The 85324-nt window shown below is 60.0% G+C and carries 84 protein-coding genes and 2 pseudogenes; 51 read left to right on the forward strand and 35 right to left on the reverse strand.

Going from position 1 to position 85324, the window contains the following annotated elements:
* Positions 1-189 precede the first annotated feature (189 nt).
* A complete protein-coding gene (locus AB4Z35_RS19815; RefSeq protein WP_007983626.1) occupies positions 190-399 on the forward strand; it encodes a hypothetical protein in 210 nt (69 codons plus the stop codon).
* A gap of 63 nt (positions 400-462) precedes the next feature.
* Here the strand turns inward: AB4Z35_RS19815 and AB4Z35_RS19820 are convergent, their stop codons facing one another.
* The 3 genes from AB4Z35_RS19820 to zapE form a co-directional block, all read right to left on the reverse strand.
* The gene (locus tag AB4Z35_RS19820) at positions 463-954 is read right to left on the reverse strand and encodes a GNAT family N-acetyltransferase (RefSeq protein WP_442098847.1); all 492 of its coding nucleotides are present in this window, start codon (positions 952-954) and stop codon (positions 463-465) included.
* Between the two features lie 117 nt (positions 955-1071).
* On the reverse strand, positions 1072-1653 hold the full coding sequence (locus AB4Z35_RS19825) for a DinB family protein (RefSeq protein WP_442098849.1): 582 nt from the start codon (positions 1651-1653) through the stop codon (positions 1072-1074).
* Between the two features lie 15 nt (positions 1654-1668).
* Positions 1669-2787: a cell division protein ZapE gene (gene zapE, locus AB4Z35_RS19830; RefSeq protein WP_442098851.1), complete on the reverse strand. Its 1119-nt coding sequence runs from the start codon at positions 2785-2787 to the stop codon at positions 1669-1671.
* Positions 2788-2946: 159 nt separating this feature from the next.
* Between zapE and AB4Z35_RS19835 the strand changes: the two genes are divergently transcribed.
* The gene (locus tag AB4Z35_RS19835; protein WP_442098852.1) at positions 2947-3999 is read left to right on the forward strand and encodes an aldo/keto reductase; all 1053 of its coding nucleotides are present in this window, start codon (positions 2947-2949) and stop codon (positions 3997-3999) included.
* Positions 4000-4115: 116 nt separating this feature from the next.
* Here AB4Z35_RS19835 and speB read toward each other — a convergent pair whose 3' ends face one another.
* Both speB and AB4Z35_RS19845 read right to left on the reverse strand, forming a co-directional pair.
* On the reverse strand, positions 4116-5075 hold the full coding sequence (gene speB, locus AB4Z35_RS19840) for an agmatinase (protein ID WP_442098854.1): 960 nt from the start codon (positions 5073-5075) through the stop codon (positions 4116-4118).
* A gap of 16 nt (positions 5076-5091) precedes the next feature.
* Positions 5092-6183 carry a polyamine ABC transporter substrate-binding protein gene (locus tag AB4Z35_RS19845; protein ID WP_442098856.1) on the reverse strand — a complete coding sequence of 364 codons (1092 nt, stop codon included), beginning with the start codon at positions 6181-6183 and terminating at the stop codon, positions 5092-5094.
* Positions 6184-6284: 101 nt separating this feature from the next.
* On the opposite strand from AB4Z35_RS19845, the gene AB4Z35_RS19850 reads away from it, so the two are divergent.
* The 3 genes from AB4Z35_RS19850 to AB4Z35_RS19860 all read left to right on the forward strand — a co-directional run bounded on the left by AB4Z35_RS19850 (position 6285) and on the right by AB4Z35_RS19860 (position 9604).
* Entirely contained in the window at positions 6285-7178 is an 894-nt protein-coding gene (locus tag AB4Z35_RS19850) for a LysR family transcriptional regulator (protein WP_442098858.1), read from the forward strand.
* Positions 7179-7342: 164 nt separating this feature from the next.
* On the forward strand, positions 7343-8449 hold the full coding sequence (locus tag AB4Z35_RS19855; RefSeq protein WP_442098860.1) for an enoyl-CoA hydratase/isomerase family protein: 1107 nt from the start codon (positions 7343-7345) through the stop codon (positions 8447-8449).
* Positions 8450-8452: 3 nt separating this feature from the next.
* Positions 8453-9604 carry an acyl-CoA dehydrogenase family protein gene (locus AB4Z35_RS19860; RefSeq protein WP_218495564.1) on the forward strand — a complete coding sequence of 384 codons (1152 nt, stop codon included), beginning with the start codon at positions 8453-8455 and terminating at the stop codon, positions 9602-9604.
* Positions 9605-9781: 177 nt separating this feature from the next.
* Here the strand turns inward: AB4Z35_RS19860 and AB4Z35_RS19865 are convergent, their stop codons facing one another.
* The 6 genes from AB4Z35_RS19865 to AB4Z35_RS19890 form a co-directional block, all read right to left on the reverse strand.
* The gene (locus tag AB4Z35_RS19865) at positions 9782-10555 is read right to left on the reverse strand and encodes an enoyl-CoA hydratase (protein WP_057714717.1); all 774 of its coding nucleotides are present in this window, start codon (positions 10553-10555) and stop codon (positions 9782-9784) included.
* A gap of 28 nt (positions 10556-10583) precedes the next feature.
* Positions 10584-11711 carry an acyl-CoA dehydrogenase gene (locus AB4Z35_RS19870; RefSeq protein WP_007983604.1) on the reverse strand — a complete coding sequence of 376 codons (1128 nt, stop codon included), beginning with the start codon at positions 11709-11711 and terminating at the stop codon, positions 10584-10586.
* A 139-nt stretch (positions 11712-11850) separates the two neighbouring features.
* Positions 11851-13044, reverse strand: coding sequence for an acetyl-CoA C-acyltransferase (locus tag AB4Z35_RS19875; RefSeq protein WP_442098863.1), 1194 nt, complete (start codon positions 13042-13044; stop codon positions 11851-11853).
* A 12-nt stretch (positions 13045-13056) separates the two neighbouring features.
* Complete coding sequence (locus AB4Z35_RS19880; protein WP_277528850.1) at positions 13057-13818, reverse strand: SDR family NAD(P)-dependent oxidoreductase; 762 nt, start codon at positions 13816-13818, stop codon at positions 13057-13059.
* A 16-nt stretch (positions 13819-13834) separates the two neighbouring features.
* On the reverse strand, positions 13835-15499 hold the full coding sequence (locus AB4Z35_RS19885) for an AMP-binding protein (RefSeq protein WP_442098865.1): 1665 nt from the start codon (positions 15497-15499) through the stop codon (positions 13835-13837).
* A 134-nt stretch (positions 15500-15633) separates the two neighbouring features.
* On the reverse strand, positions 15634-16557 hold the full coding sequence (locus AB4Z35_RS19890; RefSeq protein WP_442098866.1) for a carbon-nitrogen hydrolase family protein: 924 nt from the start codon (positions 16555-16557) through the stop codon (positions 15634-15636).
* 84 nt (positions 16558-16641) lie between these two features.
* Here AB4Z35_RS19890 and AB4Z35_RS19895 point away from each other — a divergent pair, with 84 nt between their 5' ends.
* On the forward strand, positions 16642-17595 hold the full coding sequence (locus AB4Z35_RS19895; protein ID WP_442098868.1) for a LysR family transcriptional regulator: 954 nt from the start codon (positions 16642-16644) through the stop codon (positions 17593-17595).
* Here AB4Z35_RS19895 and AB4Z35_RS19900 read toward each other — a convergent pair.
* Complete coding sequence (locus AB4Z35_RS19900; RefSeq protein WP_007983592.1) at positions 17570-17821, reverse strand: hypothetical protein; 252 nt, start codon at positions 17819-17821, stop codon at positions 17570-17572. The two genes, AB4Z35_RS19895 and AB4Z35_RS19900, sit on opposite strands and share 26 nt — an antisense overlap.
* 164 nt (positions 17822-17985) lie before the next feature.
* Here AB4Z35_RS19900 and AB4Z35_RS19905 point away from each other — a divergent pair, with 164 nt between their 5' ends.
* Positions 17986-18291 carry a DUF883 family protein gene (locus AB4Z35_RS19905; RefSeq protein WP_442098871.1) on the forward strand — a complete coding sequence of 102 codons (306 nt, stop codon included), beginning with the start codon at positions 17986-17988 and terminating at the stop codon, positions 18289-18291.
* Between the two features lie 143 nt (positions 18292-18434).
* Here AB4Z35_RS19905 and AB4Z35_RS19910 read toward each other — a convergent pair whose 3' ends face one another.
* Positions 18435-19475 (reverse strand): Ldh family oxidoreductase, encoded by a 1041-nt coding sequence (locus tag AB4Z35_RS19910; protein WP_442098873.1) that lies wholly within the window; start codon positions 19473-19475, stop codon positions 18435-18437.
* Positions 19476-19709: 234 nt separating this feature from the next.
* Between AB4Z35_RS19910 and AB4Z35_RS19915 the strand changes: the two genes are divergently transcribed.
* From AB4Z35_RS19915 to AB4Z35_RS19925, 3 genes are all read left to right on the forward strand, one after another.
* Entirely contained in the window at positions 19710-24551 is a 4842-nt protein-coding gene (locus AB4Z35_RS19915) for a hypothetical protein (protein WP_442098875.1), read from the forward strand.
* Between the two features lie 215 nt (positions 24552-24766).
* The gene (locus AB4Z35_RS19920; RefSeq protein ID WP_442098877.1) at positions 24767-25768 is read left to right on the forward strand and encodes a FecR family protein; all 1002 of its coding nucleotides are present in this window, start codon (positions 24767-24769) and stop codon (positions 25766-25768) included.
* A gap of 277 nt (positions 25769-26045) precedes the next feature.
* Complete coding sequence (locus tag AB4Z35_RS19925; RefSeq protein WP_442098879.1) at positions 26046-26417, forward strand: fe2+ zn2+ uptake regulation protein; 372 nt, start codon at positions 26046-26048, stop codon at positions 26415-26417.
* An 8-nt stretch (positions 26418-26425) separates the two neighbouring features.
* Here the strand turns inward: AB4Z35_RS19925 and AB4Z35_RS19930 are convergent, their stop codons facing one another.
* Together AB4Z35_RS19930 and AB4Z35_RS19935 are read right to left on the reverse strand one after the other, a co-directional pair.
* On the reverse strand, positions 26426-26614 hold the full coding sequence (locus AB4Z35_RS19930) for a hypothetical protein (RefSeq protein WP_442098881.1): 189 nt from the start codon (positions 26612-26614) through the stop codon (positions 26426-26428).
* 181 nt (positions 26615-26795) lie between these two features.
* Positions 26796-27722, reverse strand: coding sequence for a LysR family transcriptional regulator (locus tag AB4Z35_RS19935; protein WP_442098883.1), 927 nt, complete (start codon positions 27720-27722; stop codon positions 26796-26798).
* Positions 27723-27839: 117 nt separating this feature from the next.
* On the opposite strand from AB4Z35_RS19935, the gene AB4Z35_RS19940 reads away from it, so the two are divergent.
* The 8 genes from AB4Z35_RS19940 (at position 27840) to AB4Z35_RS19975 (ending at position 34470) form a co-directional block, all read left to right on the forward strand.
* Entirely contained in the window at positions 27840-28835 is a 996-nt protein-coding gene (locus tag AB4Z35_RS19940; RefSeq protein ID WP_442098885.1) for an aldo/keto reductase, read from the forward strand.
* A gap of 198 nt (positions 28836-29033) precedes the next feature.
* A complete protein-coding gene (locus tag AB4Z35_RS19945; protein WP_108228253.1) occupies positions 29034-29480 on the forward strand; it encodes a DUF411 domain-containing protein in 447 nt (148 codons plus the stop codon).
* Positions 29480-29914, forward strand: a complete 435-nt coding sequence (locus tag AB4Z35_RS19950) for a YqaA family protein (RefSeq protein ID WP_442098887.1) — start codon at positions 29480-29482, stop codon at positions 29912-29914. Before AB4Z35_RS19945 ends, AB4Z35_RS19950 begins: the two co-directional genes overlap by 1 nt.
* 315 nt (positions 29915-30229) lie before the next feature.
* Positions 30230-31255: an alpha/beta fold hydrolase gene (locus AB4Z35_RS19955; protein WP_442098889.1), complete on the forward strand. Its 1026-nt coding sequence runs from the start codon at positions 30230-30232 to the stop codon at positions 31253-31255.
* Positions 31256-31268: 13 nt separating this feature from the next.
* A complete protein-coding gene (locus tag AB4Z35_RS19960; RefSeq protein WP_442098891.1) occupies positions 31269-32222 on the forward strand; it encodes a D-2-hydroxyacid dehydrogenase family protein in 954 nt (317 codons plus the stop codon).
* A 395-nt stretch (positions 32223-32617) separates the two neighbouring features.
* On the forward strand, positions 32618-33160 hold the full coding sequence (locus AB4Z35_RS19965) for a tetratricopeptide repeat protein (RefSeq protein WP_442098893.1): 543 nt from the start codon (positions 32618-32620) through the stop codon (positions 33158-33160).
* 66 nt (positions 33161-33226) lie between these two features.
* Positions 33227-33709, forward strand: coding sequence for an RNA polymerase sigma factor (locus tag AB4Z35_RS19970; protein WP_442098958.1), 483 nt, complete (start codon positions 33227-33229; stop codon positions 33707-33709).
* The gene (locus tag AB4Z35_RS19975; protein ID WP_442098895.1) at positions 33709-34470 is read left to right on the forward strand and encodes a transcriptional regulator; all 762 of its coding nucleotides are present in this window, start codon (positions 33709-33711) and stop codon (positions 34468-34470) included. Before AB4Z35_RS19970 ends, AB4Z35_RS19975 begins: the two co-directional genes overlap by 1 nt.
* A gap of 179 nt (positions 34471-34649) precedes the next feature.
* Here AB4Z35_RS19975 and AB4Z35_RS19980 read toward each other — a convergent pair whose 3' ends face one another.
* Together AB4Z35_RS19980 and AB4Z35_RS19985 are read right to left on the reverse strand one after the other, a co-directional pair.
* A complete protein-coding gene (locus tag AB4Z35_RS19980) occupies positions 34650-35948 on the reverse strand; it encodes an ATP-binding protein (RefSeq protein ID WP_442098897.1) in 1299 nt (432 codons plus the stop codon).
* Positions 35949-35952: 4 nt separating this feature from the next.
* The gene (locus AB4Z35_RS19985; protein ID WP_442098898.1) at positions 35953-36654 is read right to left on the reverse strand and encodes a response regulator; all 702 of its coding nucleotides are present in this window, start codon (positions 36652-36654) and stop codon (positions 35953-35955) included.
* A 294-nt stretch (positions 36655-36948) separates the two neighbouring features.
* Between AB4Z35_RS19985 and AB4Z35_RS19990 the strand changes: the two genes are divergently transcribed.
* The 8 genes from AB4Z35_RS19990 (at position 36949) to AB4Z35_RS20025 (ending at position 47549) form a co-directional block, all read left to right on the forward strand.
* A complete protein-coding gene (locus AB4Z35_RS19990) occupies positions 36949-38106 on the forward strand; it encodes an efflux RND transporter periplasmic adaptor subunit (protein WP_033052416.1) in 1158 nt (385 codons plus the stop codon).
* 15 nt (positions 38107-38121) lie between these two features.
* Positions 38122-41220, forward strand: coding sequence for a multidrug efflux RND transporter permease subunit (locus AB4Z35_RS19995; protein ID WP_442098901.1), 3099 nt, complete (start codon positions 38122-38124; stop codon positions 41218-41220).
* A 183-nt stretch (positions 41221-41403) separates the two neighbouring features.
* Positions 41404-42045: a DUF1345 domain-containing protein gene (locus tag AB4Z35_RS20000; protein ID WP_442098902.1), complete on the forward strand. Its 642-nt coding sequence runs from the start codon at positions 41404-41406 to the stop codon at positions 42043-42045.
* 152 nt (positions 42046-42197) lie between these two features.
* Positions 42198-43223: a LacI family DNA-binding transcriptional regulator gene (locus AB4Z35_RS20005; RefSeq protein WP_442098904.1), complete on the forward strand. Its 1026-nt coding sequence runs from the start codon at positions 42198-42200 to the stop codon at positions 43221-43223.
* Between the two features lie 163 nt (positions 43224-43386).
* On the forward strand, positions 43387-44169 hold the full coding sequence (locus tag AB4Z35_RS20010; RefSeq protein WP_442098906.1) for a sugar phosphate isomerase/epimerase family protein: 783 nt from the start codon (positions 43387-43389) through the stop codon (positions 44167-44169).
* A complete protein-coding gene (locus AB4Z35_RS20015) occupies positions 44162-45148 on the forward strand; it encodes a sugar kinase (RefSeq protein ID WP_442098908.1) in 987 nt (328 codons plus the stop codon). The genes AB4Z35_RS20010 and AB4Z35_RS20015 overlap by 8 nt, the downstream gene beginning before the upstream one ends.
* A 103-nt stretch (positions 45149-45251) precedes the next feature.
* Positions 45252-46550, forward strand: coding sequence for an MFS transporter (locus AB4Z35_RS20020; RefSeq protein WP_442098909.1), 1299 nt, complete (start codon positions 45252-45254; stop codon positions 46548-46550).
* Positions 46551-46571: 21 nt separating this feature from the next.
* The gene (locus tag AB4Z35_RS20025; RefSeq protein WP_442098959.1) at positions 46572-47549 is read left to right on the forward strand and encodes a 2-hydroxyacid dehydrogenase; all 978 of its coding nucleotides are present in this window, start codon (positions 46572-46574) and stop codon (positions 47547-47549) included.
* 207 nt (positions 47550-47756) lie between these two features.
* Here AB4Z35_RS20025 and AB4Z35_RS20030 read toward each other — a convergent pair whose 3' ends face one another.
* The 3 genes from AB4Z35_RS20030 to AB4Z35_RS20040 all read right to left on the reverse strand — a co-directional run bounded on the left by AB4Z35_RS20030 (position 47757) and on the right by AB4Z35_RS20040 (position 51589).
* The gene (locus tag AB4Z35_RS20030) at positions 47757-48944 is read right to left on the reverse strand and encodes a pyridoxal phosphate-dependent aminotransferase (protein WP_442098911.1); all 1188 of its coding nucleotides are present in this window, start codon (positions 48942-48944) and stop codon (positions 47757-47759) included.
* 80 nt (positions 48945-49024) lie between these two features.
* The gene (locus tag AB4Z35_RS20035) at positions 49025-50185 is read right to left on the reverse strand and encodes a glycerate kinase (protein WP_442098912.1); all 1161 of its coding nucleotides are present in this window, start codon (positions 50183-50185) and stop codon (positions 49025-49027) included.
* A gap of 282 nt (positions 50186-50467) precedes the next feature.
* A complete protein-coding gene (locus AB4Z35_RS20040; protein WP_442098914.1) occupies positions 50468-51589 on the reverse strand; it encodes a sugar diacid recognition domain-containing protein in 1122 nt (373 codons plus the stop codon).
* A 170-nt stretch (positions 51590-51759) separates the two neighbouring features.
* Between AB4Z35_RS20040 and AB4Z35_RS20045 the strand changes: the two genes are divergently transcribed.
* The 3 genes from AB4Z35_RS20045 (at position 51760) to rarD (ending at position 55214) form a co-directional block, all read left to right on the forward strand.
* Complete coding sequence (locus AB4Z35_RS20045; RefSeq protein WP_442098916.1) at positions 51760-53070, forward strand: MFS transporter; 1311 nt, start codon at positions 51760-51762, stop codon at positions 53068-53070.
* A 195-nt stretch (positions 53071-53265) separates the two neighbouring features.
* On the forward strand, positions 53266-54279 hold the full coding sequence (locus AB4Z35_RS20050; protein ID WP_442098918.1) for an aldo/keto reductase: 1014 nt from the start codon (positions 53266-53268) through the stop codon (positions 54277-54279).
* Positions 54280-54335: 56 nt separating this feature from the next.
* Positions 54336-55214: an EamA family transporter RarD gene (rarD, locus tag AB4Z35_RS20055; RefSeq protein ID WP_442098961.1), complete on the forward strand. Its 879-nt coding sequence runs from the start codon at positions 54336-54338 to the stop codon at positions 55212-55214.
* 126 nt (positions 55215-55340) lie between these two features.
* On the opposite strand, the gene hppD is transcribed toward rarD, so the two are convergent.
* Positions 55341-56417 carry a 4-hydroxyphenylpyruvate dioxygenase gene (hppD, locus tag AB4Z35_RS20060; RefSeq protein ID WP_007979060.1) on the reverse strand — a complete coding sequence of 359 codons (1077 nt, stop codon included), beginning with the start codon at positions 56415-56417 and terminating at the stop codon, positions 55341-55343.
* A 250-nt stretch (positions 56418-56667) separates the two neighbouring features.
* Positions 56668-57612 (reverse strand): DMT family transporter, encoded by a 945-nt coding sequence (locus tag AB4Z35_RS20065; protein ID WP_442098920.1) that lies wholly within the window; start codon positions 57610-57612, stop codon positions 56668-56670.
* A 77-nt stretch (positions 57613-57689) separates the two neighbouring features.
* On the opposite strand from AB4Z35_RS20065, the gene AB4Z35_RS20070 reads away from it, so the two are divergent.
* From AB4Z35_RS20070 to AB4Z35_RS20080, 3 genes are all read left to right on the forward strand, one after another.
* A complete protein-coding gene (locus AB4Z35_RS20070) occupies positions 57690-58562 on the forward strand; it encodes a LysR family transcriptional regulator (protein WP_442098922.1) in 873 nt (290 codons plus the stop codon).
* A 113-nt stretch (positions 58563-58675) separates the two neighbouring features.
* Positions 58676-60208 carry an EAL domain-containing protein gene (locus AB4Z35_RS20075; protein ID WP_442098923.1) on the forward strand — a complete coding sequence of 511 codons (1533 nt, stop codon included), beginning with the start codon at positions 58676-58678 and terminating at the stop codon, positions 60206-60208.
* 233 nt (positions 60209-60441) lie between these two features.
* Positions 60442-60807, forward strand: a complete 366-nt coding sequence (locus tag AB4Z35_RS20080; protein ID WP_007997818.1) for a histone-like nucleoid-structuring protein, MvaT/MvaU family — start codon at positions 60442-60444, stop codon at positions 60805-60807.
* Positions 60808-60971: 164 nt separating this feature from the next.
* Here the strand turns inward: AB4Z35_RS20080 and AB4Z35_RS20085 are convergent, their stop codons facing one another.
* Positions 60972-61490: a DUF4946 domain-containing protein gene (locus AB4Z35_RS20085; protein ID WP_108228221.1), complete on the reverse strand. Its 519-nt coding sequence runs from the start codon at positions 61488-61490 to the stop codon at positions 60972-60974.
* A gap of 144 nt (positions 61491-61634) precedes the next feature.
* Between AB4Z35_RS20085 and gloA the strand changes: the two genes are divergently transcribed.
* Positions 61635-62156, forward strand: a complete 522-nt coding sequence (gene gloA / locus AB4Z35_RS20090; RefSeq protein ID WP_007997820.1) for a lactoylglutathione lyase — start codon at positions 61635-61637, stop codon at positions 62154-62156.
* Positions 62157-62469: 313 nt separating this feature from the next.
* Here the strand turns inward: gloA and ahpF are convergent, their stop codons facing one another.
* The 3 genes from ahpF to AB4Z35_RS20105 form a co-directional block, all read right to left on the reverse strand.
* The gene (gene ahpF / locus AB4Z35_RS20095) at positions 62470-64032 is read right to left on the reverse strand and encodes an alkyl hydroperoxide reductase subunit F (RefSeq protein WP_007997821.1); all 1563 of its coding nucleotides are present in this window, start codon (positions 64030-64032) and stop codon (positions 62470-62472) included.
* A gap of 138 nt (positions 64033-64170) precedes the next feature.
* Positions 64171-64734: an alkyl hydroperoxide reductase subunit C gene (gene ahpC, locus AB4Z35_RS20100; RefSeq protein ID WP_007975937.1), complete on the reverse strand. Its 564-nt coding sequence runs from the start codon at positions 64732-64734 to the stop codon at positions 64171-64173.
* A gap of 267 nt (positions 64735-65001) precedes the next feature.
* Positions 65002-65940, reverse strand: a complete 939-nt coding sequence (locus AB4Z35_RS20105; RefSeq protein WP_007997823.1) for a site-specific integrase — start codon at positions 65938-65940, stop codon at positions 65002-65004.
* Positions 65941-66247: 307 nt separating this feature from the next.
* Here AB4Z35_RS20105 and AB4Z35_RS20110 point away from each other — a divergent pair, with 307 nt between their 5' ends.
* Positions 66248-67258, forward strand: a complete 1011-nt coding sequence (locus AB4Z35_RS20110; RefSeq protein ID WP_442098926.1) for a DNA-binding protein — start codon at positions 66248-66250, stop codon at positions 67256-67258.
* On the opposite strand, the gene gorA is transcribed toward AB4Z35_RS20110, so the two are convergent.
* Together gorA and galU are read right to left on the reverse strand one after the other, a co-directional pair.
* Positions 67255-68613, reverse strand: coding sequence for a glutathione-disulfide reductase (gene gorA / locus AB4Z35_RS20115; RefSeq protein ID WP_442098928.1), 1359 nt, complete (start codon positions 68611-68613; stop codon positions 67255-67257). The two genes, AB4Z35_RS20110 and gorA, sit on opposite strands and share 4 nt — an antisense overlap.
* A 130-nt stretch (positions 68614-68743) precedes the next feature.
* Positions 68744-69583, reverse strand: a complete 840-nt coding sequence (gene galU / locus AB4Z35_RS20120) for a UTP--glucose-1-phosphate uridylyltransferase GalU (RefSeq protein ID WP_007975949.1) — start codon at positions 69581-69583, stop codon at positions 68744-68746.
* Between the two features lie 290 nt (positions 69584-69873).
* On the opposite strand from galU, the gene AB4Z35_RS20125 reads away from it, so the two are divergent.
* Positions 69874-70062 (forward strand): hypothetical protein, encoded by a 189-nt coding sequence (locus AB4Z35_RS20125; RefSeq protein ID WP_007985505.1) that lies wholly within the window; start codon positions 69874-69876, stop codon positions 70060-70062.
* Positions 70063-70198: 136 nt separating this feature from the next.
* Positions 70199-70480 (forward strand): hypothetical protein, encoded by a 282-nt coding sequence (locus tag AB4Z35_RS20130; protein ID WP_442098930.1) that lies wholly within the window; start codon positions 70199-70201, stop codon positions 70478-70480.
* 11 nt (positions 70481-70491) lie between these two features.
* On the opposite strand, the gene AB4Z35_RS20135 is transcribed toward AB4Z35_RS20130, so the two are convergent.
* Entirely contained in the window at positions 70492-70722 is a 231-nt protein-coding gene (locus AB4Z35_RS20135; RefSeq protein WP_442098932.1) for a hypothetical protein, read from the reverse strand.
* A 72-nt stretch (positions 70723-70794) separates the two neighbouring features.
* Positions 70795-71151 carry a hypothetical protein gene (locus AB4Z35_RS20140; RefSeq protein WP_007997832.1) on the reverse strand — a complete coding sequence of 119 codons (357 nt, stop codon included), beginning with the start codon at positions 71149-71151 and terminating at the stop codon, positions 70795-70797.
* 201 nt (positions 71152-71352) lie between these two features.
* Here AB4Z35_RS20140 and AB4Z35_RS20145 point away from each other — a divergent pair, with 201 nt between their 5' ends.
* From AB4Z35_RS20145 to ada, 5 genes are all read left to right on the forward strand, one after another.
* A complete protein-coding gene (locus tag AB4Z35_RS20145; RefSeq protein ID WP_007900033.1) occupies positions 71353-71655 on the forward strand; it encodes a DUF1883 domain-containing protein in 303 nt (100 codons plus the stop codon).
* A 37-nt stretch (positions 71656-71692) separates the two neighbouring features.
* The gene (locus AB4Z35_RS20150; protein WP_007985513.1) at positions 71693-71860 is read left to right on the forward strand and encodes a hypothetical protein; all 168 of its coding nucleotides are present in this window, start codon (positions 71693-71695) and stop codon (positions 71858-71860) included.
* A gap of 117 nt (positions 71861-71977) precedes the next feature.
* A complete protein-coding gene (locus AB4Z35_RS20155) occupies positions 71978-72682 on the forward strand; it encodes a 2OG-Fe(II) oxygenase (RefSeq protein ID WP_442098935.1) in 705 nt (234 codons plus the stop codon).
* Positions 72672-73352 carry a DNA oxidative demethylase AlkB gene (gene alkB / locus AB4Z35_RS20160; protein WP_442098937.1) on the forward strand — a complete coding sequence of 227 codons (681 nt, stop codon included), beginning with the start codon at positions 72672-72674 and terminating at the stop codon, positions 73350-73352. The genes AB4Z35_RS20155 and alkB overlap by 11 nt, the downstream gene beginning before the upstream one ends.
* A gap of 87 nt (positions 73353-73439) precedes the next feature.
* Positions 73440-74504, forward strand: coding sequence for a bifunctional DNA-binding transcriptional regulator/O6-methylguanine-DNA methyltransferase Ada (ada, locus tag AB4Z35_RS20165; protein ID WP_442098939.1), 1065 nt, complete (start codon positions 73440-73442; stop codon positions 74502-74504).
* Here the strand turns inward: ada and acuI are convergent, their stop codons facing one another.
* Positions 74505-75488 (reverse strand): acrylyl-CoA reductase (NADPH), encoded by a 984-nt coding sequence (acuI, locus tag AB4Z35_RS20170; protein ID WP_108228210.1) that lies wholly within the window; start codon positions 75486-75488, stop codon positions 74505-74507.
* Positions 75489-75701: 213 nt separating this feature from the next.
* Here acuI and AB4Z35_RS20175 point away from each other — a divergent pair, with 213 nt between their 5' ends.
* The 7 genes from AB4Z35_RS20175 (at position 75702) to AB4Z35_RS20205 (ending at position 80626) form a co-directional block, all read left to right on the forward strand.
* Positions 75702-76769 (forward strand): NAD(P)H-dependent flavin oxidoreductase, encoded by a 1068-nt coding sequence (locus tag AB4Z35_RS20175; RefSeq protein WP_442098941.1) that lies wholly within the window; start codon positions 75702-75704, stop codon positions 76767-76769.
* Between the two features lie 125 nt (positions 76770-76894).
* A complete protein-coding gene (gene modA / locus AB4Z35_RS20180) occupies positions 76895-77662 on the forward strand; it encodes a molybdate ABC transporter substrate-binding protein (protein WP_442098943.1) in 768 nt (255 codons plus the stop codon).
* Positions 77663-78343 (forward strand): molybdate ABC transporter permease subunit, encoded by a 681-nt coding sequence (gene modB, locus AB4Z35_RS20185; RefSeq protein WP_007997847.1) that lies wholly within the window; start codon positions 77663-77665, stop codon positions 78341-78343.
* 3 nt (positions 78344-78346) lie between these two features.
* Positions 78347-79426: a molybdenum ABC transporter ATP-binding protein gene (gene modC, locus AB4Z35_RS20190; RefSeq protein WP_442098945.1), complete on the forward strand. Its 1080-nt coding sequence runs from the start codon at positions 78347-78349 to the stop codon at positions 79424-79426.
* Between the two features lie 126 nt (positions 79427-79552).
* Positions 79553-79774, forward strand: coding sequence for a hypothetical protein (locus tag AB4Z35_RS20195; protein ID WP_442098946.1), 222 nt, complete (start codon positions 79553-79555; stop codon positions 79772-79774).
* Positions 79775-79903: 129 nt separating this feature from the next.
* Positions 79904-80134 carry a hypothetical protein gene (locus AB4Z35_RS20200; RefSeq protein WP_007975977.1) on the forward strand — a complete coding sequence of 77 codons (231 nt, stop codon included), beginning with the start codon at positions 79904-79906 and terminating at the stop codon, positions 80132-80134.
* Between the two features lie 207 nt (positions 80135-80341).
* Entirely contained in the window at positions 80342-80626 is a 285-nt protein-coding gene (locus AB4Z35_RS20205; RefSeq protein WP_007997854.1) for a hypothetical protein, read from the forward strand.
* A gap of 25 nt (positions 80627-80651) precedes the next feature.
* On the opposite strand, the gene AB4Z35_RS20210 is transcribed toward AB4Z35_RS20205, so the two are convergent.
* On the reverse strand, positions 80652-81317 hold the full coding sequence (locus AB4Z35_RS20210) for a TetR/AcrR family transcriptional regulator (RefSeq protein ID WP_442098949.1): 666 nt from the start codon (positions 81315-81317) through the stop codon (positions 80652-80654).
* A 178-nt stretch (positions 81318-81495) separates the two neighbouring features.
* Here AB4Z35_RS20210 and AB4Z35_RS20215 point away from each other — a divergent pair, with 178 nt between their 5' ends.
* Both AB4Z35_RS20215 and AB4Z35_RS20220 read left to right on the forward strand, forming a co-directional pair.
* Positions 81496-82338 (forward strand): NAD(P)H-binding protein, encoded by an 843-nt coding sequence (locus AB4Z35_RS20215; RefSeq protein ID WP_442098950.1) that lies wholly within the window; start codon positions 81496-81498, stop codon positions 82336-82338.
* A gap of 92 nt (positions 82339-82430) precedes the next feature.
* A complete protein-coding gene (locus AB4Z35_RS20220) occupies positions 82431-82625 on the forward strand; it encodes a hypothetical protein (RefSeq protein WP_442098952.1) in 195 nt (64 codons plus the stop codon).
* Between the two features lie 202 nt (positions 82626-82827).
* Here AB4Z35_RS20220 and AB4Z35_RS20225 read toward each other — a convergent pair.
* Together AB4Z35_RS20225 and AB4Z35_RS20230 are read right to left on the reverse strand one after the other, a co-directional pair.
* Positions 82828-83165, reverse strand: a pseudogene (locus AB4Z35_RS20225) (transglycosylase SLT domain-containing protein).
* Between the two features lie 218 nt (positions 83166-83383).
* Positions 83384-84205: a MinD/ParA family protein gene (locus tag AB4Z35_RS20230; protein ID WP_442098954.1), complete on the reverse strand. Its 822-nt coding sequence runs from the start codon at positions 84203-84205 to the stop codon at positions 83384-83386.
* Between the two features lie 199 nt (positions 84206-84404).
* Here AB4Z35_RS20230 and AB4Z35_RS20235 point away from each other — a divergent pair, with 199 nt between their 5' ends.
* Positions 84405-84626, forward strand: coding sequence for a hypothetical protein (locus AB4Z35_RS20235; RefSeq protein WP_442098956.1), 222 nt, complete (start codon positions 84405-84407; stop codon positions 84624-84626).
* A gap of 317 nt (positions 84627-84943) precedes the next feature.
* Here the strand turns inward: AB4Z35_RS20235 and AB4Z35_RS20240 are convergent.
* Positions 84944-85081 (reverse strand): annotated as a pseudogene (locus tag AB4Z35_RS20240) (cell wall hydrolase); the annotation flags it as partial.
* Positions 85082-85324: the final 243 nt, after the last annotated feature.

Genomic DNA, 85324 nt, shown 5'->3' on the forward strand with positions numbered 1-85324 from the left:
GCCTGCCTGACGTACCGCAATGACTGATTTTACGACTGCTTCGCAGCCGAACGCAGCCTCGCGGGCTCGGCAGCTGCTACAGGGTGAAGTTAATTCCCATTTAGCCGAATCGGCGGATAATGTCATTTCGATACTGCTTCATTGATTCATGGACGAAAGGCATCCGACATCTGTGGTGGGAGGCAAACCATGAAACGCACCGCATTGATCCTCGCCGGCCTGATGGCCTTGGGCGCAACCAGCGCTTTTGCCGAAGGCGGAGCCGAACGCATGCGCTATTACTACGAAAGTCTGCGACTGGCCCAGCAACAAGCCCTGGGCCACCCCATCCAAAGCACCGAGCTGCGGGTTCCGGACGATCAAACCGCACAAATGACTGAAACCTACAGGCCGAAATGATCCAGCCAGGGTCAGAGAAGACTGTCGGGCGTCCTGATGGACGCCCTTTTTTTGCCTGTTGAGTCAGAGGCTCTTGGTCCAGAACAGCATCCGTCCATGGGCAGGGTCGAACATGCCGGCGGCGAAACCGGCTTTTTCATAAGAGCCCTGCGCCACGGCATTGCCTTCCAGCACTTCCAGGGTGAGCTTGCAGCAGCCACGCTGACGGGCGATGTCCTCGACCTTTTGCAGCATCTTCTGGCTCAAGCCCAAGCCGCGAAATTTTTTCACCACTGACACATCATGCACATTGACCAACGGCCGGCAGGCAAAGGTGGAGAACCCTTCGAAGCAATTGACCAGCCCGGCAGGCTCGCCACCGACAAAGGCCAGCACACTGAAGGCGTGGGGACGCCTGGCAAGCTCTGCCGGGAGTTGCTCAAGCACATCGGCCGGTAACGGCTGGCCACCCCCCATCGGGTCCTCGGCGTAGTGGTTCAACACCAGGCAAATAGCCTCGGCATGCACCGGATTGGTGTAACTGGCCTGAAGCACAAGAATTTCTGCGGAGTCCATTTCCATCCTCGATCACACATGAAGTAGCCCCCAGCATGTGTTTCACGCTGAAGTGCCGGCAGACCATAGCGCGAGCACCGTGGTATCGACAATCGCAAACGAGGAAATGTTTGGCGCTCAAGCGCCCCAGATCAATGCTTCCGTCCATCCCAGTTCGGCAAAGTCCTTGGCCCGCAAGTGCGACTCACCGGCGCAGAAAAATTCGTCGAGTTGCGGTGGCTTGACCGAGGTGCCGCTGAGCATGGCGTGAACCTGACCGCGGTGATGGATCTGGTGTTCAAACAAATGGGACAGCAGGCGCAAACGGCTGTCGTGTTGCGGCGTGTCGCGGGCGATGGTCACGATCTTGCCGAGGCTGGCGTCGCGCAGTTGCTCGCAGTAAGCGATCAATCGACGGTCGACATGGGCCTGTTCACGAACGAGATCCGGCGCGATGAGGCAGGGTTCGTCTTCCTTGAAAAACACCCGGCAATCGGGATGCGGATCGTCGCCGCGCATTTCGCGCTCCAGGGCATCCACATAAAACCAGTCGCAGGTGAGGATGTGGTTGAGGGTCGCACGGATGCTGGGGAAGAAGCTGACCCGTGCGGCGATCAACTCCTGCGGGCTCAGCTGCCTCCAGGCCTTGGCCAGTCGGTGATTGGCCCAGGCATTCTGATAAGCCATGGTCAGCAGGTGGTGCGACAGGGGCTGATTCATGTGTGCTGCTCCCGATCAAACTTCGGCAAACCGTTGCAACTGCATTTCCTGCAATCGACTGAGGGTGCGGCGGAACGGGAATTCCAGATAACCCTCGGTATAAAGCGCTGCCATCGGCACTTGTGCCTCAAGGTACAGCGGCACCTTGCGGTCGTAGCACTCGTCAACCAGCGCGATGAAACGTCTTACGCCGTCGTCATGCACCGACAATTGCGGCAGCTCGCGATCCCCCGCTTCCACCCGCTCGACACCGTCCTCGGTACCGCGGGCGATGCGTCCGGCGCGTTTTTGCGCGCTAAGGTTGGGCACGTCACTCAACAGGATAGCGCTGTAGGTATCGCACAGGGCGATGAAATCCATGGCTGCGAAGGGTTGCTCGCACAGCGCGGCGTAACGGGTCCAGAGCACAGTCGGGCTGGTCTTGACTACCTCAAGGGCGCGGTAACCGACCTTGACCGACCCGTTCGATACCGGCTGATCCACGGTCAACCCCGCGAACACCTCACCCAATGCGCCGGACTGGCCGGGCTCGGCCACCCAGTAGCGTTGCAAACCGGCACCCGGATGCAGGCGATGGTCTTCCCCGCCATCTATCGCAATTACCTGCATGTGTTGCTTGATCGCCGTGATGGCGGGCATGAAACGGTCGCGATTGAATCCGTCGGCGTACAACTGGTCCGGCGGCAGATTGGACGTGCAAACCACCACCACGCCCTGTTCGAACATCACCTGGAACAGCCGCCCGAGAATGATCGCATCGCCGATGTCATTGACGAACAGCTCGTCGAAACACAGAACGCGAACCTCTTCGGCCAATTCACGGGCCAGCGCCTTGAGCGGATCGGCGGTGCCGGTCAGTTGAAACGAGCGCTGGTGCACCCAGCCCATGAAATGGTGAAAGTGCTGGCGCCGCGCCGGTACTCGCAGGCTTTGGTAGAACTGGTCCATCAACCAGGTTTTGCCCCGCCCGACCGGCCCCCACAGGTACACGCCACTAATGCGCGAGCGGCCTTCGTGCAGCGCTTCGTGGCATTTTTGCAGCGCCCACACGGCATGTTCCTGAGCCTCGTCCTGGACGAAGCCCTTGTGTTCGATGGCGTGCTGCCAGGCGCTCAAGGGGGATTCGGTAGTCATGGGCGGCAGTATGCCATTGCGCAAGGAGAACGCGACCAGTGATCGGCAGTTTTGTGCAGTAAGGAAAAGCGCCTTGACTCATTAAATTACTATCATCATATTTAATATATGTTGTTAGTAATTTATTAAACCCTGTCGCCATCCCTCTGGAGTCATCCCATGCATTACAAAGTTTTCGGTCGTAAAACCGGCTTGCGTGTTTCCGAACTGGCGCTGGGTGCCGGCAATTTCGGTACCGGTTGGGGCCATGGCGCCGAGCGAGACGAAGCCAGGCGCATTTTCGATGGCTACCTGGAAGCCGGCGGCAACTTCATCGATACCGCCAATGGCTATCAGGGCGGACAGTCCGAGGCCATGCTCAGCGAATTCATCGCTGCAGAACGGGATAGCCTGGTCATCGCCACCAAATACACCCTGGGGACTACACCAGCGGCCGGCATTTCCCACACTGGTAACAGCCGCAAGAACATGGTGCGCGCTGTCGAAGAAAGCCTTAAACGCCTGAAAACCGAACATATCGACCTGTTCTGGGCTCATATGAGCGACGGCGTCACGCCCATGGACGAGATCCTGCGCGGCTTCGACGATCTGGTCAGTGCCGGCAAGATTCATTACGCCGGGCTGTCGAACTTCCCCGCGTGGCGCATCGCCCGTGCCGACCTGCTGGCCGAGGTGCGCGGTTTTGCGCCAATTGCCGCGATCCAGGTCGAGTACAGCCTCGCCGAACGCACCGCCGAGCGTGAACAACTGCCGATGGCCGAAGCCCTGGGCCTGGCCGCAACCTTGTGGTCGCCGCTGGGTGGCGGCTTCCTCACCGGTAAATATCGCAACAGTGCAGGCGACAACCGCGCGAACAAGCTCGGCGTGCTGATTCACGCCGAAAAAAGCGCCCGCGAAACAGCCCTGCTCGACACCTTGATCGATGTCGCCGCAGAACTGGACGCCAGCCCGACCCACGTGGCCATCGCCTGGCTGCGGGAAAAGGCCAAACGCTCGTCCACGGCGCTGATTCCGATCCTCGGTTCCCGGACCCGTGAGCAACTGGACGCGACATTGGGGGCGCTGGATGTGCAGTTGAGTGCTGATCAACTGGCGCGGCTGGATGGTGTCAGTGAGGTGGCCAAAGGCGTGCCGCACGAATCCATTGCCGGTTCGTTCGCGCGGTTTAGCGGTGGTCAGATCCTCGACCTACCGATCGTTCCCGTCGCCTGACACCAATCAAACCTGTGGGAGCGGGCTTGCTCGCGAAGGCGTCGTATCAGTCGACATAGTTGTTGAATGACACACCGCTTTCGCGAGCAAGCCCGCTCCCACATTTCGACCGTGTACTACTTATCGACCTTATGTTTTGCCGCATACAGACACAGCATCTCCATCGCCAATGTCGCCGCCGCCAGTGAGGTGATCTCCGCACTGTCATAGGCCGGGGCCACTTCCACCACGTCCATGCCCACCAGATTGATCCCGCGTAGTCCGCCGAGAATCTCCAGCGCCTGCACCGTGCTCAGGCCGCCGCATACTGGCGTTCCCGTGCCAGGCGCAAACGCCGGATCGAGGCAATCGATGTCGAACGTCAGGTACACCGGGTTATCGCCGACCCGCGCGCGAATCGCCTCGACAATCGCTTCGCAGCCACGGCGATGCACTTGCCGTGCGTCCAGCACTTGAAAGCCCTGATGATCGTCATTGGTGGTGCGCAAACCGATTTGCACCGAGCGCGACGGGTCGACCAGCCCTTCCCTGGCCGCGTGCCAGAACATGGTGCCGTGGTCGATGCGTTTGCCCTCTTCGTCCGGCCAGGTGTCGCTGTGGGCGTCGAAGTGGATCAGCGACAGTGCCCCGTGCTTGCGCGCATGGGCCTTGAGCAGCGGATAGGTGATGAAGTGATCGCCGCCGAACGTCAGCATCGCAGCGCCGGTATTGAGGATGTGCTCGGCGTGAGCCTCAATCATTTCGGGCGTCGACTGCGGAGAGCCGTAGTCGAAATCGCAATCGCCATAGTCGATCACCGCCAGATGGTCGAACGGGTCAAACGTCCACGGCCAGTGCCGTTCCCAGGCAATCCCGACAGAGGCGGCGCGAATGCCCCGTGGTCCGAAGCGTGCGCCGGGGCGGTTGCTGGTGGCGGTGTCGAACGGTACGCCACTGACAGCCACATCAACACCACGCAGGTCACGGCTGTAGCGGCGACGCATGAAACTGGTAATGCCGGCGTAGGTGCTTTCGGCGGCCGTGCCGTAAAGGCTGTCACGGGTAAGGGCTTGATCGTTCTGCATCGGGACGTCCATTGAAGACTCCTTTTTATTATTGGCGGCTACGGAAAGTGGTCCACAGACGGGTGCGCTGACGCATGTCCTTGAGGTTCATGCTGCGGTCGGCATACAGCCGTTCGCGCACGTCAGCCAGCGGGTAGATGTCCGGATCGGTGCGCACCGCTTCATCCACCAGCGGCGTGGCGGCCTGGTTCGCCGTGGCGAAGAACAACGTGTTGGTCAGCGCCGCGACGGACTCGGGGCGCAACATGAACTCGATAAAGGCGCGGGCGGCTTCGGGGTGCGGCGCGTCCTTGGGAATGGCCAGGTTGTCCTGCCAGACGATGGTGCCTTCCTTGGGAATCCGGTAGGCAATTTCATAGGGTTTGTTGGCTTTGCGCGCCTGATCGGCGGCCATGCTCGCGTCACCGTTGTAGGTCAATGCCAGACAAACGCTGCCATTGGCCAGGTCGCTGATCTGCCGTCCGGTGGCGACGTACAGCACATTCGGCTGTAACTGATGCAGCAACGCCTCGGCGGCTGACAGATCGTTCTTGTCGGTGCTGTAGGGATCTTTACCCAGATAGTGCAGCGCCAGCCCGATCACTTCCTGGGGCGAGTCGAGAATGGCGATGCCGCAATCCTTCAACTTGCTCGCGTACTCGGGCTTGAACAGCATATCCAGGCTGTTGAGTGGCACATCCGGCAAGCGCTGCTTCACCGCCTCGACGTTCATGCCCAATCCCAATGTGCCCCAGGTATAAGGCACGCCGTAGCGGTTGCCCGGATCGACAGCGGCGAGTTTTTCCAGCAAGTCCGGATCGAGGTTGGCGTAACCCTTGAGGCCCTCGTGGGGGATCGGTTTCAACGCCCCGGCGGCAAGGCCCCGGGCCAGCACACTGGAGGACGGCACCACCACGTCATAACCGCTGCCGCCGGTGAACAACTTGGTCTCCAGCACTTCCGAAGAATCAAAGGTGTCGTAGCGCACATGGATGCCGGTTTCCTGCTCGAACCGTTGCAAGGTTTCGGGGGCGACGTAATCGGCCCAACTGTACAGATTGACCACCTTGTCTTCGGCCTGGGCCGATGCGGCCATGGCAAGGAACAGCGCGGGTAAACACAGCTTGAACATGGGAGCCATGACGAACACCTGACCAGAGGAAGTGGTTGCAGGATGCGTCGTCGGATACATTGGTGAAATATCAAGTTAATTAACCTGACTTTATGACGGAGTAATGTTTGATGCTCGGCCAACTGCATGATCTGGATCTGCAATTGTTGCGTCTGTTTGTCAGCGTGGTGGAGTGCGGCGGTTTCAGCGCAGCCCAGGGCGAGTTGGGGTTGAGCCAGTCGAGCATCAGCCAGCAAATGGCCAAGCTGGAAACCCGTCTCGGCTATCGCTTGTGCAGTCGCGGCAAGGGCGGATTCAAGATCACCCCCAAGGGCGAGCAATTGCTCAGCGCCACCCGCGGGCTGTTCCAGTCCATCGAAGCGTTCCGCCATCAATCCAACGGCGTGGCCGGACGCTTGATCGGCGAAGTGCGCCTGGGTCTGTCCGAAGCCCTGGATCAATCGGTGCTGCAACGGGTGGCCGAAGCGATCCGGCGCTTCCGTGAGCGGGACGAGTCGGTGCGTATCGAACTGATCAGCGCCATGCCCGGCGAGATGGAACGCTTGCTGCTGCAACAGCGGCTGGACCTCGCCATCGGTTACTTCTCACAAGTGCAAAGCGCCTTTGACTACCGCCAATTGTTCATAGAAACCCAGCACCTGTATTGCGCCCCGGGCCATCCGCTGTTCACCAACGCGGCCCCGGACGATCAGGACCTCCAGGCCAGCGACCGGGTCGATCACCCCTACCGTTTCCTGCGCAGTGACGAACCCTTTCAGGGCAAGCGGTGTTCGGCACGCTCGGAACAGGTCGAAGGCACCCTCGCCTTCATTCTTTCCGGCAAGCATGTCGGCTATTTGCCCAACCACTTCGCCCGTGGCTGGGAAGAAAAAGGCTTGCTCAGGGCCGTGCGTCGCAACGACATGAGTTTTGATGTCGCGTTTCATCTGGCCCGGCACCGGGCGCAGGTGGCCGGCGATGCACAGAAGGCATTCGAAGAGGATCTGCTCGCGGCGTTTGCCTGAATACGCCTTGGTCTACGCTGAAACAGTGCCGGTCATCACCATGCAAAAATGCACAGATGACCTGCACTTATCCGGGTTGTACAAGGCAAATTTGCACTGATACGATCCCCCATCGCTCGCGCGCGAGCATCTCGATAAAGAACAATAAAAGCAGGGAGTTAGTGATGACTGCTCAGGTTTCATCGAAGGGGCCGCTGTCCATGGATGCCATGCAAAACGAAGTGCTGGCCGAGGTTCGCAACCACATCGGTCATCTGACCCTCAACCGCCCCGCCGGCCTCAATGCCCTGACCCTGGACATGGTGCGCAACCTGCACCGCCAGCTCGACGCCTGGGCCCAGGATTCGCAAGTACATGCGGTGGTCTTGCGCGGCGCCGGCGAAAAAGCCTTCTGCGCCGGCGGCGACATTCGCTCGCTGTATGACAGCTTCAAAAGCGGCGACACCCTGCATGAAGATTTCTTCGTCGAGGAATACGCCCTCGACCTCGCGATCCACCATTACCGCAAACCGGTGCTGGCCCTGATGGACGGTTTTGTCCTCGGCGGCGGCATGGGCCTGGTGCAAGGCGCGGACCTGCGCGTGGTCACCGAAAAAAGCCGCCTGGCCATGCCGGAAGTCGGCATCGGCTACTTCCCCGACGTCGGCGGCAGTTACTTCCTGCCACGCATCCCCGGTGAACTGGGGATTTACCTCGGCGTCAGCGGCGTGCAGATTCGCGCCGCCGATGCGCTGTATTGCGGCCTGGCCGACTGGTACCTGGAAAGCGACAAGCTGGGCACGCTGGACGAAAAACTCGACCAGCTCGAATGGCACGACACACCGCTCAAGGACCTGCAAGGCCTGCTGGCGAAATTCGCCGTACAGCAACTGCCCGATGCGCCACTGGTGACTTTGCGCCCGGCCATCGACCACTTCTTCGCCCAACCCGACGTGCCGAGTATTGTGGAACAACTGCGTCAGGTAACGGTTGCCGACAGCCATGAGTGGGCCGTCACCACCGCCGACCTGCTGGAAACCCGCTCGCCGCTGGCCATGGGCGTCACCCTGGAAATGCTCCGTCGCGGACGCGAGCTGCCACTTGAACAATGTTTCGCCCTTGAGCTGCATCTGGACCGCCAGTGGTTCGAGCGCGGCGACCTGATCGAAGGCGTGCGCGCCTTGCTGATCGACAAAGACAAGACACCACGCTGGAACCCGCCCACCCTCGACGCACTGGACGCCGAACACGTGGCGAGCTTCTTCAGCGGGTTTGACCGGAGCGAGAGCTGAGCCATGCACGATATCGAATTGAGCGAAGAGCAAGTCATGATCCGCGACATGGCCCGGGATTTTGCCCGTGGCGAAATCGCGCCCCATGCCCAGGCCTGGGAAAAGGCCGGCTGGATCGACGACGGCCTGGTGGCGAAGATGGGTGAACTGGGCTTGCTGGGCATGGTGGTACCCGAGGAATGGGGTGGCACCTATGTCGACTACGTGGCCTACGCCCTGGCGGTAGAAGAGATTTCCGCTGGCGACGGTGCTACCGGTGCCTTCATGAGCATCCACAACTCCGTGGGCTGCGGGCCGGTGCTCAACTACGGTAGCGAAGAACAGAAACAGACCTGGCTGGCGGACCTGGCCAGCGGCCAGGTCATCGGCTGCTTCTGCCTGACCGAACCCCAGGCGGGTTCCGAGGCCCACAACCTGCGCACCCGCGCCGAACTGCGCGACGGCCAGTGGGTGATCAACGGCGCCAAGCAATTCGTCAGCAACGGCAAACGGGCCAAGCTGGCGATTGTATTTGCCGTGACCGATCCGGACCTGGGCAAACGTGGCATCTCGGCGTTCCTGGTACCGACCGACACCGCCGGTTTTATCGTTGATCGCACCGAGCACAAGATGGGTATCCGTGCTTCCGACACCTGCGCGGTCACCCTGAACAACTGCACCATCCCTGAAGCCAATCTGCTCGGCGAGCGCGGAAAAGGCCTGGCCATCGCCCTGTCCAACCTCGAAGGCGGCCGCATCGGCATCGCCGCCCAGGCGCTGGGCATCGCCCGCGCTGCGTTTGAAGCGGCGCTGGCCTACTCCCGTGATCGAGTGCAGTTCGGCAAAACGATCAATGAACACCAGAGCATCGCCAATTTGCTGGCCGACATGCACATGCAATTGAACGCTGCACGGCTGATGATCCTGCACGCCGCGCGCCTGCGCACGGCCGGCAAACCCTGTCTGTCGGAGGCGTCACAGGCCAAGCTGTTTGCGTCGGAAATGGCGGAAAAGGTCTGCTCGTCCGCCATTCAGATTCATGGCGGCTATGGCTATCTGGAAGATTACCCGGTGGAGAAGTACTACCGCGATGCGCGGATCACACAAATCTACGAAGGGTCGAGCGAGATTCAGCGGATGGTGATCGCCCGCGAACTGAAGAACTATCTGGTGTGAAGCTCTGTAGGAGCGAGCTCGCTCGCGATGCTGGTCAACGATGACGCGGGGCGCCTGAATCAACTCGGTGCCCTTGGGTTTTTCGCGAGCAGGCTCGCTCCCACAAAGGACCTCATGAACACCGAGATCCAATGTGGGAGCGAGCCTGCTCGCGATGAGGTCAGCAAATACGCCGCATTACTTGCCTTGGAATTCAGCCTCACGCTTGGCAATGAACGCCGCCATCCCTTCCTTCTGATCCTGCGTCGCAAACGCCGCATGGAACACCCGACGCTCAAAGCGCACGCCTTCGGCCAGGCTCACTTCGAAGGCGCGGTTGACGCTTTCCTTGACCATCATCGCAATCGGCAACGATTTTTTGGCGATCAACGCCGCGACTTTCAGCGCTTCATCCAGCAGCTCATCGCTCGGCACGATACGCGCCACGATGCCGCAACGCTCCGCTTCCACGGCATCGATCAAACGCCCGCTCAGGCACATTTCCATGGCCTTGGCCTTGCCCACGGCGCGGGTCAGGCGCTGGGTGCCGCCCATGCCCGGCAACACGCCGAGGTTGATTTCCGGCTGACCGAATCTGGCATTGTCGCCGGCCAGAATGAAGTCGCACATCAGCGCCAGCTCACAGCCGCCACCCAAAGCGAAACCATTGACCGCCGCGATGATCGGCTTGCGGCGGTTGGCCACACGGTCGCTGTCGCTGAACAGGTCGTCGATGTAGATCTGCGGATAGGTCAGCTCGGCCATTTCCTTGATGTCGGCACCGGCAGCGAAGGCTTTTTTCGAACCGGTCAGGACGATGCAGCCGATGTTCGAGTCAGCCTCGAAGCCATCGAGGGCCTGGTTCAGTTCGCTGACGATCTGCGCGTTCAAGGCGTTCAGCGCCTGTGGACGGTTGAGGGTGATCAGGCCAACGCGGCCGTGGGTTTCCAGCAAAATCGTTTCGTAGCTCAGCTTGTTGTCGCTCACAGGGGACTCCTTCTTATAGATTGCGCGAAATGACCATGCGCTGGATATCGCTGGTGCCTTCGTAGATCTGGCAAACCCGCACGTCGCGGTAGATCCGCTCCAGCGGGAAGTCGTTTAGGTAACCGTAGCCGCCGAGGGTTTGCAGCGCCGAGGAGCATACCTTCTCGGCCATTTCCGAGGCGAACAACTTGGCCATCGACGCTTCGACCAGGGCCGGTTTGCCGCTGTCACGCAGGGCGGCGGCGTAGTGCACCATTTGCCGTGCCACGGCGATCTGGGTGGCCATGTCCGCCAGGCGGAAGGCCACGGCCTGGTGCTCGATGATCGGCTTGCCGAAGCTCTCGCGTTCACGGGCGTAGTCGCGGGCCGCTTCGAACGCGGCGCGGGCCATGCCCACCGATTGCGAAGCGATGCCGACGCGGCCGCCTTCAAGGTTGGCCAGGGCAATCCTGTAGCCTTCACCCTCCTCGCCCAAACGGTTGGCCACCGGGACCTTCACGTCTTCGAAGAGGATCTGGCAGGTGTCGGACGCATGCTGGCCGAGCTTGTCCTCGACCCGCGCAACGGTGTAGCCCGGCGAATCGGTCGGCACGATAAACGCGCTGATGCCACGTTTGCCAGCATTCGGATCGGTCACCGCAAACACGATCACCACCCCGGCATTGCGCCCGGAAGTGATGAACTGCTTGCAGCCGTTGAGCACGTAGTGATCGCCTTCCAGACGGGCACGGGTTTTCAGGCCGCTTGCATCGGAACCGGCCTGGGGTTCGGTCAGGGCGAAGGCGCCGAGCATCGCACCGCTGGCCAGTGGTTTGAGGAAGCGTTCTTTCTGCTCATCCGTGCCGTAGTTGAGGATCGGCACGCAGCCCACAGAGTTGTGCACGCTCATGATGGTCGAGCAGGCGCCATCGCCGGCGGCGATTTCTTCCAGCGCCATGGCGTAGGCCAGGTAACCGGTGTCGCATCCGCCCCACTGCTCCGGCACCAGCATGCCGAAGAAGCCCAGCCCGGCCATCTCGCCGATGGCTTCCTTGGGGAAGCGGTGCTCGCGATCCCATTCGGCAGCGAACGGTTTCAGCCGTTCCTGGGCAAAGTCCCGGGCCATGTCGCGGATTTGTTGTTGGTCGTCATTGGGGATCATGGTGAATCCTTTGTTTGGTTCAAACGCAAAACCTGTAGGAGTGAGCCTGCTCGCGATTGCGGACTCACATTCAACATTTATGTGAGCTGATACACCGCTATCGCGAGCAAGCTCGCTCCCACAGGGATTGGTGTTCGCCTCAGTACAGGCATTCCACGGCCATGGCCGTCGCTTCACCGCCGCCGATGCAAATCGCTGCGACGCCGCGTTTCAGGCCTTTCTGGCGCAGGGCCGAAAGCAGGGTCACGAGAATCCGCGCACCGGACGCCCCGATCGGGTGACCCAAGGCGCAAGCACCGCCGTGCACGTTGAGTTTCTCGTGGGGGATTTCCAGATGAGTCATCGCGGCCATGCCGACCACGGCGAAGGCTTCGTTGACTTCCACCAGATCGACGTCATTGAGCGACCAGCCGGTTTTTTTCATCAACTTCTTGATTGCGCCAATCGGTGCCACCGGGAACAGGCCCGGGGTGTCGGCGAACGCAGCGTGGCCATGAATCACCGCCAACGGTTTCAGGCCCTGTTTCTGTGCCTGCGACTGGCGCACCAGCACCAATGCCGCCGCACCGTCGGAGATCGAACTGGAGTTGGCCGCGGTCACCGTACCGCCTTCGCGGAATGCCGGCTTCAACGAAGCGATCTTGTCCAGCTTGGCTTTTGGCGGCTGCTCGTCATTGCTGATCACGACCTGCTCTTTGCCGACCGTCACGGTCAGCGGCACGATTTCGGCCTTGAAGCTGCCGTCCTTGATCGCCTGCTGTGCGCGGGTGGTCGAGGAGATGGCGAACGCGTCCTGGGCTTCACGGCTGAAACTGTTGGTTTCGGCGCAGTCTTCGGCGAAGGTGCCCATCAGGCGGCCCTTGTCGTAGGCGTCTTCGAGGCCGTCGAGGAACATCGAGTCCTGCACCCGGCCATGGCCCATGCGGTAGCCGGCACGGGCGCGGTCAAGCAGGTACGGCGCGTTGGACATGCTTTCCATGCCACCGGCGACCACGACGTCGGCGCTGCCAGCCAACAACATGTCGTGGGCCAGAATCGTCGCTTCCATGCCGGAACCGCACATCTTGTTCAGGGTGGTGCAGCGGGTCGATTTATCCAGCCCCGCGCCCAGCGCCGCCTGACGCGCCGGGGCCTGGCCAAGGCCAGCCGGCAGTACGCAGCCGAACAACACCTCGTCGACGCTATCACTGGCGACGCCGGCGCGTTCAACCGCGGCCTTGATGGCAGCAGCACCGAGTTGCGGCGCGGTCAGGCTTTTCAGATCGCCCTGGAAACCGCCCATCGGGGTACGGACGGCGCTGACGATAACGATTGGATCGTTGGACATAGTCATGACAAATCCTCCTTACTTGGCGGCCATGCGCAAGGCACCGTCGAGACGGATCACCTCGCCATTGAGCATGCTGTTTTCAATAATATGCCTGACCAGCCCGGCGTACTCGCCTGGTTTGCCCAGACGCGGCGGAAATGGCACGCCGGCCGCCAGGGAATCGCGGACTTCCTGGGTCATGCCGGCCATCATCGGCGTCTCGAAGATGCCGGGGGCAATCGTCATCACACGGATGCCGAAGCGCGCCAGTTCGCGGGCCGCCGGCAAGGTGAGGCTGACAATCGCCCCCTTGGACGCCGAATAAGCCGCCTGGCCGATCTGACCGTCGTAAGCCGCGGCAGAGGCGGTGTTGATGATCACGCCGCGCTCGCCATCGGCATCCGCTTCGGTCTCGGCAATCGCCGCTGCCGCAAGACGCAGCATGTTGAAGCTGCCAATCAGGTTGACGTTGATCACCTGGCTGAAACTGGCCAGCGCGTGTGGACCGTTCTTGCCGAGAATCTTCTCGCCACGCACGATGCCGGCGCAGTTGACCAGACCATTGAGGCCGCCAAAGGCCTTGACCGTCGCCTGCACGGCTGCCTCGGCCGCCGCTTCGTTGCTGATGTCCGCCACCACGCTTTGCGCGCCAAGGCGCTGGGCCTGGGCTGCAACGGCCTCGGCGTTCATGTCCACCAGCATCACTTTCGCGCCAGCGGCGACCAGCACCTCCGCGGTGGCGGCACCGAGGCCGGAAGCGCCGCCAGTGACGATAAAAATCTTGTTCTCGATCTGCATCATTGTTTCCCTGGATTCAAGCTGGAATATTCTTCGCCGCAGCCTCTTGAGCCTTGGCGATTTCCTGGTTGCGCAAGATAAAGCGCTGCAATTTGCCGCTTGGGGTTTTCGGCAATTCGCTGACAAATTCGATTTCACGGGGGTACGAGTGCGCCGCCAGACGCTTGCGCACGTGCTGGCGCAGCTCTTCGGCCAACGCAGGTTCTGCGCGGTATTGCGGGCTGAGCACGACGAAAGCCTTGACCAGTTCGGTGCGCTCGGGATCGGGCTTGCCGACCACGGCAGCCTCGACCACGGCCGGGTGTTCGATCAACGCACTTTCCACGTCGAACGGACCGACCCGGTAGCCGGAGGTGGTAATCACGTCATCACTGCGACCGACGAAGCTGATGCTGCCGTCCGGGTTCCACTCGACGGTGTCGCCACTCAGGTAATAGTTGCCGACGAAGGCCTTGGTCGGCCCGCCTTCATAACCGGCGAACCAGCACATCGGCGATTGGCTGCGGTCGATGGCCAAAATGCCCGGCTGGCCAACGCCAAGTTCCTTGTACTCGTCATCCAGTACCACGATGCGGTGGCCCGGCGAGGCAAAACCGGCGGCGCCCATGTGGATCGGGTGCTCAAGACCGTGGTGGTTGCACAGCACCATGCCCAGTTCGGTCTGCCCGTAATGGTCGTGGATGACCACACCGAGGTTGTCGGCAAACCAGCGGATCACTTCCGGGTTCAGCGGCTCGCCGGCGCTGCTGACGATACGCAGCTTGCCCTTGATGGATCTGGCGAATTCATCGCCACCGGCAATCAACAGACGGTAGGCCGTCGGCGAACCGGTGAGGTTGGTAATCCCGTACTTGTTGATCACCCGGCAGGTGCTTTCGAGGGTGAACGGGCCGTCGTAAAAGGTGATCGGATGACCCATGGACATCGGCCCTGTGACACCGAAATAAATACCATAGGCCCAACCCGGATCGGCGACGTTCCAGAAGGCATCTTCCGGGCGCAGATCCACCGCATCGCGGGTGTAGCTCTGGAACGCAACGATGGCCTTGAGCGGCACCGGCAGTGCTTTCGACGGGCCGGTGGTGCCCGAGGTGAACATCAGCAGGAACGGATCTTCGCCGGTCAGCAGCACTGGCTCGCAGTCAGCGGAATAATTGGCCAGTTCAGCCCAGAAACTGAAGTCGCCACGAACCAGGCCCTGACCTTTGGCGCCGGTGACGGTAACCGTGGTCGGGCAATCGGCGACTTCGGCGAGTTTCGGCCGGTTCACCCCATCGGTGACCACCACTTTGGCGCCCGAGCAGCTCAGACGGTGCTCGATGGCTTTGGGGCCGAATGCGGTAAACAGCGGTTGGTACACGGCACCGATGCGCCAGGTGGCGAAAACGGTGATCAACAATTCGATGTTGCGTGGCAACAGGCCGGCCACCTTGTCGCCTTTCTTCACGCCCTGGGCCAGCAGGAAATTGGCGAAACGCGCAGCCTTGTCCTGCAAATCGGTGAAGGTGTAGGTTGCACTGGCGCCGTCGCGGCCTTCCCAGAACAGCGCGATGCGACCCGGCAAGGCATGCCGGTCACAACATTCGACACAGGCGTTGAGGGCCGTCAAATCGCCTGCGAGTGCGGCATCGACGGTGTGCTGATAATTGAACTGAGAAGTAGCAGACAAGTAATCGCGCATTGCCAGAATCCCTCTGTGTTTTTGTTAGGTTGGGGGAACCGTAAACAACAGGGAAATACTCGCTCTGCTTGGGGTGGCGGGCAATGGTCAAAGCTATCAAGTTGTCTGACTGCTTTGGCCAAAGCCCTCAGGCATCAGGAAGTGAAGCGCACCCCCGGTTTAGCGCGCTCGTCCACGGTCAGCTCGAACACATCCGGGCGAGCGTAGTGCCCGACCACGTCATAGTCGTAGCGGGCGCGCACCAGGTCGTCAGTGTCGATTGAGGCGGTAAGCAAACCGGCGCTGTCGCGCAACGGTCCGGCGAGAATGTCGCCCATGGGACCAACAATCACGCTGCCGCCAGCAATCAACGGCCGATCCGCCGGCCAGTTGGCGATGTCCAGGCCCAAGGCCTGCGGCGATGCCTGGACCTGACAGGCGCTGACCACAAAACAGCGCCCCTCATGGGCAATGTGGCGCATGCTGACTTGCCACATCTCCCGCTCGTCCACGGTCGGCGCGCACCACACCTCCACGCCCTTGGCGTACATCGCGGTGCGCAGCAGCGGCATCATGTTTTCCCAGCACACCACCGCGCCGACGCGCCCGACCTGGCTGTCGATCACGGGCAGCGTCGAACCATCGCCCTTGCCCCAGATCAGCCGCTCGGTGCCCGTGGGCATCAGCTTGCGGTGTTTGGCCACCAGCCCGGCCTGCGGGTCAAAGTACAGCGCGGTGCAGTACAAGGTGCTGCCTGCCCGTTCGATCACGCCGATCACCAGATTGGCCCCCGTGCGTGCGGACAGCACCGCCAGCGCCTCGGTTTCCGCGCCGGGTACGTCGATGGCATTGGCAAAATAGCGCGCAAAGGCTTCGCGCCCTTCCGGCAGCCGATAACCGAGCTGCGTGCCAAAGCCCTCGCCTTTGGGATAACCCCCCAGCAGTGCTTCCGGCATCACCACCAACGCGGCGCCGGATTCGATGATCGCGTTTTCATAAGACAGGATCTGTTCCAGGGTTTCAGCCTTGCCACCGGGCAAGGCGCCGATCTGCAGGGCAGCAACGATTGATTTGGGCATTGCACAGACTCCATTCGCATCAGGTGTTGCTCATTCTCCGGCGCCACGCAATCATCAATAAAGACCGATTCACTGCTGAATGATATGAGCCAAATGAATATCACCGACATCGACCTCAACCTGCTCAAAGTCTTCGAAGCGCTGCACGAGGAGTCCAGCGCCAGCCGTGCCGCCTTGCGTCTGGGTGTGACCCAATCGGCGGTCAGCGCGGCCTTGCGCCGGTTGCGCGAGGTGTATGGCGATCAGCTGTTCGTGCGTACCGGACGAGGCCTGGCCCCCTCACTCAAGGCCAATCAGCTCAAACCGGTGGTCAGCGATGCCTTGAACAAATGCCGGCAGAGCCTGGCGATGGTCGATCCGGCCGCCCGGCAGTACGAAGGACGCTCGGTGACCGTGGGAATGTCGGATGATTTCGAAATAGCCTACGGCCGGCGGCTGATCGAAGAAATCGCCCGTTGCGCGCCGAAACTGCGGCTGATTTTCCGCCAGACCCACAGCCAGATCGTGGCTCAGGCGTTGATGGAACGCAGCATCGACCTGGCGATTACCGCAGGCGGGTTTGCCGAGCGGCTGCTCAGCCGTCAGGTGCTGGGGGAAGGCGGATATCTGTGCCTGGCAGACCCGTCGAGCCTGGTCGAGGGCCAGCAGAGCATCAGTCTTGAAGAGTTTGTGGCCCGCGAACACATTCTGGTGTCGTCCGGCGGTTTTATCGGTATTACCGACGAGGGGTTGGCGGCGCTAGGGTTGAGTCGGCGGGTGTGCGCCTCGACCACGCATTTTGCCGCATTGCCCCATTTGCTCAAGGGCAGTTCGGCCGTGGCGACCATTCCGGCCCATGCCGCCCGAAGCATCGCGGCGCTCAGTGGGCTGGAGCTGCTGCCCTGCCCCTTGGCGTTGCCGCGCTACCCGATCGAACTGGGCTGGCGCACCAGCAACCCGCTCGACCCGGTGGTGTTGAAAGTGCGCGAGGCGATTGTCGCGTGTTTCGCGCAGGAGCTGCCGCAGGCTGCTCCTACTTGGCCGCCATCAGGCGATTGACTTCACTGCGCACCATGTTGGCGAATTCCGGGGGTGACATGCCGTCCAGCTCGGCGCGCACCCATTCAGCCCACTTGCCTTTGCGCTTGGCCCGTTCGCCGAACAACCGCGCGGCCTCGCCCTTGGCTTTGCCCAGGTTGTTTTGCCAGAGTTCGAACAGACGGGATTTCTCGTCTTCAAGCGCGGCGCGCTCGGCGAGGGGTTTGTCGGCCAGATTGAAGCTCATGGGAATTTCCTGCTGCGTAAAATTGGCGACATCTTACACTGTAGGGCGAAATGTCCTGCGCCGGTTTTTCAGCAAGATGGCCTCCCCGGGCAAAATAGCTGCAACTTTTCCGACGACGGCAGACTCCATTGGTCACTGTCCACTTACCTGCAAGGAGTACTTCAATGGCCCGCAATACCGCCGAAGATCAAATCAAGGATCAAGCGTTCAGCGAGCTGCGATCGCTGATCGAAGAGTCGGAAAAGCTGCTGAAAAGCAGTGCTTCACTGGTCGGGGAAGAAGCGGAGACCCTTCGCGGACAAATCGCCCTGAAACTCCAGCAGGCCAGGGATTCGGTGAGCAGCGTACGCGACCGCACCCAGCCCGCGGTCGAGGCCACTGAAACTTACATTGGCGGGCATCCATGGCAAACCGTGGCGATTTCCGCCGGGTTTGGCCTGGTGGTGGGGTTGTTGCTGGGACGTAGATAAAAGCGCAATCCGTCAGCCATGAGCTCCCCTGTGGGAGCGAGCTTGCTCGCGATAGCGGCAGTCCAGTCAACATCTGAGTTGAACAGGCTGACGTCATCGCGAGCAAGCTCGCTCCCACAGGGGAATGCGGCGCATCTAAAGAATCAGTCCCCGGCCAGCTCCCGCAGGTTCGCCAGCGTCCTGGCATCCAGCTCAATGCCACTGACCTGTGACTTCGCACGCTGATGATGACGCCGGTCACCCGGCAAACGCTTCAAGCCAACACCGTGCATTTGCCGCACCAGTTCCTGGCTGCGTTCGGCAAAGCTTTGCCCGGCCGCTTTGCTCGGATCGATCACGATGAGCAATTGGCCGGTCCAGGGGGTCTTGGCGCCGGGGTGGTTCTTCCAGTCGAACTCAAAGGAAAAGTTGCCGCCAGTCAGTGCCGCCGCCAGCAACTCGACCATCATCGACAACGCCGAGCCCTTGTGCCCGCCAAAAGGCAGCAACGCGCCGCCCTCAAGAATCGCTTTCGGGTCTGTGGTCGGCTGACCGAGACTGTCCACGCCCATCCCTGCCGGCAAGCGCTCACCCTCGCGTGCGGCGATTTGCACATCACCATGGGCAATGGCACTGGTGGCCAGGTCGAAAACAATCGGCTCGCCATCAGCCCGTGGTGCAGCGAAGGCAATCGGGTTGGTACCGAACAGCGGCCGGTCGGCGCCGTGGGGCACCACGCAGGTCATGCTGTTGACCACGCTCAACGCCACAAGGCCTTCATAGGCGAAGGGTTCGACATCCGGCCACAAGGCCGCGAAATGGTGCGAGTTACGGATCGCCAGCACAGCAATGCCGGCACTTCGGGCTTTCTGCACCAGTAGTTCACGTGCCGCCGCCAGGGCCGGTTGCGCAAACCCGTTATTGGCATCGACCCGCACAAACCCTGAAGCCACATCTTCGACCACCGGAACGGCCTGGCCATTGACCCAGCCGCTTTGCAGCGTCGAAACATAACCTGGAATCCGGAATACCCCGTGACTGTGCGCGCCGTCGCGCTCGGCACCGGCGCAGTTTTGCGCCAGCACCCTGGCAACGTCGGCCGATGTGCCATGACGCAGAAAAATCTTCTCTAGCAAATCACTCAGTGCTTTGAGTGACAGGTGTGACGAGACCGCAGTAGACGCGTGATCGTGTGGCGCAGACATCTGAAGCTCCAGACTAATTATTGGAGGGAACAACAGCGTACAAAGACCCGCCGATTAACAACGCGCGGCGTGTGACCTGTCAACCTTTCGCTAAGGGTCAATGACGTTTATCCGTATCACGAATGCGCACGTCCCGTGCGTTATCTATTTACCACCTGCGTCGTCCCGCCAACTTTTAGTCTCGATGCTCAATCCACAGGTGCCTTTGTTTGGCACCTTGAACGAGACTCGACGATGTCTACACCTGTAACTCCGCTGTTTTTCCCTGAGGCGCTGACGTTGCGCGGCCTCTGGAGAGAACTGGGCAAAACCCACGGGCTGACGCTAAAGGACTTCGAATGGTTCAGCCATATCGAACTGGCCAGCCAGGCACTGCGCGATCAGCAGACTCCGCCCATGCTCGCGAAAAGAATCCTGCTGAAAATCCCAGGTCTGGAACCTGTGGTGCTGGCCGGCAGTTTTTTGCTGACCGCGACGCCCGATGACAATGGCCTGATCCTCTACACCCCCTACACGGGAATAAAAAAGTTCGCTGACCGTACGGCCCTGACCCTACACCTTGTGACTCAACTCAAGGCGGCCAGCGAAGAAGACGATCTGCTGGCCTTCATGGCGTTGTCTCTGCGCAAGGTTGTAGTGGACGCTGCCGAAATCGGGCTGGGCTTTCAAACCATCGACGGTGACGTGTTCGAGGACCAGCGCAACACCCTCTCCACCCAACAGCAGATCAACGACCAGGCCCTGCTCGACGAACTCAAAGCACTGCCGTCCCTGACATCACTGCTCGATACATGGTTGGGGGAACAGCTGGCTTCGTCTTTCCCCGGCCTGGATCAGCGCCAGACCCGGGTGAATTTCCATGTGGCAAATCTGGCAACAACGCAGGAGAACGATGATGAAAGCCGTCCAGCGCGGCGCTGGATCAACTCCCTGTCCCTGAGTGACGCCGTACTCCTGCACCATCGCCAGCAGCATTGGCCGTCCGGACAGTCCCATGAATTTTCCCATCCGAAAAAGTCCCCCGCAAACGCCGACCAGCCACGCTGGGAAGCCGCGGTCACGACGCTCTCACGCACACTGATCAACCTGTTGGTCAGGCAGCTCGATGGTTTCTGGGCGGCGGCGAGTGCCGATGGTGCATCGCGTCGCGAGTTCTTCGGTCGCGCCATCGCCGCTCAGGCACGGGTGCAACTGCTGCTCAAACGCGAAGCCGGGATCATCAGCCCGGAGCAAAGCCAGGACTTGCACGCGTTGATCACGACGGCCAGCCGGACGAACCAGTCAATGACAGTTGAAACCGTGCGCCTGTGGGAGTACCAGGCCAACTATGTCGAGTTGGCCGGTTCCCTGATGGTCAGCGCCAGTGATGCGTTTCTCTACACGCCCACCGAAGGCCTGCAGGTGCTCAAGGACTATCAGGACTTGTGCGATACCGTGCTGGGCAAGTTCAGCGCGGCCGGTCACGAGGATGAGCTCTATGGCCTGCTGAGCCTGGACGAACGCCAACGCTTCATCGGTTTTGATCGGCCGAATGTGACCGGGGAAGTGATTTCCGGCGCGATCTTCAACAAGCTCTTCGACGCGATCGTCACCAAGCAACTGCAGAACATCGAATATGCCCTGCAGGTGTTCCGTCACAGTGACGGCGCCGTGGACATCCACGCCCTGTTCGACAAGGCGCTGGATATCCGCTCGATGATCGGCGAACGCTTGCTGACGCTGGATGCCGACGGACGCTGGAGCACCCGGCCAGTACTGTCCGGAAATCAGCTTCCCTCCATGGTGCTGGTCGATACGGCGGCAGCTTTCGCCAAGACCTTCAGCGACATCGAAACACTGCTCAGTGCAGACTTTGCAGCACAACCGCTCGCTTCGCTGGCTTTGCAGCGGGTTTATCTGGAAAACATGAAACCCCGCCTGGCCCATGCGCTTTCCGTCGGCATCCGTGGCGAAGCCAGTCTTCGCGGGCTCGGCGCGACACTGCGGGACGCGGACCGGGCCATTGTCGAAACGGTTTTCAACCCGGATCAGGGTAGCCGGCAAAATCGTCGGTCACTCAAGGGCTTCCGGCCCGATGCCTACTCCTTGACCCTGGCGTGCTCCGGCCAGAGAGATGTCCTGCCCCTGGCCCATTGTCTGCTTCTGACCGAGCGTGGCGGGCTCGATCCCTCGCATTCCGGTCGAACGATCCTGTGGACACCCGCCGAGGGCCTGGAAGTGTTTGACACCATCAGTCGTGCACGGCTGGAACTGAACCGCCGCCTGCTCGACCCACGACATCGCCTGGCGCTGCTGGAAAACCTCACCCCGGCCCAGCGCGTCTTTCACCAACGCTACTCACTGGGTCCGCTGCGGCTGATCGAAGGGCCTGTACTGGAGCAGGTCGCGCAATCGTCCATCGAGCATTTTCTGGCTCGCTGCGAACACGTGCGCACCTTCGAACTGAACGACACGAAGCAGAAAAAAGCCCTGAAAGCCCTGACCACGACGGTCTTCAACACCAATCTGCAAAGAGCTACCTCGATTTCCCGGGCGATCAGCCGACAGCAGACCCTGCCCGCCTGGCTTGGCATGGCACCGCTGGTAGACCAGCGACTGCACCTTGAACTGCTGGAGCAATACCGCAACAACGTTGATGAGGACAAAGACTACTTGCACGGGATCAAACCGCTTAAGTCGTATGTGCATGAAACGCTGACGTCGTTGCTCGGCAGGCGCTTCCCCGCAAAAGCGCTGGACCCCGACGACATCGAAATCACCCCCGACCTGACCCTGGCTGGCCCCGCCCGGAGCCTGACTGAGTTCGCCCTGAGCCATGTCAACATTGCGCAAGGCACCGGGTTCAACGTCAGCTCGGCAACCCCTCAAGCACTGCCCGTGGGGTTGGACCAGGCGGTGGTCCGTCAACTGCTACTGTCACTGGGCATTGCGCAGAACTACGCCAGACAGGTCACGGACAGCTTGTCGAATCAAGCGGCTGGCGTCGAAAGCCGGATGTTGCGTTTCGTCAAGCAACTGCCCTGGCAACTGCTGCAACACGCCCACCAACTGAAGCTGCAGCAACGGCTGTCCGATGGAGCTTTCGATTTGCTTGGGCAAGTGCTGGACATACCGGACGCCATCGCCCGGGCGGCCGTGCAGGGTGCGCACGCGATTGCCCGGCCACTGGAACTGATCAAGACTACTGGTAGCACCGCCGTCAAGGCGCTGGGCTTGTATCTGATTGGCCCAGGCAGTGGCAAGGCAGGCCCGCAAATCCTCTATGCCCCTTACCACCCCGGCGGCTCACCGTTTGTCGAGTTCGACAATGAGGCGAGCGTTGTCGCTGCGCTCAACACGCCGGGGCCATTGCAGGACATGTTGATTCGGCGCCTGCCGGACCGTGAGCAAACGGTGTTTCGCAACCTGTTCGAGTCCACCGTCGGCCAGTCGAGCGAAATCACCCTCGCGTCCAACCCCATCGACGGCAACCTGCTCACCCGTTTTTTCCATGACAACACCCAACTGCTGGCGCAGTTGCTCGCCAGCCAGTCGCAGGCTGCCGGTCAGTCGGACTGGGAGGCTGTCAAACACCTGTTCGGCTCGGGCATTGATCGCATTTCAGCCCTGCTGCCGGGCAAACTCGCGTATGGGCAATTTCTTTGGCAGACCTTCAAGGACGCCCAAAATTCGGCTGAAGCTCTGCAGGACCATCACTGGGGGGCGGCATTACGGAACTTTATTGCCGGTGCCGCGCAACTCGTGTCATTGGGCCGGTTATCGTTTGAAGGATGGACCGACACCGCCCAGGCAACCGGTGAGGCGGTTGCTCAACCGGTTGCCAACCCCGTGATTGCACAACCCTGGTCGCAGGTCCGGTCGACAGCCGCGCTGCGTACGCAGCTGCAACCGTTCGAAACCACGGTCGAACTGAAAGCCCTGACGAAAAGCCGCACTGACGGCACCTACCTCGAAGCGGCCAGCCAGAAGACCTTCGCCGCCATTGCCGGCAAGGTGTACGGCGTGAACAAGACCGGGGCGGTTTGGCGAATGGTCAAGGGCGAAGAAGAAGGCCCCGTGTTACTGGCCGCACCTGACAAGCAACTGCTGATCGACCCGGATACCCACACCGTCCACTTCGGCAAAGCCCTTTCGAAAATGCACAATCAGTTTGCCAACGCCCAATTTGCCCGGGATGTGCTGAACATCGAGGCCCGGGGGATGGAAGAAATCCGCGCAAAACATCCCGAAAAAGCCCGGATGATTGTGCAGGCCATCGACATGGCTCGCTATTACGCGTTCAACAGCCTCCACAACATGGTGCAGCTACGCAAACTTCTCCCGGGTACACGGCTGGATACGTTCCTTAAAGGTTTTTTTGGCGTCGGGCAGATCGACCAAGGGCTGCTCGACAAAATCAAACAGGCCATACTTCCCATCTGCAACGCGCTGGTCGATCCCGATGAAGACTGGTTGAACTCGCGACGCTTTATCGTGGGCTCAAACCGGAACCCGCAAGACAACCTCATCGCGTTTGTCCTGGACAAGGATCAACAGCGCAATGTGCACTTCACGGAACGATTCTTCGATCAGCAACTCGATTGGTACAAATCCTGTTTAACCCAGCCCTTCAACGTCGACGGCCACAGTCAGGCCGCCACGCTGATACACGAGTTCGCCCATTTGTTTTCCGAGGCCGTGGACATCGCCACCCTGGAGGCCAGGCGCCCGTTCAGCGATCTGGTCGCGCCGATCACCGCCTATGGCGCCGCCATGAAACAATCACAGCTGGACTTCCAGCGAGAAGCCTTGTCGATGGAAACGCCGCAGGAGGAACTGTTCGCACGCTGGAACAGTGGGCTGCAAACGTGGATCAGCCTGGATTCGATTCCGGGTTCTTATCACGTCGGCAAGGCCATCCTGAAATTAACAGGCAGCAAGACCATGGATAAGGCACGGGAAGCCTTTTTAAACGTGCAGGATCCGAAGTTCCGAACCGATGTCATTTTGCACAATGCCGACTCGATCGCGTTTCTGATCTGCGAAATGGGCCGGCAACTGGACCCGGTGCCCGTCACTTCGCCCCCTGAAACCTGATCCCGACGTAACACCGCACAGATCCCCGGATCTGCGCGGTACAGCGGCGCGTATTTTGATCTTTTTTTCACCCGTCCTATGGATACTGCTACCCGACAACAAGTGCTCCAGAGGCGAGGCGTTGAAAAAGAACTGCACATTGATAGTTAAATGCCATGACTGATGTTCTCGCAGACTTCCCCCACGGTTAGAATGCACGAAATCAGGATGAGCCAATGACCGACCACACGCTCTCGGAAGCCGAATACGACGCCGTCACCGATGCCGCTGCGCATTGGTGCATGCGTCTGCACGCCAATGACTGCACCGAGCAAGAGCGCCAGGCGTTCGAGCAATGGCGAGATGCGCATCCGCTCCACGCCTTCGAGTACGAGGCGATGCTGGAGATCTGGGATGTCGCCGACGACTTGCCCCGTCCCGAGCCGGTCGTGCCGCTGGTTCGCCCCCAACCCGAAAAAGCGTGGCGCCGCCGGGGTATTGCAGCGGCGGTGTGTGCCCTGGCACTGCCCCTGGCCGGTTATGGCGGTTGGCACCTGGGCTGGGTACCGAACGCTTACCAGCATTTCGAAGCGACCGACAATGTTCGTACCGTCACTTTGAACGACGGCAGCCAGGTGGAACTGAACCTGGGCAGCGAGCTGACGTACAGCAACTTCAAGGATCAGCGGCAAGTCACGCTGAAAAAGGGCGAAGCCTTCTTCAGTGTCAGCCATGACACCCGTCACCCGTTTGTGGTCAAGGCCGCCGAAGGCCGGATTCGGGTGACCGGGACCCAATTCAATGTGTGGATGTACGAAGACCAGGTCAAGGTGAGCCTGATCGAGGGTTCGGTACTGGTCAGCAGCAACGACGACCTGCCCGGCGACGGTTTGCGCCTTGACCCGGCAATGCAGGCCAGTTATCGCCACGGCGACTTCATCCCCCGCATCAGCCAGACCTATGACAACGACAGTTCGCTGGCCTGGCGCCAGGGCAAACTGGTGCTCGACGATCTGGCACTCAACGATGCGCTGCCGCTGATCAATCGCTACCTGGACAAACCGTTGATGGTCGCTGACAACGGCGCCGGCTCGATTCACATCGGCGGTATCTACAACATCAAGGAGATCAACGGCCTGGTGAAGTCCCTGCCGCGGGTCCTGCCGGTCTACCTGACCCGCAATCAGAATGGCAACCTGGTGGTCAACGCGATTCCGCAAAAATCCCCTAAAGGCTGAAAAGGCCGCCACCCTTTCGGGAGGCGACCTTCAGTGCTCATGCAAATCTCCACTTCTTTACTGCGCGGGCACCTTTGCATCCTGCTGACTGATCGTTTGTACCTGATAGTTCGGGTCATTTAGGGTTTTACTGCGCGACTGCGCAAGGACTCACGGGTTGATCACACGACGGCGACAAATTTTCTACATTTGAGCCTTCATGATTTGGGGCGCTCATACGTCTAGTCACGTAAGAGCGCCCACTTTTCCTGATCAGGCTCTGAAAAGGAGTTTTGCAATGTACAACTCGCAACTGCCAACGGACGGTAGCAATGCGCCAAAGGGTCCTTCCAAGGGAGTCGACGTATTCGAGCCGCGTACCGATCGCCACGGCAACGAGCGCATCAGAATCCTGCTCAAAAGTTTTGGCCTGCGAACCAGCCTGATCCGCCTGAAAGTCATCGATGCCCTGCTGACCGCCGCCGAAAGCGAGCGCAGCCTGGGTGTGCGTGGCGTACACAGCCAATTGCTGGACCTGGATGTTCCTCTGTCCTTTCTCAGCGTGCGTGAAGTGCTAAAGCGCTTGTGCAGCGAAGGCGTGATTGTCCTCAACCCCGACAAAAGCTACAGCCTGCATCCACAGGCTGCTGCCATCCTGCGCAACCAATGATCGAATGATCAGGGCTTGACCTTGCGGCGCATTACACCATTGACGACCACCACGATCACCGCCACGCCGATGGCGATGTACTGGAACATTTTTTCGCTGATGACGCCGGTGTTCTGCAACCAGGAAAGGCCAAACATGATCCCCAGCACAATCAGGGAGATCAGAATCGAGTATTTCAAACGTTGCGACTGAGTCATTGCGGGTTCCTGAATCTGAAAATGTATCCGGTTTGTATCGATACGCATGCCAAGCGCTCACCCTGTTTCGGGGATAAGCCGCTACAAGCGGGGTCTCATGTTACAGCCGATGAAGAGTTTTAGCTTCATTGCGGCGATAACCATGGCGGACCGGGTTACTACCAGCACCGTTGATAGCTGCTCAACGTCCTGAATCCTTTCTGTAAAAGTCATTGCCGGGCCGGGCACACAGCTCAACCAGCCAATCGACAAATACACGCACCCGCCGGGACAACTGGCGGTGCGGCGGATAAAGCGCCGACATTGGCATGCCCGGTGGCGGCACCTCCCTCAGCACTTCACACAAACTCCCTTCCTCCAGTTGCCGGGCGACGTGATAGTACGGCGTCTGCACCAGACCATATCCCGCCTCGCACGCCGCCAGATAGCCATCGGCACTGTTGACCGCCACCTGCTTGGGCAGGTCGACCGGGCGCACCTGGCCATCCACGACAAACTCCAGCCCATAGCGTTTTGCGCTGCTGCTGGAGAAATACTCGACGACCTGATGCCCGCGCAGGTCATCCAGGGTCGTTGGCGTTCCATGTCGCTGCAGATAGTCGGGGCTGGCACAGGTCACCTGATCCATCATCACCAGCGGCCGCGCCACCAGCGAATCGTCCAGCGCAGCGCCACCGCGCAACACACAATCGACACCTTCGCGAATCAGGTCCACCGGCCGGTCATTCAAGCCGATTTCCAGCTCGATCAACGGATAGCGGGCGGTGAATTGCGGCAGCGCCGGAATCACCACCAGGCGCCCTACTCCCGCCGGCATGTCCACGCGCAGCAGCCCCTTGGGATTGTGGCGTGCAGCACTGAACACCGCTTCGGTCTCCTCCAGATCCGCCAGCAAGCGCACGCAACGCGGGTAATAGGCCGCACCGTCGAGCGTCAGGCTGATCTGCCGCGTAGTGCGTTGCAGCAGTTGCACCCCCAGATGCGCCTCCAGTTGCTTTATCAAAATGGTCACCGAAGCCCGGGGCAATTGCAGGCTGTCGGCCGCCCTGGCAAAGCCACCGAGCTCGACGATTCGGGTAAAGACGCGCATGGCGTTGAAACGGTCCATTACTGGCTCCACCGACTGATTGTTTAGAATTAACGAATAGTGATAGCTGTTTTAGCCGGTTTATCTTGTTTCTGTCGAGGTGAACAATGGCGATTCACTTCACAAGGAGCTGATTTCATGCACACACGTCAATTGGGAAAGAACGGTCCACAGGTGTCGGCCATCGGCCTGGGCTGCATGGGCATGACCGACTTCTACACCACCGGCACCGACGCCCGCGAAGCCACGGCCACCCTGCATCGCGCCCTTGAGCTGGGCGTCACCCTGCTCGATACCGCCGATATGTACGGCCCGCACACCAATGAAGAGCTGATCGGCAAGGCCATTGCCGGCAAGCGCGATCAGGTGTTCCTGGCCAGCAAGTTCGGGATCGTTCGCGACCCGGCCAACCCCACCGCCCGAGGCGTCAACGGTCGACCGGAATACATTCGCCAGTCCATCGACGGCAGCCTGAAGCGCCTGGGCGTGGACACCCTCGACCTGTACTACCAACACCGAATCGACCCGCAGGTGGCCATCGAGGAAACCGTCGGCGCGATGGCCGAACTGGTCAGTGCCGGCAAGGTGCGTTATCTGGGATTGAGCGAAGCCTCGGCGGCGACCCTGGAGCGAGCGCACAAGGTTCATCCGATCAGTGCGCTGCAAAGCGAGTATTCGTTGTGGAGCCGTGATCAGGAAGAAAACGGTTGCCTGGCAGCCTGCCAGCGCCTGGGCGTCGCCTTTGTTCCTTATAGCCCGTTGGGCCGAGGGTTTCTGACCGGCGCATTGAAAAGTCCGGATGATTTTGCGGCAGACGATTACCGCCGTTTCAGCCCGCGCTTCCAGGGCGAAAACTTCGCGAAAAACCTGCTGCTGGTGCAACAGGTACAAGCGCTGGCGGCAGAGAAAGGCGTGACGGCGGGCCAACTGGCGCTGGCGTGGGTGCTGGCTCAGGGCGACTACCTGATACCGATTCCGGGCACCAAGCAACGCAAGTACCTGGAAGAAAACGTGGCCGCACTGCAGGTGACGTTGAGCGCCGAAGAGCTGCACGCGCTGGAGGCGGTCTTTGGGGCGAATGCCACCGCTGGCCTGCGTTATCCGGAAGAGGTCATGAAGCTGCTCGACCGATAAGCGCCACCCTTGAGCGTCGCCGGCGGCGCTCAAGGTCCGACCTGACAATTTTGTAATGCATCCCTCATCTACCTGTCAGCGTTGATCTACGATGATCAAGCTGCCGAGCTTTGTAGTACTTCGAAACACTCCATGAATACCTGACCCGGAAAAATGGTCAGAATGCGTTTTTTTTGCCCGTTAGCCGAGACGAATCCCATGCGAAACCCACTGCGTCTGATCGCCCTGAGCGCCCTGTTCATTTCCTCCCTGGCCCAGGCTGCCGACCTCATTGCGATCGAGGTTCATCGCGACGCCAATTGTGGTTGCTGCAAAAAATGGATCAGCCATCTTGAAGCCAATGGCTTCAAGGTCGAAGACCACGTCGAAGCCGACATGAGTGAGTTCAAGCAACGGCACGGCGTGCCGCCGCGTCTGGCTTCGTGCCACACCGCGCTGATCAACGGCAAATTCGTTGAAGGTCATGTCCCGGCCGACCAGGTCCTGGCCTTGAGCAAGCGCAATGATCTGCTGGGCGTCGCTGCGCCCGGCATGCCCATGGGTTCGCCCGGCATGGAGATGGACGGCATGAGCGATGCCTATCAGGTCATCGGTCTGAAAAAGGACGGCACTGACGTGGTGGTTGCGGACTACCCCGCCCATTGATGTCCGGCGCGTACTTCGGGCTGTTTTTCGCGGCATTCGGTGCCGCCACGCTGCTGCCGTTGCAATCCGAAGCCGTGCTGGTCGGACTGCTGCTCAGTGATCGGTATGGGCTCTGGGCGCTGTTGGCGGTGGCAACGTTCGGCAACGTTCTGGGGTCGCTGCTTAACTGGTGGTTGGGGCGTGGGATCGAGCGGTACCGCGACCGACGCTGGTTTCCGGTGAGCCCCCGGCACCTGGAAAAAGCCCGGCTGCACTACCAACGCTACGGCCATTGGTCATTGCTGCTCAGTTGGCTGCCGGTGATCGGCGATCCGCTGACACTGGTCGCCGGGGTCATGCGCGAGCCATTGGGGCGCTTCCTGCTGATCGTCACCCTGGCCAAAGGCGCGCGCTATGGCGTACTGGCCGTGGCGACGCTGGGCTGGGTGGGTTGAACCATCGAGGGCGGCGATTGCCTAGTGCCAGTCAGTTAAGCGGTGATGCGATCTGTAGCAGCTGCCGAGCCCGCGAGGCTGCGTTCGGCTGCGAAGCAGTCGTAAAATCAGTCATTGCGGTACGTCAGGCAGACCGCGTCAGCTGGACTCACGACTGCCATGCAGCCGAACGCAGCCTCGCGGGCTCGGCAGCTGCTACAAAGGGTGTCGCGGCTGAAATTGCTTAACCGACTGGCATTAGCGGCGATTGCCTGTGTTTAACGTCGCCCTAATCGACTCGATCCAGCATCGGCGGACTTTCTATGGAGTTCTCCCATGTCACGCACTTTCCCCCGCTGGTTGCCCGGCCTGTTGTTGACCACCGCCCTGCCCGTCATCGCCCACGCCGAAGGACCGGCGTACGGCCCTGAACTGCAAGGATTCGACTATCCATACACACTCAAGCACTTCGCCTTCGAATCCCAGGGCCAAGCCCTGCAAATGGGTTACATGGACGTCGCTGCCCATGGCAAGGCCAACGGTCGCAGCGTGGTGCTGATGCATGGCAAGAACTTCTGCGGCGCCACCTGGGACGGCTCGATCAAAGCCCTCAGCGACGCCGGTTACCGGGTCATCGCCCCGGACCAGATCGGTTTCTGCACTTCAAGCAAACCGGCGCACTATCAGTACACATTCCAGCAACTGGCGACGAACACCCAGCAATTGCTCAAGGCATTGGGCATTCAGAAAGCCACCCTGCTGGGGCACTCCACCGGCGGCATGCTCGCCACCCGCTATGCCTTGCAATACCCCGAACAGGTCGAGCAACTGGCACTGGTCAACCCCATCGGCCTGGAAGACTGGAAAGCCCTCGGTGTGCCCTATCGCACGGTTGATCAATGGTACGAACGCGAACTCAAACTCAGCGCCGACGGTATCCGCAACTACGAACGCACCACCTATTACGGCGGCCGCTGGAAACCCGAATTCGATCGCTGGGTCGACATGCTCGCCGGCCTGAACAAGGGCCCGGGGCATACGCAAGTCGCGTGGAACTCGGCGCTGATCTACGACATGATCTTCACTCAACCGGTGTACTACGAATTCAAAGACCTGAAAGTACCGACCCTGCTGTTGATCGGTACATCCGACACCACCGCCATCGGCAGTGACATCGCCTCTCCCGAGGTCAAGGCGAAGATCGGTCACTACGACGTCCTCGGCAAACAAGTCGCCAGGCTGATTCCCCAGTCCACGCTGGTCGAATTCCCTGGCATGGGCCACGCGCCACAGATGGAAGAACCGGAAGAATTCCACCAGGCTTTGCTTGCCTGGCTGAACAAGACCCACCCCGTGCGTTGAAGAGGAAAGGCTGATGCCGGTGCAGATTGCAGTGATCGATGATTGGCAGGATGTGGCGCGGGATGTAGTGGACTGGTCGGCACTGGACAGCGTCGGCCAGGTGAGTTTTCTCCATGACTACCCCGCCGACAACCCGTCCCTGGCCGCGCGCCTGGCCGGGTTTGAGGTGATCTGCGTGATGCGCGAGCGCACCCGTTTCGACGAAGACCTGCTGCGCCGCCTGCCAAAACTCAAACTGTTGGTGACCGGCGGCATGCGCAACGCGGCCCTGGACCTGAAAGCCGCCACCGCGCTGGGTATTCAGGTCTGCGGCACCGACAGCTACAAACACGCCGCGCCGGAGCTGACCTGGGCGCTGATCATGGCCGCGACCCGTAACCTGGTGGTCGAAGCCAATGCCTTGCGTGCCGGCCAGTGGCAACAAGGCCTGGGCGGCGACTTGCATGGCAAGACGCTGGCCATCCTGGGTCTGGGCAGCATCGGCCAGAAAGTCGCGCAGTTCGGTCAGGTGTTCGGCATGCGCGTCATCGCCTGGAGTGAAAACCTCACGGCCGAACGTGCGGCGCAGGCCGGTGTGACCTATGTCAGCAAGCAGCAACTGTTCGAACAGGCCGACGTGCTGTCGGTGCACCTGGTGCTCAGCGAGCGCAGTCGGGGCCTGGTGGACGCACAGGCCCTTGGCTGGATGAAGCCCACGGCTTTACTGGTGAACACCGCGCGCGGACCGATCGTCGATGAAACGGCGCTGATCAAGGCGCTGCAGAAACAACGGCTGGCCGGTGCCGCCCTGGACGTCTTCGAACATGAGCCGCTGCACGCCTACCATCCGCTCCGGACCCTGGACAATGTGCTGGCAACCCCCCATGTCGGGTACGTGAGCCAACAGAACTACCAGCTGTTTTTCTCGCAAATGATCGAGGGCATACAGGCTTGGGCGGCAGGGGCTCCAATTCGTCTGCTGGGTTGATACCGCGTCATCATGCTTCGTCGGAACGCCGCCCAGATCTTGTATTCGACGAAATTCCCATGTGGGAGCGAGCCTGCTCGCGATAGCGGTGTATCAGTCGACATCAAAGTTGAATGACACTCCGCATCGCGAGCAGGCTCGCTCCCACAGGGATCTTCAGCGCACACAAAGCTGTGTAAGGCACAAAACCGATATGAGCTTTCCTTGAAAACACCGCCAGAACGTAATGAATAATTGTTCAGGCTGCGGTGTTCTCAAGACATCAACCATGAACATGAGATTGTCGGGGCAGTCAGGCCCCTTCAATTGTTCAAGCCGTTGACTGTCTCAACCATGCGCTGCATCTGGCAGGGCGCGACCTGAACCGAACCCCATGAACCTATGGAGCAAAGCCCATGAATATTCGTTTTGCCGTTCTGATGACCCCGCTGTTGCTGACCGTTGCGTTATCCGGGTCCCTCGCCCTTGCCAATGGTGGTGGCGGCGGTGACGACATGCCCACCAGACCCAGCTGCCCGAAAGGTCAGGTACTGGATACCAGATCGCATCGCTGCGTCAGGCAGACCAGCAACCTGTTGCCGGACGAAGACCGCACCAACTATGCCTATCAACTGGCCAAGGTCGGGCGTTATGAGGAAGCCCTGGCGCTGCTCGACACGCTGAAACAGCCAAATACGGCAAAAGCGCTGAACTATCGCGGCTACGCAACGCGTAAACTGGGGCGCACCGACGAAGGCATCGGCTATTACCTGCAATCGGTGAAACTCGACCCGCAGTACGCGCAAGTCCGCGAATACCTCGGTGAGGCCTATGTGGTCAAAGGCCGGCTGGATCTCGCGCAGGAGCAACTGCAGCAGATCAAATCCATCTGCGGCAACACCCAGTGCGAGGAGTACCAGGACCTGGCCGAAGCCATCAACGGTTCATCAAAAACCTGACAACCCGAGCGGACGGAGGTCGCCATCGCCAGCGATCAGGCAATACGAACGGAACTGAACCAGCATCTGGCGCGTTTATGGCGCTACGGCCTGTTGCTGTCCCGGCAACGGCATGTCGCCGATGACCTGGTGCAGGCCACCTGCGTGCGAGCGCTGGAACGGGCCGGGCAATACGTGCCGGGGACGCGCATGGACCGCTGGCTGCTGAGCATTCTGCATTCGATCTGGCTCAACGAAGTCCGCGCCCGGCGGGTGCGTCAGGGTCAGGGCTGCGTGGACGCCGATGAGGCCTTGTCGTTCGATGGTGAATCCGTGGCGCAGACCCACGTATTGGCAGCGCAGGTCATCCGCCGCGTCGATGCGTTGCCCGAGACCCAGCGCGAAACGGTGTTTCTCGCCTACGTCGAAGGCTTGTCCTACCGCGAAGTCGCCGAAGTGCTGCAAGTGCCCATCGGCACGGTAATGAGTCGCCTGGCCGCCGCACGAGCAAAACTGGCCGAATATCCGCCGTTGCACGCGGTGCCCACCCCCTACCGAGGAGAACATTGATGAACGCGATACCCTCGGACGAACAACTGGTGGCTTACCTCGACAATCAACTCGATACCGAGCAGCGCTCGCGCATCGACGCGGCCATCATTGCCGATCCGATGCTCGGCCTGCGCCTGCAATGGCTGAATCGCAGCAGCCTGCCGTTCAAGGACGCCTACGATGAACTGGCCCGACAGGCACCAGTGGATCGCCTGCAAGGCATGCTCGCCACGCTGCCCTCACCCGCCCGCCCCGGCCTTAGTCGACGCTGGTTCCTTGCCGCAGCGGCCGGGTTGTTGGCTGGCGGCGTGCTGGCGGACCGTTTATTCCTCGGCTGGCAAGCGAGTCGGCAGACACACAACTGGCGCGGCCTGGTGGCCGATTACATGGCACTCTACGTGCCGGAAACCCTGGATCATTTACCCAGTGATGAAGCCGCGCAACGGGCACAACTGCGGACCATCGATGCGCGCCTGGGCCTCGACCTCGCTCCGGCAAAACTGAGCCTGCCCCGTGCCGAGTTCAAGCGTGCGCAAATCCTCGAGTACGACGGCGCCCCCATCGCCCAGATCACCTACCTCGACCCGGCCCACGGCCCCATGGCGCTGTGCGTCACCCGCTCCAACAGCGGCAGCCGTCATTTCGCCCGGGAACAGCGGCGCGAGCTGAATATCGTGTACTGGGCCGATATGGAACACGCCTGGATGCTGATCGGGCATCAGCCGATGGCGGATCTGGAGGAGATGGCCAGGCTGTTGCGCACACGCTTGAGTGTCTGATTCTGTGTAGCAGCTGCCGAGCCTGCGAGGCTGCGTTCGAGGACGCAGTCCTCGCAGCCCCTGAGAGTGCGGTTTACCTGAGTCTACGACTGCCTCGCAGGCTCGACAGCTGCTACGGATTTGATTTGCCAGACACGGGGTCAATGAAGCGCTGAAGTACGTGAGAGTTAACCGCAGATTCAAACCAACGTCGGCAACCACAAGCGAAACCGCGCCCCGCCCAGCGGTGAGGCTTGCACCGTCAGCGTGCCGCCCTGGGCCTCCAGTGCGCGGCGGCTGATTGCCAGTCCCAGACCGAAGCCGCCCGTGGCGCGGTCACGACTGCGGTCGAGGCGGTAGAACGGTTCGAAGATCCGCTCGCGCTCGTCATCCGGAATGCCGATGCCGTCATCGTCGACCCAGATTTCACAGCCGCCGGCATAGACCTGCACACCGATCTGAATACGCTTTTCGCAGTAGCGCATGGCGTTGCGCAGCAGGTTTTGCAGGGCGCGGGCGGTCAGGCGCGGGTCCAGGCTGAAGCGTTCGAACTGGCCGTGGAGCAATACGTCAATGACGATGTCCGGGGATTGTTCGTCGTCGATGCTGCCCAGAATGCTGTCGATGAATTCGTCAAGCGACACCTCGACTTGCTCCGGAACCCGCGCCGGGTTTTGCAGGCGGCTGTAGGACAGCAGTTCCAGCACCAGTTCATCGAGCTCACGGATGTGATCGACCAGCCCTTGCAGGCGTTCGCGGCTGGTGGCCGGCAAGTCGTCGGACAGGGCCAGCGCCAGGCCAAAATCCAGCCGTGTCAGCGGTGTGCGCAGTTCATGGGAGACTGCGTTGAGCAGATCGCGCTGCTGGTTCAACAGGTTCTCGATGTCGCCGGCCATGGTGTCGAAGACGTTGGCCAGACTGCCGATGTTGGAACTCGGGGCAATCTGCGTGCGCTCGCTCAAGTGGCCCTTGCCGAAGCGTTCCGCCGCGCTTTTCAGGCGTTCCAGGTCGCGCCAGTGCGGGCGCAACCACAGCAGCAGGCACGCGAGCATGGTCGCGCCGATCAGCACGTTGATGCTCCAGTACAACAGGCTGACGTCCATCGGGTCCGGCGGCACGACCATTTGCACCACGCTGCGCTCGTTCAGTGGTGCCACTGCCAAAGTGCGCCAGCCCCAGTCGCCGATCCGCACCACGTTTTCGCCGCGCTGCAATCGCTGCTGCTCATCAAGGGAAAAATCCGCATCGTCGTTGCCGCTAAGGACGATGTGCAGCGGATGAAACTCCTTGTCCATGTCTGCGGCCAAGGCCGGCCATTGTTCGGTCGGCACGGCCTTGAACTGTTTGACGATCAGGGTTTGCAAGCCTCGGGAGTAATCGAGGTTGTAGGTAGTGAAGCGCTCATGAAAGACCTTGATCACCAGATCCGGCACCAGATAAATCGCCGCGCTGAACGAGACGATGGTCACCAGGTACAAACGAAAGAGGATTCTGAACATCGGCTCAGCATTCCCACTCGGAACGGCTGAACAGATAACCCTTGCCCCACACGGTCTTGATCTTGCGCGCCTCGCCGGCGTGGTCGTCGAATTTGCGCCGCAACTTGGAAATCGCCACGTCCACCGAACGGTCGGTGCCGTTGAATTCGATGCCGCGCAGGCGTTGCAGGATCTGGTCGCGGCTCAGCACTTCACCGGCATGTCGGGCCAGTACCACCAGCAGGTTGTACTCACCGCTGGACAGTTCCACCAATTGCTCGCGCCAGGTCACGGTGCGTTCGGACAAATCGATGCACAGGTTGCCCATCAGAATGCGGTCATTGACGGTCTGCGGCTCGCTGAGGCTGCTGCGGCGCAACAAGGTCCGCACCCGGGCCAGCAGCACCCGCGGCTCGCAGGGCTTGGTCACGTAGTCGTCGGCGCCCATTTCCAGGCCCAGGACCTGGTCGTGGCTGTCGTCGCGGGCGGTGAGCATCAGGATCGGCAAGGTCGCCGAATCGGCACGCAGCAGGCGACAGACTTGCAGGCCGTCAAGGCCTGGCAGCATCAGGTCGAGGATCACCATGTCCGGCGGATTGAGCCGTGCACGTTCGCGCACATGATCACCGCGGCCGATCACGCTGACGGAATAACCGTTGCGTTCCAGGTAGCTGGCAATCAGTTCGGCGAGGGCAGTGTCGTCTTCGACCAGGAGGATGTTAGGCATTGGGTGTTTCCAGAAAAAAGCAGTGGCGTCTGTGCCGGTCTCTTCGCGGGCAAGCCCGCTCCCACAGGGATTTGATGTGGACACACTCTCTGTGAACACCACTGACCACTGTGGGAGCGGGCTTGCCCGCGATGAGGCCGGAACAGGTGCAATAAAATTCAAGGACTGAAGGATATACGCCCTCACTCGTCTCTGAGTAAAACCCTTACACAATTTCACACAGCACCAACAAAGCTTCACCGCTACCCTCGCCTTCGCCCGGTAGGATGCCGGGAGTCTTTAATGGGGTAATACATGTCGAAGAATCTGCTTGCCAGGCTCAGTCTGATTGCACTGGCGTTGACACTGGCTGCGTGTGACAAGTCCTCTAACGCCGAGGAGCAGGCGCCGTTGGCCACGGTGCGCATCGAAACCATCGAAGCGCAGCCACTGACCATCAGCAGCGAACTGAGCGGGAGGATTGCCGCACCGCGCATGGCCGAAGTGCGTGCCCGCGTGGCCGGCGTGGTCTTGCAGCGGACCTTCCGTGAAGGCAGTGATGTGAAACAAGGCGATGTGTTGTTCCGCATCGACCCGGCGCCGTTCAAGGCTGACCTGGACAGCGCCGAAGCGGCGTTGCGCAAGGCCGAGGCCAACGCGTTCCAGGCCAGATTGCAGGAACAGCGCTACGCCCAGTTGATCGACGACAAGGCCATCAGCGGTCAGGATTACGACAATGCCCGGGCCAACGCACGGCAGACCGCCGCCGACGTCGCCGCCAACAAGGCAGCGGTGGAGCGCGCCCGGTTGAACCTCGGCTACGCCACCGTCACCGCGCCGATCTCCGGGCGTGTCGGTCGGGCGCTGGTCACCGAAGGCGCGCTGGTCGGGCAGAACGAAACCACGCCGCTGGCGCTGATTCAGCAACTGAACCCGATTCATGCCGACCTGACCCAGTCCACCCGCGAACTCAACGAACTGCGCCGCGCCTTCCGTTCCGGCCAGTTGCAGCAGGTCGGCCAGGACCAGGCCAAGGCCACGCTGATTCAGGATGACGGCAGCCTCTACCCGCTGCCGGGCAAAATGCTGTTCAGCGACATCAGCGTCGACCCGGGCACCGGCCAGATCATCCTGCGCAGCGAGTTCCCCAACCCCGACCTCGACTTGCTGCCCGGCAGTTTCGTGCGCGTACGCCTGGAACAAGCGGTCAACCGGCAGGGCATCAGCGTGCCGCAGCGGGCCATCCAGCGCGACAGCGCCGGCATCGCCCAGGTGCTGCTGCTCGACGCTGAACAGAAAGTCGGGCAGCAACCGGTCGAACTGGGTGCCGTGCAGAATGATCGCTGGATCGTCACCGCTGGCCTGAAAGCGGGCGACCGCATCGTCATCGAGGGCTTGCAGCACGCCCGCGTCGGCGAAAAAGTACAGATCGACGACACCCCTCTTCCACTTGCCCAGGTGACTGGTCAGTAAGCAGGACGCTTTTTTATGCCGCAGTTCTTTATCGACCGCCCGGTGTTCGCCTGGGTGGTTGCCCTGTTCATCCTGCTGGCCGGTGCGCTGGCCATTCCGCAACTGCCGGTGGCGCAATACCCCGATGTCGCGCCGCCGCAGATCGAAGTCTACGCCGTGTATCCGGGCGCTTCGGCACAGACCGTGGACGAGAGCGTGGTCAGCCTGATCGAGGAAGAGCTCAACGGCGCCGATCACCTGTTGTATTTCGAATCCCAGAGCAGCCTGGGCAGCGCCACCATCAAGGCGACCTTCCAGCCCGGCACCAACCCGGAACTGGCACAGGTCGATGTGCAAAACCGCCTCAAAGCCGTGGAGTCACGCCTGCCGCAAGCAGTGACCCAGCAAGGTTTGCAGGTGGAGAAAGTCTCCTCCGGCTTCCTGCTGTTGATCACCCTGACGTCCAGCGACGGCAAACTCGACGACGTAGCGCTCAGCGATTACCTGGCGCGCAACGTGATGAACGAGATCAAGCGTCTGGACGGTGTCGGCAAGGCACAGTTGTACGGTGCCGAACGGGCGATGCGGATCTGGATCGACCCGCAGAAACTGCTCGCCTTCAACCTGACGCCAGCGGATGTCAACACCGCCATCGTGGCGCAAAACGCCCAGGTGTCGGCTGGCAGCATCGGCGATCTGCCGACCCGCACCACCCAGGAAATCACCGCGACCATTCTGGTCAAGGGCCAGTTGTCGACCCCCGAAGAGTTTGCCGACATCGTCCTCAAGGCCAACCCGGACGGTTCGACCGTGCGCATCAGCGATGTGGCGCGGGTCGAGATCGGTAGCCAGGAATACCAGTTTTCCACGCGCCTGAACGGCAAGCCGTCCACCGCCGTCGCCGTACAGTTGTCGCCCGGAGCCAATGCGCTGAACACCGCGACCCTGGTGCGGGCGAAGATGGATGAGCTGTCGCGCTATTTCCCGGCGAACGTCGAATACAAGATCCCGTACGACACCTCGCCCTTCGTCAAAGTGTCGATCACCAAGGTCGTCTACACCCTCGGCGAGGCCATGCTGCTGGTGTTCGCGGTGATGTTCCTGTTCCTGCAAAACATCCGCTACACGCTGATTCCGACGCTGGTAGTGCCGGTGGCGTTGATGGGCACTTTTGCCACGATGCTGGCGCTCGGGTTTTCGATCAACGTGCTGACCATGTTCGGCATGGTGCTGGCCATCGGCATTCTGGTGGACGACGCCATCGTGGTGGTGGAGAACGTCGAGCGGATCATGGCCACCGAGGGCTTGTCGCCCAAGGACGCCACGCGCAAGGCCATGAAACAGATCACCGGAGCAATCATCGGTATCACCCTGGTGCTGGTGGCGGTGTTCATTCCAATGGCCTTCATGCAGGGCTCGGTCGGGGTGATTTACCAGCAGTTCTCGCTGTCGATGGCCACCTCGATCCTGTTCTCGGCATTCCTCGCCCTGACCTTGACCCCGGCCTTGTGCGCGACGTTGCTCAAGCCGATTGCCAAAGGCGAGCACCATGAAAAAACCGGTTTCTTTGGCTGGTTCAACCGTCGCTTCGAGCAACTGACCGGGCGCTATCAGGGCTGGGTCGCCTATGCACTGAAACGCAGCGGGCGCTTTCTGCTGATCTACGGCGTGCTGCTGGTAGGGCTGGGGCTGTGCTTCAGTCGCCTGCCCTCGTCGTTCCTGCCGGTGGAAGACCAGGGTTACACCATCACCGACATTCAACTGCCACCGGGTGCGAGCAAGAACCGCACGGTGCAGGTGGCCGAGCAGGTTGAAGCGCACAACGCCGGGGAACCGGGTATCCGGGACAGCGTGGTGATTCTCGGTTTCAGCTTCTCTGGCAGCGGGCAGAATGCGGCGCTGGCGTTCAGCACGCTGAAAGACTGGTCCGAGCGGGGCAGCGACGATTCGGCCGGCTCGATTGCCGACCGGGCCAACGTCGCCCTCAGCCAGATCAAGGACGCGGTGACGTTTGCCGTATTGCCGCCGCCCGTGGATGGCCTCGGTGCCTCCAGCGGATTCGAGTTCCGCCTGCAGGATCGTGGCGGTCTCGGTCATGCAAAATTGATGGAGGCCCGTACCGCGTTACTCGCGGCGGCCGAAAAAAGCCCGATCCTGATGAACGTGCGCGAAAGCGCCCTGGCCGAAGCACCGCAGGTGCAACTGATCGTCGACCGCAAGCAGGCCAACGCGCTGGGCGTGTCTTTTGCCGACGTCGGCAACGTGCTGTCCACGGCCGTAGGCTCGGCCTACATCAACGACTTCCCCAATCAGGGGCGGATGCAGCGCGTCGTGGTGCAGGCCGAGGGCGACCAGCGCAGCCAGGTAGCTGACCTGCTGAAGATTCACGTGCGCAACACCCATGAAAAAATGGTGCCGTTGTCAGCCTTCGTGCACGCCACGTGGACTCAGGGCCCGGCGCAGCTGACCCGCTACAACGGCTACCCGGCGATCAGCATTTCCGGTGAGCCGACGCCTGGCCACAGCACCGGTGAGGCCATGGCCGAGATCGAGCGGTTGGTGGCGCAAGGCCCGGTCGGCCTGGGCCAGGAATGGACCGGGCTGTCGTTGCAGGAACGTTTGTCCGGTAGCCAGGCGCCGATTCTGCTGGGGCTGTCGCTGTTGATCGTGTTCCTGTGCCTGGCGGCGTTGTACGAGAGCTGGTCGATCCCGACCTCCGTGCTGCTGGTGGTGCCACTGGGCGTGCTCGGCGCGGTGCTGGCCGTGACCTTGCGCGGGATGCCCAACGATGTGTTCTTCAAGGTCGGGCTGATCACCATCATCGGCTTGTCGGCGAAGAATGCGATCCTGATCATCGAGTTCGCCAAGAGCCTGTACGACGAAGGCCACGACCTGATCGACGCGACCCTGCAAGCGGCACGCCTGCGGTTGCGGCCGATTGTCATGACCTCGCTGGCGTTCATCCTTGGCGTGGTGCCGTTGGCGATCGCGACCGGCGCCAGTTCGGCGAGCCAGCAGGCCATCGGCACCGGGGTGATCGGCGGGATGATCACGGCGACGTTGGCGGTGGTGTTCGTGCCGGTGTTTTTTGTGGTGGTGATGAAACTCGTGCGCAAGCGCCATAAAAACACCTGATCAACACCACTGTCCCAATGTGGGAGCGGGCTTGCTCGCGAAGAAGCCGTCACATTCGACATCCGTGTTGATTGACAGTCCGTCTTCGCGAGCAAGCCCGCTCCCACAAGGGATCTCAGTGATTTCAAGAATGGGGTCACCTGGGCTAAGGTGTTTGCATAGCCCCAACCCCATCGAGCCTCCATGTCCTTCCTCACCCACACCCACCCTCGCCTGTCCGCCGCCATCCTGCTGGGCATCGCGGTGGGCATTCTGGCTCCGGCCGATTCGCTGATCAGCAAGATCCTCTTCGGCTGGAATGCCGGCGTCTGGATCTACCTGTTGCTGATGTTCTGGCTCACCGTGCGTTCGAAAGCGACTGACGTAAAACGCATCGCCGAAATCGAGGACGAAAACGCCGGGCTGGTGCTGGCAATCGTGTGCGTCGCGGCACTGGCCAGTCTGGCGACCATCACCTTCGAACTGGCGGGCAGCAAGGAACTGGAAACCACGCGCAAGCTGTTGCACTACGGCTTCACCGCGCTGACGGTGATCGGCTCGTGGCTGCTGATCGGGGTGATTTTCAGCGTGCATTACGCGCGACTGTTCTACACCTGGAGCGGCAAGGAGCCGGCATTGCGCTTCGCCGAAGGCCTGACGACGCCCAATTACTGGGACTTCCTGTATTTCTCGTTCACCGTCGGCGTGGCGGTGCAAACCTCCGATGTCGGCGTGGCGACCCGGGAGTTGCGCAAGATTGTACTGGCGCAATCGTTGATCGGTTTTCTGTTCAACACGGCCATCCTTGGATTCTCGATCAACATTGCCGCCGGGCTGTTCAACTGACAACTGCACAAACGTTCCAGTCATCGTCCTGAATCCGCCCGTCGGTATAAATCGACTCAGGGGCTTGACGAGGCATTTGGTTTTGGTGTCTTCTGAAACCGGTTTCAGCGCAATGCGCAAACCTCATAAATCCAATAAGAAGGTTTCAGACCGTGAACGATTTCTCCGCCGCCCAGCGCAGCCGCGTGACCATGCTCGACGTGGCCGAACACGCCAAGGTCTCCAAGGCCAGCGTTTCGCGGTTCATCGGCGAAGACCGCGCCCTGCTCTCCGATGCCATTGCCCAACGCATCGAGCAGGCGATTGCGGAGTTGGGCTATCGCCCGAACCAGATGGCCCGAGGCCTGAAGCGCGGGCGTACCCGCCTGATCGGCATGCTGGTGGCCGATATCCGCAACCCTTATTCGATTGCCGTGATGCACGGGGTGGAAACCGCCTGCCGTCAGCACGGCTACAGCCTGGTGGTGTGCAACACCGACCGCGATGATGAGCAGGAACGCCAGCACCTGGCCTTGCTGCGCTCGTACAACATCGAAGGTCTGATCGTGAACACGCTCGGCCATCACCGTGACGAGTTGCACGAACTGCACCGGGAAATGCCCCTGGTGCTGGTGGACCGCAAGGTCGAGGACCTGGAAAGCGATATGGTCGGCCTCGATAACCCGGCCGCCGTCGAGACGGCCATCGTCCATCTTGAACAACGCGGTTATCACGACGTGCTGATGGTGACCGAACCCTTTGACGGCACCAGTTCGCGGATCGAGCGGGTCAGCAGTTTCAAGGCGCAGATCGCACAGCGCCCGACGCTCAACGGGACGATCATCGAAACCGGCAGCGAACTGACCGCACAACTTAAAACCTTTCTCGACACGCCCGGCCCTGGCCCGAAAGCATTGTTTTGCGCGAACGGGATTGCGGCGCTGGCCTGCACCCATGCGTTGCGTGAGCTCAAGTGCAAGCTGTTCGAGGATGTGGGTCTGATTGCTCTGGATGATCTGGATTGGTATCCGTTGGTGGGTAGCGGGATAACCGCGCTGGCCCAACCGACCACCGAGATTGGCGCCAGTGCGTTTGAGTGTTTGCTCAAGCGGTTGCGCGGGGATGACGGGGCGGTAAGGACTCTGGATTTTTCGGCGCGGTTGATTGTTAGAGGGTCGACTTTTGGGAATTCGCGTTGACTGGTCTGGCGTATTCGCGAGCAAGCCCGCTCCCACATTTGATCGAGTTCCGTCAGAAGAAATGCGGTCGAATGTGGGAGCGGGCTTGCTCGCGAAGGGGCCATCAAGATCACCCACTATTTTTTTGAACAAAAATGAAACCGGTTTCAGAGGTAAAACAACAATGAACAAACCAGCTGTTTCCATCAGCCTGTCGAGCTACGGCGCCGACCTTGTGCGCCAACGCGGCCAAGGCAGTTTCATCGAAATACTGGCCGCCGCCGGCGCCACGCGCATCGAATGGCGCGAAGAATTGCTGACCGGCGAAGTGCCCGCGCAACTGGCGGAGGCGACCCAGGCCGAGGGTCTGGAAAGTGTCTACTCCTCACCGATGGAGTTGTGGCTGGCCGGCCAATCGAAACCCAACGCCGAGCTGATCACCGCCTTGCAACGTGCCCGGGCCTTTGGCGCCAATTGGCTGAAAGTGTCGCTGGGCTATTTCACAGACAACTGCGACTTGCAGGCCCTCGCCCGCATGCTCGGGCAAAGCCCCGTGCAGTTACTGGTGGAAAACGACCAGACCTTGCACGGTGGTCGCATCGAGCCGTTCCAGCGTTTTTTCGCGGACGTCGAACAGCACAAGCTGCCGATCAAAATGACTTTCGATATCGGCAACTGGCACTGGCAGGACCAGTCCGCCGGCAGCGCCGCGCGGCTTCTCGGACGCCACGTCGGCTATGTGCACTGCAAAGCGGTCACCCGTCGCGCCGATGGCAAGCTGGTCGCCATTCCGCCGGCCGCCAGCGACTTGCAACAGTGGGAACACCTGCTGAGGCACATGGCCCAAGGCGTTATGCGGGCAGCGGAATATCCGCTGCAAGGCGATGACCTGGTGCAACTGACCCGCGAACATGTGGCCGCCCTCGCTCACCTCGGCCAATGGCAGTTGGAGAGCGCTCATGTCTGAGATCGATATCCTCTCGTTCGGTGAAACCATGGCGATGTTCGTCGCCGAGCAGGCTGGCGACCTGGCCGAGGTCAGCGCTTTCCACAAACGCATCGCCGGGGCAGACAGCAATGTTGCGATCGGTTTGTCGCGGCTGGGTTTCAAGGTGGCGTGGTTGAGCCGGGTCGGGGCCGATTCGTTGGGTCGGTTCGTTGTCGACACCCTGGAAAAAGAAGGCCTGGATTGCCGTCACGTCGACATCGACACTGCCCACCCCACCGGTTTTCAACTCAAGTCCCGCACGGATGATGGCAGCGATCCCTCCGTTGAGTACTTCCGGCGCGGCTCCGCGGCCAGTCACCTGTCGTCGCACTCGATCGTCCCCGAATTGCTCAAGGCCCGGCACCTGCACGCCACCGGCATCCCCCCGGCGCTGTCGGAAACGGCCCGGCAGATGTCGTTCGAATTGATGACCCGCATGCGCGATGCCGGGCGCAGCGTGTCCTTCGACCCGAACCTGCGTCCCGGCCTGTGGGCCAGCGAGCAACAAATGATCACCGAGATCAACCGCCTCGCCGCCCTCGCCCATTGGGTGCTACCTGGGTTGAGTGAAGGTCGCTTGCTGACCGGTTTCGAAGACCCGTCGGACATCGCCGCGTTCTACCTCGACCAGGGCGCCGAAGCCGTGGCGATCAAACTGGGGCCGCACGGTGCTTATTACCGCACGCACCTGGATGCCGGTTTCGTCGCCGGGGTGCCGGTGGAAACGGTGGTCGATACGGTGGGCGCCGGCGATGGTTTTGCCGTGGGCATGATCAGCGCACTTCTGGAAAACCATAGCTTTGCCGACGCCGTGAAGCGCGCCAACTGGATTGGCAGCCGGGCGGTGCAGAGTCGGGGGGATATGGAGGGGTTGCCTACCCGATCCGAAATGGTCAGCGAATTTGAGGCCGCCATCGCGAGCAAGCTCGCTCCCACAGGGGATTTATGTCGAACGTAGATCCAATGTGGGAGCGAGCTTGCTCGCGATGAGGCCAGTACAGGCACTGAATAACAACCCGTTACCTGCTGCGACAAAAACAACAAGCTCAGGAGCACCACTCATGAAAACCGCAACGCTCGCCACCCGCCGCTGGTGGTACATCATGCCCATCGTGTTCATCACCTACAGCCTGGCGTATCTGGATCGTGCCAACTACGGCTTTGCCGCCGCCTCCGGGATGGCCGCCGACCTGATGATCACACCGGGCCTGTCGTCGATGCTCGGCGCGCTGTTCTTCCTCGGCTACTTTTTCTTCCAGGTGCCTGGCGCGATCTACGCGCAGAAACACAGTGTGAAGAAGCTGATTTTCGTCAGTCTGATCCTCTGGGGCAGCCTCGCGACTTTGACTGGTATCGTCTCCAACGCCTATTGGCTGATCGTCATTCGCTTCATGCTCGGCGTGGTCGAGGCCGCGGTGATGCCGGCGATGCTGATCTACCTGTGCCACTGGTTCACCCGCGCCGAACGCTCGCGGGCCAACACCTTCCTGATTCTCGGCAACCCGGTGACCATGCTCTGGATGTCGGTGGTGTCGGGGTATCTGGTGCAGCACTACAGCTGGCGCTGGATGTTCATTGTCGAAGGTTTGCCGGCAGTGCTCTGGGCTTTCATCTGGTGGCGTCTGGCCGATGATCGTCCGTCACAAGCCAAATGGCTCAACGATCAGGAAAAGCAGGATCTGGAAAGCGCACTGGCCGCCGAGCAGGTTGGCATCAAGGCCGTGAAGAACTACGCCGAAGCCTTCCGCTCGCCGAAAGTGGTCATCCTGGCCTTGCAGTTTTTCTGCTGGAGCATCGGCGTCTACGGCTTTGTGCTTTGGCTGCCGTCGATCCTCAAGGCCGGCGCGCAGATGGACATGGTCCAGGCCGGCTGGCTCTCCGCGCTGCCGTACCTGGCGGCAGTGATCGGCATGCTGTTGGTGTCCTGGGGTTCGGACAAGCTGCAAAAACGCAAACGCTTCGTCTGGCCGCCGCTGCTGATCGCGTCGATTGCGTTCTACGGCTCCTATGCCCTCGGTGCCGAGCATTTCTGGTGGTCCTACACGCTGCTGGTGATTGCCGGCGCCTGTATGTACGCGCCCTACGGCCCGTTCTTCGCAATCATCCCGGAAATCCTCCCGGCCAACGTCGCCGGTGGCGCCATGGCGCTGATCAACAGCATGGGCGCCCTCGGTTCGTTTGGCGGCTCCTGGCTGGTCGGCTACCTGAACAGCTCCACCGGCTCGCCGGGTGCGTCGTACCTGTTGATGAGCGGCGCGTTGATGTTCTCGGTGGTACTGACGATTTTCCTCAAGCCCGGTGCCAGCGACCGGGAGCGGCCCACAGCTACTGTAGCGCGCACCGCCACAGCCCATTCCTGAATTGATGTCGAGATGAACACCATGAAAAAACAGGTCGTCCTGTACAAGAAACTCTCGCCGCTGTTGATGGCGCGCCTGCACGAGCAGACCGAAGTGACGCTGATCGACAACCTCGACAGCGAAGGCCTGGCCAAGCTGCGCGACGCCCTGCCCCGCGCCCACGGCCTGCTCGGCGCCAGCCTGAAACTGGATGCCGGACTGCTCGACCTGGCGCCGAACCTTGAAGCCATTGCCAGCGTTTCGGTGGGCGTCGACAACTACGATATCGACTACCTGAGCGAGCGGCGCATCCTGCTCAGCAACACGCCGGACGTGCTCACTGAAACCACCGCCGACACCGGCTTCGCCTTGATCCTGGCCACGGCCCGGCGCGTGGTGGAACTGGCGAACCTTGTTCGCGCAGGCGGATGGCAGCGCAACATCGGCCCCACGCATTTCGGCAGCGACGTGCATGGCAAGACCCTGGGCATCATCGGCATGGGCCGCATCGGCGAGGCACTGGCCCAGCGCGGGCATTGCGGTTTCGGCATGCCGGTGATCTATCACAGCCACTCGCCGAAACCGGCGGTGGAGCAGCGTTTCAATGCGCAGTACCGGACCCTGCCCGAACTGCTGCAACAAGCGGATTTCATCTGCCTGACGCTGCCACTGACCGCGGATACCGAAGGCCTGATCGGCGCCGAACAGTTCGCCCTGATGCGCCCGCAGAGCATCTTCATCAACATCTCCCGGGGCAAGGTGGTGGACGAAGCGGCGCTGATCGAGGCGTTGCGTACGGGCCAGATTCGCGCGGCGGGACTGGATGTTTTCGAGCGCGAGCCGTTGAATCCCGACTCGCCACTCTTGCAGCTGGACAATGTGGTAGCGACACCGCACATAGGCTCGGCGACCCATGAAACGCGGGAAGCCATGGCCAAGTGTGCGGTGGACAATCTGCTGGCGGCGCTGGCGGGTGAGCGGCCGGTGAACCTGGTGAATGGGGTAGCGTGGCAGGGTTGAGGAAGTTAGATAATCCTTTATCGGATGGTCCAATACCCCCGGCCCCGTACCGCATCCCCCGTAGCAGCTGGCGAAGCCTGCGTTCGGCTGCGCAGCAGTCGTAAAACCTGAGTGCGAGGTCTACCTGAAACACCGCGTGGTCTGATTTCACGACTGCTACGCAGCCGAACGCAGGCTTCGCCAGCTGCTACGGGCCGAGTGGTGGCATCAGGCGCGGCGTGCTTCGAGCAGGTCCGTGGCACACAGCACGATGCGCCGGCAGGCATCCGCCAGTTTCGGCCGATCGACCACCAGGCCGATGCGGATATGCCCCGCCGCACTCGGCCCGAAGGCTTCACCGGCCAATACCGACACACCGTACCCTTCCAGCAGCCGCTCGGCGAAATGCTGGGCCGACAACCCGGTGGGGCGCACATCGACCATCACGAACATGCCGCCATCGGGGCGGATCGCCCGCAGACCGGCGCAATGATCGAGACTTGCACACACCAGGTCACGACGCTGGCGATACTCTTCGCGCATCGAGGCCACTTCCGGCAGGTCCCGGTCCAGCGCCAACTGCGCGGCGTTCTGCACGAAATCCGGGATACCGAACAACATGCTGAGCGACAAGTTGACCAGATGCCCGGCCATGGGTTTGGGCCCGATCACCCAGCCCACTCGCCAGCCGCTCATGGCGTGGGACTTGGACAGGCTGTTGATCGTCGCCGTCCGTTCGGCCATGCCCGGCAGACTCGCCGGACTGATGTGCTCACCCTCGTACAACAGATCGCTGTAGACCTCATCGCTGATCAGCCACAAATCGTGGCGAATGCACAGCGCCGCCAGCTCCTGCCAGCTCGCCAGTGACAAACTGGCGCCGGATGGATTGTTCGGACTGTTGAGCAGGATGGCGCGTGTTTTCGGTGTGATCCGTGCCGCGACATCCGCCGGGTCGACGCGAAACCCGTTCTGCGGGCGCACTGGCACCGGGACCACTGTGGCCGCACAAGCGCCGATCACGCCTTCATAAGTCACGTACATCGGCTCGGCGACTATCACTTCATCGCCCGGATCGAGCAGGCATTGCGCCACCGAATACACCGCGCACTGCGCGCCTGGAAAGACGATCACATGTTCGGCATCCACCGCCTGACCGCTACGGTGCCGATGCCGGCTAGCAATGCTGTCGCGCAGCCCTCGACTGCCGCGCACTTCAGGATAGTGCGTATTACCGGCCAACAGGCTGGCAATGGCCGCCTGGACAATCGGTTGCGGCGTGTCGAAATCCGGGTCACCGATCGACAGCAGCAAGACATCGACGCCCTGTTCGCGCAACGCCAGCGCTCGATCGTGAATCTGCCAGGCCGCCGCTCCGTCACCGGCGATTCGTTGAGTCAAGGCTGAATAGCGCATGTCTTTCTCCTGTCGCGCGGGTGCTCCAGCCTCAACCCTATCTCAATTCAGGAAATGCGCCACTATTGCAGGGATGCTCTTTATTCTTCGGGCCCGATCCGCACCTGGGCCCTGGCCACCCGCCACACCCGCGCCACATCGTTCGCCCGCTCACGCAGCAAGCGCGGTGCTTCGGCACAAGCCCGTTCCAGAGTCATCGGCCCGCTCGCCAGGGCAAACGCAGCGTCGATGCCATGTTCATAGAGCGCCTGATAACCCTCGCCCAGCGTGCCGGCAATGACGATGACCGGCACGTCGTGCTGCCTGGCGACACGCGCCACACCAAACGGCGTCTTGCCGCGCAGGGTTTGCGCATCGAAACGCCCTTCGCCGGTGATCACCAGATCGGCGCCTGCAACGGCGTCGGCCAGGCCCACGAGTTCGGCAACCACCTCGACCCCGGCCTTGAACTGCGCGCCCAGGAACGCTTTGGCGGCAAACCCCAGGCCACCCGCCGCGCCGCTGCCCGGTTCGTCGCGCACGTCGTTGTTCAAGGCAGTCGCGCAATGGTCGGCAAAGTGTCCGAGGGCGCGGTCCAGTAGTTCGACCTGCGCGGGCGAGGCGCCTTTTTGCGGGCCGAAAATCGCCGAGGCTCCGTGGGGGCCGCACAGCGGGTTGTTGACGTCAGCCGCGATGTCGAAGCGTACCTGCGCCAGACGCGGATCAATCTCGCTCAGGTCGACGCGGGCCAATTGCCCAAGGGCGAGGCCGCCTGGTGACAGCGTCTGCCCCTGAGCGTCCAGCAGTTTCACGCCCAAGGCCTGCATGGCACCGGCGCCGCCGTCATTGGTCGCACTGCCGCCAATCGCCAGGATCACCCGTTGTGCACCGGCATCCAGCGCGGCACGGATCAATTGTCCGGTGCCAAAGGTGCTGCTGATGCACGCATCCCGTTGAGCCACCGGGACCAACTGCAAACCGCTGGCCTCGGCCATCTCGATGATCGCGGTGTGGCTCTGCGGCAACCAGCCCCAGGCAGCATCCACCGTCGGCCCCAGCGGCCCGCGAACCAGGGTGCGGCGCAGTTCGCCTTCGCACGCTGCAAGAATCGACTCGACAGTCCCTTCCCCGCCGTCGGCCATCGGGCATTTGATCAATTGAGCATCCGGCCACACCTGCGCCAGCCCCAACGCGATGGCATCGGCCACGCCTTGAGCGCTGAGGCTGTCCTTGAACGAATCGGGGGCGATCACGATTTTCATGGGAATTCTCCAGTTCCAATGTCCCCATGCTGCCAGCAGGCATGAACAATAACGCCGGTCCGCTGCACAAGCGGCTTTGAGGATTATTGTTCATTTCCACAAAACCTTCTCCCTGCCACCTTCACCCGTAGCAGCTGCCGAGCCTGCGAGGCTGCGTTCGGCGGCATAGCCGTCGTGAATTCAAACGCTACGGTATTTCAGGAAAACCGCATGCATAGAATTGACGACGGCTCCGTCCGAACGCGGCCCGCGCCGAACGCAGCCTCGCAGGCTCGGCAGCTGCTACGGGTTGACGTCGGTTTGTGGGAGTAATTGCACGCCGAGGTACAGTGCGAGCATGCCGTCCAGGCGTAGAGGATCAACTCCACTCAGTTCGGCAATCCGTTCCATGCGATAACGCAGGCTGTTGCGATGAATGCCCAGGGCATCGGCGCAGGCCTGGCTCTGGCCGTCGTGTTCGCACCAACTGCGCAGGGTCGCCAGCAACTGACCATTGCTGTCCTTGGCAATGACCTTGCGCAGCGGGCTGAGCAATTCGTCGAGGGCGTCGTCGTTGCGGTGGCGCCAGAGCATCACCGGTAGCCGATAGCGGGTCAGCGTCAGCAATCTGGAGCGCGGCAACACATCGCGACCATAGGCCAGCAAGTCACCGACCCGGCGATAGCAGCGGCGCAAACCCGCCAGCCCATCGGCCTGACCACCCACGGCTATGCGCAGGATGTTCCAGCCCAGGCCGTCGAGTTTGTCCAGCAAGCGCTCGTTCTCGACCGACTGGCTGGCCGGCCGGCACCAGAGCAACGAAGTTTTGGCCGAGCTCACGCACCAACTGTCGGGGTGACGGGTCGTCAACCAGGCACTCAGTGCCTCGACGGTTTGCCCGGGTGCGTGCTCCAGGCCCAGCTCGAAAAGGTACGGCACTCGGGTCATCTGTGGCTTGAGGCCCAACTGCTGCGCTTCATCGACCAGTCGCGGAGAATCCCCGGCTTCGCTGAGTAGCAACGCCAGCAAATCATCGCAGCGCTGGCGCCGCCATTGCTGTTCGGCCTGCTGGTTGCGCTGGCCCACCAGCATTTCGGCGGTCATGCGCACCAGTTCGGCGTAGGTGCGCAGTTGCTCGGGCTCGCCGGTGATACCCAGTACACCGATCAGGCGCTGATCAAGCAACAACGGCAGGTTGATGCCCGGTTGCACGCCCTTGAGATGAATCGCCGTCTGCGCATCGATCTCCACCACGCGGCCGTTGGCCAATACCAGTTGCGCGCCTTCATGCCGGGTGTTGACCCGCTCCGGCTCGCCGCTGCCCAGGATCAGGCCCTGGCTGTCCATGACGTTGACGTTGTACGGCAGGATGGCCATCGCCCGGTCGACGATGTCCTGGGCCAGGTCGTGATCGAGTTCGAACATACAAGTGATCCTTGAAGACAGTGATGGAACGGGTTGTTCACCCGCACAGGCCTTGGTTGCAAACCCTGTGCTCAGGCACAAAGACAGCCACCCTGAGGGTGGTCGAGACTCTCCTGGCGATCAACGTTACCCTTTGCATCGCAAAAAATCATAATAAAGAGAGAGCCGCCATGACACAGAGCGCCGTAGCGTCCGACGCCATCGCTGACGACAAAAACGCCGTCTACAAACGCATTACCCTGCGTTTGATCCCCTTCATTTTCATCTGCTACCTGTTCAACTACCTCGACCGGGTAAACGTTGGATTTGCCAAGCTGCAGATGCTCGACGCACTGAAATTCAGCGAAACCGTGTACGGCCTCGGCGCCGGCATCTTCTTTATCGGTTACGTGCTGTGCGGCGTGCCAAGCAACCTGGCCCTGACCAGGTTCGGCCCGCGGCGCTGGATCGCGCTGATGATGATCACCTGGGGCATGCTGTCGACCTGCCTGCTGTTCGTCACCACCCCGACCGGGTTCTATACCCTGCGCCTGTTCACCGGTGCCGCCGAAGCCGGGTTCTTCCCGGGCGTGGTGTTGTATCTCTCGCAATGGTTCCCGACCTTCCGCCGGGGCCGCATCATGGCGCTGTTCATGTCGGCGATTCCGGTATCCGGTCTGTTGGGTAGCCCGTTCTCTGGCTGGATTCTCAACCACTTCGCCGCAGGCCAGGGCGGACTCGCTGGCTGGCAGTGGATGTTCCTGCTGCAAGGCATTCCAACCGTGATCCTCGGTGCGCTGGCTTATTTCCTGCTCAGCGACAGTTACGCCAATGCCAAATGGCTGACCCCGTTCGAGCGTTCGGTGCTGGAAGCCGACCACGCCTTCGATCTGGCCAACAAACCGAAAACCACGACTGATTCGCTGCTGGCGGTGTTCAAGAACCCGGCGATCTGGGCCTTCGGCCTGATCTACTTCTGCATCCAGAGCGGTGTGTACGCGATCAACTTCTGGCTGCCATCGATCATCAAGAACCTGGGCTTCAACGATAACCTGGTAATCGGCTGGCTCAGTGCGATTCCGTACCTGCTGGCAGCGGTGTTCATGCTGATGGTTGGCCGCTCGGCGGACTTGCGCAAAGAGCGTCGCTGGCATTTGGTGGTGCCGATGTTGATGGGGGCGCTGGGGCTGCTGATCGCTGTGAACTTCGCCGCCAACCCGGCCATCGCCATTCTCGGCCTGAGCATCGCCACCATGGGCGCCCTCACCGGCCTGCCGATGTTCTGGCCGGTGCCGACCGCCCTGCTCAGTGCCGGCGCCGCTGCGGGTGGCCTGGCGCTGATCAACTCGATGGGACAGATGGCCGGCTTCCTCAGCCCGTATCTGGTGGGCTGGGTCAAGGACAGCACCGGTTCGACCGATGCGGCGCTGTACCTGCTGGCGGGTGTGATTGTCTGCGGCAGTCTGCTGGCGTTGCGCATGACTCGTACGCTGCGCGCCTGATCACCGCCCCCCCTGTAGGAGCGAGCTTGCTCGCGATGACGGACTGTCAGTCAACACAGATGTTGAATGTAAAACCGCCATCGCGAGCAAGCTCGCTCCCACAATTTGATCCCGGTGTGTTCGATATTTCAGTTTGATCCCTGCAGTTGTTCTGGTATCTGATTGAGCCTTTCCCACTGGTAAAAGGATTTGCTCATGAGCTATCGCACACTGGGTCATTCGGGTCTTCAGGTGTCCACCCTGACCCTGGGCACCATGATGTTCGGCGAACAGACCAGCACCGATGATTCCCTGCGAATCATCGACAAGGCCTGGGACCAGGGCATCAATTTCATCGACACCGCCGACGTCTACACCAACGGCCGTTCCGAAGAAATCGTCGGCGAGGCCATCGCCAGTCGCCGTCATGAATGGGTGCTGGCCACCAAAGTCGGCTTCGGTCCCGTGGACGGCATCCCCAACCGCAGCGGCCTGAGCCGCAAGCACCTGTTCAACGGCATCGATGCGAGCCTGACCCGCCTGGGCACCGACTACCTCGACATCTATTACCTGCACCGCGAAGACCACAATACGCCGCTGGAAGTCACGGTATCGGCCATTGGTGATCTGATTCGCCAGGGCAAAATCCGCTATTGGGGCCTGTCGAACTACCGTGGCTGGCGTATCGCTGAAGTGATTCGCGTGGCCGACAAGCTGGGGGTCGACCGGCCGGTAATCAGCCAGCCGCTGTACAACATCGTCAACCGCCAGGCCGAAACCGAGCAAATCACGGCTGCCCAAAACTACGGTCTGGGCGTGGTGCCCTACAGCCCGCTGGCGCGCGGGGTACTCAGCGGCAAGTACGCGCCGGATGTGCAACCGGACGCCAACAGCCGTGCCGGACGCCAGGACAAACGCATCCTGGAAACCGAATGGCGCGTCGAATCCCTGCGTATTGCCCAGCAAATCCAGCAATACACCCAGGAGCGCGGTGTCGGCATTGTCGAGTTCGCGATTGCCTGGGTGCTGAACAACAGCGCAGTCACCTCGGCCATTGTCGGGCCGCGCACCGAAGCGCAGTGGGACGCCTACACTAAGGCGCAGGCGGTGAAGATCACGGCACAGGACGAGGCGTTCATCGATTCGCTGGTGACGCCGGGACATGCGTCGACACCGGGGTTCAATGATGTGAGCCATTTTGTGTCGGGGCGTACACCGCGCATTAGCTGATCAGCCCTTTCCCATGTGGGAGCGAGCTTGCTCGCGATAGCAGATTCACATTCAACATCAATGTTGGCTGGTGTACCGCTATCGCGAGCAAGCTCGCTCCCACAGGTTATTACTACACGTCGCTGCTCACCCCCTTGAGCGGCGTGGAAATCTTCGGTTGGCGCATGCTGCTGACCGTGCCCTGCATGACCGTGTTCATGGTGTGGTCCGGGGAATGGAAACGCGTGCTCGAAATTGTGCGGCGCGCCATGGCCAACCCGAAACTGATTGGCGGGCTGATCGCCTCCGCTGCCCTGCTCGGCGTGCAACTGTGGCTGTTCATGTGGGCGCCGCTCAACGGCTACAGCCTCGACGTATCACTCGGCTATTTCCTGTTGCCGCTGACCATGGTCCTGACCGGCCGCCTGGCCTATGGCGAACGCCTGTCCTATCTGCAAAAAATCGCCGTGGTGTTCGCCTGCCTGGGCGTGATCAACGAGGTGTATCAGGTCGGAGGTTTTTCCTGGGCGACCTTGCTGGTCTGCATTGGCTATCCGACCTACTTCGTCGTGCGCAAACGGCTGGCGGCGGACAATCTCGGCGGTTTGTGGCTGGACATGGCGTTGACGCTGCCGGTGGCCTTATGGTTCGTTCAGAGTGGCGCACAAGGTTTCGGTGTGTTTGACCAGCATCCATGGTTGTCGCTGTTGATTCCGATGCTCGGCGTGATCAGCGCGTCGGCACTGGTGGTCTACATCATTGCCAGCCGCCTGCTGCCGTTCAGCCTGTTCGGCCTGTTGAGCTACGTCGAACCGGTGCTGCTGCTGGGCGTGGCGTTGCTGCTGGGAGAGAGTATCAAGGCCGGCGAATGGCTGACGTACATCCCGATCTGGATGGCCGTGCTGGTGCTGATGTTCGAAGGGTTCAAGCACTTGGTCCGACAGCGCAGAGCTTGAGGCCACGCAAAAACAAATGTGGGAGCGAGCTTGCTCGCGATTGCGGTGTGTCAGTCAACATTAATGTTGAATGTACAACCGCTATCGCGAGCAAGCTCGCTCCCACAGTTTTATTGGTGTAACGGTTTAGTCGGTGGAGAGAACACCACGACGAACCTGGTCACGCTCGATGGATTCGAACAGCGCCTTGAAGTTGCCTTCGCCGAAACCGTCGTCGCCCTTGCGCTGGATGAACTCGAAGAACACCGGTCCCATCAGGGTTTCCGAGAAGATCTGCAGCAGCAGACGCTTGTCGCCCGACTCGGACGAACCGTCCAGCAAAATACCCCGCGCTTGCAGTTCGCCCACCGGCTCGCCGTGGTTTGGCAAGCGGCCTTCGAGCATTTCGTAGTAGGTGTCCGGCGGCGCGGTCATGAAACGCATGCCGATACTTTTCAGGTGATCCCAGGTCTTGAGCAGGTCATCGGACAGGAAAGCAACGTGCTGGATGCCCTCGCCGTTGAACTGCATCAGGAACTCTTCGATCTGCCCGGCGCCCTTGGACGACTCTTCGTTCAGCGGAATGCGGATCATGCCATCGGGTGCGGTCATGGCCTTGGACGTCAGGCCGGTGTACTCGCCCTTGATGTCGAAGTAGCGGATTTCGCGGAAGTTGAACAGCTTCTCGTAGAAGTTGGCCCAGTAGGCCATGCGACCGCGATACACGTTGTGAGTCAGGTGATCGATGATCTTCAGGCCGGCCCCGACCGGGTGACGGTCAACGCCTTCGATGAACACGAAGTCGATGTCATAGATCGAGCTGCCTTCACCGAAACGGTCGATCAGGTACAGCGGCGCGCCGCCGATGCCTTTGATCGCCGGCAGGTTCAGCTCCATCGGGCCGGTTTCAATGTGAATCGGCTGGGCGCCGAGTTCCAGGGCACGCTTGTAGGCCTTCTGCGAATCCTTGACGCGGAACGCCATGCCGCACACCGACGGACCGTGCTCGGCCGCGAAGTACGAGGCCACGCTGTGGGGTTCGTTGTTGAGGATCAGGTTGATCGCGCCCTGGCGATACAGGTGCACGTCCTTGGAACGGTGGGTCGCCACCTTGGTGAAACCCATGATCTCGAAGATCGGCTCCAGGGTGTTCGGGGTCGGCGATGCAAGCTCGATGAATTCAAAGCCCATCAGGCCCATTGGGTTTTCGTATAAATCTGCCATGGTTGGCGCCTCATCATTTTTTATCAATTAACTAAGGTTAGTTGTAAGCAATGCTGAGACCGGTGGGTGGCGCACAGGAGATGCCCCGCACGCTGCGGGCGAGAAAATCACCGTAGATCAGTTGAAACCCGAATATCTTCATTGTCGACCCAAGGCTCTTGCGGGCGAGGCTTCTGCTGCCAGAAGACGATTATTATTGTATGCGTAAACCGATTCTACACAGCGTAAATCAGTTTGTCCGCCTTCTGTATCAAATCCCCTTTTTCCATGCCCGCGCAAGGGGTTTGTTGCAGAGGAAAATCCCCGCCAGAATCAGCCCGCCACCCAGGCACATGGCCAGCGTCAGCGGCTCATCCAGCAGCAGCGCGCCAAGGATCACTGCTGTCAACGGGTTCAAGGCAATGAACACCCCGGAACGCGTCGCGCCGATTTTGCGGATGCCGTCGTAGTAGCCAATGTACGCCAGCGCCGACCCCAGCACACCCAGGTACAAAAGGCTCAACCATTGCGGCGCACCCAGGTGGGCAATCGCGGTGACACTCGCCTCGCCGCGGACAATGCAGGTCATCCAGAGCATGACGGTGCCCAGCAGAATCGACCAGGTCACCGTTTGCACCGGCCCCAGGGTCTGGTTCAGCTCTCTGGAGAACAGCGAGTAGACAGCCCAGCCGAGGACGCAGCCGAAAATCAGCAGATCACCGAGCCAGGCGTCAGCACCGCCGGCCAGTAATTGCGGGTTGCGGCTGACGATCACCATGCTCGCGCCCGCCATGCAGATCGCAATACCGGCGACTTTCGCCCGGTTCAAACGCTCCTTGAACAGCAGCCAGGAGGCCATGCCGATCACCGCCGGATTCAGCGCCACAATCAAGGACGCCCGTGAAGCGTTGATGTATTGCAGGCCATAAAAGAAGCACAGGTTGTAAAAGAAGATCCCGAAAAAGCCAAGCAATAGCAATTGCCGCCATTGCCAGGCGCTGGGCCGGAGCAGCGGTATCCGCGCCACGCGTAAAAACAGCAGCAACGCCACACTGGCCAGTAAAAACCGCAGGCTGGCCGCCAGCAGCGGGCTGAGACTATCGGCCAGAAAGCGTCCGGCAACGAAGGTACCACCCCACACCATGGTGACCCCCGCCAGTTTCAGATACACCGGAAGATTCGATGGTTTTGACAAGGTTTGCTCGCAGATCGTCATAGATTCCAGGGCCGGATGTCGGAGAGATGACGTATCATTCTGCTAATACCAAGTCATCGTAAAATGATTAAACACTCATGACCCTCACTCAACTGGAGATTTTCTCCCTCGTGGCCGAACTCCGCGGCTTCACGGCAGCGGCCAATCGCCTGGGAATCTCCCAATCGGCGGTGTCCCATGCCTTGAAGTCCCTGGAGCTGGAGTTGGGTGTCGAACTGTTGCGCCGGCATCAATCCCAGGTCGAGCTGAGCGACATTGGCCAGCAGTTGTTGCTGCGCGCCCGGGCGATGCTGGGCCTGGCCAACACCCTGCGCCAGGAAGCGGCCGATGCAAGGGGCATGAAACGCGGCACGTTGCGTATCGGCTCCTTCGGCCCGACCTCATCGATCAAATTGTTGCCGTTGATCCTGCAGCAGTACCGCGCCGCCCATCCCGGCATCGAGGTGCATATCGACGAAGGCCCCGACCGCCAGGTGCTGCAGTGGCTGGAAGAGCGACGGATCGACATCGGCTTTGTGGTGTTGCCCGAGGAGCGTTTCGACACGGTCGCGCTGATCGAAGACCAGATGGTCGCGCTGCTGCCCGCTGGCCACCCGCTGGCGGTTCACAACAGCCTGAGCCTGAAGGATCTATGCGATTTTCCGTTTGTGCTGACCGAGGCCGGTTCTTCGGAGCTGGTTTCACGCCTGTTCACCACGGCCCGACTGACGCCCAACATCCGTTATCGCTGCTCGCAATTGATCAGCACCCTGGATGTCGTCGCTCGGGGTGACGGGGTGACGGTGGTTGCCGAAGGTTCATTGCCCAATCAAATTGACAGCCGCTGCGTGAAAAAACAGCTGTCGCCGGCGGTGTTGCGCCAGGTTGGCCTGGCGGTACTCGACCGACGCCAGGCATCACCCGCAACGCTGGCCTTTATCAAGCTGGCCGAAAGCCTTGACTTGCGTTGAGCGGCATAACCGTCAACGGCCAACTATCATGGCCCATACCCGAACTCTTCATGGGAGGCGTTTTTACCCTGCCATCAATTGAGAGCCTTACTTCTTCGTGACAGGACTCGCGAATGCCACTGAAAGCCAAAACCCGCAGTCGCAGCACAAAAGTTGCTGTCACTCTGATCAGTGGATTGCTCCCGGTGTTGCTGGGGGCCGCCATTCTTTACATGCAAGCGGGCCATGCGCTGAAGCAAAGCACCGAGCAAACCGCCGAAGAAGCGATTCGCCAGTTCGACTTGATGCTCGACAACACCGCCCAGGCCGCTCGCGAATTGCTGCCGCTGGCCGGTCAAAGTTGTGGCGACGTCAACTTGTCTCTGCGCGAGCAGGTCACTCGTCGCCCATTCGTGCGATCAACCAATCTGGCGTGGGACAACAACCTCTACTGCAGCTCGTTGTTCGGCGACTATCAGGAAAAGGTCAAGCCCGGTGACTACACCCAGGGCGCCTTATGGCTCATGAGGGGCAATGCGGTGACGCCCGACACCGCCGTGCTGGTGTACCGGCTGAGCGAAGGCAAAAAAGGTGCGCTGGCGACCGTCGATGGTTATCACTTGTGCAATATTCTGCGCCTGATAGGCCGCAAGACCATGCTATGGCTGCAAGTTGGCCCGGACTGGATGTCTGCCGACGGCAAGGTACACAGGGGCGCTGCGCCCGAACTGCCCGTTGCGCAGAGTCGATTGACCTCCGGGCGCTATGCTTATGCGGTGCAAGCCGGCTTCCCCGAAGGCGAAACCTGGCGATACATGAGCAGCGAGTATCCACCGTTGTTCAGCCTGTTGATTTTCTTCGGTGTGATTGCCGGGTCAATTGGGCATTTCCTGCAAAAGCGCTCATCGGCACCCACCCAGGAAATGCAACGGGCACTGGAAGCCGCAGAGTTCATTCCGTATTTCCAGCCCGTAGTACATGGGGACAGCAAAAGCTGGTCCGGCGCTGAAGTGCTGATGCGCTGGAAACATCCGAAGGAAGGCCTGGTGCGTCCGGACCTGTTCATCCCGTTTGCCGAGCATTCGGGATTGATCGTGCCGATGACCCGCTCGCTGATGCGTCAAACCGCCGCCCTGCTCGCGCCGCAATCCGCCAGATTCAACAAACCGTTTCACATCGGCATCAACATCACCGCCAGCCATTGCCAGGACCTGGAGCTGATCAAGGATTGTCGCGAGTTTCTCAATGCATTCGAACCGGGCTCGATCTATCTGGTGCTGGAACTGACCGAGCGTGAACTGATCGAGCCCACGGCCATTACCCTGCAACTGTTCGAGCAACTTCGCGAACTGGGCGTGAAAATCGCCATCGACGACTTCGGCACGGGTCACTCAAGCCTTGGCTACCTGCGGCAGTTCAATGTCGATTTTCTGAAAATCGACCAGAGTTTTGTCGCCATGATCGGCATCGACACACTCTCCAGCCACATCCTGGACAGCATCATCGAACTGGCGGTCAAGCTCGACCTTGCCCTGGTGGCCGAAGGTGTCGAAACCCGTGAGCAGAGCGATTACCTGAGCGTACATCAGGTCAACTTCCTGCAAGGTTATCTGTTCGGCAAACCCATGCCGGGTGCTGAATTCATTAGTGCATTAAGCAACCATTAACTAGCGGATTTAACCGACAAAACAGCGATTACACGCACCATTTTGAATCAAAACACTACTGTCGTTACATGAAGAAAAAGCCATGATTTACTCTTGGCCAATTAACTACTACAATTTTCCATGCCTGCGATAAATTGGCAGGTGAGCCACTATCACCGAGTCGCTTCAAGGCTCTTGGCTTATAGCTTTGTTTGCGGTTGGTATCAGCCAAACACACTATTGGAGTAAAGATATTGTCCAGACTCGCTGAATTCCGTGCAGCCGAAAAGGCCCTTCAAGAACAGCTCAAGCAGTTGGAATCCTTGAAGAACGATGCCGGGCTCAAGAAAGAAATCGAATTCGAAGAAAAGCTCCAGGGTTTGATGAAAACCTATGGCAAGAGCCTGCGCGATATCATCGCCATTCTCGATCCGAACCCGGCAAAATCCGGCCTGCAGCAGGCAATCGCACCTAAAACCCGTCGCGCCCGTGTGGTCAAGGTTTATCAGAACCCGCACACCGGCGAGCTGATTGAAACCAAGGGCGGCAACCACCGCGGCCTGAAAGCCTGGAAAGAACAGTACGGTGCAGCCACCGTTGATTCCTGGCTGCGCGGCTAACTCTCGCAGCGACAAAAAAGCCCTGCTCATGCAGGGCTTTTTCATGGGCTATCTAAATGCCGGAGGGCAGGCGCCGGACAATTACCTAACAGCCAACAACTTTGTGCTTAATCCATTTGGGTATCTAAAATTTTCTTCATGCATCGAAAAAGCACTGTCGCTTACTAAAGTTTCAAGCTGTTACGGGCAGCGTCTATTTCCTCCTGGCTCGCCTTATAAGCCTCGGCCTGTCCTGCGTAGGAAAGAACATAGGCCTTATCGGCATCCACCGCGGCCACCAATGTTTGAGAAAGCACATGCCTGCCGTTTTGCGTGATGGTGCAGGTTGTTTCCAGCGCAGCCAAACGACTCAACGTAGTCGAATGTATTCGCGTGCAAACACTTTGGTACCCGCCCTGAAAGAAGTCTTTTTGTACTGACTTGCGCATCTCCAGCAATACGCCTTCAAGGTTCACCTGATGATCGCTTTGCACCTGACTCATGGTCAGCTCCATCACCATGACCGGCGAGCCATTCTGATCATTTTTCACCGCCCGCTGGCGGCTGACTCCCGGCGCCGATTCAGGCACGACTTCGACCTGCCAGCCTTCCGGCCAGGTCACCACCGGCGCATCGGCACGAGCGGCGCCCACCACCGAAAGCACGCTTAGCAGGATGAACAGCAGTTTACGGAATCGAATCATTGCAATGGGCACTCAAGGATCAAGCCGTAAAGTCTGGGCCCAGGCCGGCTGTCAGGCAATAGCCGACTGTTTGGGTTTGGTGATGTCCGAACCCTTGCGTATCATTGTCGCCATTCGTTAGCCCACATATTTCCCGGAGGGCCCATGAGCCTGCACGAATTGAACACCTTCCCCGGCGTCACCGCCCAACCGGACGCCGCTACACAGAAATTTGTCTTCAACCACACCATGCTGCGGGTCAAGGACATCACCAGGTCCCTGGACTTCTACACACGCATCCTGGGTTTTACCCTGGTGGAAAAACGCGATTTCCCGGAAGCCGAGTTCAGCCTGTATTTCCTGGCGCTGGTGGACAAAAACCAGATCCCGGCCGATGCCGCCGCGCGCACCGAGTGGATGAAATCGATCCCCGGCATTCTGGAACTGACCCACAACCACGGCACCGAGAACGATGCGGACTTCGCCTACCACAATGGCAACACCGACCCGCGCGGTTTCGGCCACATCTGCATCTCGGTGCCGGATATCGTCGCCGCTTGCGAGCGCTTTGAAGCACTGGGCTGCGATTTCCAGAAACGCTTGAGCGACGGCCGCATGAAGAGCCTGGCCTTCATCAAGGACCCGGACGCCTACTGGGTCGAAATCATCCAGCCAGCACCGCTGTAAGATCCACCAGGAATCCCCTGTGGGAGCGGGCTTGCTCGCGAAGGCGTCGTATCATTCGACATTGAAGTGACTGACACTACGCCTTCGCGAGCAAGCCCGCTCCCACATTGGTGATGTGTAAGGCACAAAAAAACCCCATGATCGCTCATGGGGTTTTGTGTATTCAGCGCCGGCGGCCAATGCCCCCTGTAGGAGCGAGCTTGCTCGCGATAACCCGGAGAACGCCGCGGGGCATCTGCCAACCAGCGTTATCGTTGACGTCCATCGCGAGCAGGCTCGCTCCTACAGGGGTTTGTGTTTTCAGCGCCGGGTTTTACGCCGGGGCGGAGGTCCGGATCAAGTGATCGAAGGCACTGAGAGAAGCTTTGGCGCCCTCGCCCACCGCGATCACGATCTGCTTGTATGGCACAGTGGTCACGTCGCCGGCGGCGAACACACCCGGCACCGACGTTTCACCGCGAGCGTCAACGATGATCTCGCCACGTGGTGACAATTCGATCGTGCCCTTGAGCCAATCGGTGTTCGGCAGCAGACCGATCTGCACAAAGATCCCTTCCAGTTCCACGCTGCGCAATTCGTCGCTCTGACGATCCTTGTAGCGCAGGCCGTTGACCTTTTGACCGTCGCCGGTGACTTCAGTGGTTTGTGCACTGGTGATCACGGTGACGTTCTGCAAGCTGTGCAATTTGCGCTGCAATACCGCATCTGCACGCAACTGCACATCGAATTCAAGCAGCGTGACATGGGACACGATACCGGCCAGGTCGATGGCCGCTTCGACGCCGGAGTTACCGCCGCCTATCACCGCCACGCGCTTGCCCTTGAACAGTGGGCCGTCGCAGTGCGGGCAGTACGCCACGCCTTTGTTGCGGTATTGCTGTTCGCCCGGAACATTCATTTCACGCCACCGCGCACCGGTCGCCAGGATCACGGTTTTGGCTTTCAGCGATGCACCGCTGGCGAAGTGAATCTGGTGCAGCTCGCCATTTTTGCCGGGCACCAGTTTGTCGGCACGCTGCAGATTCATGATGTCCACGTCGTACTGCTTGACGTGCTCTTCCAGGGCCACGGCCAGTTTCGGCCCTTCGGTTTCCTGCACCGAGATAAAGTTCTCGATGGCCATGGTGTCCAGCACCTGCCCACCAAAACGCTCCGCCGCGACACCGGTGCGAATGCCCTTGCGGGCCGCATAGATTGCCGCCGAAGCACCGGCCGGGCCACCGCCGACCACCAGCACATCAAAGGCTTGCTTGGCGCTGATTTTCTCGGCCTGGCGTTCGATGCCGCTGGTGTCGATTTTGGCGAGGATTTCTTCCAGGCCCATGCGGCCCTGGCCGAAATTCACGCCATTCAGATAAATGCTTGGCACGGCCATGATCTGGCGATCATCGACTTCGGCCTGGAACAGCGCGCCGTCGATGGCGACGTGGCGAATGTTCGGGTTCAGCACCGCCATCAGGTTCAGGGCCTGGACCACGTCCGGGCAGTTCTGGCACGACAGCGAGAAGTAAGTCTCGAAGTTGAACTCGCCTTTGAGCGAGCGAATCTGTTCGATCACCTCGACACTGGCTTTGGACGGATGACCGCCGACTTGCAGCAAGGCCAGCACCAGCGAAGTGAATTCATGGCCCATGGGGATGCCGGCAAAACGCAGGCTGATGTCGGCTCCCGGGCGATTGATCGAGAACGATGGCTTGCGTGCATCATCACCGTTGTCGAGCAAAGTAATCTGGGTGGAAAGACCGGCAACGTCTTTCAACAGTTCGAGCATTTCCTGGGATTTCGCACCGTCGTCGAGGGAAGCAACGATCTCGATCGGCTGAGTGACCCGTTCCAGGTACGATTTCAACTGGGCTTTAAGATTGGTGTCCAACATACGGGCGATTTCCTTTTGCTGTTTCATATAAAGCAGGCATAAAAAAACGCCCGAGCGAATCTCGCCCGGGCGTTTTTATTGGGCGGTGCAGCTTACCGAACAGGTGCGGAGTTCCGCCCTGATGAAGCGATCACAGACTTAGATCTTGCCGACCAGGTCCAGGGACGGCGCCAGAGTGGCCTCGCCTTCTTTCCACTTGGCTGGGCAAACCTGGCCAGGGTGAGCAGCGACGTACTGGGCAGCCTTGATTTTGCGCAGCAGCTCGGAAGCGTCACGGCCTACACCGCCGTCGTTCAGTTCAACGATCTTGATCTGGCCTTCCGGGTTGATCACGAAGGTGCCACGGTCAGCCAGGCCTGCTTCTTCGATCAGCACGTCGAAGTTACGAGAGATGGCGTGGGTCGGGTCGCCGATCATGGTGTACTGGATTTTGCCGATGGCTGGCGAAGTGTTGTGCCAGGCAGCGTGGGCAAAGTGGGTGTCGGTGGAAACGCTGTAGATCTCGACGCCCAGTTTCTGGAATGCGTCGTAGTTGTCAGCCAGGTCTTCCAGCTCGGTCGGGCATACGAAGGTGAAGTCGGCCGGGTAGAAGAACACTACAGACCACTTGCCTTTCAGGTCAGCGTCCGAGACTTTTACGAAGTCGCCATTTTTGAATGCGTCAGCTTTGAACGGTTTAACTTGGCTATTGATGATAGGCATCGTTGACTCTCCGTCAGGGGTTAAGAAGTTGATGGAGAGAACTTTACTCACTCGACGGACGGTTGGCTCATTGGCAAACCTCATGCTGCTGATTGGCTTTTGCTATTAGCCGACTGTATTAATAGAAGAAAACGGTATCCAGGATTTTTTGTAGCAGCTGGCGAAGCCTGCGTTCGGCCGCGCAGCGGTCGTGAAATCAGAACTCGCGGTGTATCAGGCAGGCCATGCACGCCGGGTTGACGACCGCTGCGCAGGCTTCGCCAGCTGCTACGGATCGCGTGGATCCAGGGCGATGTGAGTCATGCCGAGGAACGGACTGACTTCGATGTAACGCATGGCCGACTTCATGTCCTTCCAGCCCACATAACTCATCAGGGACTTCAAATCCCAGCCACTCTGATGCGCCCAGGTGGCAAAACCACGACGCAAGGAGTGACTGGTGTAATGCTCGCCGGCAATCCCCGCGCGCGCCAACGCTTGGCGCAGTAGCGGAATCACACTGTTGGCGTGCAGTCCCTCCTCGCCCAGATGCCCCCAGCGGTCGATGCCACGGAACACCGGCCCACGCACCAGTGCCGCCTCGGTGATCCAGTCAATATAAGCCTGCACCGGACACAAGCGTTGCAAGGCCGGCGTCTGATACGTCTTGCCGAGGTTATCGCGATCACTCTTGCTGCGCGGCAGATAGAGGCTGATGCCGAAACCGGCACTTGCCTGCACATGCTCAACCTGAAGCCGACACAACTCATCGCTACGAAAGCCGCGCCAGAAGCCCAGCAGGATCAACGCCATGTCGCGCCTGGCCCGCAGCAATCCCGGTCGGTCACCTTCGGCCCTGGCGGTTTGCACTTCCAGTTCCAGACAACTAACCACCTGTTCCAGATGCTTAAGCTGCAAGGGTTCGGCTTGTTTTTCCTGGGCCGGGTGCAGCGCGCGGATGCCCTTGAACACCTTGCGCACCACCGGCGCCTTGGTGGGATCGGCAAAGCCCTGACTGTTGTGCCACTGCGCCAATGCCGACAAACGCAGTTTCAGCGTATTGATCGACAACACGCCGGCATGGGCCACCAGATAGCGCGCCACGCTATCGCCGGTTGCCGGCAGAAAACCGCCCCACGTGACTTCGAAGTGTTCGATGGCTGCCCGATAACTGCGACGGGTGTTGTCGCGAGTCGCGGCTTGCAGATAGCGATCCAGATCGCTCATAGGAAATGAACCTGTTTTGACCGACTGTAGGAGCGAGCTCGCTCCGGGCGGCGAACCGACGATGATCGTTAACGATGACGCTGGTTGGCAGTTGCCCCGCGGCGGTCTCAGGGGTTATCGCGAGCAAGCTCGCTCCTACAAGGGTTTGTGTACGGAAATAGCGCGAGGAATACCTCGAAACTGCGTTCACACGGGGTAATACCAGTATATCCCGTGTTAGTTGGATTCAGTATTTAACTTTATGAATTGAATGGTACAATGTGTATTTACGTGGTACGTACCACATCGCAAAAACACAGGAGAACTCATGGCACGCGGCGGTGTAAATAAAGCGGTGGTGCAAGCCGCCCGGTTGGCGATCCTCGCCCGTGGCGAAAACCCCAGCATCGATGCCGTACGGATCGAGATGGGCAATACCGGCTCGAAAACCACGATTCATCGCTACCTCAAGGAACTCGATGACAGGAACGAATCGGTCGAAGCACCGGCGGAACCGATTGACGACGAACTGATGGCGCTGGTGTCGCGACTCGCACAAAGACTCAAGGAACAAGCGCAAGAGCCCATCGACCAGGCCCGCGCGCAGTACGAGGAACAACGCAAGACGCTGGAAAAGCAGCTCAGCGAAGCACAAGAGGCCAACAGCGAACTGCACCAGCAATACGAGTTTCAGAGCCTGGCGCTGACCCAGGAGTCCGAGGCCCTGCAAGAAACCCGCGCCATGTTGCAAACGGAGCAAACCCGCAACGCCGGGCTGAACCAGGCGCTGGCCGATTTCGAATTGCGCTTGAAAGACAAGGACGAGCAGATCCGCTCCCTGGAAGAAAAACACCTGCACACTCGCGACGCACTGGAGCACTACCGCAATGCGGTCAAGGAACAGCGCGAACAGGAAATAAGCCGCCACGAAGGCCAGGTGCAACAGCTACAGATGGAACTGCGCCAGGCTCAACAAAGCGCTCTGGTACGCCAGGATGAAATCACCCAGTTGCACCGTGACAATGAACGCTTGTTGACTGAAAACCGCGGCACACTGCGCGAGCTGAGCCTGCTGCAAGAGCAGCTCAAGCAAAGCAACACCCGTCAGGATCAGTTGCTGGAACAGGCCACCCGCGTCGACGGCGAGCGCACCCTCCTCCAGGAACGCCTGCGCGTCGCCCTGCTGGAAAGTCAGGCACTCAAACAGAACGTCGATGAACAGTCGCAGATCAACAAGTCACTGGAAATTGATTTAGCCAGGACCCGGACGGATCTGGAGGAACGTGTACGTCTGGCCGCGACCATTGCGGCAGCGGCAGACGCAGCGAAGGACGATTAACCGGCGACCGGCGTGCGCATGGTGACGAACTCTTCGGCGGCCGTCGGGTGCACGCCGATGGTTTCGTCGAAGTCGCGCTTGGTGGCGCCAGCCTTCAAGGCAATCGCCAGGCCCTGGACTATTTCACCGGCATCCGGGCCGACCATGTGACAGCCCAGCACCTTGTCAGTCCTTGCATCCACTACCAGCTTCATCAGCGTGCGCTCCTGACATTCAGTCAGGGTCAACTTCATCGGCCGGAAGCGGCTTTCGTAGATCACCACTTCGTGGCCGGCTTCGCGGGCTTCTTCTTCGGTCAAACCGACGGTACCAATGTTGGGCAGGCTGAACACCGCCGTCGGGATCATCTTGTAATCCACCGGACGATACTGCTCAGGCTTGAACAGGCGTCGCGCAACCGCCATGCCTTCAGCCAGGGCCACCGGCGTTAGTTGCACGCGACCGATCACATCGCCCAGCGCCAGGATCGACGGCTCGGCGGTCTGATACAGCTCATCGACCTCGACAAAGCCTTTCTTGTCGAGTTTGACCCCGGTGTTTTCCAGCCCGAGATTGTCCAGCATCGGACGACGCCCCGTGGCGTAGAACACGCAATCGGCTTCCAGCTGGCGGCCGTCCTTGAGCGTGACTTTCAGGCTGCCATCGGCCTGCTTGTCGATGCGCTCGATATCCGCGTTGAATTGCAGGCCCATGCCGCGCTTGGTCAACTCTTCCTGCAAGTGTTTGCGTACGGAACCGTCAAAGCCGCGCAGGAACAATTCGCCACGGTACAGCAGCGTGGTCTCGGCGCCCAGACCGTGGAAAATCCCGGCGAACTCGACCGCAATGTAGCCACCGCCGACCACCAGCACACGCTTGGGCAACTCTTTGAGGAAGAACGCCTGGTTGGAACTGATCGCGTGCTCATGCCCCGCAATCTCCGGAATCTGCGGCCAGCCGCCGGTAGCGATCAGGATGTTTTTGGCGGTAAAACGCTCGCCATTGATCTCGACCTGATGCGGATCGACGATCCTGGCGTGACCTTCATGCAAGGTCACACCGCTGTTGACCAGCAGGTTGCGATAAATGCCATTGAGGCGATTGATCTCGCGGTCCTTGTTGGCGATCAGCGTCGCCCAGTCGAACTGCGCTTCATCCAGGCTCCAGCCAAAACCGGAAGCCTGCTCGAAGTCTTCGGCGAAATGCGCACCGTAGACCAGCAATTTTTTCGGCACGCAGCCGACGTTCACACAGGTACCACCCAGGTAGCGGCTCTCGGCCACGGCCACTTTCGCGCCAAACCCGGCGGCAAACCGTGCAGCCCGCACACCGCCGGAACCGGCACCAATCACATAAAGGTCAAAATCGTAGGCCATTTTCAATCTCCTCGGCAGGTGACCAGCATACCCGTAGACATTTGTGGGGCAAGCGCTGAAGACGATATGGGGCTGGAAAATGAAAAAGCCACCCGTAGGTGGCTTTTCGATACAAACAGGTCGCCGGCTATCAGTAAGCCTTGCCCGTCTTGTAGAAGTTCTCGAAGCAGAAGTTGGTCGCGTCGATGTAGCCTTCAGCGCCACCGCAATCGAAACGCTTGCCCTTGAACTTGTAGGCAATCACGCAACCATCCTGCGCCTGTTTCATCAGGGCGTCAGTGATCTGGATCTCGCCACCTTTGCCTGGCTCGGTTTGTTCGATCAGGCTGAAGATGTCCGGCGTCATGATGTAACGACCGATGATCGCCAGGTTCGACGGGGCATCTTCCGGCTTTGGCTTCTCGACCATGTTGCGCACGCGGTACAGGTCGTCACCAATCAGGTCGCCGGCAATCACGCCGTACTTGCTGGTTTCTTGCGGGTCGACTTCCATGATCGCGACGATGGTGCAGCGATACTGCTTGTACAGCTTGACCATCTGCTTCAGTACGCCGTCACCTTCCAGGTTGACGCACAGGTCATCCGCCAACACCACGGCGAACGGCTCGTCGCCGATCAGCGGACGACCGGTCAGGATCGCATGACCCAGACCTTTCATTTCAGTCTGGCGAGTGTAGGAGAACGAGCACTCATCCAGCAGGCGGCGGATGCCGACCAGGTATTTCTCCTTGTCGGTGCCCTTGATCTGGTTTTCCAGCTCGTAGCTGATGTCGAAGTGGTCTTCCAGGGCGCGCTTGCCGCGACCGGTGACGATGGAGATTTCGTTCAAGCCGGCATCCAGTGCCTCTTCGACGCCGTACTGGATCAGTGGCTTGTTCACCACCGGCAGCATTTCTTTGGGCATGGCTTTAGTCGCTGGCAGGAAGCGAGTACCGTAACCGGCTGCTGGGAACAAGCATTTCTTGATCATATAAGTCCTTGTAAGGCTGTGCGTGTACGAGTTTCGGCGCAGTCTAATCAGGCGGCGAGCACCTTACAATGCCCCGCTCTGGCTAACCGATGCCAACATAGAGAAATAATCTTGCCGATAGTTCCCTGCGGGAGTGCGCAGGTCACTGCGCAACCTCTTATACATAGCAGAGACTTGCGCAATTGCACGGTTTTCACTGACCCGGAACGCCCCACCATACGCCCATCGGCACCCGTTGAGTGCGTTTGGCGGTATCATGGCGCGATTGAACCAGACAACGAGGCAAATAGATGTCGGCAGTAAAAAGCGTCAACGGATTCCTGATCAATCAGGAGAAAGACGGTCAATGGTGGGTGGCCAGTGTCGCCGGTGAAAATATCGCCGGACCTTTCCCTTCCGAAGCCTTGGCAATCGAAGTGGCCTCGGTGCTGGAGCTTGAGCACCCGGAACCCAAGCGACGCGGCAAGGACAAAAGCTGAGCGACGCCCGATGCGACAAGCCCTGCCATTGCGCAGGGCTTTTTTATGAATAAATGCAAAGGCGTGGCCTTTGGCTATAACCTTTTGCCTGCGACGCTGTCTCAGCCTTAGCCCCCCCCCTGACGACGACCACGCCATGAAAAAATTTTTGCCTCTGATCGCAATACTGGCCCTGAGTGGCTGCGCAACGTCGAAAGAAACCTACCTGGGTAACGGAGAGCAAGGTCTATCCATTGACTGCTCCGGGGAAGCCAATTCCTGGGCTGCGTGCTACGAAAAAGCCGATGCGTCCTGCGCTGGCACCGGCTACAGGATTGTCGGAACCGATGGCACACCCTCGCTCAGGGAGAGCGAAAAGACTCTCGGCGTCGACGTCGGCGACTACAAGAGCCGCAACGTCGTGGTGATCTGCAAGTAAGGCGCCGCGCCCTACATATGGATTTCGGCGAATTTGATGCCAAGCCCGCGCACGGTATCGATCAGATCATCAAGGCGACTGAAAGACTCGACTTCATCATTGTCATCTACCAGGAAATAGCTGCGCCCGGCGCTTTTCTTGAAAAACACGATCCATTCTCCCCGCTCCGCCGGATTCTGAATCACATGGGTGGCGGAGATTGCCCCCTCTGCATGACGTTCCCGGACCTGCTCTCGCTTCATAGTCGACTCCAGAAATAACGATGCCGCCAAAGCGAGGCTTGGGCGGCATCGGTGCTGATTGTCGATAGTTTATCAGCCGGAAATGCACTCGTTGGCAGCATTCTGTACGTCCATTGGACGCACCGGGACATTGGACATGCTCTCGTGCAGCTTGATGCTGCTGCCGCCCGAGCGTTCTTCAATGTCGAATACGGCAGACGGCCCCGAGGAATACTTGAGTGGCACGATCACACGCAAACCATCCTTGTGCGGCTCGATCTGCAAGGCGCCACGGCTTTCGGCCAGCTTTTCGCTCAGACATTGCGCGTACTCATGGGGCTTCTTGCCAGAAATCACGTTCATCGTCGGCAGGGACTCGTTGATTTCCGAGACGTTCGCACAACCACTCACCGTCAATGCCATCGGCAACAACCACAAACCCCACTTCATACAAATCCTCCAATAAAGACCCTCGGACAGCGCAGGTGCGATTTTTCTCCGAGACAAACTGCTTTATCGCTCATCAAACGTGAAATAAGCGTTTTTAATTGTCAAAGCGGCCGGATAATAAGGCGTTCGGGCTGATAAACTGCGCCAATCGCCCATGCTATCGTTTTGATTTTGTAGAAAAAGCCCTTCTGGAGGCGCCTCATGAAATTTATCCATCAGCGCGAGCACCTCAATGAAGACGACATTGTCGTCATTCAATGCTCCCAAATGTGCAACATCCGTTTGATGAACGACGCCAACTTCCGCAGCTTTAAAAATGGCGGCCGTCACACCTATCACGGCGGTGCATTCGACACGTTTCCGGCCCGCATCACCGCCCCAAGCACCGGTTTCTGGAACATCACGATCGATACCGTCAACCGCCGCCCTATCAGCGTGACCCGCAAACCCACCCTGACTCACTCGATCAAAATCATTCGCCGTTCCAGCTCGAAACTGAGCTGAACAACGAACCCGAAACAACAGACAGGCAGATACAACCGTGGCCCAAACGACCAAGTACGTCATCAAATACAAACTCAACGGCGAGCGTCGCTTCGAGTTTGCCCAGCTTGAAAACGGTACCGCAGAAGAAGCCAAAGCGGCGCTGGATGCCATTCATGGACAGGACGACGTCATCAGCGAAATCAGCGTCAGCAAAGCGCTGTAACGCGATCCGGAGCGACAATGGACGTCGGCTCCCGCTCGAAATTGGACCGCAAGCGCCGGAGTGCCTGCTTCATCCTTGCCTTCCAGACTGGCCACCTCAACAACAAGAGGCCTGGCAATGAGCGAGCAATATCTGGACAGGCTGGACTGGCTCCGGCTGGAACAGCAACTTGATCAGGACGGTTACGCCGTCATCCCGTCACTGTTGAGCCACAAGGCTTGTGAGCAAGTCAGCGCCTTGTACCCTCGAACCGGGCTTTTTCGCTCCCACGTGGTGATGGCTCGCCACGGATTTGGTCGAGGCGAATACAAGTATTTCAGCTACCCGTTGCCGGAACTTGTGGCCCGCTTGCGCAACGCTTTCTACCCACGACTGGTGCCCATCGCCAATCGCTGGCATGAACAGATGGGTTTGCCCAGCCGCTTTCCTGAGTCTCATCAAGCCTTCATCGAACGCTGCCATGCCGCCGGTCAGAACCGTCCGACACCGTTATTGCTGCAATATGGTCCGCAGGACTACAACTGTTTGCACCAGGATCTGTACGGTGAGCACGTTTTTCCGCTGCAAGTGGCGATTCTGCTGTCGGACCCGGATAACGACTTCACCGGTGGCGAATTTGTCCTGACTGAACAGCGCCCGCGAATGCAGTCACGCCCGATGGTCATAGGTCTGAAGAAAGGTGACGGGTTGATCTTTGCGGTCAACCAGCGTCCGGTCGAAGGGACTCGCGGTTACTACCGAGTGACCCTGCGTCACGGCGTGAGTCGCCTGCACAGCGGCAAACGGCATACCCTTGGAATCATCTTTCACGATGCGTCATGAGCCCATGAATCCGCTGACTTTCGATCTGTTTGCCGATGCAGAGCCCGAGCAACAGCCCAGGTGCGAGCAGATCGGCGAACAGTCATACGTGCTCAGAGGCTTTGCCCTGCCCTGGCTGGAGCGCCTGCTACCCGCCCTGGAGGCGGTGCTGACGGCCGCGCCGTTTCGGCAGATGGTCACGCCTGGCGGCTTCACCATGTCGGTCGCCCTGAGCAGTTGTGGCACATTCGGCTGGACCACTGACCGCAGCGGTTATCGCTACACCCGCCACGATCCACAAACCGGTCAGCCCTGGCCAGGAATGCCCGAGGTGTTTTTCCAACTGGCGCAAGCGGCGGCACTGGCAGCAGGGTTCACCGATTTTGCGCCAGACTCCTGCCTGATCAACCGCTACATCCCCGGGGCAAAAATGTCATTGCATCAAGATAAAGACGAACATTCCTACGCAGCCCCTATCGTTTCGGTATCGCTGGGTTTGCCGGCGATGTTCCTGTTCGGCGGCTTTGCACGCAGCGACAAAAGTCAACGCGTTCCCCTGCTGCATGGCGACATCGTGGTCTGGGGTGGCGTGGATCGCCTGCGTTATCACGGCGTGTTGCCGATCAAGGACGGCCATCATCCGAAACTGGGCGAGCAACGCATCAACTTCACCTTCCGCACCGCCGGATAAAGGCTGCGAATTTGACCGCAAGCGCCGGAGTGTGTGGGAATTGCCCCATGGTTAATGTGCAGGCAACCCCTCAATGGACGTGACGCCATGACAACCCGATCGAACAAGATCACCACTGAAAACGATCCGCGCTGGGCCGCCGTGGTCGCGCGCGATCCCAAGGCTGACGGGCAGTTTGTCTATGCCGTGAAGACGACAGGCATCTACTGTAATCCCAGCAGCCTCGCGCGCCTGCCCAAACCACACAATGTCGTATTCTTCGATAGCGCCGAACAGGCCCGGGCCGCGGGTTATCGCCCGAGCAAACGCGCGACAAAAGATCAGAGCGAACTCGCCGCGCAACATGCCGCCACCGTGTCCGCCGCATGCCGCCAGATCGAAAACGCGGAATCACTGCCAGCCCTGGGCGAATTGGCCGAGGCTGCGGGCCTGAGCAGCTTCCACTTCCATCGCGTGTTCAAAGCCGTCACCGGCCTGACACCCAAGGGCTACGCCGATGCTCATCGCTCACGCAAGGTTCGCGAGCGACTGGCAGACGGTGGTTCGGTGACGGATGCCCTGTATGACGCCGGCTTCAACTCCAACAGCCGGTTTTATGAAGCGGCAGACCAACTGCTCGGAATGAAACCCGGGGACTACCGCGCAGCCGGTCAAAACAACGACATTCGTTTTGCCGTCGGCCAGTGTTCGCTGGGCGCGATTCTGGTAGCGCAGAGTGAGCGCGGGGTCTGCGCGATCCTGCTGGGCGATGATCCGCACCAACTGGTTTGTGATCTGCAAGACAAATTCCGGCGCGCCAATTTGATTGGCGCCGATCAGGAGTTCGAAACGTTGATTGCCAGGGTCGTCGGCTTTATTGAGGCGCCGGCGATTGGCCTGGATCTGCCATTGGACGTGCGCGGCACCGCGTTTCAGGAACGGGTCTGGCAAGCGTTGCGGGAGATTCCTGTCGGCAGCACGGCGAGCTACGCCGATGTCGCGCTACGCATTGGTTCGCCGAAAGCCGTTCGCGCCGTGGCTCAAGCCTGCGGCGCGAACAGCCTGGCAGTCGCGATTCCGTGCCATCGCGTGGTGCGCAGTGACGGCAATCTGTCGGGCTATCGCTGGGGTGTCGAGCGCAAACGCCAGTTGCTGGAGCGCGAGTCGCCGTAATCAGCGATTCACATCCACCACCACGCGCCCGCGCAACTGCCCGGCAAGCAAGCGCGGCGCGGCGTCGATGGCTTCGCTCAAGCCGATTTCGTGACTGATCAGCGGCAACAGGTTGAAGTCCAGATCCTTGGCCAGGCGATTCCAGGCTTCCACACGTTTCGCTTTGGGCTGGGTCACGCTGTTGATCCCGGCCAGGGTCACACCGCGCAAGATGAACGGTGCAACGGACGCTGGAAAGTCCATGCCTTGCGCCAGACCGCATGCCGCGACGGTGCCATTGGCCCTGGTGCTGGCGCAAGCATTGGCCAGGGTGTGGCTGCCGACCGAATCGATGACTGCCGCCCAACGCTCCTTGGCCAACGGCTTGCCTGGCTCGGACAGCGTGGCACGGTCGATGATTTCGCCAGCGCCCAGTTGCTTCAGGTAGTCATGCTCCGAGGTGCGTCCGGTGGAAGCCACCACCCGGTAGCCGAGCTTGCTCAGCAACGCGATGGCGAAACTGCCGACGCCGCCGTTGGCGCCGGTGACCAGGATTTCGCCCTGCTCAGGCGTCACACCGTTATGTTCCAGAGCCAGGATGCACAGCATGGCCGTGTAGCCCGCCGTACCGATGGCCATCGCCTGGGCGGCGGTGAATGCCTTGGGTAATGGAATCAGCCAGTCGCCGTTCAGGCGAGCCTTCTGTGCCAATCCACCCCAATGCCCTTCACCCACCCCCCAGCCATTGAGCAAGACCTGATCACCGACCTTGTAGTCCGGATGCCCGCTGACTTCGACGACACCGGCCAGGTCGATGCCCGGCACCATCGGGAATTTGCGCACCACCGGGCTGCTGCCAGTGATCGCCAGGCCATCCTTGAAGTTCAGCGTGCTGTAGGCAACACGCACCGTGACATCGCCCTCGGGTAACTGATCGTCCTGGATCTCCTGCAGTGTGGCCCGGTAACCGCTGTCGTCTTTGTCGATCAAAATACCTTTGAACATTACGGCCTCTCAATGGAATCAGTCTGGTGGTGGTGCAATTGAAATAACACATGGCAACCGATTGTCGTACTCGACTTTAAGCCAATCAGCCAACACATGGGGCGCTGAAGAAAGCCCGGCGAACTGAAATGACGACTGGCCTTGCGCCAGTCGTTGCGTTACAAATCCTGTTCTAGCGTCCCTGCCCGGATTCAACGTCGGAGAACACAGCACATGAACCAATGGCCAGATACCCGCATTCTTGACCTGCTCGGGATCGAACTGCCGATCATTCAGGGGCCGATGGCCGGAGCCAACAACTCGGCCATGGTGATTGCAGCCTGCAATGCAGGCGGCCTGGGCTCGATGCCGGCGGCGATGCTCAGCACGGATCAACTGCGCGAAGAGCTGAAAACGATCCGCCAACACACCCGGCGCCCGATCAATGTCAATTTTTTCTGTCATCAAACTCCAGCCCCTGATGAGCAACGCGCGCAGGACTGGAAAAACCTGCTGCAACCCTACTACCAGGAACTTGGCGCCGATTTCGATGCGCCAACGCCCGTTTCCAACCGGGCGCCGTTCGATAATGCGGCCTGTGAAGTGGTCGAAGCGTTTCGCCCTGAAGTGGTGAGCTTTCACTTTGGCCTGCCGGAAAAATCCCTGCTCGACCGGGTGAAGGCCACCGGTGCGAAAGTGTTGTCCTCGGCCACCACCGTCGAAGAAGCCGTGTGGCTGGAGCAGCATGGCTGCGATGCAATCATTGCCATGGGCTACGAAGCCGGAGGCCATCGCGGGATGTTTCTCAGCGATGACCTGAGCAGTCAGGTGGGCACTTTCGCCCTGGTGCCCCAAGTCGTCGATGCGGTGAAAGTGCCCGTGATTGCCGCCGGCGGCATCGCTGACGCACGTGGCGTCGCCGCCGCCTTCATGCTGGGCGCTTCGGCGGTACAGGTGGGTACGGCGTACCTGTTCACGCCAGAGGCCAAGGTCAGCCCGTCCCATCACAAAGCGTTGCGCACCGCCAGGGAAAGTGAGACGGCCGTCACCAACGTGTTCACCGGTCGCCCGGCCCGGGGCATCCTGAATCGGGTGATGCGCGAACTGGGGCCCATGAGCGCCAAGTCTCCAGCCTTCCCCCTTGCCGGTGGCGCGCTGATGCCTCTGCGGGCCAAAGGTGAAGCGGACTTCAGCAACCTCTGGGCCGGTCAGGCATTTACCCTCGGGGTCGAATTGACCACCGAGGCACTGACTCGAAAACTGGCTGAAGAAGGATTAGCGAGGCTGCTAGGTCGCCCCTGAGCATCACTTGCGTTAAAATTGTATACAATTTTGTGACAGCACATTCCGTTTAAAGGCAATTCGCTATATATTTCTGTACATAACGATTCACCCCCTGCTGCAATTGCCTTTAACGGAGCCGTTTCATGACCACTCGTGCCTCACGTTTTGCCCCTGCCTGCCTGGCGAGCCTTATCGCCGTATTCGCCTTCGGCCCAGCCCAGGCGGACGAAGTCCAGGTGGCTGTCGCTGCCAACTTCACCGCGCCCATCCAGGCCATCGCCGCTGATTTCGAAAAGGACACCGGGCATAAACTGGTGACCTCCTTTGGCGCCACCGGCCAGTTCTACACCCAGATCAAAAACGGCGCGCCGTTCGAAGTGTTCCTCTCGGCAGACGACAGCACTCCGAAAAAACTTGAAGCCGAAGGCGACACCGTCAAGGGTTCGCGTTTCACTTACGCGGTCGGCACGCTGGCACTGTGGTCGGCCAAAGAAGGTTATGTCGATGCCAAGGGCGATGTACTGAAAAAGAACGAATACCAGCACCTGTCCATCGCCAACCCGAAAGCCGCGCCTTATGGCCTGGCGGCTACCCAGGTGTTGGCCAAGGAAGGTCTGAGCGACAAGGTCAAAGACAAGATCGTTGAAGGCCAGAACATCACCCAGGCCTACCAGTTCGTCTCCACCGGCAACGCCGAGCTGGGTTTTGTCGCCCTGTCGCAGATCTACAAGGACGGCAAAATCACCAGCGGTTCAGCCTGGATCGTTCCGGCCAGCCTGCACGACCCGATCAAACAGGACGCCGTGATTCTCAACAAGGGCAAGGACAACCCTGCCGCCAAGGCACTGATTGACTACCTCAAGGGGCCGAAAGCGGCAGCTGTCATCAAGTCCTACGGTTACGAAATCTAAATGTCGCTATCGAGTGCCGACTTTTCCGCCATCTGGCTGACTCTGAAACTGGCGTCCCTGACGACCGTCATCCTGCTGATTGTCGGCACTCCGATTGCGTTATGGCTCTCGCGCACCCGCTCCTGGTTGCGCGGCCCGGTCGGGGCGATTGTCGCCCTGCCCCTGGTGCTGCCACCGACGGTGATTGGTTTTTATCTATTGCTGGCGCTCGGCCCTCACGGGTACATCGGCCAGCTCAGCCAATCACTCGGCCTTGGCACCCTCACTTTCAGTTTTGCAGGGCTGGTCATCGGCTCGGTGTTGTATTCGATGCCGTTTGTCGTCCAACCGCTGCAAAACGCTTTTTCCGCGATCGGCACACGCCCTCTCGAAGTGGCCGCGACGTTACGGGCCAACCCCTGGGACACCTTTTTCAGCGTGACGCTGCCCCTGGCCCGCCCAGGGTTCATTACCGCGGCGATTCTCGGTTTCGCCCACACCGTCGGCGAGTTCGGCGTGGTGCTGATGATTGGCGGCAACATTCCCGAAAAGACCCGCGTGGTCTCGGTGCAGATCTACGATCACGTCGAAGCCATGGAATATGCCCAGGCCCATTGGCTGGCCGGGGCGATGCTGGTGTTCTCGTTTGCCGTCCTGCTGGCGCTGTATTCCAGCCGTAAAACCAAAGCGGGCTGGAGCTGACCGATGATTCAAATGCGTCTGAAACTGGGTTATTCGGGCTTCGCCCTGGACGTCGACCTGCAGCTGCCGGGCCGTGGCGTCACCGCGCTTTACGGTCATTCCGGCTCGGGCAAGACCACGTGCCTGCGCTGCATCGCCGGCCTGGAACGGGCCGATCTTGGCTTTATCCAGGTCAACGATGAAGTCTGGCAAGACAGCGAAAACAAGATTTTCGTCGCGCCACACAAACGCGCACTGGGCTACGTGTTCCAGGAGGCCAGCCTGTTTCCTCACCTGTCGGTGCTGGCCAACCTGGAGTTCGGCCTCAAGCGCATCCCCAAGCCTCAGCGTCGGGTCGACATGGCCCACGCCACCGAATTGCTGGGCATCAGCCATTTGCTGGACCGACACCCACAACACCTTTCGGGTGGTGAGCGACAGCGCGTCGGCATGGCCCGCGCCTTGCTCACCAGCCCGAAACTGCTGTTGATGGACGAACCACTGGCGGCGCTGGATGCCCAGCGTAAAAATGAAATCCTGCCCTACTTGCAACGCCTGCACGACGAACTCGACATCCCGGTGCTGTACGTCAGCCACTCACAGGATGAGGTCGCGCGGCTGGCCGACCATATCGTGTTGCTCAGCAACGGCAAGGCACTGGCCAGCGGCCCGATCGGCCAAACCCTGGCGCGCCTCGACTTGCCTCTGGCCATGGGGGATGACGCCGGCGTGGTGATCGAGGGTCGCGTCAGCGCCTATGACGCCGACTATCAATTGCTGAGCCTGCAGTTGCCCGACACGACCCTCAACATACGTGTGCCGCACTCGCCGCTGGACGCGGGCCACGCACTGCGCTGCAAGGTCCAGGCGCGGGATGTGAGCCTAAGCCTGCACAGCACCGGGCAAAGCAGCATTCTCAATCGCCTGCCGGTCACTGTCGTCAGTGAAATGAACGCCGACAACGCCGCCCATGTGCTGATTCGCCTGGACGCCGCAGGCACGCCACTGCTTGCGCGGATCACGCGATATTCTCGCGATCAACTGAACGTCCATCCTGGTCAGCAACTCTGGGCACAAATAAAAGCGGTCGCAGTGCTGGCGTAAATCCGGCGACACGACTGCACCGGATAGAGGTCCGCGCCTGAACCGACGAATTAACTTGCCTATTTTTTGCACGATCACCAATGGCTTCTATAGTTGAACTGAACACGAATCAGCTGCGGAGACGCCATGGAAGACATTTTCGTCGTGAAGCGTTGCAACAAGATCATCATCCATGGCCGCCGTGCGGGTGAACATGACCACCTGCCACCGGAAGCCGCGGTCTGGTATCGCATCGCCGATACCCGCACCCTGGGCTTTATTGGAGATGGCTATGATGTTGAAGAAGACGCCATGCGTGTTTGCCGCCAGTTGAACGCTAAATCACAAGTGACAGCCCGACAAAGTTGACGAGCGTCAGCATTTTTTAACGGGTCTATACTGAAATGGCTGAAGGATCAGTAACCCTTCCAGCAGAAAGCTCGCCCCAGGCGGGCTTTTTGCTGCCACGACCAGGTTTCTTGAACGGAGGTGTTTCCCATGTCCGAAAAAGAGTCCATCACCACCCTGCTCACCTTGCTGGACTCCCGTCAGGCCCGCCTGGCCGCCGCCTGCAAGGAAATCGCCGACTGGGTCGATCATCAAGGCGGGCATCCCACCGCCCTCAGAATTCGTGATCGCCTGAACGACATCGAGAAGGACACGCCGCTGATCCGGCACACGCTGTCGTCTCTCCAGCCTGTCGACCGGCCTTTGCCTCGGTTCAGATGATCCGCCACGGAACTGCGGTGCGAAGACAGGCCCGATTCGGGCTGTATGATCGGTGACACTGACGTCTCCGAACCTTTGGCTGCCTGCTGGATTTCCATCCTTTCTCACAACCCGGCCTGGAACCGGGGTTTTTTGTTGTGCAAAACCAATCGAACGTCCCCGCTCACGTGGAGTCAACCGCTCACACGTCACGAAGGAGACGTTCCAATGGTCACTCATTTCAAAGTCAGCGGGCACCTGGCCTGCGGTCACCACGGCAACAACCTCGTCTCGACCCGCGAACTCAATCGGGTGAAATGCCGAAGCTGCCGGAACACCGACGCCTACAAAGAAGCCCGCAAGGCTGAACGCAACGCTGCCCGCCGCGCAGCACGCAAAGCCAAAGCCATGCACACCGTCAATGACTGGCGTTCAGCCTGGACCGAGCGACTGACCGCGATGGCCGGCCTGCAACGCCTGCCCCGTGGCTTTGGCGGCCAACCCTTCGTTTAGGGAAACTGAACTAACCACCAGGCTTTTACGGCGAGTCGATGTTCCTGCGCGCGGGCTCCATGATTTCGCGCAGGGACATTCGCTTGAACGCCTCGACCAGTGCTCGCCCTTCCTCTGGCGTACAAGTGACCGCCAGGCGCATGGTCGCCTCCCCCAGGTGCCAGATTAAAAACGCGGACTCCTCGACCTGTTGTTCGTCGCAGTCGGGATACACGCGAAGCATCGCTTGGGACAGCAGCGCTCCGGCAACCCGACTCTCCTCCAGTTCCAGCTGCAACAGCTGCTTGTCGGCCTGCATACCGGACCAGATGTCACGCATCACCGGTGTCGCCATCACGATCTCGTAATACAGATCGAGCAACTGCGAGTAGGCTGCCCGCAAGCCCTGGGCATCCTCGACAGCCTCCATTGCTTCTTTAATGCAACGACGGCTCTCAGCGTTGTAGCGCTCGGCCAGCGTACGGATGACAGAACTCTTGTCGGGGAAGTACTGATAAAGGGAACCGATCGAGATCTCGGAGCGCTCGGCGATTTCACTCATCTTGAGTTGATCGCTGCCCTTATCCGCAATCAATTGAGTCGCCACTGTCAGAATCCGCTCCTGACGATCGCGACTGCGCTGTTGCGTGGGATTACGTCGAACAGCTTCTGCAGCAGGCCGTTCGAGGGTTTCAGAGGGTTTTTTGCGCACGAGCGAATTTCCCGATCAATAACGTGACATGTACTCACCTTAGCATCGCCACTCGCTACGCCCAACAGCAGATACCACACGTCGGGGAATTCGTTTTGACGGGTTGACGATAAAACATGAGCATCTATCATCTTTTAAACGTGAGCATCACTCACATTAACCGATGGAGATGAACGCGATGAAAACTGCCCAACCAATCACGCTGGTCCTCGGCGCCACCGGCAAAACCGGACGGCGAATCACACAACGACTCGAAGCGGCGGGCCTGCCCGTTCGCCGAGGTTCCCGCGATGCGAATCCCCCCTTCGACTGGGAAGATCGATCAACCTGGGATGCCGTGATAGATGGCGTTCATTGCGTCTACATTTCCTTTCAACCTGATCTCGCCGTTCCAGGCGCCCTTGAAACCATCCAGGCGTTCACCGACCTGGCGGTGAAAAGCGGTGTCCGCAAACTGGTTTTGTTATCCGGGCGCGGAGAGGTCGAAGCGGAACAGGCCGAACGTGTCATACAGAACAGCGGGATTGACTGGACGATTCTGCGGGCCAGTTGGTTCTGCCAGAATTTCAGCGAGGCACACTTTCTTGAGCCCATTCTGCAAGGTGAACTCGTACTCCCCGTCGACCAGGTCGCCGAGCCCTTTGTCGATGCAGAAGACATTGCCGAGTGTGCCGTCGCGGCAATGACCCAACCCGGACACACTGACCAGCTCTATGAATTGACCGGCCCTCGGGCGTTGACCTTTGCTGCAGCCGTGACCGAAATTGCCCGCTCCACCCGGCGCAACATTCAATTCGTCGCCGTACCGCCGGACGCCTATCGACAGACATTGGAACAGGAACAACTTCCTCCGGACTTCATTGATCTGGTGTTGTACCTCTTCACGACTGTGCTCGACGGCCGCAACACACCTGTGACCGATGGCGTACAGCGGGCACTGGGGCGGCCGGCGCGTGACTTCAGCGACTATGTACAGCGCACTGCCGCTGCGGGCATCTGGGGATATGGAAGTCCGACGTAAAGCAGTGGCGAGAACAAGCTTCGTCGACTAGGGTTTTTGGCGTATCGAACTGCGGCGCCTTAATTGGCAGGAGCCCGATCAAGGAGGAACTCATGTCACTCAATCGTAGTGCCGAACAAACCTACCGCCAGTGGTCGACCCCGATCCTGTTGGAACTCAAGGAGCGAGAACATCAAATGACCCCGTCAGACCGCCAGGCCTTGGAAAACGTACTGCTGGAAAGAAGGCTGATCAATATCGGCAACCCGGCCGGCAGCGATCGCCGCAAGGCAGACCCGGCGTCCTGAAGCATCAGGCAAGCACGATCAAGATAGAAACAATGGAGCAGAAACAAACAAGGGCTTGCATCAGCTTTCGCTTGCGAGCCCTTGATTTCAGATAACACCCGACGACGGAGTCGATGGCGTTGAATGCACCTTGAGGAACGTTGGTCGTTCAATTTTACGTCGGGTTAATTACCCTTTTGGACAAATCCAATCGTTTTCCGCGCTAAAACCACCCACTACGATCATCCTCCAGCTCCTGGCGACACTGCTTGAGTTGGGCGCTGTAGATTTCTGACTGCTTTTGCACTTTCTGGGCAACCTGCATCAGCCAGGGTTTACTGCGATAGGAGTTACGGTTATAGCCCCCACGCCCCTCGTGATAAGCCAGGTACTGATTGTAGGTGTCCCGAATTCACTCTGCATCTCTAGCGAGTCCTCATACCAGTCGGGATACTCACGGTAAATACTGCAGAGATTGTCTTGATCTTTTGGTGGCATAGTCGTGCAACCGGTCAAAAACATAAACAACAAAGCCAACAGCAAAACTTGCCCTTGTTTCATCCATCCCCCTCAAAAAAACAAGGGCATAAAGTGCCTAATGCCAGTCAGTAAAGCAGTAATGCGATCTGTAGCAGCTGCCGAGCCCGCGAGGCTGCGTTCGGCTGCAAAGCAGTCGTGAGTCCAGCTGACGCGGCCTGCCTGACGTACCGCAATAACTGATTTTACGACTGCTTCGCAGCCGAACGCAGCCTCGCGGGCTCGGCAGCTGCTACAAAGTGTCACCTTCTCGAATTATGGACGAGTTGGTCAACGAAGAACTCCATATGCCCTCTGGGGGTAGCCGGCAAAGGCCAAGCGTCGACCTTTAAAGCGATTTCCTGAAATGCCTGGGCGCACTTGGAGCGCGGAAAGTGTTCGTAGACTGCCCGCTGCTTCTGCACTGCCCTACGCGCACATTCATCGTACGGAACCGCTCCTACATACCGCAGGGTTACGTCGAGGAAGCGATCGGTGACTTTGGCCAATTTAGCGAACAGCACCTGACCTTCCTTCGGGCTCTGCTCCATATTGACCAGCACCCGGAAACGGTCCATTCCGTAATCACGATTAAGCAGTTTGATCAGCGCGTAGGCATCGGTGATCGAGGTCGGTTCGTCGCAGACCACCAGCAAGACTTCGTGGGCCGCCCGGACGAGATTGACCACCGACGCGCCGATACCAGCAGCCGTGTCAATCACCAGCACATCGAGACTGTCACCGATTTCACTGAAGGCCTGGATCAGGCCTGCGTGCTGAGCCGGAGACAAATGCACCATGCTCTGGAGGCCTGAAGCCGCGGGGACGATTCGTATCCCGCCCGGACCGTTCAAAAGTACATCGGATAGCTCACAGCGACCTTCGATTAAATCGGCAAGCGTGTACTGCGGGGAAAGCCCCAACAGGACATCGATATTCGCCAAGCCAAAATCGCCATCAAGCAATACGACTCGCCTTCCAAGTTTCGCCAGCGCCAATGAAAGATTCACAGCCACAGTCGACTTGCCGACGCCGCCCTTTCCGCCGGTCACGGCGATAACTTGTACAGAACGCACACCATCCATGTTTTTGATTCCCTTCCATGTGCAACGCGTGCGAGTAGTCGCTAACTATCCCTAGATACGCAATGGTAACTGAAAAGTACAGACATATGGCCCCTGGCTGTATCACAGGATCACTAGAAACGCTGTAACCCGCTACATGGCAATCACGCGAACCAGAACTGCCACTGCTGCGATGCCCTCATCCGCCGAGTAATCGCCTATGCCGGCTTCAGACCTGCTCCCTTCCGTGCCGTTCAAAATCAACGAAAACCAGCTCGCCCTGGAGGCTGCCATCATGGTGCTCACGCTTTGTGTTGAGCATCGCGGAGCGGCCGAGGTCGGCGGTAATGTCCGCGGCGCCCTTCAAACGATCGACAAGAACGAAGAATTCATCGAGGGGGCTAGTCCGGCGAGCGTTTACTGCTGCAACTTGTGCACTTGACATTCTTTTTTCAGGAAAAATAAATGCAACCGCTCTAAAACGCAGTTTTTACGCCTGATGTCAATCATTTGACATCCGTCCTCCCCGAGCTACCATCAGGGAATGGATGATACTGACCTAGGAAAAATATGAGCACCGAACCTAAGCACGGATGGAAATGGGCTTACCGAAAACTGCGTGGACTGTACTGCTCTCGCCGGACAGCCTTCTACAGAGCCACGCTTTATTCTCTTCGGGGCGACACGGGGTCGTTTTACGTTGATCGCAGCTGGGAGAAGGTCCGCCTTCGTCGCTGATTGTGTTATTCGTTTTTGGATGTTCGGGTCGCCCATGCTCCAGAAACTGAACGGGTAGGGCTTTTGGCATACGCCGACATAGCCCCGCCACGCTTTGACCTTGCCGTCATTTACGCGGTTGCGGATGGTCCAGGCCACGGCGATCTGGCCGGCCCGCGGTCTTTCTCGGCTTCGGTCATCACTTTTCTCCAGGCGAAAAAAAGCCCGCGATCAGCGGGCGATAAATGGTTGTTCAAATCGGGAGGGAGCTATGCCTAATGCCCGTCAGTCAAGCAATTTCAGCCGCGACACCCTTTGTAGCAGCTGCCGAGCCCGCGAGGCTGCGTTCGGCTGCGAAGCAGTCGTAAAATCAGTAATCGCGGTACGTCAGGCAGGCCGCGTCAGCTGGACTCACGACTGCTT

Source organism: Pseudomonas sp. KB_15 (assembly GCF_052114525.1).
Taxonomy (GTDB): Bacteria; Pseudomonadota; Gammaproteobacteria; order Pseudomonadales; family Pseudomonadaceae; genus Aquipseudomonas.

Coding starts and splice junctions, on each gene's coding strand:
- AB4Z35_RS19815 (WP_007983626.1), top strand. CDS start 190: ATGAAACGCACCGCATTGATCCTCGCCGGCCTGATGGCCTTGGGCGCA.
- AB4Z35_RS19820 (WP_442098847.1), bottom strand. CDS start 954: ATGGACTCCGCAGAAATTCTTGTGCTTCAGGCCAGTTACACCAATCCG.
- AB4Z35_RS19825 (WP_442098849.1), bottom strand. CDS start 1,653: ATGAATCAGCCCCTGTCGCACCACCTGCTGACCATGGCTTATCAGAAT.
- zapE (WP_442098851.1), bottom strand. CDS start 2,787: ATGACTACCGAATCCCCCTTGAGCGCCTGGCAGCACGCCATCGAACAC.
- AB4Z35_RS19835 (WP_442098852.1), top strand. CDS start 2,947: ATGCATTACAAAGTTTTCGGTCGTAAAACCGGCTTGCGTGTTTCCGAA.
- speB (WP_442098854.1), bottom strand. CDS start 5,075: ATGGACGTCCCGATGCAGAACGATCAAGCCCTTACCCGTGACAGCCTT.
- AB4Z35_RS19845 (WP_442098856.1), bottom strand. CDS start 6,183: ATGGCTCCCATGTTCAAGCTGTGTTTACCCGCGCTGTTCCTTGCCATG.
- AB4Z35_RS19850 (WP_442098858.1), top strand. CDS start 6,285: ATGCTCGGCCAACTGCATGATCTGGATCTGCAATTGTTGCGTCTGTTT.
- AB4Z35_RS19855 (WP_442098860.1), top strand. CDS start 7,343: ATGACTGCTCAGGTTTCATCGAAGGGGCCGCTGTCCATGGATGCCATG.
- AB4Z35_RS19860 (WP_218495564.1), top strand. CDS start 8,453: ATGCACGATATCGAATTGAGCGAAGAGCAAGTCATGATCCGCGACATG.
- AB4Z35_RS19870 (WP_007983604.1), bottom strand. CDS start 11,711: ATGATCCCCAATGACGACCAACAACAAATCCGCGACATGGCCCGGGAC.
- AB4Z35_RS19875 (WP_442098863.1), bottom strand. CDS start 13,044: ATGACTATGTCCAACGATCCAATCGTTATCGTCAGCGCCGTCCGTACC.
- AB4Z35_RS19880 (WP_277528850.1), bottom strand. CDS start 13,818: ATGCAGATCGAGAACAAGATTTTTATCGTCACTGGCGGCGCTTCCGGC.
- AB4Z35_RS19885 (WP_442098865.1), bottom strand. CDS start 15,499: ATGCGCGATTACTTGTCTGCTACTTCTCAGTTCAATTATCAGCACACC.
- AB4Z35_RS19890 (WP_442098866.1), bottom strand. CDS start 16,557: ATGCCCAAATCAATCGTTGCTGCCCTGCAGATCGGCGCCTTGCCCGGT.
- AB4Z35_RS19895 (WP_442098868.1), top strand. CDS start 16,642: ATGAGCCAAATGAATATCACCGACATCGACCTCAACCTGCTCAAAGTC.
- AB4Z35_RS19900 (WP_007983592.1), bottom strand. CDS start 17,821: ATGAGCTTCAATCTGGCCGACAAACCCCTCGCCGAGCGCGCCGCGCTT.
- AB4Z35_RS19905 (WP_442098871.1), top strand. CDS start 17,986: ATGGCCCGCAATACCGCCGAAGATCAAATCAAGGATCAAGCGTTCAGC.
- AB4Z35_RS19910 (WP_442098873.1), bottom strand. CDS start 19,475: ATGTCTGCGCCACACGATCACGCGTCTACTGCGGTCTCGTCACACCTG.
- AB4Z35_RS19915 (WP_442098875.1), top strand. CDS start 19,710: ATGTCTACACCTGTAACTCCGCTGTTTTTCCCTGAGGCGCTGACGTTG.
- AB4Z35_RS19920 (WP_442098877.1), top strand. CDS start 24,767: ATGACCGACCACACGCTCTCGGAAGCCGAATACGACGCCGTCACCGAT.
- AB4Z35_RS19925 (WP_442098879.1), top strand. CDS start 26,046: ATGTACAACTCGCAACTGCCAACGGACGGTAGCAATGCGCCAAAGGGT.
- AB4Z35_RS19930 (WP_442098881.1), bottom strand. CDS start 26,614: ATGACTCAGTCGCAACGTTTGAAATACTCGATTCTGATCTCCCTGATT.
- AB4Z35_RS19935 (WP_442098883.1), bottom strand. CDS start 27,722: ATGGACCGTTTCAACGCCATGCGCGTCTTTACCCGAATCGTCGAGCTC.
- AB4Z35_RS19940 (WP_442098885.1), top strand. CDS start 27,840: ATGCACACACGTCAATTGGGAAAGAACGGTCCACAGGTGTCGGCCATC.
- AB4Z35_RS19945 (WP_108228253.1), top strand. CDS start 29,034: ATGCGAAACCCACTGCGTCTGATCGCCCTGAGCGCCCTGTTCATTTCC.
- AB4Z35_RS19950 (WP_442098887.1), top strand. CDS start 29,480: ATGTCCGGCGCGTACTTCGGGCTGTTTTTCGCGGCATTCGGTGCCGCC.
- AB4Z35_RS19955 (WP_442098889.1), top strand. CDS start 30,230: ATGTCACGCACTTTCCCCCGCTGGTTGCCCGGCCTGTTGTTGACCACC.
- AB4Z35_RS19960 (WP_442098891.1), top strand. CDS start 31,269: ATGCCGGTGCAGATTGCAGTGATCGATGATTGGCAGGATGTGGCGCGG.
- AB4Z35_RS19965 (WP_442098893.1), top strand. CDS start 32,618: ATGAATATTCGTTTTGCCGTTCTGATGACCCCGCTGTTGCTGACCGTT.
- AB4Z35_RS19975 (WP_442098895.1), top strand. CDS start 33,709: ATGAACGCGATACCCTCGGACGAACAACTGGTGGCTTACCTCGACAAT.
- AB4Z35_RS19980 (WP_442098897.1), bottom strand. CDS start 35,948: ATGTTCAGAATCCTCTTTCGTTTGTACCTGGTGACCATCGTCTCGTTC.
- AB4Z35_RS19985 (WP_442098898.1), bottom strand. CDS start 36,654: ATGCCTAACATCCTCCTGGTCGAAGACGACACTGCCCTCGCCGAACTG.
- AB4Z35_RS19990 (WP_033052416.1), top strand. CDS start 36,949: ATGTCGAAGAATCTGCTTGCCAGGCTCAGTCTGATTGCACTGGCGTTG.
- AB4Z35_RS19995 (WP_442098901.1), top strand. CDS start 38,122: ATGCCGCAGTTCTTTATCGACCGCCCGGTGTTCGCCTGGGTGGTTGCC.
- AB4Z35_RS20000 (WP_442098902.1), top strand. CDS start 41,404: ATGTCCTTCCTCACCCACACCCACCCTCGCCTGTCCGCCGCCATCCTG.
- AB4Z35_RS20010 (WP_442098906.1), top strand. CDS start 43,387: ATGAACAAACCAGCTGTTTCCATCAGCCTGTCGAGCTACGGCGCCGAC.
- AB4Z35_RS20015 (WP_442098908.1), top strand. CDS start 44,162: ATGTCTGAGATCGATATCCTCTCGTTCGGTGAAACCATGGCGATGTTC.
- AB4Z35_RS20020 (WP_442098909.1), top strand. CDS start 45,252: ATGAAAACCGCAACGCTCGCCACCCGCCGCTGGTGGTACATCATGCCC.
- AB4Z35_RS20025 (WP_442098959.1), top strand. CDS start 46,572: ATGAAAAAACAGGTCGTCCTGTACAAGAAACTCTCGCCGCTGTTGATG.
- AB4Z35_RS20030 (WP_442098911.1), bottom strand. CDS start 48,944: ATGCGCTATTCAGCCTTGACTCAACGAATCGCCGGTGACGGAGCGGCG.
- AB4Z35_RS20035 (WP_442098912.1), bottom strand. CDS start 50,185: ATGAAAATCGTGATCGCCCCCGATTCGTTCAAGGACAGCCTCAGCGCT.
- AB4Z35_RS20040 (WP_442098914.1), bottom strand. CDS start 51,589: ATGTTCGAACTCGATCACGACCTGGCCCAGGACATCGTCGACCGGGCG.
- AB4Z35_RS20045 (WP_442098916.1), top strand. CDS start 51,760: ATGACACAGAGCGCCGTAGCGTCCGACGCCATCGCTGACGACAAAAAC.
- AB4Z35_RS20050 (WP_442098918.1), top strand. CDS start 53,266: ATGAGCTATCGCACACTGGGTCATTCGGGTCTTCAGGTGTCCACCCTG.
- hppD (WP_007979060.1), bottom strand. CDS start 56,417: ATGGCAGATTTATACGAAAACCCAATGGGCCTGATGGGCTTTGAATTC.
- AB4Z35_RS20065 (WP_442098920.1), bottom strand. CDS start 57,612: ATGACGATCTGCGAGCAAACCTTGTCAAAACCATCGAATCTTCCGGTG.
- AB4Z35_RS20070 (WP_442098922.1), top strand. CDS start 57,690: ATGACCCTCACTCAACTGGAGATTTTCTCCCTCGTGGCCGAACTCCGC.
- AB4Z35_RS20075 (WP_442098923.1), top strand. CDS start 58,676: ATGCCACTGAAAGCCAAAACCCGCAGTCGCAGCACAAAAGTTGCTGTC.
- AB4Z35_RS20085 (WP_108228221.1), bottom strand. CDS start 61,490: ATGATTCGATTCCGTAAACTGCTGTTCATCCTGCTAAGCGTGCTTTCG.
- gloA (WP_007997820.1), top strand. CDS start 61,635: ATGAGCCTGCACGAATTGAACACCTTCCCCGGCGTCACCGCCCAACCG.
- ahpF (WP_007997821.1), bottom strand. CDS start 64,032: ATGTTGGACACCAATCTTAAAGCCCAGTTGAAATCGTACCTGGAACGG.
- ahpC (WP_007975937.1), bottom strand. CDS start 64,734: ATGCCTATCATCAATAGCCAAGTTAAACCGTTCAAAGCTGACGCATTC.
- AB4Z35_RS20105 (WP_007997823.1), bottom strand. CDS start 65,940: ATGAGCGATCTGGATCGCTATCTGCAAGCCGCGACTCGCGACAACACC.
- AB4Z35_RS20110 (WP_442098926.1), top strand. CDS start 66,248: ATGGCACGCGGCGGTGTAAATAAAGCGGTGGTGCAAGCCGCCCGGTTG.
- gorA (WP_442098928.1), bottom strand. CDS start 68,613: ATGGCCTACGATTTTGACCTTTATGTGATTGGTGCCGGTTCCGGCGGT.
- galU (WP_007975949.1), bottom strand. CDS start 69,583: ATGATCAAGAAATGCTTGTTCCCAGCAGCCGGTTACGGTACTCGCTTC.
- AB4Z35_RS20125 (WP_007985505.1), top strand. CDS start 69,874: ATGTCGGCAGTAAAAAGCGTCAACGGATTCCTGATCAATCAGGAGAAA.
- AB4Z35_RS20130 (WP_442098930.1), top strand. CDS start 70,199: ATGAAAAAATTTTTGCCTCTGATCGCAATACTGGCCCTGAGTGGCTGC.
- AB4Z35_RS20135 (WP_442098932.1), bottom strand. CDS start 70,722: ATGAAGCGAGAGCAGGTCCGGGAACGTCATGCAGAGGGGGCAATCTCC.
- AB4Z35_RS20140 (WP_007997832.1), bottom strand. CDS start 71,151: ATGAAGTGGGGTTTGTGGTTGTTGCCGATGGCATTGACGGTGAGTGGT.
- AB4Z35_RS20145 (WP_007900033.1), top strand. CDS start 71,353: ATGAAATTTATCCATCAGCGCGAGCACCTCAATGAAGACGACATTGTC.
- AB4Z35_RS20155 (WP_442098935.1), top strand. CDS start 71,978: ATGAGCGAGCAATATCTGGACAGGCTGGACTGGCTCCGGCTGGAACAG.
- alkB (WP_442098937.1), top strand. CDS start 72,672: ATGCGTCATGAGCCCATGAATCCGCTGACTTTCGATCTGTTTGCCGAT.
- ada (WP_442098939.1), top strand. CDS start 73,440: ATGACAACCCGATCGAACAAGATCACCACTGAAAACGATCCGCGCTGG.
- acuI (WP_108228210.1), bottom strand. CDS start 75,488: ATGTTCAAAGGTATTTTGATCGACAAAGACGACAGCGGTTACCGGGCC.
- AB4Z35_RS20175 (WP_442098941.1), top strand. CDS start 75,702: ATGAACCAATGGCCAGATACCCGCATTCTTGACCTGCTCGGGATCGAA.
- modA (WP_442098943.1), top strand. CDS start 76,895: ATGACCACTCGTGCCTCACGTTTTGCCCCTGCCTGCCTGGCGAGCCTT.
- modB (WP_007997847.1), top strand. CDS start 77,663: ATGTCGCTATCGAGTGCCGACTTTTCCGCCATCTGGCTGACTCTGAAA.
- modC (WP_442098945.1), top strand. CDS start 78,347: ATGATTCAAATGCGTCTGAAACTGGGTTATTCGGGCTTCGCCCTGGAC.
- AB4Z35_RS20195 (WP_442098946.1), top strand. CDS start 79,553: ATGGAAGACATTTTCGTCGTGAAGCGTTGCAACAAGATCATCATCCAT.
- AB4Z35_RS20200 (WP_007975977.1), top strand. CDS start 79,904: ATGTCCGAAAAAGAGTCCATCACCACCCTGCTCACCTTGCTGGACTCC.
- AB4Z35_RS20205 (WP_007997854.1), top strand. CDS start 80,342: ATGGTCACTCATTTCAAAGTCAGCGGGCACCTGGCCTGCGGTCACCAC.
- AB4Z35_RS20215 (WP_442098950.1), top strand. CDS start 81,496: ATGAAAACTGCCCAACCAATCACGCTGGTCCTCGGCGCCACCGGCAAA.
- AB4Z35_RS20220 (WP_442098952.1), top strand. CDS start 82,431: ATGTCACTCAATCGTAGTGCCGAACAAACCTACCGCCAGTGGTCGACC.
- AB4Z35_RS20230 (WP_442098954.1), bottom strand. CDS start 84,205: ATGGATGGTGTGCGTTCTGTACAAGTTATCGCCGTGACCGGCGGAAAG.
- AB4Z35_RS20235 (WP_442098956.1), top strand. CDS start 84,405: ATGCCGGCTTCAGACCTGCTCCCTTCCGTGCCGTTCAAAATCAACGAA.